The 98870-nt window shown below is 60.8% G+C and carries 85 protein-coding genes and 1 riboswitch (1 of these 86 cut by a window edge); of the genes, 42 read left to right on the forward strand and 43 right to left on the reverse strand.

What is annotated here, in order from left to right:
* The 3 genes in view from creC to rloA2 are tightly spaced (at most 59 nt apart) and all read right to left on the reverse strand, a layout consistent with a single transcriptional unit that may run on beyond the window.
* Nucleotides 1-1055, reverse strand: partial view of a two-component system sensor histidine kinase CreC gene (gene creC / locus AC07W4_RS05740; RefSeq protein WP_495031800.1) — the 5' portion only. It extends 364 nt beyond the left edge of the window; the window shows 1055 of its 1419 coding nt (coding positions 1-1055); it begins with the start codon at nucleotides 1053-1055; its stop codon lies beyond the left edge, outside the window.
* Entirely contained in the window at nucleotides 1055-1735 is a 681-nt protein-coding gene (gene creB / locus AC07W4_RS05745; protein WP_495031801.1) for a two-component system response regulator CreB, read from the reverse strand. The genes creC and creB overlap by 1 nt, the downstream gene beginning before the upstream one ends.
* A 59-nt stretch (nucleotides 1736-1794) precedes the next feature.
* Complete coding sequence (gene rloA2, locus AC07W4_RS05750; protein WP_495031802.1) at nucleotides 1795-2301, reverse strand: retropepsin-like aspartic peptidase RloA2; 507 nt, start codon at nucleotides 2299-2301, stop codon at nucleotides 1795-1797.
* A 306-nt stretch (nucleotides 2302-2607) separates the two neighbouring features.
* Here rloA2 and yihG point away from each other — a divergent pair, with 306 nt between their 5' ends.
* Nucleotides 2608-3495, forward strand: a complete 888-nt coding sequence (gene yihG / locus AC07W4_RS05755; RefSeq protein ID WP_495031803.1) for a 1-acylglycerol-3-phosphate O-acyltransferase, YihG family — start codon at nucleotides 2608-2610, stop codon at nucleotides 3493-3495.
* Nucleotide 3496: 1 nt separating this feature from the next.
* Here the strand turns inward: yihG and AC07W4_RS05760 are convergent, their stop codons facing one another.
* Entirely contained in the window at nucleotides 3497-4057 is a 561-nt protein-coding gene (locus tag AC07W4_RS05760) for a DUF2780 domain-containing protein (protein ID WP_495031804.1), read from the reverse strand.
* 287 nt (nucleotides 4058-4344) lie between these two features.
* Between AC07W4_RS05760 and AC07W4_RS05765 the strand changes: the two genes are divergently transcribed.
* From AC07W4_RS05765 to AC07W4_RS05775, 3 genes are read left to right on the forward strand one after another with little or no spacing between them, the layout of a single operon-like run.
* Nucleotides 4345-4938: a fasciclin domain-containing protein gene (locus AC07W4_RS05765; protein ID WP_495031805.1), complete on the forward strand. Its 594-nt coding sequence runs from the start codon at nucleotides 4345-4347 to the stop codon at nucleotides 4936-4938.
* Nucleotides 4939-4992: 54 nt separating this feature from the next.
* Nucleotides 4993-5619, forward strand: a complete 627-nt coding sequence (locus AC07W4_RS05770) for a sigma-70 family RNA polymerase sigma factor (protein ID WP_495031806.1) — start codon at nucleotides 4993-4995, stop codon at nucleotides 5617-5619.
* Nucleotides 5616-6290, forward strand: a complete 675-nt coding sequence (locus tag AC07W4_RS05775) for an anti-sigma factor (protein ID WP_495031807.1) — start codon at nucleotides 5616-5618, stop codon at nucleotides 6288-6290. Before AC07W4_RS05770 ends, AC07W4_RS05775 begins: the two co-directional genes overlap by 4 nt.
* A 306-nt stretch (nucleotides 6291-6596) precedes the next feature.
* On the opposite strand, the gene fdhA is transcribed toward AC07W4_RS05775, so the two are convergent.
* The 8 genes from fdhA to AC07W4_RS05815 all read right to left on the reverse strand — a co-directional run bounded on the left by fdhA (nucleotide 6597) and on the right by AC07W4_RS05815 (nucleotide 16815).
* Nucleotides 6597-7796 carry a formaldehyde dehydrogenase, glutathione-independent gene (fdhA, locus tag AC07W4_RS05780; RefSeq protein WP_495025522.1) on the reverse strand — a complete coding sequence of 400 codons (1200 nt, stop codon included), beginning with the start codon at nucleotides 7794-7796 and terminating at the stop codon, nucleotides 6597-6599.
* A 199-nt stretch (nucleotides 7797-7995) separates the two neighbouring features.
* Nucleotides 7996-8853: a formyltetrahydrofolate deformylase gene (purU, locus tag AC07W4_RS05785; RefSeq protein ID WP_007981374.1), complete on the reverse strand. Its 858-nt coding sequence runs from the start codon at nucleotides 8851-8853 to the stop codon at nucleotides 7996-7998.
* Between the two features lie 180 nt (nucleotides 8854-9033).
* Entirely contained in the window at nucleotides 9034-9666 is a 633-nt protein-coding gene (locus AC07W4_RS05790) for a sarcosine oxidase subunit gamma (protein ID WP_495031808.1), read from the reverse strand.
* Between the two features lie 199 nt (nucleotides 9667-9865).
* Nucleotides 9866-12883, reverse strand: a complete 3018-nt coding sequence (locus AC07W4_RS05795; RefSeq protein WP_495031809.1) for a sarcosine oxidase subunit alpha — start codon at nucleotides 12881-12883, stop codon at nucleotides 9866-9868.
* Nucleotides 12880-13209 carry a sarcosine oxidase subunit delta gene (locus AC07W4_RS05800; RefSeq protein WP_008048193.1) on the reverse strand — a complete coding sequence of 110 codons (330 nt, stop codon included), beginning with the start codon at nucleotides 13207-13209 and terminating at the stop codon, nucleotides 12880-12882. Before AC07W4_RS05800 ends, AC07W4_RS05795 begins: the two co-directional genes overlap by 4 nt.
* 14 nt (nucleotides 13210-13223) lie before the next feature.
* Nucleotides 13224-14474, reverse strand: coding sequence for a sarcosine oxidase subunit beta (locus AC07W4_RS05805; RefSeq protein ID WP_007947735.1), 1251 nt, complete (start codon nucleotides 14472-14474; stop codon nucleotides 13224-13226).
* A 23-nt stretch (nucleotides 14475-14497) separates the two neighbouring features.
* Complete coding sequence (glyA, locus tag AC07W4_RS05810) at nucleotides 14498-15751, reverse strand: serine hydroxymethyltransferase (RefSeq protein WP_008048190.1); 1254 nt, start codon at nucleotides 15749-15751, stop codon at nucleotides 14498-14500.
* A gap of 299 nt (nucleotides 15752-16050) precedes the next feature.
* Nucleotides 16051-16815, reverse strand: a complete 765-nt coding sequence (locus AC07W4_RS05815) for a TraX family protein (protein WP_495031810.1) — start codon at nucleotides 16813-16815, stop codon at nucleotides 16051-16053.
* A 132-nt stretch (nucleotides 16816-16947) separates the two neighbouring features.
* On the opposite strand from AC07W4_RS05815, the gene AC07W4_RS05820 reads away from it, so the two are divergent.
* The gene (locus AC07W4_RS05820) at nucleotides 16948-17988 is read left to right on the forward strand and encodes a threonine aldolase family protein (RefSeq protein WP_495031811.1); all 1041 of its coding nucleotides are present in this window, start codon (nucleotides 16948-16950) and stop codon (nucleotides 17986-17988) included.
* 217 nt (nucleotides 17989-18205) lie between these two features.
* Entirely contained in the window at nucleotides 18206-19030 is an 825-nt protein-coding gene (locus AC07W4_RS05825; protein WP_495031812.1) for an SDR family oxidoreductase, read from the forward strand.
* A gap of 118 nt (nucleotides 19031-19148) precedes the next feature.
* Here AC07W4_RS05825 and gbcB read toward each other — a convergent pair whose 3' ends face one another.
* Nucleotides 19149-20249: a glycine betaine monooxygenase reductase subunit gene (gene gbcB / locus AC07W4_RS05830; protein ID WP_495031813.1), complete on the reverse strand. Its 1101-nt coding sequence runs from the start codon at nucleotides 20247-20249 to the stop codon at nucleotides 19149-19151.
* A gap of 296 nt (nucleotides 20250-20545) precedes the next feature.
* Between gbcB and gbca the strand changes: the two genes are divergently transcribed.
* Complete coding sequence (gbca, locus tag AC07W4_RS05835; RefSeq protein ID WP_495031814.1) at nucleotides 20546-21841, forward strand: glycine betaine monooxygenase oxygenase subunit; 1296 nt, start codon at nucleotides 20546-20548, stop codon at nucleotides 21839-21841.
* Nucleotides 21842-22618: 777 nt separating this feature from the next.
* Here gbca and AC07W4_RS05840 read toward each other — a convergent pair.
* The 8 genes from AC07W4_RS05840 to AC07W4_RS05875 all read right to left on the reverse strand — a co-directional run bounded on the left by AC07W4_RS05840 (nucleotide 22619) and on the right by AC07W4_RS05875 (nucleotide 32578).
* Nucleotides 22619-23836 (reverse strand): retropepsin-like aspartic protease, encoded by a 1218-nt coding sequence (locus AC07W4_RS05840; protein ID WP_495031815.1) that lies wholly within the window; start codon nucleotides 23834-23836, stop codon nucleotides 22619-22621.
* Nucleotides 23837-24006: 170 nt separating this feature from the next.
* Nucleotides 24007-24573, reverse strand: coding sequence for a GNAT family N-acetyltransferase (locus AC07W4_RS05845; protein ID WP_008048178.1), 567 nt, complete (start codon nucleotides 24571-24573; stop codon nucleotides 24007-24009).
* A 148-nt stretch (nucleotides 24574-24721) separates the two neighbouring features.
* A complete protein-coding gene (gene etfB / locus AC07W4_RS05850; RefSeq protein ID WP_008048177.1) occupies nucleotides 24722-25492 on the reverse strand; it encodes an electron transfer flavoprotein subunit beta in 771 nt (256 codons plus the stop codon).
* Nucleotides 25493-25507: 15 nt separating this feature from the next.
* Nucleotides 25508-26728 carry an electron transfer flavoprotein subunit alpha gene (gene etfA, locus AC07W4_RS05855; protein WP_495031816.1) on the reverse strand — a complete coding sequence of 407 codons (1221 nt, stop codon included), beginning with the start codon at nucleotides 26726-26728 and terminating at the stop codon, nucleotides 25508-25510.
* Entirely contained in the window at nucleotides 26728-28677 is a 1950-nt protein-coding gene (gene dgcB, locus AC07W4_RS05860; protein ID WP_495031817.1) for a dimethylglycine demethylation protein DgcB, read from the reverse strand. Before dgcB ends, etfA begins: the two co-directional genes overlap by 1 nt.
* A gap of 154 nt (nucleotides 28678-28831) precedes the next feature.
* Nucleotides 28832-30892 (reverse strand): dimethylglycine demethylation protein DgcA, encoded by a 2061-nt coding sequence (gene dgcA / locus AC07W4_RS05865; protein WP_007975506.1) that lies wholly within the window; start codon nucleotides 30890-30892, stop codon nucleotides 28832-28834.
* 15 nt (nucleotides 30893-30907) lie between these two features.
* Nucleotides 30908-31438 carry a DUF5943 domain-containing protein gene (locus AC07W4_RS05870; protein ID WP_008048169.1) on the reverse strand — a complete coding sequence of 177 codons (531 nt, stop codon included), beginning with the start codon at nucleotides 31436-31438 and terminating at the stop codon, nucleotides 30908-30910.
* A gap of 162 nt (nucleotides 31439-31600) precedes the next feature.
* Nucleotides 31601-32578, reverse strand: a complete 978-nt coding sequence (locus AC07W4_RS05875) for a dipeptidase (RefSeq protein WP_150725129.1) — start codon at nucleotides 32576-32578, stop codon at nucleotides 31601-31603.
* Between the two features lie 236 nt (nucleotides 32579-32814).
* Here AC07W4_RS05875 and AC07W4_RS05880 point away from each other — a divergent pair, with 236 nt between their 5' ends.
* The 4 genes from AC07W4_RS05880 (at nucleotide 32815) to AC07W4_RS05895 (ending at nucleotide 34439) form a co-directional block, all read left to right on the forward strand.
* Nucleotides 32815-33216 (forward strand): lysozyme inhibitor LprI family protein, encoded by a 402-nt coding sequence (locus AC07W4_RS05880; RefSeq protein ID WP_495031818.1) that lies wholly within the window; start codon nucleotides 32815-32817, stop codon nucleotides 33214-33216.
* A 212-nt stretch (nucleotides 33217-33428) separates the two neighbouring features.
* Nucleotides 33429-33683, forward strand: a complete 255-nt coding sequence (locus AC07W4_RS05885; RefSeq protein WP_495031819.1) for a type II toxin-antitoxin system RelE family toxin — start codon at nucleotides 33429-33431, stop codon at nucleotides 33681-33683.
* Nucleotides 33667-33990 (forward strand): helix-turn-helix domain-containing protein, encoded by a 324-nt coding sequence (locus AC07W4_RS05890; protein ID WP_007975501.1) that lies wholly within the window; start codon nucleotides 33667-33669, stop codon nucleotides 33988-33990. The genes AC07W4_RS05885 and AC07W4_RS05890 overlap by 17 nt, the downstream gene beginning before the upstream one ends.
* Nucleotides 33991-34022: 32 nt before the next feature.
* The gene (locus AC07W4_RS05895; protein ID WP_495031820.1) at nucleotides 34023-34439 is read left to right on the forward strand and encodes a DUF3010 family protein; all 417 of its coding nucleotides are present in this window, start codon (nucleotides 34023-34025) and stop codon (nucleotides 34437-34439) included.
* A gap of 125 nt (nucleotides 34440-34564) precedes the next feature.
* On the opposite strand, the gene AC07W4_RS05900 is transcribed toward AC07W4_RS05895, so the two are convergent.
* Nucleotides 34565-35509 carry a GlxA family transcriptional regulator gene (locus AC07W4_RS05900; protein ID WP_008048163.1) on the reverse strand — a complete coding sequence of 315 codons (945 nt, stop codon included), beginning with the start codon at nucleotides 35507-35509 and terminating at the stop codon, nucleotides 34565-34567.
* A gap of 224 nt (nucleotides 35510-35733) precedes the next feature.
* On the opposite strand from AC07W4_RS05900, the gene AC07W4_RS05905 reads away from it, so the two are divergent.
* The 6 genes from AC07W4_RS05905 to AC07W4_RS05930 all read left to right on the forward strand — a co-directional run bounded on the left by AC07W4_RS05905 (nucleotide 35734) and on the right by AC07W4_RS05930 (nucleotide 41227).
* Complete coding sequence (locus AC07W4_RS05905) at nucleotides 35734-36678, forward strand: choline ABC transporter substrate-binding protein (RefSeq protein WP_116261445.1); 945 nt, start codon at nucleotides 35734-35736, stop codon at nucleotides 36676-36678.
* Between the two features lie 95 nt (nucleotides 36679-36773).
* The gene (gene cdhC / locus AC07W4_RS05910) at nucleotides 36774-37661 is read left to right on the forward strand and encodes a 3-dehydrocarnitine:acetyl-CoA trimethylamine transferase CdhC (protein WP_150725122.1); all 888 of its coding nucleotides are present in this window, start codon (nucleotides 36774-36776) and stop codon (nucleotides 37659-37661) included.
* A 142-nt stretch (nucleotides 37662-37803) separates the two neighbouring features.
* Nucleotides 37804-38769, forward strand: a complete 966-nt coding sequence (locus tag AC07W4_RS05915; protein WP_495031821.1) for an L-carnitine dehydrogenase — start codon at nucleotides 37804-37806, stop codon at nucleotides 38767-38769.
* Nucleotides 38770-38904: 135 nt separating this feature from the next.
* Nucleotides 38905-39381: a thioesterase family protein gene (locus AC07W4_RS05920; RefSeq protein ID WP_008048134.1), complete on the forward strand. Its 477-nt coding sequence runs from the start codon at nucleotides 38905-38907 to the stop codon at nucleotides 39379-39381.
* A gap of 13 nt (nucleotides 39382-39394) precedes the next feature.
* A complete protein-coding gene (locus tag AC07W4_RS05925) occupies nucleotides 39395-40558 on the forward strand; it encodes a gamma-butyrobetaine dioxygenase (protein WP_495031822.1) in 1164 nt (387 codons plus the stop codon).
* 402 nt (nucleotides 40559-40960) lie between these two features.
* A complete protein-coding gene (locus AC07W4_RS05930; RefSeq protein ID WP_008046290.1) occupies nucleotides 40961-41227 on the forward strand; it encodes a hypothetical protein in 267 nt (88 codons plus the stop codon).
* Between the two features lie 112 nt (nucleotides 41228-41339).
* On the opposite strand, the gene gbdR is transcribed toward AC07W4_RS05930, so the two are convergent.
* Both gbdR and AC07W4_RS05940 read right to left on the reverse strand, forming a co-directional pair.
* Complete coding sequence (gene gbdR, locus AC07W4_RS05935; protein ID WP_007975492.1) at nucleotides 41340-42443, reverse strand: choline metabolism transcriptional regulator GbdR; 1104 nt, start codon at nucleotides 42441-42443, stop codon at nucleotides 41340-41342.
* Between the two features lie 540 nt (nucleotides 42444-42983).
* The gene (locus AC07W4_RS05940) at nucleotides 42984-44360 is read right to left on the reverse strand and encodes an L-serine ammonia-lyase (protein WP_495031823.1); all 1377 of its coding nucleotides are present in this window, start codon (nucleotides 44358-44360) and stop codon (nucleotides 42984-42986) included.
* Nucleotides 44361-44795: 435 nt separating this feature from the next.
* On the opposite strand from AC07W4_RS05940, the gene AC07W4_RS05945 reads away from it, so the two are divergent.
* The 3 genes from AC07W4_RS05945 to choV all read left to right on the forward strand — a co-directional run bounded on the left by AC07W4_RS05945 (nucleotide 44796) and on the right by choV (nucleotide 47841).
* Nucleotides 44796-45743 carry a choline ABC transporter substrate-binding protein gene (locus AC07W4_RS05945; protein WP_008046286.1) on the forward strand — a complete coding sequence of 316 codons (948 nt, stop codon included), beginning with the start codon at nucleotides 44796-44798 and terminating at the stop codon, nucleotides 45741-45743.
* 77 nt (nucleotides 45744-45820) lie between these two features.
* Nucleotides 45821-46666 (forward strand): choline ABC transporter permease subunit, encoded by an 846-nt coding sequence (gene choW / locus AC07W4_RS05950; protein ID WP_008046285.1) that lies wholly within the window; start codon nucleotides 45821-45823, stop codon nucleotides 46664-46666.
* Entirely contained in the window at nucleotides 46663-47841 is a 1179-nt protein-coding gene (gene choV, locus AC07W4_RS05955) for a choline ABC transporter ATP-binding protein (protein ID WP_008046284.1), read from the forward strand. The genes choW and choV overlap by 4 nt, the downstream gene beginning before the upstream one ends.
* 232 nt (nucleotides 47842-48073) lie before the next feature.
* Here the strand turns inward: choV and AC07W4_RS05960 are convergent, their stop codons facing one another.
* Nucleotides 48074-50014 (reverse strand): BCCT family transporter, encoded by a 1941-nt coding sequence (locus tag AC07W4_RS05960; protein ID WP_238538752.1) that lies wholly within the window; start codon nucleotides 50012-50014, stop codon nucleotides 48074-48076.
* A gap of 381 nt (nucleotides 50015-50395) precedes the next feature.
* Between AC07W4_RS05960 and betI the strand changes: the two genes are divergently transcribed.
* From betI to yccS, 9 genes are all read left to right on the forward strand, one after another.
* Entirely contained in the window at nucleotides 50396-50989 is a 594-nt protein-coding gene (betI, locus tag AC07W4_RS05965) for a transcriptional regulator BetI (protein ID WP_007985937.1), read from the forward strand.
* Nucleotides 50990-51051: 62 nt separating this feature from the next.
* Nucleotides 51052-52524, forward strand: coding sequence for a betaine-aldehyde dehydrogenase (gene betB / locus AC07W4_RS05970; protein ID WP_495031824.1), 1473 nt, complete (start codon nucleotides 51052-51054; stop codon nucleotides 52522-52524).
* Nucleotides 52525-52679: 155 nt separating this feature from the next.
* Complete coding sequence (gene betA, locus AC07W4_RS05975) at nucleotides 52680-54380, forward strand: choline dehydrogenase (RefSeq protein ID WP_495031825.1); 1701 nt, start codon at nucleotides 52680-52682, stop codon at nucleotides 54378-54380.
* Nucleotides 54381-54670: 290 nt separating this feature from the next.
* Nucleotides 54671-56113 (forward strand): TldD/PmbA family protein, encoded by a 1443-nt coding sequence (locus AC07W4_RS05980; protein WP_495031826.1) that lies wholly within the window; start codon nucleotides 54671-54673, stop codon nucleotides 56111-56113.
* On the forward strand, nucleotides 56113-57450 hold the full coding sequence (locus AC07W4_RS05985) for a TldD/PmbA family protein (protein ID WP_495031827.1): 1338 nt from the start codon (nucleotides 56113-56115) through the stop codon (nucleotides 57448-57450). Before AC07W4_RS05980 ends, AC07W4_RS05985 begins: the two co-directional genes overlap by 1 nt.
* A gap of 187 nt (nucleotides 57451-57637) precedes the next feature.
* Nucleotides 57638-59065 carry a multidrug transporter subunit MdtD gene (gene mdtD / locus AC07W4_RS05990; RefSeq protein ID WP_495031828.1) on the forward strand — a complete coding sequence of 476 codons (1428 nt, stop codon included), beginning with the start codon at nucleotides 57638-57640 and terminating at the stop codon, nucleotides 59063-59065.
* A gap of 230 nt (nucleotides 59066-59295) precedes the next feature.
* Nucleotides 59296-60633 (forward strand): ATP-dependent RNA helicase DbpA, encoded by a 1338-nt coding sequence (gene dbpA, locus AC07W4_RS05995; RefSeq protein ID WP_230853210.1) that lies wholly within the window; start codon nucleotides 59296-59298, stop codon nucleotides 60631-60633.
* Nucleotides 60634-60781: 148 nt separating this feature from the next.
* A complete protein-coding gene (locus AC07W4_RS06000) occupies nucleotides 60782-61960 on the forward strand; it encodes a BaiN/RdsA family NAD(P)/FAD-dependent oxidoreductase (protein WP_008050233.1) in 1179 nt (392 codons plus the stop codon).
* Nucleotides 61961-62184: 224 nt separating this feature from the next.
* A complete protein-coding gene (gene yccS / locus AC07W4_RS06005) occupies nucleotides 62185-64368 on the forward strand; it encodes a YccS family putative transporter (RefSeq protein ID WP_495031829.1) in 2184 nt (727 codons plus the stop codon).
* Between the two features lie 139 nt (nucleotides 64369-64507).
* Here yccS and AC07W4_RS06010 read toward each other — a convergent pair whose 3' ends face one another.
* Entirely contained in the window at nucleotides 64508-65245 is a 738-nt protein-coding gene (locus AC07W4_RS06010) for a substrate-binding periplasmic protein (protein ID WP_495031830.1), read from the reverse strand.
* A 257-nt stretch (nucleotides 65246-65502) separates the two neighbouring features.
* Here AC07W4_RS06010 and AC07W4_RS06015 point away from each other — a divergent pair, with 257 nt between their 5' ends.
* Nucleotides 65503-65955, forward strand: coding sequence for a GNAT family N-acetyltransferase (locus tag AC07W4_RS06015; protein WP_495031831.1), 453 nt, complete (start codon nucleotides 65503-65505; stop codon nucleotides 65953-65955).
* 111 nt (nucleotides 65956-66066) lie between these two features.
* On the opposite strand, the gene AC07W4_RS06020 is transcribed toward AC07W4_RS06015, so the two are convergent.
* From AC07W4_RS06020 to AC07W4_RS06030, 3 genes are read right to left on the reverse strand one after another with little or no spacing between them, the layout of a single operon-like run.
* A complete protein-coding gene (locus tag AC07W4_RS06020) occupies nucleotides 66067-66363 on the reverse strand; it encodes a winged helix-turn-helix domain-containing protein (RefSeq protein WP_008050237.1) in 297 nt (98 codons plus the stop codon).
* Nucleotides 66364-66400: 37 nt separating this feature from the next.
* A complete protein-coding gene (locus tag AC07W4_RS06025; RefSeq protein ID WP_495031832.1) occupies nucleotides 66401-66889 on the reverse strand; it encodes a M48 metallopeptidase family protein in 489 nt (162 codons plus the stop codon).
* Nucleotides 66890-66934: 45 nt separating this feature from the next.
* Entirely contained in the window at nucleotides 66935-69058 is a 2124-nt protein-coding gene (locus tag AC07W4_RS06030) for a putative bifunctional diguanylate cyclase/phosphodiesterase (RefSeq protein WP_495031833.1), read from the reverse strand.
* Between the two features lie 322 nt (nucleotides 69059-69380).
* Between AC07W4_RS06030 and AC07W4_RS06035 the strand changes: the two genes are divergently transcribed.
* The gene (locus tag AC07W4_RS06035) at nucleotides 69381-70049 is read left to right on the forward strand and encodes a polysaccharide lyase family 7 protein (RefSeq protein ID WP_495031834.1); all 669 of its coding nucleotides are present in this window, start codon (nucleotides 69381-69383) and stop codon (nucleotides 70047-70049) included.
* A 193-nt stretch (nucleotides 70050-70242) separates the two neighbouring features.
* On the opposite strand, the gene fba is transcribed toward AC07W4_RS06035, so the two are convergent.
* From fba to tkt, 6 genes are all read right to left on the reverse strand, one after another.
* Nucleotides 70243-71307 carry a class II fructose-bisphosphate aldolase gene (gene fba / locus AC07W4_RS06040; RefSeq protein WP_007981624.1) on the reverse strand — a complete coding sequence of 355 codons (1065 nt, stop codon included), beginning with the start codon at nucleotides 71305-71307 and terminating at the stop codon, nucleotides 70243-70245.
* Nucleotides 71308-71599: 292 nt separating this feature from the next.
* Nucleotides 71600-71941 (reverse strand): MliC family protein, encoded by a 342-nt coding sequence (locus tag AC07W4_RS06045; protein ID WP_495031835.1) that lies wholly within the window; start codon nucleotides 71939-71941, stop codon nucleotides 71600-71602.
* A gap of 56 nt (nucleotides 71942-71997) precedes the next feature.
* Nucleotides 71998-72219 carry a hypothetical protein gene (locus tag AC07W4_RS06050; RefSeq protein ID WP_495031836.1) on the reverse strand — a complete coding sequence of 74 codons (222 nt, stop codon included), beginning with the start codon at nucleotides 72217-72219 and terminating at the stop codon, nucleotides 71998-72000.
* A 34-nt stretch (nucleotides 72220-72253) separates the two neighbouring features.
* A complete protein-coding gene (locus AC07W4_RS06055) occupies nucleotides 72254-73417 on the reverse strand; it encodes a phosphoglycerate kinase (protein ID WP_495031837.1) in 1164 nt (387 codons plus the stop codon).
* Nucleotides 73418-73429: 12 nt separating this feature from the next.
* Nucleotides 73430-74482, reverse strand: coding sequence for an erythrose-4-phosphate dehydrogenase (epd, locus tag AC07W4_RS06060; RefSeq protein WP_057716543.1), 1053 nt, complete (start codon nucleotides 74480-74482; stop codon nucleotides 73430-73432).
* 180 nt (nucleotides 74483-74662) lie between these two features.
* On the reverse strand, nucleotides 74663-76660 hold the full coding sequence (tkt, locus tag AC07W4_RS06065; RefSeq protein ID WP_495031838.1) for a transketolase: 1998 nt from the start codon (nucleotides 76658-76660) through the stop codon (nucleotides 74663-74665).
* A 261-nt stretch (nucleotides 76661-76921) separates the two neighbouring features.
* On the opposite strand from tkt, the gene AC07W4_RS06070 reads away from it, so the two are divergent.
* From AC07W4_RS06070 to AC07W4_RS06085, 4 genes are all read left to right on the forward strand, one after another.
* Nucleotides 76922-77917 (forward strand): ArsR/SmtB family transcription factor, encoded by a 996-nt coding sequence (locus tag AC07W4_RS06070; RefSeq protein ID WP_008050250.1) that lies wholly within the window; start codon nucleotides 76922-76924, stop codon nucleotides 77915-77917.
* Between the two features lie 18 nt (nucleotides 77918-77935).
* Entirely contained in the window at nucleotides 77936-79126 is a 1191-nt protein-coding gene (gene metK, locus AC07W4_RS06075) for a methionine adenosyltransferase (protein ID WP_008050251.1), read from the forward strand.
* A gap of 269 nt (nucleotides 79127-79395) precedes the next feature.
* On the forward strand, nucleotides 79396-81075 hold the full coding sequence (gene ligB, locus AC07W4_RS06080; protein WP_495031839.1) for an NAD-dependent DNA ligase LigB: 1680 nt from the start codon (nucleotides 79396-79398) through the stop codon (nucleotides 81073-81075).
* A gap of 96 nt (nucleotides 81076-81171) precedes the next feature.
* Nucleotides 81172-81567, forward strand: coding sequence for a DUF1090 domain-containing protein (locus AC07W4_RS06085; protein WP_495031840.1), 396 nt, complete (start codon nucleotides 81172-81174; stop codon nucleotides 81565-81567).
* Nucleotides 81568-81724: 157 nt separating this feature from the next.
* On the opposite strand, the gene AC07W4_RS06090 is transcribed toward AC07W4_RS06085, so the two are convergent.
* The gene (locus tag AC07W4_RS06090; protein WP_495031841.1) at nucleotides 81725-82174 is read right to left on the reverse strand and encodes a c-type cytochrome; all 450 of its coding nucleotides are present in this window, start codon (nucleotides 82172-82174) and stop codon (nucleotides 81725-81727) included.
* Between the two features lie 128 nt (nucleotides 82175-82302).
* Between AC07W4_RS06090 and mltA the strand changes: the two genes are divergently transcribed.
* Nucleotides 82303-83487 carry a murein transglycosylase A gene (gene mltA / locus AC07W4_RS06095; protein WP_495031842.1) on the forward strand — a complete coding sequence of 395 codons (1185 nt, stop codon included), beginning with the start codon at nucleotides 82303-82305 and terminating at the stop codon, nucleotides 83485-83487.
* A gap of 146 nt (nucleotides 83488-83633) precedes the next feature.
* On the opposite strand, the gene AC07W4_RS06100 is transcribed toward mltA, so the two are convergent.
* Nucleotides 83634-84017, reverse strand: coding sequence for an MAPEG family protein (locus AC07W4_RS06100; protein ID WP_495031843.1), 384 nt, complete (start codon nucleotides 84015-84017; stop codon nucleotides 83634-83636).
* 31 nt (nucleotides 84018-84048) lie between these two features.
* Nucleotides 84049-84882, reverse strand: a complete 834-nt coding sequence (locus AC07W4_RS06105) for an EamA family transporter (RefSeq protein ID WP_008050259.1) — start codon at nucleotides 84880-84882, stop codon at nucleotides 84049-84051.
* 317 nt (nucleotides 84883-85199) lie between these two features.
* Between AC07W4_RS06105 and AC07W4_RS06110 the strand changes: the two genes are divergently transcribed.
* Entirely contained in the window at nucleotides 85200-86381 is a 1182-nt protein-coding gene (locus AC07W4_RS06110) for an MFS transporter (protein WP_495031844.1), read from the forward strand.
* Here AC07W4_RS06110 and AC07W4_RS06115 read toward each other — a convergent pair.
* Entirely contained in the window at nucleotides 86373-87269 is an 897-nt protein-coding gene (locus AC07W4_RS06115; RefSeq protein WP_495031845.1) for a formate/nitrite transporter family protein, read from the reverse strand. The two genes, AC07W4_RS06110 and AC07W4_RS06115, sit on opposite strands and share 9 nt — an antisense overlap.
* A 175-nt stretch (nucleotides 87270-87444) precedes the next feature.
* Nucleotides 87445-87849 (reverse strand): acyl-CoA thioesterase, encoded by a 405-nt coding sequence (locus tag AC07W4_RS06120; protein WP_495031846.1) that lies wholly within the window; start codon nucleotides 87847-87849, stop codon nucleotides 87445-87447.
* A 197-nt stretch (nucleotides 87850-88046) separates the two neighbouring features.
* Nucleotides 88047-88149, forward strand: a riboswitch (S-adenosyl-L-homocysteine riboswitch).
* Nucleotides 88150-88172: 23 nt separating this feature from the next.
* Between AC07W4_RS06120 and ahcY the strand changes: the two genes are divergently transcribed.
* From ahcY to rhlE2, 4 genes are all read left to right on the forward strand, one after another.
* Nucleotides 88173-89582 (forward strand): adenosylhomocysteinase, encoded by a 1410-nt coding sequence (gene ahcY / locus AC07W4_RS06125; RefSeq protein ID WP_495031847.1) that lies wholly within the window; start codon nucleotides 88173-88175, stop codon nucleotides 89580-89582.
* A 160-nt stretch (nucleotides 89583-89742) separates the two neighbouring features.
* A complete protein-coding gene (gene metF, locus AC07W4_RS06130) occupies nucleotides 89743-90588 on the forward strand; it encodes a methylenetetrahydrofolate reductase [NAD(P)H] (RefSeq protein ID WP_008050265.1) in 846 nt (281 codons plus the stop codon).
* 191 nt (nucleotides 90589-90779) lie between these two features.
* Nucleotides 90780-91598 (forward strand): substrate-binding periplasmic protein, encoded by an 819-nt coding sequence (locus AC07W4_RS06135; protein WP_495031848.1) that lies wholly within the window; start codon nucleotides 90780-90782, stop codon nucleotides 91596-91598.
* A gap of 222 nt (nucleotides 91599-91820) precedes the next feature.
* A complete protein-coding gene (rhlE2, locus tag AC07W4_RS06140; RefSeq protein ID WP_008050271.1) occupies nucleotides 91821-93680 on the forward strand; it encodes an RNA helicase RhlE2 in 1860 nt (619 codons plus the stop codon).
* Nucleotides 93681-93928: 248 nt separating this feature from the next.
* Here the strand turns inward: rhlE2 and AC07W4_RS06145 are convergent, their stop codons facing one another.
* From AC07W4_RS06145 to AC07W4_RS06155, 3 genes are all read right to left on the reverse strand, one after another.
* Entirely contained in the window at nucleotides 93929-94513 is a 585-nt protein-coding gene (locus tag AC07W4_RS06145; protein WP_495031849.1) for a YceI family protein, read from the reverse strand.
* Between the two features lie 32 nt (nucleotides 94514-94545).
* Nucleotides 94546-95097, reverse strand: coding sequence for a cytochrome b (locus AC07W4_RS06150; protein WP_495031850.1), 552 nt, complete (start codon nucleotides 95095-95097; stop codon nucleotides 94546-94548).
* 265 nt (nucleotides 95098-95362) lie between these two features.
* Nucleotides 95363-97111 carry a flavin monoamine oxidase family protein gene (locus tag AC07W4_RS06155; protein WP_495031851.1) on the reverse strand — a complete coding sequence of 583 codons (1749 nt, stop codon included), beginning with the start codon at nucleotides 97109-97111 and terminating at the stop codon, nucleotides 95363-95365.
* Nucleotides 97112-97334: 223 nt separating this feature from the next.
* Here AC07W4_RS06155 and AC07W4_RS06160 point away from each other — a divergent pair, with 223 nt between their 5' ends.
* A complete protein-coding gene (locus AC07W4_RS06160) occupies nucleotides 97335-98741 on the forward strand; it encodes an adenosylmethionine--8-amino-7-oxononanoate transaminase (protein ID WP_310056177.1) in 1407 nt (468 codons plus the stop codon).
* The last annotated feature ends 129 nt before the right edge of the window (nucleotides 98742-98870 follow it).

Here is a 98870-nt window from a genome sequence, read left to right on the forward strand (position 1 = left end):
TGCAACCGACGGCTTTCGATTCGCGCCGCCTGAGCACTCAGCAACTCCCTCACCAAGACACCCAGCGGCACGTCGACGCGTTCCTCCAGCCCCTGGCGCTGCTCGACTTGCGCCAGATTCAGCAAGCGCTCGATCAACTGCTGCATGCGCGCACTTTCGCTGTCGATGTTGCCGACAAACCGCTGCCGTTGGGCCGGCGGCATCTCGCCTTGCAGCAACTCCGCCGCACCACGAATCGCCGCCAGCGGACTCTTCAGTTCATGGGTCAAGGTGTGCACGTAACGCTCGACGTAGGCCTTGCCTTCAAGCTGCGTGCGCATCTGCTCCACCGCCGTGGCCAATTGCTCCAGTTCACCGCCGCGATAATGCGGTACTTCAACCCGCCGGCCTTCACTGACGCCTTGGGCGTACGCCGTCAATCTTCGCAGGGCGCGACTCAGCCACCAGGACAACAACGCGCCGAACAGCAGACCGAGCCCGATCAGCCCTGCGCCATAAGCCAGCAACCGCCGCTCCGTGCGATCCACATAAGGCTGCAACGAGCTGTTGGGCTTGGCCACGGTGACCACGCCGATGATCTGGCCATTGTCGCGAATCGGCGCGCCGACATGCATCACCGAAGACCCCGGATCGTTCGCATCATTGCGCGTGGAGCGAGCGCCGTATTCGCCGCGCAGGGTCAGGTAGACGTCATTCCAGCGCGAGTAATCCTGCCCCACCGCAGCCCCGCTGGAGTCCAGCACGACGATACCCTTGGCATCGGTGACGTAAATGCGATGGTTGACCTGATTCTTTGGCAAGCCCCAGATTTTCGCTCCGGGCTGCCGTTCACCATAGGCCTTGAGCAGTTCCGGCCAGCGGTTCTGGTTGAGGCTGCCGGCCTTGAAGTCGTCGTGCAGGATCTCGGCCATCAGGTTGGCGGTATCGACCAGAGTTTCTTCGGTGGACTGACGAACGCCGGGCCGGATCTCTTGCATGACCGTGTTGAGCACAAAGTAGCCAGTCAGGCCGATGAACAATGCGTAGACCAGAAAAATCCGGATTCCCAGCGGCATCAGCTTTGCCCCGGGTTGTAGCTGTAGCCGAGGCCGCGGTGGGTCTGGATCGGCTCGGCGTCAGCCTTCACCAATCGCAGCTTGGCGCGCACGCTCTTGATGTGGCTGTCGATGCTGCGCTCGTAACCGGCGTCGGCGGCCACGCCCAGGGCATCGAGCAACTGTTCGCGACTGAAGACGCGCTCGGGCTGTTCCAGCAGGCATTGCAGCAGGCGGAATTCATGGCGGGTAAGGGTCAGCAGTTGACCGCGATAACTGATTTGCACACGGTCGCTATCGATGCGAAACAGCGTCGTCGACGGTTCGCTCACCGTGCGGGGCGCCATGCGCTTGAGAATCGCCCGGACCCGCGCCGCCACTTCCCGAGGGCTGAACGGTTTGACCACGTAATCGTCGGCGCCGATTTCCAGTCCCACGACGCGATCGATTTCGCCATCCCGGGCGCTAAGGAACATCACCGGCACTTCGCTGAAGCGCCGCAGTTGCTTGCAGGTTTCGAAGCCGCTGATGTCCGGCAGGCCGATATCGAGAATGATCAGATCCGCCGGGGTCTGGCGCTGATGTTCCAGCGCCGCCGCGCCGAGGCTCAACCATGTGGTGGTGAAGCCCTCGCCTTGCAGGGCGAAAACCAGGGTGTCGGCAATGGCCGCTTCGTCTTCGACAATCAGGATATGAGGCATGGCGTCCGAGCCCGGCATGGATATGGGCGAACGGTGCCCCAAGCCTCACACCCCGTCAATCAGCAATCGGGCTTGTCCGCGGTAAACCGCCGCGCCGGGTTCACCGCCGCCCCGAACTCGCGCAATGCCTTGGCGCCGATCAGCAACGGATAGTTAAAGCTGCTGCGGTCAGTCAGGTTGACTTCGACCGTGCGCTTGACGTTGCCCAGGCACAGTTCCAGATCGACCACCGGACGCTTGGTGGGTGCGATCACTTCGCTGTCATCCTCTTCCTCTTCGGAACGGGTCTTGATCTTGCTGATGCGCGCGATCTTGTGCTCGTAGACCTTGTTGCTGGCATCTTTGGTGGCGAGGCGGAAACGCACCCAGTCTTCACCGTCACGCTTGAAGGTTTCGATGTCCTTGGCCGACAGCGACGCGGTCAGGGCGCCGGTATCCATTTTCGCCTTGAGGACCTGCCCGCCGATTTCCGGCAGGGCGATGTATTCATAACGTCCGTACAGGGTCGGCTCGGCGGCCATGACCGGCAGGGCGATGAGGGAGAGCACTGCAAGTAGGGATTTCACGTCTTGGACTTCCTTGGAAAATGGGGGCGTCGGATGCGAGGTTTTAGACAGTCGTTGAGCCATTCGTTCGCCCCTGAGATCCCTTCGCAGGCAAGCCAGCTCCTACAGGTTTTTGCATTGTTCGCAGGTTTCGCACTCGACACGAACACTGTGGGAGCGGGCTTGCTCGCGAAGAGGCCAGCCTATTCAATACAACTTCAGCGTCGAGCATAGCCACTCGAAGGTGAAACATTTGTCATCAGCCGATTTGGCCTGTCGCCCGAAGCTGCTTATCATGGCGCGCCCAACCGCTTCCACGAGTGACTTATGCGCCGCCTGCTCACCGGCTGTTTCGTGACCCTGCTGCTTTTGCTCAACACCCTGGTCCTGATCGGGCCGTTGCTGGTGTTTGCCCTGCTCAAGCTGGTCCTGCCCGGCCGCTTGCGCGATTACGCCTCCTGGTCGGTGATGTGGATCGCCGAGACCTGGTCGGAAATCGACAAGCTGATCTTCCGCGTCTGCATCCCCACCCAATGGGACATCCGTGGCGGTGACGATCTGCGTCGCGATACCTCGTATCTGGTGATCAGCAACCATCAATCCTGGGTCGACATCCCGGCGCTGATCCAGACGCTGAACCGGCGCACACCGTTCTTCAAATTCTTCCTCAAGAAAGAACTGATCTGGGTGCCCTTCCTGGGCCTGGCGTGGTGGGCGCTGGACTACCCGTTCATGAAGCGCTACAGCAAGGCGTTCCTGGCCAAACACCCGGAGCTGGCGGGCAAGGATCTGGAGATCACCAAAAAGGCCTGCGAGCTGTTCAAGCGCCAACCGGTGACGGTGGTCAATTATCTGGAAGGTACGCGCTTCACCGCAGCGAAAAGCGCTCAACAGCAGTCGCCATTCACTCACCTGCTCAAGCCCAAGGCTGGCGGTGTGGCATTCGTGCTGGCGGCAATGGGCGAACAGCTGGACGCCGTTCTCGATGTGACGGTGGTTTACCCGCAGCAGAGGATTCCGGGGTTCTGGGACCTGATCAGCGGCAATCTGCCAAGGGTCATCATCGACATCAAGACCCGCGAACTCGACCCGGCGCTGTGGCAGGGCGATTACGAAAACGACCCTGCGTTTCGCGAGAAGGTCCAGAACTGGGTCAACCAGCTCTGGATCGAGAAGGACCGGCGCATCGACGCCTTGCGCGCCGGGCGCTGCTGAATCAGCTACCGATGCCGCTGCCGGCGCCCCAGATGTTGCCCAGGCTGCTCAGCAGCGTACCGCCGACGCCCTGCTGACCGAGGTATTGCAAGAGCACCGGAGCAAACTGGCCGATCATGCCGGTGTCCATGCCCAAGGCGCTGAAAGCGTTGTTCAGGTCGTTGGTGTCCTTGACGTTGCCCAACGCGTTATCCAGCCCTGCAGCCTTGCCGCTGGAGCCGAGTAGGCCGGCCAGCGCGCCCAACTCACCGCCGCCCGAGAGCATGTCGATGCCCGGCACGCTTTTGGCCAGTTCCGAGTAGTCGGTCGAACTCAACTGGTTCTTCGCCAGGCCCAGCATGGCCCCGGCGCCGCCGATGGCTTGCTCTGGGGTGATGTCCAATTCACTGAGGGTGCTCAGCAAATCGGCGGTCTGTGGTGTCGGAGCGGCGGTCGCGGCCGCGTCATCGCCCTTCATGCCGGCAATGGCATTGGCTGCATCGCTCAGGTTGAACTGTGCAAAGGCCGGGCTGGCAGCCAGGGTCAGGAGTGATGCCAGTGCAAAACCGCGTGAAATCTTCATTCAGACATCCTCGATGAACACCGCCCGGCAATGGGCGGCGAAAAACTGTGCATTGGACTGGCATCCCCGAGGATTGTTCCCAGCCCCCTGTAGGAGCGAGCTTGCTCGCGATGGACTCCAGGGCAACGCGTTGATTCAGGAAGTACGCGTTAGCGTTAGCGTCCATCGCGAGCAGGCTCGCTCCTACAGAAAAAATTCCCCCCGCACTGCATCCAGCCTGCCCCCACGCCCGTATATCAAGCACGGACAGACACTCCTGGCCGATTCTCATCACAAGGATCATCACCATGAAACGCACTTCGATCAAAACGCCATTGATTGCCAGCCTGCTGACCCTGGCCCTTGGTGGCGGACTCGTCCTGAACACCGTGCAAGCGGCGGACATGGGCCACGGCACCGTCACGGTCGGCGGCCAGACTATGCTGCCAAGCAAGGACATCATCGATAACGCAGTGAACTCCGCCGATCACACCACCCTGGTCGCCGCGGTAAAAGCCGCCGGCCTGGTTGACACCCTCAAGGGCAAAGGTCCGTTCACTGTGTTCGCCCCGGTCAATTCGGCCTTCACCGCCCTGCCCGCGGGAACCGTCGACACCTTGCTCAAACCGGCCAACAAGGCCACGTTGACCCACATACTCACCTACCACGTAGTCGCCGGGAAACTCGACATGATGACCCTGTCCGAGAAAATCAGGGCAGGTGGCGGCAAGGCCGAACTGACCACGGTTGCCGGCGGCAAACTGTGGGCCATGATGAACGGTCCGCACAACATCACCATCAAGGATGAAAAGGGCGACGTCGCTGACATCACCACCTACGACGTGTACCAGTCCAACGGGGTGATTCAGGTCATCGACAAGGTGCTGATGCCGAAAAGCTGAGCCGTACCGCCGCCCTCGCGCATCGGGGGCGGCGGTCCGCCCGAGGTGTTCGCCGTGAATGGAACAACTGCGCACCGTGAACTAACCTCTGCCTGCAACCGGCCACCTGCCCCGCTTTCCGGGAGAACCGCCATTCCCATCGCCGACGCCGATCAGCTCAGGCAATTGCTGGCCCAGTGTTCACTGGGCGACCGCCGCGCGTTCGAGACGCTGTACCGCAGCGTCAGCCCACGCCTGCACGGAGTAGCGCTGCGCTTCATGGGCCGTCCGGACCTGGCCGAAGAGGTACTGCAAGAGAGCTTCGTGCGCATCTGGAACAATGCATCGCGCTACGAAGCGCATTTGTCGGCGCCGTTGACCTGGATGATCAACATCACCCGTCATCAGGCTATCGACCAGTTGCGCAAACACCGCGATCGGCCATTGAGCGATCTCGAAGAACAGAGGCTCGTGGATGAAAGCCCATCGGTCCACGAGCAACTGGACAGTGCCCGTGAAGCCAGCGCCTTGAACCGTTGCCTGGACAGCCTCGAAGGCATGCAGCGCCAGTCGATTACCGTCGCCTATTTCCAGGGACTGTCGTGCTCCGAACTGGCCGAACACCTGGCCGCGCCGCTGGGCTCGGTGAAGTCCTGGATCCGCCGCGGCATGGAACGTCTGCGCAGGTGCCTTGAATCATGAACTATCGAACCCCGACCCTGCGCCGCGCCCTCGCCGCCGACTATGCCATCGGCCTGATGCCTGCCACCGCGCGCCGGCGTTTCGAACAGCTGTTGCTGGAAGATGCGGCCTTGCGCACAGAACTGGCACAGTGGCAGGAAAGCCTGGTCAGCCTGACCGACGCCCTGCCGGAGCAGCCGGTGCCGGATCGCGTCTGGCAAGGCATTACCGCGCGGATCGATCCACAAGTGCTGCACGTGCCAGAGAAGCGTCCGTTCTGGAGTTGGCTGCGAGTGACGGCAGCGGTCTGCTCGCTGCTGATCGCAGTAACGCTCGGCGTACTCTACCTCCCCGACGACGCGCGCTACAGCGCCACGTTGGTCAACGCCGACGCGCAACCCGCGATGCGCGTACAGGCCCACGAGGATTACCTGCAAGTCGAGCCGCTAACGCTGGCGGCTGTCGAACCTGGACAAAGTCTGGAGTTGTGGGCGATTCCGGCGGACGGCAAGCCGATTTCCCTCGGTGTGATTCCGACTGGAGGCAAAGGCAAGGTCGCATTGAGCGAGACGCAGAAAGCGCTGATCGGCAAGCCGATCGCGCTGGCGGTCAGCCTTGAACCGAAGGGCGGCTCACCGACCGGGCAACCGACAGGGCCGGTGCTGTACCAAGGGGCGTTGGCGGCACTCTAAAGCCTCACTCAAAACCAATGGCAGACACAAAACCTGTGGGAGCGGGCAAGCCCGCACATAGATTGCATGCGATTTGAAAGCAAAAAGAAGGGCGACCTCAGTCGCCTAATGCCGATCAGTTAAGCCACAACGCAATCTGTAGCAGCTGGCGTAGCCTGCGTCCGGCTGCGCAGCAGTCGTAAAATCCGAATTCGCGGTACCTCAGAGAGATCGTGCAAACCGGATTTACGACTGCTGCGCAGCCGGACGCAGCCTTCGGCAGCTGCTACAAGGAAGGCGTAGCTTCTGGGTTTTTAGCTACCGCCCTTACGCCGCGCTGAACATCTTGTGCGGATCGATCACAAACTTCTTCGGCACGCCCGCATCGAACTCGCCATAACCCTGTGGTGCCTGATCCAGGCTGATCACCTGAACGCCCACCACCTCGGCGATGTTGATACGGTCCCACATGATCGCTTGCATGAGCGCGCGGTTGTACTTCATTACCGGGGTCTGGCCGGTATGGAAGCTGTGGGACTTGGCCCAGCCCAGGCCGAAGCGGATGCTCAGGCTGCCCATTTTCGCGGCAGCGTCGACAGCGCCTGGGTCTTCGGTCACGTAGAGGCCAGGGATGCCGATCTTGCCTGCCACACGCACCACGCCCATCAGCGAGTTGAGCACGGTGGCCGGGGCTTCGTGTTTCACGCCGTCATGGCCGTGGCCACGGGCTTCGAAGCCGACGGCGTCGATGGCGCAATCCACTTCCGGCTCGCCCAGCAGTGCGGCGATCTGTTCGTGCAGCGGTGTGTCCAGGGACAGGTCGGCGATCTCGAAACCCTGGGCCTTGGCGTGGGCCAGGCGGATGGTGTTGACGTCACCGACGATCACCACCGCAGCGCCCAACAGGCGAGCGGAAGCGGCAGCGGCCAGGCCGACCGGACCGGCGCCAGCGATATACACGGTGCTGCCCGGGCCAACGCCAGCGGTCACGGCGCCGTGGTAGCCGGTTGGCAGGATGTCGGAGAGGCAAGTCAGGTCACGGATTTTTTCCATGGCCCGGTCGCGATCCGGCAGTTTCAACAGGTTGAAGTCGGCGTACGGCACCATGGCGTATTCGGCCTGTCCACCGGTCCAGTCGCCCATGTCGACGTAACCATAAGCACCGCCCGGACGTGCCGGGTTGACGCTCAGGCAGACGCCTGTGTGCATTTCTTTGCAGGAACGGCAGCGCCCGCAAGCCACGTTGAACGGTACCGAGACCAGGTCGCCGATTTGCAGGTTCTCGACGTCACTGCCCTTCTCGATCACTTCACCGGTGATCTCGTGGCCCAGTACCAGACCGGTCTGAGCGGTGGTACGACCGCGCACCATGTGCTGGTCGGAACCACAGATGTTGGTGGAAACCACACGCAGGATGACGGCGTGGTTTATCTTCCTGCCACGCGGGTCCTGCATTTTCGGATAGTCAATCTTCTGTACTTCGACCTTGCCAGCGCCGAGATACACCACACCACGATTGCCAGACATGCTTTCACCTCGCTGTTGTTTTTATGGAACCGCGTTGCCCAGGCAGGCAGCGCGTTAAGTGCTCGGGTATAGATGCTGTTTCTTTTGTTGCTTGTGAGGGCCTCATCGCGGGCAAGCCCGCTCCCACAGTGGAACGGGGGACACAAGATCTGTGAACAACACAAAACCCTGTGGGAGCTGGCTTGCCAGCGATAGCTATCTAAAGAACGACCGTGCGATTGGCGTTCAAAAACACTCTTCTTTCGATGTGATATCCAACGGCACGGGCCAGAGTCAGCCCTTCGATATCCCGCCCCTTGGCGATCAGGTCTTCGGGGTAATGGCTGTGGTCCACTGCCTCCACACCCTGGGCAATGATCGGGCCTTCATCCAGGTCGTTGTTGATGTAATGCGCCGTGGCGCCCACCAGTTTCACGCCCTTGTTGTAGGCCTGGTGATAAGGCTTGGCGCCCTTGAACCCGGGCAACAGGGAGTGGTGAATGTTGATCGCCTTGCCATCGAGCTTGCGGCACAGCTCCGGCGACAGCACTTGCATGTAGCGCGCAAGGATCACCAGTTCCGCACCGGACTCTTCGATGACCTGCCATACCTGACGTTCCTGGGACGGCTTGTCGTTCGGATCCAGCGGGAAGTGGTAGTACGGAATCTGGTGCCAGTCAGCCAGTGGCTTGAGGTCCGGGTGGTTGGAGACCACGGCGGCGACGTCCATCGACAACTGGCCGATGCGCTGGCGATAAAGCAAATCGTTGAGGCAGTGATCGGCCTTGGAAACCATGATCACCACTTTCGGCCGGTAGTTCGGCGCGGTCAGTTCGAAGATCATGCCGAAGGCCTCACCGCGCTCGGCCAGACCCGCGCGGAACGACTGCTCGTCGAAGCCATCGGGCTGGCGGAATTCCACACGAATGAAGAAACGGCCCGAGAGCCGATCATCAAAGGAGTGGTGTTCGGTGACGTAGCAGCCCTGCTCGAACAGAAAGCGGGTCACCGCGTCCACGGTGCCGAGCACACTGGGGCAGTCGGCGGTCAGAATCCATGTGTCTGGGGCGCGGCTCATAATGCGTGACTCCTGTTCGAAAGTAGCAGCAACGCCGCTTTGTGTAGCAGCTGCCGAAGGCTGCGTTCGGCGGCGAAGCCGTCGTAAAACCTGAATCCCGGATCAGTCTGAAAGAACGCTGTCGCAGGTTTGACGACGACTTCGTCGCCGAACGCAGCCTTCGGCAGCTGCTACAGGGATTCAGGCCTGAACGCTCAGCCCATACTCGGCAGAAGCATCCTGCAACCACAGCCACCAGTAATCCGAGAAGCTGCGACGAATCAGCAGTTCCCAGGTGTCTTCAGCGGTGTGACGGATCATCAATTGCGATTTGGCGAACACCGTGCCGACGGCTTTGCCCACCGGGAAGTTGTTCGGGTGCACGTCGTAGCTGGTGGACTTCATCAGCACCTGGCGCACGTTCGGGCCGCTCAGTTCGAGGAGTTGCTGGCCGCCGCTGACGTTGACGATTGCAATGTGCAGATCGCCCAGTGCCTCGCGCAGTTTTTGCTCGGCGGCAAGCTCTTCACCGGTCGGCACGATCAGCAGCCACTCATCCGGCCCCATCCATTGCAGGCTGGTTTCGCCTTTGACGATGACGCTCAGCGCGCCTGGCAATCCAATGCCCAGGGCCTTGTGCACGCCTGCGGCGAATGCGGCGTCGTGGCCATCGCCACGAATGGTCAGGTGGCCGAGGAGTTTTTTCTCGCGCACGGTTACACCGGCGTTCTTGCGGCCCTTGCCCACCAGGCTGGCGAGGTCGGCGTGATGCAGCGACGACTCGGCCTTGGCCCCGGAGGTTGGGCGTTGTTGATAAACATTGGCTGTGGTCATAAAGCACCTGTTCTGAATTCTGTTGTGCGGTTGGTCTCAACCTTCGTGGTGACTGGACTGCCGCCTTCGCGGGCAAGCCCGCTCCCACAAGGATTGATGCCTGACTCAAATTCCCTTGGCGACTTCGATCCTGTGGGAGCGGGCTTGCCCGCGAATGGGCCGACTCGGTGTCATTGCCCACCCACCGGACTTGAAGCCATCAAACGTTCTGGCGTTCGCCTTTCGGATCGAAGAACACCGAAGAAACGATTTCCGCCTCGATCACGCTGCCGTCGGCCAGGGGTGCGAACACTCGCTCGCCCATCCGCTGCAACCCGCCCTTGACCACGCCCATGGCGAACGAATAGCCCAGGGAGTTGTGCAGGTAACTGGAAGTCACGTGACCCACCATGGTCATCGGGATGGCTTGCTTGGTGTTGAACACCAGTTGCGCGCCTTCCGGCAGCCATTTGGTCGGATCGATCGGTTTCAGGCCAACCAGTTGCTTGCGCTGATCACGCACACAGTCTTCGCGGTTCATGCCACGCCAGCCGATCCACGAGAACGGTTTGGTGCGACCGACACACCAGCCCATATTCAGGTCGTCCGGGGTCATCGAGCTGTCAGTGTCCTGACCGACGATGATGAAGCCCTTCTCGGCCCGCAGCACGTGCATGGTTTCAGTGCCGTACGGAGTCAGGTTGTACTTCTTGCCGGCATCGACGATTTTTTCCAGCACGCCCATGGCGTAGTCGGCTTGCACGTTGACTTCGTACGACAGCTCACCGGTAAACGAAATCCGGAACACCCGCGCCGGCACACCACCGACCAGACCTTCTTTCCAGGTCATGAACGGGAAGGCTTCGCTGCTCAGGTCGATGTCGGTGACTTCAGCGAGCAGCTTGCGGCTGTTCGGCCCGGACAGGGTCATGGTCGCCCAATGGTCGGTGACGGAGGTGAAGAACACCTTCATGTCCGGCCATTCGGTCTGGTGGTACAGCTCCAGCCACTGCAGTACGCGAGCCGCGCCGCCGGTGGTGGTGGTCATGACGAAATGGTTGTCGGCCAGGCAAGCCGTCACGCCGTCGTCGAAGACCATGCCGTCTTCTTTGCACATCAGGCCGTAACGCGCCTTGCCCACATCGAGCTTGGTCCACGCATTGGTGTAGACGCGGTTGAGGAACTCGCGCGCATCCGGGCCCTGGATGTCGATCTTGCCCAGGGTCGAAGCATCGAGCAGGCCGACGCTGTCGCGCACGGCTTTGCATTCGCGTTTCACCGCGGCATGCAGGTCTTCACCGGATTTCGGGAAGTACCAAGGACGTTTCCACTGGCCGACGTCTTCGAACTCGGCGCCGTTTTTCAGGTGCCATTGATGCAACGCGGTGTAACGCACCGGCTCGAAGATGTGCCCACAGTGACGACCGGCCACGGCGCCGAAAGTCACCGGCGTGTAGTTCGGACGGAACATGGTGGTGCCCATCTGCGGGATGGTCACGTTCAGCGAGCGGGCAGCGATGGCCAGGCCGTTGACGTTGCCGAGCTTGCCCTGATCGGTACCGAAGCCCAGGGCGGTGTAGCGCTTGACGTGCTCGACCGACTCGAAGCCCTCGCGGGTCGCCAGTTCGATGGCGGCGGCGGTGACGTCGTTTTGCAGGTCGACGAATTGCTTCGGCGCCCGTGCGGTGTTCTTTTCATGGGGCACCTGGAACAGCGCCAGGGTCGGCTCTTCCAGACGGCTCAGGGCTTTTGGCAGCACACCTTCGACCGACTGGAAGCCGGCTTCGGCAGCAGCGCGAACGCCACCTTCAAAACCATCGGCCAGGGAATCGCCAAGGCCGTAGACGCCGTTGATGCCACCGACGCACACGCGTTTCTGCGGTGCTTCGCCCGGTACGAAACCGAGGATGTCTTCGCGCCAGATCGGCTTGCCACCCAGGTGCGAAGCCAGGTGAACCACCGGGCTGTAGCCACCGGAGCTGGCCACCACGTCGCATTCAAGCCATTCGCCTGGGCTGGTCACGGTGTGGGCTTTGACATCGATGGCGGCCACACGGGCAGCGGTCACGCGCTTGCTGCCACGGGCCTCGATCACGGCGCTGCCGGTGAGAATGCGGATGCCTTTGGCACGCGCCTCTTCCACCAGCGCACCTCGCGGATTGCTGCGGGCGTCGGCGATGGCCACCACTTGCAGGCTGGCATCGAGCCAATCCAGGGCAACGCGGTAGGCGTGGTCGTTGTTGGTCGACAGCACCAGCTTCTTGCCCGGTGCCACGCCGTAACGACGCACATAAGTCGAGATGGCGCCGGCGAGCATGTTGCCCGGCACGTCGTTGTTGCCGTAGACCAGTGGGCGCTCGTGAGCGCCGGTCGCCAGTACCACGCGATTGGCGCGAACCCGGTGGATGCGCTGACGCACCTGGCCGATCGGTGCGCGGTCGCCGAGGTGATCGGTCAGGCGCTCGTGAATGGTCAGGAAGTTATGGTCGTGGTAGCCGTTGACGGTGGCGCGCGGCAACAGCAGCACGTCCGGGGTGTTCTTCAGCTCGTCGATGACGCTGGCCACCCACTCCGCCGCAGGCTTGCCGTCGAGGCTTTCGCGGGAGTCGAGCAGGCTGCCGCCGAACTCTTCCTGTTCGTCGGCCAGGATCACACGGGCACCGCTGCGCGCAGCGGCCAGTGCAGCGGCCAGACCCGCAGGGCCGGCGCCGACGATCAGCACGTCGCAGTGCTGGTTCATGTAGTCGTAGGTGTCCGGATCGTTCTCGGTCGGCGAGCGGCCAAGGCCGGCAGCCTTGCGGATGTACTTCTCGTAGGTCATCCAGAACGATTGCGGGTACATGAAGGTTTTGTAGTAGAAGCCCGGTGGCATCAGCTTGCCGCCGACCTTGCCGAGAATCCCCATCATGTCGTTGTTCACGCTCGGCCAGCCGTTGGTGCTGGTGGCGACCAGGCCTTGATACAGCGCCTGTTGCGTGGCACGCACGTTCGGGATCTGCGTGGCTTCGGTGGCGCCGATCTGCAGCACCGCGTTCGGCTCTTCGGCACCGGCGGCGAAGATGCCGCGTGGACGGGAATACTTGAAGCTGCGACCGATGATGTCGACGCCGTTGGCCAGCAGTGCAGCGGCCAGGGAATCGCCTTCGAAGCCTTTGTAGTTCTGGCCGTTGAAGGTGAAGGTCAAGACTTTGTTGCGGTCGATCCGTCCGCCGTTGGACAGGCGATTGATCTGGCTCATACCTTCTCTCCCAGAGCCGTGCTGGCCGCTTTCGGGCTATCGGTCTTGTCGGTGAATTGTGGCTTGGTGCCGATCTTGTAGCTTTCGAGAATCTCGTAGGTCACGGTGTCGCGGGTGACGTTGAAGTACTGACGGCAACCGGCAACGTGATCCCACAGCTCGTGGTGCAGACCGCGCGGGTTATCGCGGAAGAACATGTAGTCGCCCCACTCCTCGTCGGTGCAGGTGTTCGGATCCAGTGGACGCGGGATGTGCGCCTGGCCGGATGCATGGAATTCCTCTTCGGAGCGCAGTTCGCCGCAGTGAGGACAGAAGATATGCAACATGGGGATTTCTCCTGTTAGTGGGCAACCGCAGCAGCGCCGTGTTCATCGATCAACGCACCGTTGTGGAAACGGTCGATGGAGAAAGGTGCGGCCAATGGGTGCATTTCACCCTTGGCCAGGCTCGCGGCAAACACGTTGCCCGAGCCAGGTGTGGCCTTGAAGCCGCCGGTGCCCCAACCGCAGTTGAAGAACATGTTCGGTACCGGGGTTTTCGAAATGATCGGGCAGGCATCCGGCGTGGTGTCGACGATGCCGCCCCACTGACGGTTCATGCGTACCCGCGACAGCACCGGGAACATCTCGACGATGGCCTGGATGGTGTGCTCGATCACCGGGTACGAACCACGCTGGCCGTAGCCGTTGTAGCCGTCGATACCGGCGCCGATCACCAGGTCGCCCTTGTCGGACTGGCTGATGTAGCCGTGCACGGCGTTGGACATGATCACGCTGTCGATAATCGGCTTGATCGGCTCGGAAACCAGCGCTTGCAGCGGGTGGGATTCGATCGGCAGGCGGAAACCGGCGAGCTTGGCCATGTGCCCGGAGTTACCGGCGGTCACTACGCCGACGCGCTTGGCGCCGATGAAGCCCTTGTTGGTTTCAACGCCGATGCACACGCCGTTTTCCTTGCGGAAACCGATCACTTCGGTCTGCTGGATCAGGTCCACGCCGAGGGCATCGGCGGCCCGGGCAAAGCCCCATGCCACGGCATCGTGACGGGCCACGCCGCCGCGACGCTGGACGGTGGCGCCCATCACCGGGTAGCGAGTGTTCTTGGAGCAGTCGAGGTACGGAATCTCGTCGGCAACCTGCTTGGCATCGAGCAGTTCACCGTCCACGCCGTTGAGGCGGTTGGCGCTGACCCGACGCTCGGAATCACGGATGTCCTGCAGGGTGTGACACAGGTTGTAGACGCCGCGCTGGGAGAACATCACGTTGTAGTTGAGGTCCTGGGACAGGCCTTCCCACAGTTTCATCGCGTGTTCGTACAGGTGCGCCGACTCGTCCCACAGGTAGTTGGAGCGAACGATGGTGGTGTTGCGCGCGGTGTTACCGCCGCCCAGCCAGCCTTTCTCGACCACGGCCACGTTGGTGATGCCGTGTTCCTTGGCCAGGTAGTAAGCCGTGGCGAGGCCATGCCCGCCACCACCGACGATGACCACGTCGTAGACCTTTTTAGGGGTCGGCGTGCGCCACATTTTCTGCCAGTTTTCATGATGGCTGAGAGAGTGTTTGAAGAGGCCGAAGCCCGAGTAGCGTTGCATAGTCATTTACTCCAAAACCGCACTCAGCGATAAACCGGGAAGTCCGCGCACAGGGCTGCCACTTGCTCGGCGACATTGGCCTCGACATCGGCGTCGCCGAGGTTGTCGAGGATGTCGCAGATCCAGCCGGCCAGCGTGACGCACTGGGTCACCTTGAAGCCGCGAGTGGTGACCGCCGGGGTGCCGATGCGCAGGCCGGAGGTCACGAACGGCGACTGTGGATCGTTCGGAACAGCGTTCTTGTTCACAGTGATGTGGGCGCGACCGAGGGCGGCATCCGCGTCCTTGCCGGTCAGGCCCTGACGGATCAGGCTGACCAGGAACAGGTGGTTGTCGGTACCGCCGGACACTACATCGTAGCCGCGCTTGATAAACACGCCGGCCATGGCCTGGGCGTTGTCGATCACTTGCTGCTGATAAGCCTTGAAGCCTGGCTCCAGCGCTTCCTTGAAGCACACCGCCTTACCGGCGATCACGTGCATCAGCGGGCCGCCCTGGGCACCCGGGAAAACTGCCGCGTTGAGCTTCTTCTCGATTTCTTCGTTGGACTTGGCCAGGATCAGGCCGCCACGAGGACCGCGCAGGGTCTTGTGGGTGGTGGTGGTGACCACATCGGCATACGGCAGCGGGTTCGGGTACAGGCCGGCAGCGACCAGACCGGCAACGTGGGCCATGTCGACGAACAGCAGCGCACCGACCTTATCGGCAATCTGACGGAAGCGCGGGAAGTCCAGGGTCTTGGAGTAAGCCGAGAAGCCGGCCACGATCATCTTTGGCTTGCACTCTACGGCCAGGCGCTCGACTTCGTCGTAATCGATCAGGCCGGTCTTGGTGTCGATGCCGTACTGCACGGCGTTGTAGAGTTTGCCCGAGGACGACACTTTGGCGCCGTGGGTCAGGTGGCCGCCGTGGGCCAGGCTCATGCCGAGGATGGTGTCGCCGGCTTGCAGCAGGGCCAGGTAAACGGCGCTGTTGGCCGAGGAACCGGAGTGCGGCTGCACGTTGGCGTAATCGGCGCCGAACAATTGCTTGGCGCGCTCGATGGCCAGGGCTTCAACCTTGTCGACGTGCTCGCAACCGCCGTAGTAGCGCTTGCCCGGATAACCTTCGGCGTATTTGTTGGTCAGGCCGCTGCCTTGCGCTTCCATGACGCGCTTGCTGGTGTAGTTCTCCGACGCGATCAGCTCGATGTGATCTTCCTGACGTTGCTCCTCGGCATTCATAGCCGCCAGCAGTGCATCGTCGTAACCCTGGATCTGGTCTTGCTTGCTGAACATCGCGTCTCTCCCAGCGGCGGCAGTGCGCCATTCGTCTCGGTGAGGCACTGGCTTTTCGGCAGTGCCCTTTGATAGCGATGGTATGACCGGCTTCGAGTGGTCAAATGCCTATGGACGCCACGCAAAGGTGCGTTTACGACATGCGTTGCAGGAGCGGTCCTTTGTAGCCGCTGCCGAAGGCTGCGTTCGACGGCGAAGCCGGCGTAAAACCTGATGCCGCCATCGGTCAGGTAATCCCGGATACAACCGATTGCGACTGCCGCGCAGTCGAACGCAGCCTTCGGTAGCTGCTACAGGGGTTAGGCGAGAGCCTGACGTAGCGCTAGCAAAACGAGGAAATGCACGGGATACAGCGCATACGCCCAACGCCGCATCGGCGGTGCTTTTACGCCTTTTACATGTCGCAACAAGAACAGCCCGAGCCATGGCGCAATCAGACAAGTGGCGACTGCCGCCATCGCCACGTGATTGCCCAATCGAACGGAGTAATACAGCACCTGCCATTGATTGGCCGCAAGACAGACAAACCCCGGCAACAGCGCGAAATACCAGGGACGGCGGATCACCAGCAGTATCGCCAGCGGCAACAGGACGCCAAAGCAACCGAACATCAATCGCTGGGAGAACAACGCTGCCAGCAGCAACGCGCCCGCCGCCAGCAGTCGCGATGCAAGCACCGGCTGCTGCCAGCCACGAACCACCAGCAGACCCAGGGCAAGGGTGGGCAGCACGTTCAAGGTGTCGGGATCGGGAATGTACATCCGGTAGGGAATTTCACTCACCGCGCTAAACAGCAACAACCAACCCGGATAGCGCCACTGGCCACCGGTCGTCGTAGTCCGCAGGCGCGCCAGGTTGGCCGCCATCGCCAGGCAGAACCACGGAAACGCCAGGCGCCCCGGCACATACAACAGATCGGCGGAATAACCGACATATCGCAGGTGATCGAGCACCATGCTCAAAAGCGCCAGCCACTTGAGCAGATCCAGTGCACCGTCGCGCGGCTTTAAGTGCATGGCCTTGTGCATGGTCTTGTGCATGATCTTGTGCGTTGTCACGTGCATAATTGCCCTTCCACACTGTATTTTCCCCACAGCGACATCCTGTGCGCTCCACCTGACGATCTTGGGTACAGTGCGCACCCTCATTGACCACGGGACGCTTCACCATAGGCATCTCGACCACGGAAGCAGGCCATGACCGACAAGAGCCAACAATTCGCCAGCGACAACTATTCCGGCATCTGCCCTGAAGCCTGGGCCGCCATGGAACAGGCCAACCACGGCCACCAGCGCGCCTACGGCGACGACGAGTGGACCGCCCGCGCGTCCGATGATTTCCGCAAACTGTTTGCGACCGACTGCGAAGTGTTTTTCGCCTTCAACGGCACCGCCGCCAACTCGCTGGCCCTGTCGTCGTTGTGCCAGAGTTACCACAGCGTGATCTGCTCGGAAACCGCCCACGTCGAAACCGACGAATGCGGCGCCCCGGAATTTTTCTCCAACGGCTCCAAACTGCTGATCGCCCGCACTGAAAACGGCAAGCTGACCCCGGAATCGATCCGAGAGGTTGCGCTCAAGCGCCAGGACATCCACTACCCGAAACCCCGCGTCGTGACCCTGACCCAGGCCACCGAAGTCGGCAGCGTCTACACCCCGGACGAAATCCGCGCCATCAGCGCCACCTGCAAGGAGCTGGGCCTGAACCTGCACATGGACGGTGCACGGTTCTCCAACGCCTGTGCGTTCCTCGGCTGTTCCCCGGCTGACCTGACCTGGAAGGCCGGCGTCGACGTGTTGTGCTTCGGCGGCACCAAGAACGGCATGGCGGTGGGCGAAGCGATCCTGTTCTTCAACCACAAACTGGCTGAAGACTTCGACTATCGCTGCAAACAGGCCGGGCAGCTGGCGTCGAAAATGCGCTTCCTGTCGGCGCCGTGGGTCGGGATTCTGGAAAACGACGCCTGGCTCAAATACGCCAACCACGCCAACCACTGCGCGCAATTGCTGGCCGAACTGGTCAGCGACATTCCGGGGGTGGAGCTGATGTTCCCGGTGCAGGCCAACGGCGTGTTCCTGCAACTGTCGGAACCGGCCATCGCCGCATTGACCGCCAAGGGCTGGCGCTTCTACACCTTCATCGGCAACGGCGGCGCACGCTTCATGTGCTCGTGGGATACCGAGGAAGAGCGTGTGCGGGAATTGGCGAAAGACATTCGTGAAGTGATGTCCCACTAAAACTCTGGTTTACACCGATCCCCCCCCTGTGGGAGCGGGCTTGCTCGCGAAAGCGGTAGTACATTCAGCATCTGCGGTAACTGACCCACCGTATTCGCGAGCAAGCCCGCTCCCACAGAAGCCAATCCAATCGCCCCTCATCGTTCGCACCTGAAGACTTCGTCTACATTGTTTGTCGAGCCACCCCGCTCACATAAAAACAATCAGGAGCGTCAGCATGTCATTGCAAGGCAAAACCCTGTTCATCACCGGCGCCAGCCGTGGCATCGGCCGCGAGATTGCGCTGCGGGCCGCACGCGATGGGGCCAACATTGTGATCGCCGCCAAAAGTGCCGAACCCCACGCCAAGCTTCCAGGCACGATTTTCAGCGTGGCCCTGGAAGTGGAAGCCGCGGGCGGCAAGGCGCTGGCCTTGCAGGTAGATGTGCGGGAAGAGGATGCCGTACGTGCAGCCCTGGCCCAGGCCAACGAACATTTCGGCAGCATCGATGCCCTGATCAACAATGCCGGGGCGATCAAGCTGACCGGAGTCCAGCACCTCGAACTCAAGCGTTTTGACCTGATGCACCAGATCAACACCCGTGCCGTATTGCTGTGCAGCCAGGCTGCTTTGCCCTATCTGAAGAAGTCCGGCGGCCATATCCTCAATCTTTCCCCGCCGCTGAACCTGGCCACCAAATGGTTCGCCCAATACAGCCCCTACACCGTCACCAAATACGGCATGAGCATGCTGACCCTGGGTATGAGTGAGGAATTCAAGAACTACGGCATCAGCGTCAACTCGCTGTGGCCACAGACGATGATCGCCACTGCCGCCATCGAGTTTCAGTTGGGGTCGCGCGAGTCATTCAAGCATGCGCGCACGCCTGCGATCATGGCGGATGCCGCCCATGTCATTCTGAGCAGCGCAAACCGCAGCTTGACCGGGCGCTTGCTGATCGATGAAGAAATTCTGCGGGAAAGCGGTGTGACGGAGTTCGAACACTATCGGTTCGCGCCGGACAGCGATGCAGCACTGATGCCTGACTTGTTTGTAGATTGAAACACCGACCATTGTGGGAGCGGGCTTGCTCGCGAAAGCGTCGGATCAGTCAACATTGATGTTGAATGACACACCGCCTTCGCGAGCAAGCCCGCTCCCACAGGTTCTGCGATGTGAATCAGTACTCGATGCGCACATCGCCCTTCGGCACGCTGCAGCACGACAGGATGAACCCTTCGGCTTCGTCTTCCTCGGTGATCCCGCCGTTGTGTTCCATCTCCACTTCGCCGCCCAGCTTCATCACCTTGCAGGTGCCGCAGATGCCCATGCCGCAGGCTTTCGGAATCATCAGGCCGACCTTGGCCGCCGCCGCATGCACGGTTTCGCCCGGGGCCACGCGGATGCTCTTGCCGGAGGCGGTGAATTCCACTTGATGCAAGTCCGCGGCGTCCACTTCCGGTGCTTCGGCCGCTTGTTCGGCATGTTCTACCGCATCGGCGCGCGCCTCTGGCGGGGTCGCACCGAAGGATTCTTCGTGGTAACGCGACATGTCGAAACCTGCGCCTTCCAGCAAGCGCTTGACCGCATTCATATAGGGTGTGGGGCCGCAGCAGAATACTTCGCGCTCAAGGAAGTCAGGCGCCATCAATTCAAGCATTCTGTGGTTCAGGTAACCGCGATAACCGGCCCAGGGCTCACCCATGCCGTGCTTCTCGCAGATCAGGTGCAGGCTGAAGTTTTCGATCCGCGACGCCATGTGCTCCAGCTCGCGGTGGTAAATGATGTCTTTAGGCGAACGGGCGCTGTGAATAAACACCATGTCGACATTGCCGTTGGTGTCATAGAACCAGCGCGCCATGGACATGACCGGCGTGATACCAACGCCGCCGCTGAGGTAGAGCACTTTCGGCGCGGTGAAGTCCATGGCATTGAACAGCCCGACCGGCCCGTGCACCGCCAGTTCCTGGCCTTCGTGCAAGGTGTCGTGCAGCCAGTTGGACACCTTGCCGCCCGGCACCCGCTTGATGGTCACCGAAAAGCTGTACGGCACCGACGGCGAGCTGGAGATGGTGTACGAACGCATGATCGGCTGGCCTTCAATCTCCAGCTCCAGGGTGACAAACTGCCCCGGCTTGAAGAAGAACAGGATCGGCTGATCGGCCATGAAGCAAAAGGTGCGCACATCCCAGGTTTCCTGGATGACTTTGACGCAACGGACGATGTGTCGGCCATTGGCCCAGGTCTGGGTGGTTACCGGGTTCAGGAAGCTGTTGGACATGCTGATCTCCACGGCCGACTGTCGGCCTTCATGTTGGCGATTCTGCGTATAGCGCGAACCATCCATTTACCTATCTGCGACATTGACATGCTTATCGCGACCAGCCCCCAACGACCGGGGCTTGCGCGTCGGGAACAGATTGCACCATGTCGCCCATGGATAAGGTTCTGGCCAGCGGCGGCCCCACACTCGCCCCATACCAAGACACAATCTTTACACCTTGCGTAGCAACCCTGAACAGCACACCTGATTAGCCACTTTCGCCGGCCACACAGAATGGCCTTGAGGATTAAACGATGGACGTCACTACTACCCTGAGCCTGGGCGATCCGCTGGAACCCGCACGCAAGGCCACCGCCCAGATGCTGCAAGAGCGCGAGCGCACCTTTTCGCTGCCGCAGCCGTTTTACTCCGACGAGCGCCTGTTTGATATCGACATGCAGGAAATCTTTCAGAAAGAGTGGTTGATCGCCGGCATGACCTGCGAGATCCCTGCCAAGGGCAACTACCTGACCCTGCAGATCGGCAAGAACCCGATCATCGTGATCCGTGGCGCCGAAGGCGTGGTGCACGCGTTCCACAACGTCTGCCGCCACCGTGGCTCGCGCCTGTGCACCAGCGACAAGGGCAAGGTCGCCAAGCTGGTTTGCCACTACCACCAGTGGACCTACGAACTCGACGGCCGCCTGCTGTTCGCCGGCACCGAAATGGGCGCCGACTTCGACATGAACCAGTACGGCCTCAAGCCGGTGAACGTGAAGACCGCCGGTGGCTACATCTTCATCAGCCTGGCGGAAAACCCGCCGGCCATCGATGACTTCCTGTCGACGCTCAACCACTACATGGAACCGTACGACATGGAGAACACCAAGGTGGCGATCACCACCACCTTGATGGAAAAAGCCAACTGGAAGCTGGTGCTGGAAAACAACCGCGAGTGCTACCACTGCAACGCATCGCACCCGGAACTGTTGAAAACCCTGCTGGAATGGGACGACGTCACCGACCCGCGCGCCGACCAGGCGTTCAAGGACCACGTCGCCGCCTCCGCCGCAGCCTGGGAAGCCGAGAAGATCCCTTATGCCCACGCCAGCTTCGGCCTGCGCAACCGCATCGTGCGCATGCCGCTGCTCAAGGGCACCGTGTCGATGACCATGGACGGCAAGCAGGGCTGCGCCAAGCTGATGGGCCGCATCAAGAACCCGGACCTGGGCTCGATGCGCATCCTGCACCTGCCGCACTCCTGGAACCACTGCATGGGCGACCACATCATCGTGTTCACCGTGTGGCCGATCAGCGCCCAGGAAACCATGGTCACCACCAAGTGGATCGTGCACAAGGACGCGGTCGAAGGCGTGGACTACGACGTGGAGCGCATGCGCAAGGTCTGGGACGCCACCAACGACCAGGACCGTCGCCTGGCCGAAGAGAACCAGCGCGGCATCAACTCCACCGCGTACCAGCCTGGCCCGTACTCCAAGACCTATGAGTTCGGCGTAGTGAACTTCGTGGACTGGTACAGCGAGCGCCTGCTGAGCAACCTGGGGGCCGAGCCTGCGCCGTACCTCAAGGGTGTCCCGGTTAGCGGCTGATCAAGATCAAAAGCTTCGCGAGCAAGCCCGCTCCCACAGTGGATCGGTGGCGTACACAACTTTTGTGAACGACACGGACAAATGTGGGAGCGGGCTTGCTCGCGAAAGCGCCCCCACTTTCCCAGATCATCCAGAACTGTACGAAATATGACCTATCTCGTTCAGGCCTATGCCCGCCGCACCTCCCAGCCTTCCGCGAACAAGTTATCCACACCTCCACCCACAGCTAATGGGGACAACTGTGGAAAATCCGCAAAATTTCTCCACAGAACCCAAAGAAAAACCGTGACTTATCCAGAAGCATGCTTCCACGGGCGAGCTGATCATTTTTTAATCAGCAACCTGCAAGGCACGGACTGCGTGGCGTTCAGAGGATGGCAAACACCTTATCCACAGAAGCGCCAACAGACTTTGGGGTTAACTTCGCAACCTCTGTGGAAAACCTCTAAAACCCGCAGAAACCCGGCGTTTACGTGGAGTCTGACGGTGCAAAACCGTCTTTTGATCATTTTATGATCAGAAGCCTGCACACCCCTGTTTATAAGGCCTACAGCCGACAACAAACATCTTATCCACAGAAGCGCCAACAGAGATTGGGGGCAAGTTCCCCTCAGCGACAGCACTTATCCCCTTGAAAAAGCTTGAAAAAAACACGAGCAAGGCTGGTTGTTTTTTGACCGCCGGCTTACAGGGCTTTATTTGTATGGGGTGTAGCGAGGGGCGAACATGTTATCCACAGAACCACCAACAGGGATTGTGGGTAAACACCGAAGTTGTTCAAACTTTATTGAGGCACGACCGACCTGAACCCAGGTCCAGGTTCAATTCGAAGTCTTTGAAGGCGCGCCAGCCGAGCAATATCGACGGAACATATTGCCCGCCCAGCAGCGACGGCGGGATGGTGAAGCCCGGATAGTACTTGTAACTGACCACCATGATGTTGCCTTGCATGACCAATACGCCGTCGAAGCGTTGAAAGCGCCTTTTGTCGCCGGTGTAAGCGTTCGAGCTTCCCGGTGTCAGCGCCTGCACAACGCTGAGCTGTCTGCCGGGCGACGAGGCCGTCAGGTAGTCGACATTTCCCGTATCGATGATGGCCTGCGTTGCCCGGCGATCCAGCTGTGCGGCAACCACCAGGCGTTGATTGAGATCCTGGCGGCTAACGACAGTCAACGCATCACAGCGTGTGGCAGGCGGCGAATTTAGCTCCAGTGTTCTGCTGGTGATCTTCAAGCGCCCCAGCTTGCTGATCAGATCGAGCCCCAACAGATTATCCCGGTCGCTGACAAAGACCAGGACGTTCCTGAACTCGCGGGTGCCGACTTTCAGCGACCCGAGAATGCCCAGCCTCGCAGCCAGCCCCTTCTCGCCATAAAAGGTGCTGTAGCGATAAAAAGCATCGGGCAACAACCTGACGCCCATCTTTTTCGCAGTGTCGATATTGACCCGGGTTTGCGGCGCCCCCGTGTCCAGTACAAAACGCGCCGAGGCACCATTGGCCGCGCCCACATCGATAAACGGCAACACTTCTTCAGCGACGTAAAAGTTGTCGGCATACGGGTGGAGCGGCAGCACCTCATGCCGCGCCAAACCGTTGACCGAGAAATCGCCGGTCGCCGCCAGGATAGCCAGTGATTTGCTGCCAAACGTGGAGAACAGAGGCTTCAGATCGGCGTCGGCTGCAATCGCCCGGGCATGCTTGTCCTTGATCGCCAGATAGTATTCGGGGAGTTGGTTGGCGGCCTTGGCTTCCAGCATTCTGGCGAAGACCGTGACCGAACAGCTGAGGTGTCTATCGGGATCCAGCACCTTGTCGCACTGTTGCCGCAGTTGCGCCAGAGACGCGCTACGGCCCTGTTCGGTGTCTATCCAGCGGTAAAAATCCTGGTCATCCACGGACGTAGTCCGGGCGGCAGAGATCAAGCCTGTGGATACCCACAAGCTTGATGCAAAGAGCGCCAGAAGAGCGAAAGTCTTCATATTCAGGCCAGTCATGAAAACCGGGTTTTATGAGTCAGCGCTGAATGTCTGAAACCTCCCGAAAGCGTGTCGCACCCTTGATCAGCGCATAGAGAACTGTAGCTCACCGCCCCCGTCGGCGCGGGACGAGAACGAGGGTTTGCGGCGTTGTGGATAACCGTCGCCGGTCGAGCGCTCGGGCAAGCTCAGGGCCTGTGCATAAGATAGGCGTCACCGGTGACGCGAATCATCGGATGGGGTGTGACCTGGCAGGTCTTGATGATCCCGAAACCGTGCCGCTCGTAAAAACGCCGGGCGCCAGTGTTGGCGGCATAGTCGATCAGGCTCAGGCCATTGAGCCCCAGTTGATCGGCACGTTCTTGAGCATGGGCGAGAAACCGCACGCCCAGCCCCCGGTTGCGCCAGCCTTCATGCAGGGCCAGGCTGGAGATGTACAGGGTATCGGGCACTTCCATGTCGGCGTAAGGCGCCAGTACCGGATCAGTCGTCGGCACCGCCAAGGGATCGTGACGCATCACATAGCTGTGCATCATGCCTATGACCTGGCCATCGGCCTCGGCAATCAGGCAGTTCTGGTAGGAGAAGTCCACGTCGTCGCGGGCATAGCGAATGGCGCCGACATCCAGCAGATCCTGGCCGGGCTCTGCGATCTGGCTCCAGATGTAATCTGAAGCGCCCTCGGATGAAATCTGGAACAAGCGCGCAATCTCACGCGCATCCGCGCGCACTGCCGAACGAAATGCAACTGCCATTGTTCCCCCATTAATGTCGGTGAGATGAAACTTTTCTGTGGGAGCGGGCTTGCTCGCGAAAGCGGCGGGCCAGGCAATATTCGTGTCGACTTACACACCACCTTCGCGAGCAAGCCCGCTCCCACATTTGATCCAGGGCGACTATTTGTCAGCGGACCACACCTTCTTCAATCAGCAACTTGAGGATCGCTTCAGCCCCCGCTTGTGCCGTAACGCCCTTGAGCACCTGCCCGCCTCCACCACTGGCCTTGGCCGTTGCGGCTTTCATGCGGTCGGCACCACTCTTGGCCTTGATCACCTTCAGGCGCTTGGGCCGTGGCTTGGCCGGTTGCAGGCTGGCGACCGCGAGCAGTTCATCGTCGATGACCTCGACGTCCTGTGCTTGCAGCACGCCGCGTCGAGCCGGGCCGTAAGCGCTCTGTCGAGGCTTGGGTGCGGCGTTATCCACTGTCGCCACAAACGGCAGGCGCACCTTCAGCCGCCGACGTTGACCACGGGGCAAAGCTTGCAACACCAGCGCCGAACCGCCATCGATGGACTCGACCTGCGCCAGCCCCACCACCAGCGGCCAGCCCAGGCTCTCGGCCAGCAGGAAGGGCAACATGCCCGAACCTTCACCGGTTTCCGCCTGGCTGCCGGTCAACACCACCTGCGCCCCGGCATCACGCAGATACTCGGTCAATGCCGGCAGCGCATCGGCGCCTTGCGGTTGCTCGAGCACATGCAGTTGTTCGAGCCCCATGCCCAGGTAAGCGCGCAAGGCTGGCTCGGCGATGTCACCGGCATGCAGCACCTGCAAGTTATCCCCAGCCAATTGCAGGCCCAGTTCAACCGCCCGCGCATCCTGCTCCGCGCGACGCGGCCGACCGGATGTCGGGTGGGCGCCGATCGACACCAGGCTGATGATTTTCGTGCTCATAACCCTTTCCTTCCCTTAAGCCGCATCGCGCTTGGCGTCGTTGCGGTAAGCCTCTACCGCCTCGATCAAGGCTTGAAGAATCTCCGCGCTCTCACCGATCACCGAGAGGTCCGCGCGCTTGATCATGTCGCAGCCAGGGTCGAGGTTGATCGCCACCACCTTGTCGCAGGCACCAATGCCTTGCAGGTGCTGGATCGCCCCGGAAATCCCCACCGCCACATAGACCCGTGCGGTGACCCAGGTGCCGGACGCGCCGACCTGGCGGTCGCGGGCCATGAAGCCGTCGTCCACCGCCACCCGGGAGGCGCCTTCGGTCGCGCCAAGGGCCTCGGCGGTCCTGTGGAAAAGTCCCCAGTCCTTGACCCCGTTGCCGCCGGAGAAAATGAACTCGGCTTCGGCCATGGGGATTGCCGCCGGATCGACGGCCACTGCGCCCAGATCTTCGATCCGCGACAGGCTGCGTGCCACGGTTGTGGATAACTCCACGGGCAAGGCTTCGTGACGGGTTTCGCTGACCGGTTCGGCGCATTCGGCAGCGGCCAGAATCAAGCGAGCCACGGGACGCGCAAGGTCTTGCAAACCCGCACCGGCGCGGCCGATGCACTCCTGATCCTTGACCTGCCAGACCCGCGTGGCCGGGCGTTCGCCCAATGCGGCGGCAAAACGTCGACCCAACTCACCACCACCGCTGCGGCTGTCCGGCAGCAACCAATGACGTGGGCTGAACTGGTTATCCACAGCCCGCAGGCCCTGGACCCGTTGTTCCGGTGCATAACCGCTAAACTCGTCGCCTTTCAGCACCAGCAAGCGATCCACGCCAGCCGCGGGGAAAGCGTTTTCCTTGTGCTCACCGAAGACCACGGCCAGCACCGCGCCGTCCTTGCCGGCCAGTTGATGGGCCAGGCCCAGCAGGTCACGGTCGTGGCTGCTCAAGCGGCCACCGACCATGTCCGGCACCACGCTGATGTAAAACGCCGGCGCGGCCACCTGATGTAGCGGCAATTGCACCTCAACAGCGGCTGAACGTTTTGTCGCTCCACCCTGCTGAGCGCCGCTACGGTCGATACGCTTGATGCCGTTGGGGCCAATGAAACCGATGCCATGAGGATTCTTGCGGATGACGCCGTTAGGCCCCATCCAGCTGTGTTGCGCCGGCTGCATGGTCGCGTGCAGCGGGTGCAGACGGTTGCGGGCAATCCATTCGGCCCGTGGGTCGCGGCGGATAATGTCGCTCATCAGTGCACCTCCGCAGGTTCACGTTTGGCCGGTGCCGAAGGCTTTCCCGGCGCAGCGTCTTCGAGCAGCGCATCAGCCACCAGTTCGGCGATGTCCTTGATCAACGGCCGTGGTTCGACCACGCCTTCGAGCATCGCCGTGCATTGTGGACAACCCACTGCCACCAGTTCGGCACCGGTTTCACGGATGTCCTCCATGCGCATGTCGGGAATCCGCTGCTTGCCCGGAATGTCGGTGATCGGCGCGCCGCCGCCACCGCCGCAGCAGCGGGAGCGGAAGCCGGAACGTTGCATCTCTTTCACTTCGATCCCAAGGGCGCGCAGGACCTGACGCGGCGCCTCGTATTCACCGTTGTAGCGGCCGAGGTAACACGGGTCGTGGTAGGTCACGCTGTCGCCTTTGTGCTGACCGAGATTGAGCGCGCCAGCATCGATGATTTCCGCCATGTAGGTGCTGTGGTGCTGCACCAGGTAGTTGCCATCGAAGGCGCCGTACTCGTTTTTCAGCACGTGGAAACTGTGAGGATCGCAGGTGACGATGCGGTTGAAGCTGTACTTGGCCAAAGTCTGGATGTTGCGTTTGGCCAACAGCTGGAAGGTCGCTTCGTCGCCCAGGCGTCGTGCCACGTCTCCACTGTCACGCTCTTCGAGGCCAAGCACTGCGAAGTCGACCTTGGCCGCTTTCAGCACTTTGACGAAGGCACGCAGAGTGCGCTGGTTGCGCATGTCGAACGCACCGTCGCCGACCCAGAACAGCACGTCGGTGGATTTCTTTTCGCTGAGCAAATTGAGGTTCAAATCCGCCGCCCAGTTCATCCGCCCGCCCGGTGCGAAACCGCCCGGGTTGTCGGTGGCGATCAGGTTTTCCAGGACTTCGGCCCCCTTGTTCGGGGTCGCGCCTTTTTCCAGGGTCAGATGACGGCGCATGTCGACAATGGCATCGACGTGCTCGATCATCATCGGGCATTCCTCGACGCAGGCGCGGCAGGTGGTGCACGACCACAGGGTCTCGGCATCCACCAGACCGTTGACGATCGGTTGATGCGGATTACCGGCGTGCTCACCAATCGGTTTGCCCGGATACGGGCTGCCGGCGAAATTGGCATCGGTGCCACCGGCCAGGCCGACGACCATGTCCTGAATCAGTTTTTTCGGGTTCAGCGGCTGACCGGCGGCGAACGCCGGGCACGCGGCTTCGCATTTACCGCACTGCACACAGGCGTCGAAGCCGAGCAACTGGTTCCAGGTGAAATCCTTGGGTTTTTCGACGCCCAGTGGCGCAGTCGGGTCGTTCAAGTCCAGAGGCTTGAGGCCCGTGGAACGACCACCACCGAAACGCTCGGCGCGACGGTGCCAGGCCAGGTGCAGCGCACCGGCGAAGGCGTGCTTCATCGGCCCGCCCCAGGTCATGCCGAAGAACAGTTCCGACACGCCCCACAACACGCCAACCCCGAGAATCGCCGCCAACAGCCAGCCACCGAAATTTTCCGGGAGGATCCCGGCCACCGGCAAGGTCAACAGGAAGAACGAAGCCGAGAACGCCAGCAGGCTTTTCGGCAGGCGCATCCACGGGCCTTTCGACAGGCGCGCCGGCGGGTTGCGTCGACGCAGGTAAACGAAGACCGCGCCGACGAACATCACCGCCGTCATCAGCAACAGCGCATAGCCGAGGAAGCGGTTATGCAGGCCGAAACCATGCACCAGAATCGCCAGCACGATGGACGCCACTGCACCACCGGCCGTAGCGACGTGGGTGTTGGCAATGTATTTGTCCCGCGCCACCACATGGTGCAAGTCGACCATGTAGCGCTTGGGCATGGCCAGCAGGCCACCGATCAGGTCGACTTTCGAAGCCCGGCCCCGGCGCCACATGGCCACCCGCCGAAACGCGCCCAGGACACCAAGGCCGAGGGCTGCGAACAACAGGATTGGAAGAAGGGTGTTCAACATGGTGAAGCTCCCACCAGTACATCTTGGAGAAACGCGGTCGGCGGTTCCTGTGGGAGCGGGCTTGCCCGCGAAAGCGGTGGGTCAGTCGACATCAATGTCGGCAGACAGATTGCATTCGCGGGCAAGCCCGCTCCCACAGGGTCAAGTGCAGCCTTTAGAAATCCTTGCACAACCGCAGCGCGTCATAGATCGCCGCGTGCACGTTACGCTGGGCCACGCAGTCGCCGATGCGGAACAGCAGGTAGCCGTCGCCGCTCTGCTCCAGGCAAGGTTGCGGCTTGATCGCGAACAAGGCTTCGACGTCGATCTGGCCTTTGTTGCGCGAGCCTTCCTTCAGCGCGTAGTAGATTTCTTCGTCCGGACGCACGCCGTTTTCCACGACCACCTGGTCAACCACCCGCTCCTCTTTGGCACCGGTGTATTCGTTTTCCAGTACCGCCACCAGCTTGTCGCCTTCGCGGTAGACCTTCTCCAGCATCATGTCGCCGGTCATGATCACTTCTTTCGGGTACATGCTGCGGTAGTAAGTCGGGAACGATGTGCCCCCGATGGCGACGCCCGGCTTGATGTCGTCGGTAACGATCTCGACCTGGCTGCCCTTGTCCGCGATGAAGTCAGCGGTCGACATGCCGGTGAATTCGCAAATGGTGTCGTAGACCAGCACGTTCTTGCCCGGTGCAACCTTGCCGTCGAGGATGTCCCAGCTGCTGACCACCAGGCCTTCAGCTGCGCCCCAGTGTTCGTTCTGCTCGATGAACGGATGACCGCCGACGGCCAGCACCACCACGTCCGGACGCAGGTCCATGATGGTTGGCGCGTCAGCCGCGGTACCCAGGCGCAGGTCGACTTTCAACCGCGCCAGTTCCAGTTGATACCAGCGGGTGATACCGGCGATCTGGTCCCGTTGCGGGGCTTTCGATGCGGTGGTGATCTGCCCGCCGATGAATTCCTTTTTCTCGAACAGGGTCACGTCGTGGCCACGCTCGGCGGCCACGCGGGCGGCTTCCATCCCGGCAGGACCGGCGCCGACCACCACCACCTTGCGTTTCACGCCAGTGGTTTTTTCGATGATGTGCGGCAGGCCCATGTATTCACGGGAGGTAGCAGCGTTCTGAATGCACAGCACATCCAGGCCCTGATACTGACGGTCGATGCAATAGTTGGCACCGACGCATTGTTTGATCTGGTCGATCTGGCCCATTTTGATCTTGGCGATCAGGTGCGGGTCGGCGATATGCGCGCGGGTCATGCCGACCATGTCGACGTAACCGCCTTCCAGGATACGCGTGGCCTGGTTCGGGTCCTTGATGTTCTGCGCGTGCAGCACTGGAACCTTGACCACTTCCTTGATGCCGGCAGCCAGATGCAGGAACGGCTCCGGCGGATAACTCATGTTCGGAATCACGTTGGCCAGGGTGTTGTGGGTGTCGCAACCCGAACCCACGACGCCGATGAAGTCGAGCATGCCGGTATCGTCGTAATACTTGGCGATCTGCTTCATGTCTTCGTGGGATAGACCATCCGGGTGGAACTCGTCACCACAGATGCGCATGCCCACGCAGAAATCGTCACCGACCTCGGCGCGTACGGCTTTCAAGACTTCCAGACCGAACTTCATCCGGCCTTCGAAGGTGCCGCCCCATTCGTCGGTACGCTTGTTGACCCGCGGGCTCCAGAACTGGTCGATCATGTGCTGATGCACCGCCGACAGTTCGACACCGTCCAGGCCACCGGCCTTGGCGCGGCGGGCCGCTTGAGCGTAGTTACCGATCACCCGCCAGATCTCTTCCGGCTCGATGGTTTTGCAAGTGGCACGGTGCACCGGCTCGCGCACACCCGACGGCGACATCAGCGTCGGCCAGTTGAAGCCGTCCCAACGCGAGCGACGGCCCATGTGGGTAATCTGGATCATGATCTTGGCGCCGTGCTTGTGCATGGCATCGGCCAGATTCTGGAAGTGCGGAATGATGCGGTCGGTGGACAGGTTCACCGAACTCCACCATTCCTGCGGACTGTCGATGGCCACCACGGACGAACCGCCGCAAATCGCCAGGCCGATCCCGCCCTTGGCTTTCTCTTCGTAGTACTTGACGTACCGATCGGTGGTCATGCCGCCGTCGGTGGCATAGACCTCGGCGTGCGCGGTGCTGAGCACGCGGTTGCGGATGGTCAGTTTGCCGATCTGGATCGGCTGGAACATTGCTTCGAAAGCCATGGCGGGTTCCTCGACTTACAACGGCTTGACGGTGAACAAGCCGTCTTCGTGGCCCTCTTCGGAGCCACCGTAGACTTGTTCGGCCACGGTGCGGATCTTGCTGCCGCGAGCGGCGAGGATCTGGTCCATCGCCCCTGCAAACCAGCCAGTGAACATGTAGTCGACCTTGCGCCCGACCTTGCCGTACACGTAGACGAATGCCGAGTGTTCGAGCTTGACGCTGGCGGTGCCTTTGTCGAGGTCGATGTCCTGGATCTTGAACAGGCCCCAGCCGCGCTGCGACAGGCGTTTCATGTAGTGCTCGAACACCGCGACGCCTTCCAGGCCGTGGCATTCGGCTTCTTTTTCACACCAGTGCCAGGCGGACTTGTAGCCGGCCTTGTAGAGGATTTCGGCATAGGCTTCAGCGCCCAGCACTTCCTCGATGCCCATGTGGTTGTTGACGAAGAAATGGCGCGGCACGTACAGCATCGGCAGGGCGTCGGAGGTCCAGACACCGGTTTCGCTGTCGACTTCGATTGGCAATTGCGGGGCGATCTTGGCCATGGAAACTTAACTCCAGAAAATTCGTTGTGTGTTTTGCGTAGCAGCTGCCGAGGTACGAGGCTGCGTTGCGTGTCCGTAGGACCGCCCTCGGGGGCCGCTTCGCAGCCCGACGCAGCCTCGTACCTCGGCAGCTGCTACAAGGGATCGCTGTTCAAAGTGGGCTTACTCGCCCCAAACGTCCTTGAGGACGCTTACCCAGTTTTCGCCCATGATCTTGCGTACCACTCGCTCGGAGTGGCCGCGTTTGAGCAGGGTTTCGGTCAGGTTCGGGAACTCGCCCACGGTGCGGATGCCCAGCGGGTTGATGATCTTGCCGAAGCTGGTCAGGCGGCGGGCGTAGCCCTTGTCGTGGGTCAGGTATTCGAAGAAGTCCTGGCCATGGCCCTGGGTGAAGTCGGTGCCGATGCCGATGGCGTCTTCGCCGACAATGTTCATCACGTACTCGATGGCTTCGGCGTAGTCGTCGATGGTCGAATCGATGCCCTTGGCCAGGAATGGCGCGAACATGGTCACGCCGACAAAGCCACCGTGGTCGGCAATGAACTTGAGTTCTTCATCGGACTTGTTGCGCGGGTGCTCCTTGAGCCCCGACGGCAGGCAGTGGGAGTAGCAGACCGGTTTCTTCGATTCGAGGATGACTTCTTCGGAAGTCTTGGAGCCGACGTGGGACAGGTCGCACATCACGCCGACCCGGTTCATCTCGGCGACGATTTCGCGACCGAAGCCCGACAGGCCGCCGTCACGCTCGTAGCAGCCGGTGCCTACCAGGTTCTGGGTGTTGTAGCACATCTGCACGATGCCGACGCCGAGTTGCTTGAACACCTCGACATAGCCGATCTGGTCTTCAAAGGCGTGGGCATTCTGGAAGCCGAAAAGGATGCCGGTCTTGCCCTGCTCCTTGGCTTTACGGATGTCGGCGGTGGTGCGGACCGGAATCACCAGGTCGCTGTTCTCGCGGATCAGCTTCTGGCTCGCGGCAATGTTGTTGACGGTGGCCTGGAAGCCCTCCCACACCGACACGGTGCAGTTGGCTGCGGTCAAACCGCCCTTGCGCATGTCTTCGAACAGTTCACGGTTCCACTTGGCGATAATCAGCCCGTCGATAACGATGCTGTCGGCGTGCAATTCGGCTGGGCTCATCAGGCTGTCCCCTTGTTGGCGATTCATGCGCCGAATCGTCTGCCGGCGCTTTGGGGCCAGCATATGCCTCGGTGCCTCGGCGCCCGGGTGCAAAAACGACAGGGGAATTGCCGAAAGCGTCAATCCGCGACAAAGGGTCGTCGCACGGCACAATCTCCGACCTGTTCAAGGCCCTCGGCTTGGGCCAGAATTCGCCGCATCACTGGATGCTTCACTGGACAAGAGCGGCGACGATAATGAAATCGATCATTCTGGCAATGGCACTGATTGCGACCGGCGTACACGCAGCGGAGGTGTCCGACGACAACCCGTGCGACAAAGTCGAAAACGACGTCCAGACCCTGGAATGCTCGGCCTTCAGCAAAACCACCGCCGAAGACCTGCTCAAGGAAAACCTCCAGGGCCTGACCGAACGCATGCAGTCGCAGTACGGCAAAAACCCGTCGCAACTGACCGACATCACCGCCAGGATCAAAGCCGCCCAACAGCAATGGCTGAAGACCCGCGACGCAGACTGCGCCGTCGAAACCTTCCCGGCCACCGCCGGCAGCAAGGCGTTGACCATTGCCCAGAACGATTGTGTGGCGCGGATGAGTGATGAACGGTCGGAGTTTTTGGAGTCGATCGGGCAGGAGTGATCCTGAATATTCCGGTGAAAGCTGGAACTGCGTCCAGCTTTCAACAGCACTTTCCCTTTTTCCTACAACACGCTCTTCCCCTGCCTACACGTATTGCCTGGAAGCCCCAATCTGTGGGCTTTTCACGCAACATGCTGATAATTGTTGTTGATTGTGCACCTGAAAAATATAAGTAAATATTCGCAAATCTTATAAAAGACTTATATTCTTCCATGAATAGCATCCACTGGACTCGAAAGGCCGTTAAGCAACTCTTGAGATTGCATTCCGTTCACCAGATTCAGGTTCGTGATGCCATCACGGCGCTGGCAGACATGCCCGATGTAGGCAATGTCAAAGCACTGGTCGGTCATGACTACACTTATCGGCTGCGTGTCGGTAATTACCGGGTTATGTTCGACTGGGATGGCGCGATCAAAGTGGTCAGTATTCAAGAGGTCAAAAAACGCGATGAACGCACCTACTGACATCCAAATCATCAACGACGCCGAAGGCAATCCAGCCTTTGTTGTCATTCCCTATGCACAATACGTGGCACAGAAAATCGAGCCCGATTTGATCCCTCACGAGGTGGTGAGCCGCATTGTCGATGGCGCTACCCCAATTCGCGCCTGGCGCGAACACTTGAACCTTACCCAGGATGAAGTGGCCAAACGAATGGGTATATCCCAGCCGGCATTTGCCCAACAGGAAACGGTCGCCAAGCCTCGCAAGGCCACCCGCGAAAAGATCGCCGCGGCGTTTGGTATCACCGCCACTCAACTTGAGCTGTAAGCTGCACGCTTCAGCCAGTAAAGGGATTCAACATGAAAGTCTGCGGCATCGAAATCAAAGGCAGCGAAGCGATCATCGCCGTGGCCACGCTGGACGGCCAAGCGCTGAGCCATGTCGCGCTCGCCACCAAGAAAATTGCCCTGGACGATGACGACGAAGCCGCCAACGTCAAAGTGTTCGCAGCCCAGCTCGCTTCGTTTGTCCGTGAGAACTCCATCGACCGTATCGCGATCAAGAAGCGCAGCAAGAAAGGCGAGTTCGCTGGCGGGCCGACCACCTTCAAGATCGAGGGGGTTTTCCAGTTGCTGGAGAATTGCGAGGTGAGCTTGCTGTCGCCGCAGACCATCAATGCCCAGGCTAAAAAGCACAATTTCGAACTGCCAGGGACGCTGAACAAGTATCAGCATGAGGCCTATAAAGCGGCATGTTCGGCGTTGGTGAAGAAGTAACTCCAGGCGCCAGCGTAAAAATGTGGGAGCGGGCTTGCTCGCGAAGGCGGTGGGTCAGTCAATTTAAATGTCGACTGGTACATCGCATTCGCGAGCAAGCCCGCTCCCACAGGGATATCAGGTGTTCAGGCATTGGCGGTACGCCGGTCCTCCCGCGGGCAGCGCTCATACTTCGCCCGATAGCTGCGAGTGAAATACGACGGCGATTCAAACCCGCAGGCAATGCTCACCTCCAGCACACTCATGTCTGTTTGCCGCAATAACTGCCGCGCCTTCTCCAGCCTCAACCGCAGATAGAAATTACTCGGCGTGTCGTTCAGGTGCAGGCGAAACAGGCGCTCCAGTTGTCGCCGCGTCACCTTGATCGATTCCGCCAGTTCCAGCGTGCTCAGCGGTGGTTCGCTGTGCTGCTCCATCTCACCGATCACATGCACCAGTTTCTTGTTGCTGATGCCATAACGGGTGGCGACTTCCATGCGCTGGTGGTCTTTGCGCGGGCGGATGCGGCCGAGCACGAATTGCTCGCTGACCCGGATCGCCAGTTCCGGGCCGTGGGCCTGGGCAATCAGATCCAGCATCAAATCAATGGAAGCGGTACCTCCGGCGGACGTGATGCGACGGCGGTCAATCTCGAACAGTTCCTGGGTGACGCTGAGCTGTGGATAGGATTCCTTGAAGGCGTCGATGGCTTCCCAGTGCAGGGTCAGGCGATGGCCGTCGAGCAAACCGGCCTCGGCGAGGATGAAGCTACCGGTATCGATGGCGCCGAGGGTCACTCCTTCGTTGTCCAGGCGGCGCAGCCAGTGTTCCAGCGCCGGGGTGGTGAACTTCAGCGGTTCGAACCCGGCGACCACCAGCAGTGTCGCGCCTTTCTTCAGCGGCTCCAGCGCCGCATCGGCGTTGACCGACATGCCGTTGCTGGCCAGCACCGCCCCGCCATCCGCGCTCAGCACATGCCAGCGATAGAGCTCGCCGCGAAAGCGATTGGCGACCCGCAACGGCTCGATGGCCGAGATAAATCCGATGGCCGAGAAACCCGGCATCAACAAGAAGTAGAAATCCTGGGACATGGAGCGCACTCGCTTAGCAGGTAACAGGAGGCCAGGTAACGAGAGGGCGGGCAGTGTAGGGATGTTGATACGCCACTTGCGAGCGGCATTCAAGTGCACAGGTCGCTGCAGTGCAAGAGCTGGTCGCCGCAGTGCGCTTTCATCGGTGCTTTGCTGCGTAACTTGGCATCACCGGCGCATCAGACACCGGAACTCACAATAAACGAACTGCCGAGGAACCTGAGATGAAACGACTGATCAGCAGCTGTGTTCTTGCACTCAGTGGTACCGCTTTGCTGAGCGCCAGTGTCATGGCCGCCGAACCCGCCGCATGCCAGAACGTGCGCATGGGTGTAGTGAACTGGACCGACGTGATCGCCACCAGCGCCATGACCCAGGTATTGCTCGATGGCCTCGGCTACAGCACCAAACAAACCAGCGCCTCCCAGCAAATCATCTTCGCCGGGATCCGCGACCAGCGACTGGACCTGTTCCTCGGCTACTGGAACCCGCTGATGACCCAGACCATCACCCCGTTCGTCGACGCCAAACAGGTCAAGGTGCTTGAAGCGCCAAGCCTGCAGGACGCCCGCGCGACCCTCGCCGTGCCGACCTACCTCGCCGACAAGGGCCTGAAAACCTTCGCTGACATCGCCAAATTCGAAAAGGAACTGGGCGGCAAGATCTACGGCATCGAGCCTGGCTCGGGCGCCAACACCCAGATCAAGGCGATGATCTCCAAGAACCAGTTCGGCCTCGGCAAGTTCCAGCTGGTCGAGTCCAGTGAAGCCGGCATGCTCGCCGCCGTGGATCGCGCCGTACGTCGCAACGAAGCCGTGGTGTTCTTCGGCTGGGCGCCGCACCCGATGAACGTCAACGTGAAAATGACCTACCTCACCGGCAGTGAAAACGCCCTTGGGCCGGACGAAGGAAAGGCCACGGTGTGGACCGTCACTGCACCGACATACGCCGAGCAATGCCCGAACATCGGTCGCCTGCTGAGCAACCTGACGTTCACCGCCGAAGACGAGAGCCGGATGATGCAGCCGCTGCTGGATCACAAGGACGCTTTCGAGTCGGCCAAACAATGGATCAAGGATCACCCACAGGACAAAAAGCGCTGGCTTGAAGGCGTCACCACCTTCGATGGCAAACCGGCCGCTGAAAACCTGCAACTGACCAGTAAATAAACCCGATAGAACCACCGACTCGCAGCCCCGACGGGCTGCGAACGGGACCACCACGCCTGGCCAAAGCCAAAAACTCGCCTGTAAGGAATCGCCAAATGAACCACGACGTCATCATCACCTGCGCACTCACCGGTGCTGGCGACACGACCAGCAAGAGCCCACACGTGCCGGTCACCCCGAAACAGATCGCCGCTGCCGCCGTGGAAGCCGCCAAGGCCGGCGCCACCGTGGTTCACTGCCATGTGCGTGACCCGCAAACCGGCAAGTTCAGCCGTGACGTGGCGCTGTACCGCGAAGTGATGGAGCGCATCCGCGAGGCGGACGTCGACATCATCGTCAACCTCACCGCCGGCATGGGCGGCGACCTGGAAATCGGTGCCGGCGAGAATCCGATGGAATTCGGCCCGAACACCGACCTGGTCGGCCCGCTGACCCGCCTGGCCCACGTCGAAGAACTGCTGCCGGAAATCTGCACTCTCGACTGCGGCACCCTGAACTTCGGCGACGGCGACACCATTTACGTCTCCACCCCGGCCCAGCTGCGCGCTGGCGCCAAACGCATTCAAGAGCTGGGCGTGAAAGCCGAGCTGGAAATCTTCGACACCGGCCACCTGTGGTTCGCCAAGCAGATGATCAAGGAAGGCCTGCTCGACAACCCGTTGTTCCAGCTGTGCCTGGGCATCCCTTGGGGCGCGCCGGCAGACACCACCACCATGAAAGCCATGGTCGACAACCTGCCGGCCGACGCGGTCTGGGCCGGCTTCGGTATCGGTCGCATGCAGATGCCGATGGCGGCGCAAGCGGTGTTGCTCGGCGGCAACGTGCGGGTCGGTCTGGAAGACAACCTGTGGCTGGACAAGGGCGTGCTGGCGACCAACGGCCAACTGGTCGAGCGCGCCGGCGAAATCCTCAGCCGCCTCGGTGCCCGGGTACTGACCCCGGCTGAAGGCCGGGCAAAAATGGGCCTGACCAAGCGCGGCTAATCCGAACCTGCACCTCACCCTGTGGGAGCGAGCTTGCTCGCGAAGAAGCCGGTACATCCGGCACATCTTCAGCGGTAGAACCACCGCTTTCGCGAGCAAGCCCGCTCCCACAAGGGATCTCTGAACTCTTTAGGAAACCACCATGAGCTTTATCACCGAAATCAAAACCTTCGCAGCGCTGGGCAGTGGTGTCATCGGCAGCGGTTGGGTGTCCCGCGCCCTCGCCCATGGTCTGGATGTAGTGGCCTGGGACCCGGCCCCCGGCGCCGAAGCGGCCTTGCGCAAACGTGTCGCCAATGCCTGGGGCGCGCTGGAGAAACAAGGCCTGGCGCCGGGTGCATCGCAGGATCGCCTGCGCTTTGTCGCGACCATCGAAGAGTGCGTACGCGATGCCGACTTCATCCAGGAGAGCGCCCCGGAACGACTGGAGCTGAAACTGGACCTGCACAGCAAAATCAGTGCGGCGGCCAAGCCCAATGCGTTGATCGGTTCCAGCACTTCCGGCCTGCTGCCAAGCGAGTTCTACGAGAGCGCCACCCACCCGGAACGTTGCGTGGTCGGTCACCCGTTCAACCCGGTTTACCTGCTGCCACTGGTGGAAGTGGTCGGTGGCAAAAACACCGCCCCTGAAGCGGTGCAAGCGGCCATGAAGGTTTATGAATCCCTTGGGATGCGCCCGCTGCACGTGCGCAAGGAAGTACCGGGTTTCATCGCCGACCGCTTGCTCGAAGCGCTATGGCGTGAGGCGCTGCACCTGGTCAACGACGGCGTGGCGACCACTGGCGAGATCGACGATGCCATCCGCTTCGGCGCGGGCTTGCGCTGGTCGTTCATGGGCACCTTCCTGACCTACACCCTGGCCGGTGGCGATGCCGGCATGCGCCACTTCATGGCACAGTTCGGCCCGGCATTGCAATTGCCGTGGACCTACCTGCCAGCACCGGAACTGACCGACAAACTGATCGACGACGTGGTCGATGGCACCAGCGATCAACTGGGCAAACACAGCATTTCGGCGCTGGAGCGCTATCGTGATGACTGCCTGCTGGCAGTGCTGGAGGCGGTGAAGTCCACCAAAGAGAAGCATGGGATGGCCTTCAGCGAGTAAACCGTCAGTTGATGGGCCAGCAGGTCTGGCCCCTTCGCGAGCAAGCCCGCTCCCACTTTGGAATGCGTCCCCTGTGGGAGCGGGCTTGCTCGCGAAAGCGGTAGCCCAGTCACCACTATTATCGGAACCTGAACCATGCCCACCCTCACCACCTACCAAACCACCATCATCCCCGACTGGGTCGACTACAACGGCCACCTGCGCGACGCCTTCTACCTGCTGATTTTCAGCTACGCCACCGATGCCCTGATGGATCGCCTGGGCCTGGACAGCAACAGCCGCGAGGCCAGTGGCAACTCGCTGTTCACCCTAGAACTGCACCTGAACTACCTGCACGAAGTGAAGCTCGACGCCCAGGTCGAAGTGCACACCCAAATCATCGCCCACGACAGCAAGCGCGTGCACCTCTATCACAGCCTGCATCTGGTCGGTGATGCCCAGGAACTTGCCGGCAACGAACAGATGCTGCTGCACGTGGATCTCGCCGGGCCGCGTTCGGCGCCGTTCAGCGAACAGTCCTTGAGCCGGCTGCAAGCCATCGTCGCCGAACAGGCGGACCTGCCAGCGCCCGACTACATTGGCCGAGTGATCGCATTACCCCCAAAAAAATAACAAGGAGATCGCCATGAACACCGCCGCAGCATTTGCCGACTTTCGTACCTATCCGTTGATCAGCGCGCTGACTGGTGTGCAGACCCTGGCGGACCGTGTTCTGGTGAAGTGGGCCGACAATCGCGTCAGCCCTTTCCACCATCAATGGCTGCGGGATAACTGCCCGTGCCCGCAGTGCGTCTACACCGTGACCCGCGAGCAAGTGCTGGAAATCGTCGATGTGGCTCAAGATCTGATGCCCGATAACGCCCGTATAGACAGCGATGGCTGCCTGGCAGTGGATTGGCAGGACGGCCACGGCAGCCGCTTCGATCCTGGCTGGCTGCGCGCCCATGCCTATGACGACGAATCCCGCGCCGAGCGTCAGCAGCGCAAGCCTGAAGCCAGGCTCTGGCACAGCGATTTGCAGTTGCCGGTGTTCGAGTATCAAGCGCTGATGAACGACTCCGACGCTCTGTTGCAATGGCTGCTGGCCGTGCGGGATGTCGGGTTGACCCAGGTCCGTGGCGTGCCTACCGAGCCCGGTTCCCTGAAGCTGATCGCCCAACGGATTTCCTTCATCCGCGAGAGCAATTTCGGCGTGCTGTTCAACGTGCAATCCAGGGCCGACGCCGACAGCAACGCCTACACCGCCTTCAACCTGCCGCTGCACAGCGACTTGCCGACCCGGGAGTTGCAACCGGGACTGCAATTCCTGCATTGCCTGGTCAATGACGCCGAGGGAGGCGAGAGCATTTTTGTCGACGGATTTGCCATTGCCGACGCCTTGCGCCGGGAAGATCCGGAGGCTTTCAAAAGCCTCTGCGAAATCCCCGTGGAGTTTCGCAACAAGGATCGTCACAGCGACTACCGCTGCCTGGCACCGATCATTGCCCTGGATGCGTTGGGGCAGGTGTCGGAAATCCGCATGGCGAACTTTCTGCGCGGGCCGTTCGATGCATCGGTGGAGCAGATGCCCAAGCTGTATCAGGCCTACCGGCGCTTTATCGCGATGACCCGCGAGCCTCGATTCAGGTTGATGCAGCGGCTCAATCCCGGGGAGCTGTGGTGCTTCGACAACCGCCGCACCCTGCATGCCCGCAACGCCTTCGACCCCGCCACCGGGGCGCGGCACTTCCAGGGCTGCTATGTCGACCGGGATGAGTTGTTGTCACGGATTCTGGTGTTGCAACGCTAGACCGCGTCATCGTTCATCGTCGGAACGCCGCCCGGAGCAAGCCCGCTCCCACATTCGATCGCATTCCCCCTGACAGGACTCGGTCAACTGTGGGAGCGGGCTTGCTCGCGAAAGCGGTCTATTTATCGACACAAAACCCATTGATTCACAAACAAAAAAAAGCCCCGATCAAGCCGTGACAGGATCGAGGCAGAGGGTACTGTTGAGGAGCTGCCGTGGCGAGGGTGACCAAACCTTCGTGAAGCGAGCTGAGTCCAGTGTGCCCCCTCCTTTGGCCGACAAGTTGCCCGAAAACGACCTGTTCATAGCCAATGCTGCCATTGCGACAATTCGTCCTTGCCGACACCCGGCACCCCTACCAGAATCGAACCACGACACCGTTCCCTGAAGAAGGATTGCGTCATGATGCACGCCGATTTGATAGACCAGGAAGACCTGTTGGGCCAGCTCAAGTCGTTGGGATTCAACGTGCCCAACGGAGCCACCGCCGAGCAGGCTTGCGAGTGCGTGGTAAGGGGCTTGGACGATGCTCGAGCGTATGAACTTCGCAAGATGGTCAAGGAGATGTACACCAGCAGCGCGACGATCCTGCCGGCAGTGCGCCAGGCCATCGACAAACAATTGCTGCCGGCGTTGTCGGAGTACCAGCAAAGCCACACAGGCCGATAAAAAGCCTTCGCGAGCAAGCCCGCTCCCACAGGGCTTTGTGTCGAGAACAAAATTGATGTTCTGACACAGAACCTGTGGGAGCGGGCTTGCCCGCGAATGAAGGCGCTGCGGTCTAGAGCCTTACACTGGCAAACGTCGACTCATTGCGCGCCTGGCTCAGCGCCGACAACGGCCCGGACAACGGCGACAGCACCAGCGCTTGCGGCAGCGGCATCATCGCCACTTGCTGCGTGGTGTTGGACCCTACGCGCTCGTCACGCGGCGGAATGCCGAAGTATTCGCGGTAGCACTTGGAGAAGTGCGGCGTGGACACAAAGCCACAGACCGACGCCACTTCGATGATCGACATCGGTGTTTGCTTGAGCAGCTGGCGCGCGCGGATCAAGCGCAGTTTCAGGTAGTAACGCGACGGCGAGCAGTGCAGGTATTTCTGGAACAACCGCTCGAGCTGACGACGGGACACCGCGACATACACCGCCAGTTCATCCAGGTCGATCGGCTCTTCGAGGTTGGCTTCCATCAACGCGACGATTTCCTGCAACTTCGGCTGGTTGGTGCCGAGCATGTGCTTGAGCGGCACACGCTGGTGATCCTGCTCGTTGCGGATGCGCTCGTAGACGAACATTTCCGAAATGGCCGCCGACAGCTCACGACCGTGATCGCGGCTGATCAAGTGCAGCATCATGTCCAGCGGCGCTGTACCGCCGGAGCTGGTGAAACGGTTACGGTCGAGGGTGAACAAGCGGGTGCTCATCGCTACACGAGGGAAAGCTTCCTGCATCGCCGCCAGGCATTCCCAGTGCACGCTGCAATCAAAACCGTCGAGCAGGCCGGCGCAGGCCAAAGCCCAACTGCCGGTGCACACCGCACCGAGGCGGCGGGACTGGCGGGCCTGGCTTTGCAGCCATGACACGTGTTCGCGAGTAACAGTGCGCTGGATGCCGATACCGCCGCACACGATGACGGTGTCCATTGGCGGAGCTTTGTGCATGGAAGCGTCGGGGGTGATCTGCAGGCCGTCACTGGCCCAGACCTGGCCGCCATCGACGGTGAGGGTGGTCCAGCGATACAGCTCGCGACCGGACAGCTGGTTGGCCATGCGCAGGGGTTCCACTGCGGAGGCCAGAGAAATCAGCGTGAAATTGTCCAGCAGCAGAAAGCCGATGGATTGAGGCGCACGGTTCTGGGGTTGGGCCCCGGAGTTGAACGTCGTCATCGCGGTATCTCCTCACACAAAGCGGGTGATGGCCTCAGGCGGAGGCTCTTTTTATTGCCATCGTTCTCGCGTGGGAGACGGGCTTTGTAATGACAGAGCAATTGCCATGCCTAAATTTGAATGCGCGTTCAATAACTCCTAAAAACGACGTCGGAATGTGTCTACATATGTCTTGCAGGGCAGAGGGATTTAAATGGCCATCAGGACTGGCAAGCGCCACGGCCCACAAGCTGTGAGCAATTCGGTAGCACTTGTGGGAACGGCGTTGCGCCGCGATGGAAAGGAGTGTCACCGCAGGCACGGGTGACGGGCGGTCGAAGGCCGATTGACCCTCGATCAGTGGCAAGCCGATTTATCTGTGAGCGACGCGCTAAAAGGTGGCGCGTTTTCGAGCGGGTGTTCATTTAACGCGCAATTTTGACTGGTCTGGCCTCTTCGCTGGCAAGCCAGCTCCCACAGGGATTTGTGGTGTGATCAAGATATCAGCTACACCGAAGAACCTGTGGGAGCTGGCTTGCCAGCGATGAATTCAGCGCGGTGTCAACACTCCACAGCACTCACCGCCAACCCACCCCGCGATGTCTCCTTGTATTTGTCATGCATGTCGGCACCGGTATCGCGCATGGTGCGGATCACCCGATCCAGCGAAATAAAGTGCTGGCCATCGCCCCGCAAAGCCATTTGCGCAGCGTTGATCGCTTTCACCGCGGCAATCGCGTTGCGCTCGATGCACGGCACCTGGACCAGTCCGCCCACCGGGTCGCAGGTCAGGCCGAGGTTGTGCTCCAGACCAATCTCCGCCGCGTTGCACAATTGCTCGGGCGTGGCGCCAAGGATTTCCGCCAGCCCGGCTGCCGCCATGGCGCAGGCCGAACCGACTTCGCCCTGGCAACCGACTTCGGCACCGGAGATCGAGGCGTTCTTCTTGCACAGGATTCCCACCGCCGCCGCGCTGAGGAAATAGTCGACGACATTGGCGTCGGTCACGGCCTCGCTGAATTTCATGAAGTAGTGCAGTACTGCCGGAATGATCCCCGCCGCGCCGTTGGTCGGTGCCGTGACCATGCGCCCGCCAGCGGCGTTTTCTTCGTTGACCGCCAGGGCGAACAGGTTGACCCACTCCATGGCGCTCAAGGTCGAGCCGATCACGTTGGGTTTGTTCAGTTCCTGCAGGCTGCGATGCAGCTTGGCCGCACGCCGGCGCACGTTCAGCCCGCCGGGCAGGATGCCTTCATGTTTGAGGCCTTGCTCGACGCAATCCTGCATAGCGCGCCAGAGCTTCATCAGGCCGCTGCGGATTTCATCCTCGCTGCGCCACACCCTCTCGTTGGCCATCATTAATTCAGCCACGCGCAGCTTGTGTTTTTTGCACAGTTCCAGCAGCTCGGCAGCGCTGGAAAAGTCATAAGGCAACACGGTGCGGTCGAGGTCGACGACACCGCTGGAGGCCTGCGCCTCATCGACGACAAAACCGCCGCCGACCGAATAGTAGGTGTCGCGATACAACTCGCCGTCATCACCCTCGACAATCAGGGTCATGGCGTTGGGATGGAATGGCAGGTTCTCGTCGATCAGGCGCATGTCCCGGGCCCAGATGAAGGGCACCGGCAAGCGACCGTCGAGCAGCAGCGTATCGGTCTCGCGCAGAGTGGCGATACGAATGCCGATTTGCGACGGATCGATCGCATCCGGCCACTCGCCCATCAGGCCCATGATCACGGCATTGTCGCTGCCGTGGCCGATACCGGTGGCCGACAACGAGCCGAACAGCTGGACTTCGACACGCCGCACTTGCTCAAGCAACCCGCGCTCGCGCAGGCCCTGCACAAACAACGCCGCCGCCCGCATGGGCCCCACGGTGTGTGAACTGGAAGGACCGATGCCGATTTTGAACAGGTCGAAAACACTGATAGCCATTACTGCCGAACTCCTGGATGGGCCCACTGCGCACGCAAAAGCGCACGGTGACGGAGCTGCTACGCTCAAGCTGCAATCCGCCGAGATGACCGCATCATCTAGCTTTTATCCAGTTGTTCGACGTCTCTAACCGACGCACTCATGCCCACCAGCGCCGCGTGTCTTTTACGCTGTGTTTTCGCCGTTTTTTTGCGGTTCAGAGAGGGAAATCGGGCTGAAAAAATCTGTAAACGACGTCACCGACACTGGATGCGACCATCCCTGTACTGGATACGACGCACCCTGTAGGCGTCAGATTTTCACTGGTACATGATCATATCGACTCGATTGCAAGGCGACGTGGTAGAGCTGTCTCCAGAACGCCATCCAACCGCAACCTATAAGTGCGGTGGTCCAGTCGGAACACTGCCAAAAAAAACACCAAGGAGTCCATCCATGAAAGGTTCCCCGTCGTTGTTGTTGGCCGCCATGCTTAGTCTGCCGGTTCTGGCGCAAGCCGCAGAGCCGGCGCAGTGCAGTACCGTAAACTTCTCCGATGTCGGCTGGACCGACATCACCGCGACTACCGCGACCACCAGCGTTGTGCTCAACGCCCTCGGCTACAAGACCAAGACCACCATGATTTCCGTGCCCGTGACCTACAAGTCCCTCGCCGACGGCAAGAACATGGACGTGTTCCTGGGCAACTGGATGCCGACCATGGAAAACGACATCAAGGCCTACCGCGATGCCGGCACCGTGGAAACCGTGCGCACCAACCTCAAGGGCGCCAAGTACACCCTCGCCGTCCCTCAGGCGCTGTACGACAAGGGCCTGCATGACTTCGCCGACATCGCCAAATTCAAGAAAGAGCTCGATGGCAAGATTTACGGCATCGAGCCTGGCAACGACGGCAATCGTCTGATCCAGAGCATGATCGACAAGGATGCCTTCGGCCTGAAGACCGCCGGTTTCAAAGTCGTCGAATCCTCCGAAGCCGGCATGCTGTCGCAGGTCGACCGCGCGCAGAAACGCGACACCGCCGTGGTGTTCCTCGGCTGGGCGCCGCACCCGATGAACAAGCGCTTCAAGATTCAATACCTGACCGGTGGTGATGACTTCTTCGGCCCGGATTTCGGTGCCGCCACTGTGGCGACCAACACCCGCAAGGGCTATGCGCAGGAGTGCGGCAACGTCGGCCAGTTGCTGAAGAACCTGGAGTTCACCGTCGACATGGAAAGTGAACTGATGGGCAACATCCTGGACGACAAGATGAAGCCTGACGCGGCCGCCAAGGCCTGGCTGAAAAAGAATCCACAGGTGCTCGATACCTGGCTCGCTGGCGTGACCACCATTGACGGTAAACCTGGCCTGGAGGCCGTGAAAGCCAAACTGACGCCTTGAATTAGGGAGCATCGTTTATGCCGGGCAGGTTCGCCTGCCCGGGCTGTTAATTACCTTGCATGCGGACGTTCACTACCATGCTGATTGATCAGAAAATACCCCTAGGCCAGTACATCGCAGGCTTCGTTGAATGGTTGACGCAACACGGCGCCAGCACCTTCGACGCCATCGCCGTGACACTGGAAACGATGATCCACGGCGTGACGTTTGCGCTGACCTGGTTCAACCCGCTGGCATTGATCGGCCTGATCGCACTGCTCGCCCACTTCATCCAGCGCAAATGGGGCCTGACCGCCTTTGTCGTTGCCTCTTTCCTTCTGATCCTCAATCTGGGGTACTGGCAGGAAACCATGGAAACCCTCGCCCAGGTGCTGTTCGCCACCCTGGTCTGCGTGGTCATCGGCGTGCCGCTGGGCATCGTCGCCGCGCACAAGCCGATGTTCTATACTTTAATGCGTCCGGTACTCGATCTGATGCAGACCGTACCGACCTTTGTGTACCTCATTCCTACCCTCACCCTCTTCGGGCTGGGTGTGGTACCGGGCCTGATCTCCACGGTGGTGTTCGCCATCGCTGCGCCGATCCGCCTGACCTACCTGGGCATCCGCGATGTCCCGCAAGAACTGATGGACGCCGGCAAGGCCTTCGGCTGCTCGCGTCGCCAATTGCTCTCAAGGATCGAACTGCCCCACGCCATGCCGAGCATCGCGGCCGGTATCACCCAGTGCATCATGCTGTCTCTTTCGATGGTGGTGATCGCGGCACTGGTGGGTGCCGATGGCCTGGGCAAACCGGTGGTCAACGCACTGAACACTGCTGATATCGCCTTGGGCTTCGAAGCAGGCCTGGCGATCGTACTGCTGGCGATCATGCTCGACCGTATCTGCAAACAACCCGACGCCAAAGTAGGGGGTGATGCATGAGCATTATTCGCTTTGATAACGTTGACGTTATCTTCTCCAAGGATCCACGCGAGGCTCTCAAGCTGCTGGATCAGGGCATGACCCGTAACGAAATCCTGAAAAAGACCGGGCTGATCGTTGGTGTTGAAAAAGCCAGCCTGGACATCGAAAAAGGTGAAATCTGCGTACTGATGGGCCTGTCCGGTTCCGGCAAGTCCAGCCTGTTGCGCTGCATCAACGGTCTGAACACCGTTAGCCGCGGCAAGTTGTTCGTCGAGCACGAAGGCAAGCAGATCGACATTGCCTCCTGCACCCCGGCAGAACTGAAAATGATGCGCACCAAGCGCATTGCGATGGTGTTCCAGAAGTTCGCCCTGATGCCTTGGCTGACAGTGCGCGAAAACATCAGCTTTGGCCTGGAAATGCAGGGTCGTCCGGAAAAGGAACGACGCAAACTGGTGGACGAAAAGCTTGAGCTGGTGGGCCTGGCCCAGTGGCGCAACAAGAAACCCGATGAGCTGTCCGGTGGTATGCAGCAACGTGTGGGCCTGGCCCGTGCGCTGGCGATGGACGCCGACATTCTGCTGATGGACGAACCGTTCTCGGCCCTCGACCCGCTGATCCGTCAGGGCTTGCAAGACGAACTGCTGGAACTGCAACGCAAGCTCAGCAAGACGATCGTATTCGTCAGCCACGACCTCGATGAGGCACTGAAACTGGGCAGCCGCATCGCGATCATGAAAGACGGCCGGATCATTCAGTACAGCAAGCCGGAAGAAATCGTCCTCAACCCCGCGGACGATTACGTGCGGACCTTCGTGGCCCACACCAACCCGCTGAACGTACTGTGCGGTCGCAGTCTGATGCGCACCCTGGACAACTGCAAACGCATCAACGGTTCGGTGTGCCTGGATCCAGGCGGCGACTCGTGGCTGGACCTGGCCGATGGCAACACCATCAAGGGCGCTCGCCAGAACGGCTCTGCGCTGGACTTGCAGAACTGGGTACCGGGTCAGGCCGTTGAAGGCCTGGGTCGTCGCCCAACCCTGGTGGACTCGAACATCGGCATGCGCGATGCGCTGCAGATTCGTTATCAGACCGGCAACAAACTGGTGCTGCACGACAACAACCACGTAGTGGGGATTCTGGGCGACAGTGAGCTGTATCACGCACTGCTCGGCAAGAACCTGGGGTAAGGCAACAGACACAAAAACGCCGCGAGAGAATCGCGGCGTTTTTGTTTATGGGATATCGGGTCAAACAGCTTTGCGGCTGATGGCCCCTTCGCGAGCAAGCCCGCTCCCACAGGTTGACCTAGTTCTAACAGAGGAATGCGGTCGAATGTGGGAGCGGCGGTGCGACGATTCGACTTGCTCGCGAAGGGCGCAACGCGGTGCTTCAGACAGAAACACCGCGCCCTATTGCTACTTAGCTGTAAACCCGGCCAAGAAGCTGCCGATGGCTTTCAAACTGATCGAGCACGTCACGGGTGATCTGATCCTGGGTGAAGCCCATCAAATCGTAGTCCTGGCTGCCGTTGTGCAGGTACACCTCGGCACGGTAGTAACGCTGACGCGCCTCATCGGACTGAGCCGACTCGGTTGGCGTGGCCAGGTAACCGTCCAGGCTCACTTCGTAGACGAAAGGGTTGCCCTCTTCCATCTCGACCCGTACGCCCATGCAACGCTTGGACTTGCCCAGCAGTGTCTGAACCTCCAGACCTTGAGCACGCATTTGCGCCGTCGCATCTTGCAATGCCGGGCTGACATGCTTGTCCATGAAGCGCTGCACCACTGACTGGCTCGGCTGCAAGTCCAGCTGGGTCAAACGCTCGCTGAAACCACGACGACCGCGTGCCGCCAGTTCCGCTTGCTCCTGTTCGATCTGCACGTCCTGGCGCATGGCCTTGTGCAAGCCGAACATGAAGAACACCAGCACCACCGAGAACGGCAGACCGGCCAGCACCACCATGGTTTGCATGGCTTCGAAGTTGCCGGCGAACAGCAGACCGATGGTCACCAGGGTGATCACCGCCGACCAGAAGATCCGCAGCCAGTGCGGCGCATCCTCATCGACATTGCCGCCCTTGCACGAAAGGTTGGCCATCATCACCGCGCCGGAGTCCGCCGGGGTCAGGAACAGCACGAAACCGACAAAGATCGACACGCCGATCACAACCTTCGACGCCGGGTAATGCTCAAGCAACTGGTAGATCGCCATGGACGGCTGTTCCAGCGCCGTCTTCCCGAGCTCCACCGCCCCATGGTTCATCACCAGGTCCAAAGCCGAGTTACCGAAGATCGACAGCCACGCCAGGGTGAAACCCAGCGGGATCAGCAGTACGCCGGCCACCAGCTCACGCACCGTGCGACCACGGGAAATACGCGCGATGAACATGCCCACGAATGGCGCCCAGGAAATCCACCAGGCCCAGTAGAACAGGGTCCACAGACCCAACCAGCGGTCGGACTTCTCACTGTCGCCTTCGTACACATACAGATCAAAGGTCTTCAGCACCACGCCGTTCAGGTAATCACCGACGTTTTGTACGAAGCCGTTGAGCAGGTGCAGGGTCGGGCCGAACAACAGCACGAAAATCAGCAGGCCGCTGAACAGCACGATGTTCAGATTGGACAGACGGCGGATGCCGTTTTCCACGCCCGACACGGCAGCGATGGTCGCCACGGTGCTCATCACGATGATCACGATCAGCAGGTTGGTGTTGCTGTGTTCCATGCCGAACAGGTTCTCCAGCCCCGACGACACTTGCAGTGAACCGATCCCCAGGTTCGTCACCAGCCCCAGCAGGGTCACGAACATGCCGAAGCCGTCCACCGCATGCCCGGCCGCGCCCTTGACCCAACGCTCGCCCACCAGCGGATACAACGCCGAACGCAACGCCAGCGGCTGGTTATGCCGGTAGGCAAAATACGCCACGGCCAAACCTACCAGCGCGTAGATCGCCCAGCCATGCAAGCCCCAGTGCAGGAACGTCAGTTGAACGGCCTGACGGGCGGCAAGGTTGCTGCCGGCCACGCCTTCCGGCGGGTTGAAGTAATGGTCCAGGGGCTCCGACGCGCCGAAGTACAGCAGCGAGATGCCGATACCCGAGGAGAACAGCATCCCCGCCCAGGCGCCGTAGCTGAAGTCCGGGGTGTCGTCCTTGCTGCCCAGTTTCAGTTTGCCGTAGGACGAAAACGCCAGGCCGACGACAAAAATCAGGTAGGCGGCAATCACCACCATGTAGTACCAGCCGAAGCTGCGGGACAACCAGGCTTGCGCCGTACCCAGCATTCTGCCGGCCTCTTGCGGGGCGATGATCAGAATGGCGGTCAACAACAGAATCAACGCGGTAGAGGTGTAGAACACCCAACCGTTGACCGTCACCTTCTCGGGTGGGGTCTTTATTAGCGAGGCAGAACTCATGGCACAGATGCTCCGGGCAGTGCGAGAGAAGAACGCAAGACAAACGAGTTACCCGACCAATCGGTTAGTGGGCAGCCGACCGGCGGGTGATATAAAGACAGCCCGAAAAAAGCCCGAAGACCTTGAGACGCCGTGGCGTATAGGCTTCGAGCCGTTTCGGATGTCGGTTTGCCGCCATTTACATGTAGGAAAAATCTGTAAGCAGCGACGATTTGTCGCAGATCTTATTCTTTGTTGATTGAACGTTCAATCAAAACAAAATAGACTGGCCCTCAAGCCGATGGACGTTCTGCGTCTGCCGGAAGGCCTAAGGAGATGTGCAAGATGCCCAAGGTCGGTATGCAACCCATCCGCCGCCAGCAATTGATCGAAGCCACTTTGCAGGCCGTCGATCAGGTCGGAATGGGGGACGCCAGCATTGCGCTGATCGCCCGTTTGGCCGGTGTCTCGAATGGCATCATCAGTCACTACTTTCAGGACAAGAACGGCCTGATTGCCGCCACCATGGGGTACCTGATGACCGTCCTGAGCGAGAACGTCACCCTGCGCCGACAGGCGCTGACAGATGACAGCCCGCGGGCGCATCTGCAGGTGATCATCGAAGGCAACTTCGACGCCAGCCAGGTCAATGGCCCGGCAATGAAAACCTGGCTGGCCTTCTGGGCCACCAGCATGCACCAGCCGTCTTTGCACAGGTTGCAGCGGATCAACGATCACCGTCTGTATTCCAACCTGTGCTGCCAGTTCCGCCGCGTGCTGCCGCTCAATGATGCGCGCAGCGCCGCCCGGGGCCTGGCAGCGTTGATCGACGGTTTGTGGTTGCGCGGCGCGCTGTCGGGAGATGCTTTCGACACCGAGCAGGCGCAACAGATTGCTTACGAATACATGGATACCCAACTGGCCAAGCGGGTGAGTTAGAGCACACATAAACGCTCAACCACCGAACCGCGCCAGCCACTTAATGCTCTTGCGAGGACTTTATGGCCCGTTTCGAACTGCAAAAACTCTACATCGATGGCGCGTACAGCGACGCCAGCAGCGACGCCACTTTCGAAGCCATCAACCCGGCTAACGGTGAAGTCCTCGCAAAAGTACAACGCGCAACCAAGGAAGACGTAGAGCGCGCCGTAGTCAGCGCCGAAAAGGGCCAGAAAATCTGGGCTGCGATGACCGCCATGGAGCGTTCGCGCATCCTGCGTCGCGCCGTGGAAATCCTGCGTGAGCGCAACGACGAACTGGCCGCCCTGGAAACCCTGGACACCGGCAAGGCCTACTCCGAAACCCGCTACGTCGACATCGTCACCGGCGCCGACGTGCTGGAATACTACGCAGGCCTGGTACCGGCCATCGAAGGCGAGCAGATTCCGCTGCGCACCACTTCGTTCGTCTACACCCGTCGCGAGCCGCTGGGCGTCGTGGCCGGTATCGGCGCGTGGAACTACCCGATCCAGATCGCCCTGTGGAAATCCGCACCGGCCCTGGCCGCCGGTAACGCGATGATCTTCAAGCCGAGTGAAGTCACCTCGCTGACCACCCTGAAACTGGCCGAGATCTACACCGAAGCCGGCGTGCCAAACGGTGTGTTCAACGTCTTGACCGGCAGCGGCCGTGAAGTCGGCACCTGGTTGACCGAGCACCCGCGCATCGAGAAAGTCTCGTTCACCGGCGGCACCGACACCGGCAAGAAAGTCATGGCCAGCGCTTCGAGCTCTTCGCTCAAGGACGTGACCATGGAACTGGGCGGCAAATCCCCGCTGATCATCTGCGACGACGCCGACCTTGATCGCGCAGCCGACACCGCGATGATGGCCAACTTCTACAGCTCCGGCCAGGTTTGCACCAACGGCACTCGCGTGTTCGTACCGGCCCACCTGAAAGCCGCTTTCGAAGCCAAGATCGCCGAACGCGTTGCGCGCATCCGCATCGGCAACCCGGAAGACGAAAACACCAACTTCGGCCCGTTGGTCAGCTTTGCGCACATGGAAAGCGTGCTGGGCTACATCGCCAAGGGCAAGGAAGAAGGTGCCCGCCTGCTGTGCGGCGGTGAGCGCCTGACCGACGGCGAATTCGCCAAGGGTGCGTTCGTGGCGCCGACCGTGTTCACCGACTGCACCGACGACATGACCATCGTGCGTGAAGAAATCTTTGGCCCGGTCATGGCGATCCTCTCCTACGAAACCGAAGAAGAAGTGATCCGTCGCGCCAACGACACCGACTTCGGCCTGGCCGCCGGTATCGTCACCCGCGACCTGAACCGCGCCCACCGCGTGATTCATCAACTGGAAGCCGGTATCTGCTGGATCAACGCCTGGGGCGAGTCCGACGCGAAGATGCCGGTTGGCGGCTACAAGCAGTCGGGTGTCGGCCGTGAGAACGGCATCAGCTCGCTGAACAACTTCACCCGCATCAAATCGGTACAGGTCGAGCTGGGCGATTACGTCTCGGTGTTCTAAGACGCCCCCGCACAACCTGTAGCAGCTGCCGAGGCACGAGGCTGCGTTGGGCTGCGCAGCGGCCCCACGAGGGCGGTCCTGCGGACACGCAACGCAGCCTCGTACCTCGGCAGCTGCTACAGGCGACCTGACCAACTTCAAAGAGGGTGCATTCAATGTCCCAAGAATTCGACTACATCATCATCGGTGCCGGCTCGGCCGGTAACACCCTGGCGACCCGTCTGACCGAAGACGCCGGCGTCACCGTCCTGCTGCTCGAAGCGGGCGGCCCGGACTACCGTTTCGACTTCCGCACGCAAATGCCTGCGGCCCTGGCGTTCCCGCTGCAAGGCCGCCGCTACAACTGGGCCTACGAAACCGATCCAGAGCCACACATGGACGGTCGTCGCATGGAATGCGGTCGCGGCAAGGGCCTGGGCGGTTCCTCGCTGATCAACGGCATGTGCTACATCCGCGGCAACGCCATGGACTACGACGGCTGGGCGAAACTGCCAGGCCTGGAAGACTGGTCGTACCTGGACTGCCTGCCGTATTTTCGTAAAGCGGAAACCCGCGACATCGGCCCGAACGACTACCACGGTGGCGACGGCCCGGTCAGCGTGACCACGCCGAAAGCCGGCAACAACCCGCTGTTCCACGCCATGGTTGAAGCCGGCGTGCAAGCCGGTTACCCGCGCACCGAAGACTTGAACGGCTACCAGCAGGAAGGCTTCGGCCCGATGGACCGCACCGTGACGCCGAAAGGCCGTCGTGCCTCCACCGCCCGCGGTTACCTGGACGTTGCCAAGAAGCGTTCGACCCTGACCATTGTCACCCACGCCCTGACCGACAAGATCCTCTTCGAAGGCAAGCGTGCGGTCGGCGTGCGTTACCTGGTCGGCGCCGCTGAAGAGCGCGTTGAAGTCAAGGCACGCAAGGAAGTACTGCTGTGCTCCGGCGCCATCGCTTCACCGCAGATCCTGCAACGCTCCGGCGTCGGTCCGGCCGAGCTGCTGAACAAGCTCGACATTCCGGTGGTCCACGACCTGCCGGGCGTTGGTGAAAACCTGCAGGATCACCTTGAGCTGTACCTGCAATACGCTTGCACCCAGCCAGTTTCGCTGTACCCGTCGCTGCTCCTGCACAACCAGCCGGCCATCGGTGCCGAGTGGCTGTTCAACGGCACCGGCATCGGCGCCAGCAACCAGTTCGAAGCCGGCGGTTTCATCCGTACCCGTCCGGAATTCGAATGGCCGAACATCCAGTACCACTTCTTGCCGGTAGCGATTAACTACAACGGCAGCAACGGTGTGAAAGAGCACGGCTTCCAGGCACACATGGGCTCCATGCGTTCGCCAAGCCGCGGGCGTATCCAGGCCAAGTCCAAGGACCCGCGCCAGCACCCGAGCATCCTGTTCAACTACATGGCCACCGAGCAGGACTGGCAGGAATTCCGCGACGGCATCCGCCTGACCCGTGAAATCATGCAACAGCCTGCATTGGATGCCTTCCGCGGTCGCGAGATCAGCCCGGGCATCGAGGTGCAAACCGATGAGCAGTTGGACAAGTTCATTCGCGAGCACGCTGAAACCGCGTTCCACCCGTCCTGCTCGTGCAAGATGGGCACCGACGAAATGGCCGTGGTCGATGGCGAAGGTCGCGTGCACGGCATGCAAGGCCTGCGTGTGGTCGATGCCTCGATCATGCCGATCATCACCACCGGCAACCTCAACGCACCAACGATCATGATGGCCGAGAAAATCGCCGACAAGATCCGTGGCCGCAAGCCGTTGCCGCGCAGCACTGCCACTTACTATGTGGCGGGTGAAGCGCCGGTGAAGGGCAAGCCTGTGCGGGAATTGAGCCAGATCGCTTAACAACCGTTAAACCGCGGTGCGGCCTTCGCGAGCAAGCCCGCTCCCACACTAGATTTTCGGTGAATACAGATTTTGTATACACCCAGATCAAATGTGGGAGCGGGCTTGCTCCGGGCGGCGTTCCGACGAAGGGGCCCGGTCAGGCAACACCTCTCCCCCGGCAATCACTCGCAAGTCCGATCCAAACTTGATCCTCCCCCCTCGCAAGCCTAATCTAGCGCCACGCAATCGTTTCACCCCTCCCCTCGCAGCACCGCGCCATCGCCACTCCATTTCCAGGAGGTTCACGAATGTTCGATTTCCATCCCCAGCTCAAGCAGCGCTTCGCTGCCTTGCGCACGGGTGCAGAATTCTTTTCCCTGCGTTATGTGCGCGAATCCGGGCAGTACCTGTCGGTGCGCAAGAACGTCGCCGAACCGCCAAGCCTTAGCCGTGACGAAGGGGCGATGCTGACCGTTCGGGTCAACGGCGTCGAGGCCTATGCGGCCACCAACGACCTGTCGCAACAGGGCCTGCAAGCCGCCCTCGAACGCGCCGAACTCCAGGCCCGTCGACTCAAGCCCCACGCCCTGCTGGACCTGCGCGAGCAGGCTGTTTCCAGCGACCGCGCCGATTACTTTTCACCCAACCTCGACCAGGCGTTCCCGCCCCTGAGCGACTGCTACCAGTTGCTCGGCGCCGAATCCGCCGCCGTACCCAAGGACGAGCGACTGGTGAACTGGCAGGTCAGTCTCGGCATCACCCACGTTGAGCAGATCTACCTCAACAGCGCCGGTGCCGAATTGCGCCAGGCCCAACGTTTTGTGTACCCCGGTCTGGACGTCACGGCCTACGACGGCAACGACAGCCAGACCCGCAGTCTTGGCCGCGAGAATTTCGGCCAGCAAGGCGCGGCGGACGTCATCAGCCGCTGCGGCCTGATCGGTGCCGCTGCCCAGGTGGCCGATCAGGCCCTGCAATTGCTCCTGGCGCCGAACACTCCGCAAGGCAAGCGCGACCTGCTGCTGATGCCCGACCAGATGATGCTGCAAATCCACGAGTCCATCGGCCATCCGCTGGAGCTGGACCGCATCCTCGGCGACGAACGCAACTACGCCGGCACCAGTTTCGTCAAAGCCGAAGATTTCGGCCGCCTGCAATACGGTTCCGGCCTGCTCAACGTGACCTTCGACCCGGACATCCCCGAAGAGCTCGCCAGCTACGGCCATGACGACGACGGCACGCCCGCCAGCAAACAGTTCCTGATCCGCGAAGGCCTGTTGCTGCGTCCGCTGGGCGGTGCGTTGTCGCAATTTCGCGCCGGCATGGACGGCGTCGCCAACAGCCGCGCCTGCGGCTGGAACCGCCCGCCGATCGACCGCATGGCCAACCTCAACATCGAGCCGGGCGATCAGTCCATCGAGCAGTTGATCGGCGGCATCGAACACGGCGTGCTGATGTCGACCAACCGTTCATGGTCGATCGATGATGCGCGCAACAAATTCCAGTTCGGCTGCGAGTGGGGCCAACTGATCGAATACGGCGAACTCAAGGGCGTGGTAAAGAATCCCAATTACAGGGGCATCTCCGCACAGTTCTGGAAAAGCCTCAGCGCTGTCGGCGATGCCAGTACCTTCAAGGTCCTCGGCACACCGAACTGCGGCAAGGGCGAACCGAACCAGGTGATCCGCGTCGGCCACGCGTCGCCGGCCTGCGTGTTCAGCAACGTTGATGTATTCGGAGGAGACGCCTGATGAATCCTTCAAAAAGCCAGGCCGCGTCGTTCAAGGCGTTGGTCAACAGCCTGCGTGCAGCGCTTCACGAGCCCGAGCAGTTCACCCTCAGCTACGCCGCCGAGTCGTCGGCCTTCGTGCGCTTCAACCACGCCAGGGTGCGCCAGGCCGGTCAGGTGCAGCAGGCGAGTATCGGCCTGAAACTGATCAACGAAGGCCGCCATGCCGACCTGAACATCACCCTGGCCGGCGATCCCCAGGTTGATCTGCAACGTTTGACCGAAGGCCTGCAACAGCTGCGGGAAACCTTGCCGCTGCTGCCTCAGGATCCTTACTTGCTGCTCAACTACAACGGCTGGCAGAGCAACAACGTGCAGTCGCATCCGCTGCCGGACACCGAACAGGTGGTCGAGCAAATCACCCAGGCCGCCGAAGGCCTGGATCTTGTCGGGTTCTACGCTGCCGGGCCGATCAGCCGTGGCTTTGCCAGTTCTTCGGGCGCCTTCGGCTGGCATCAGGCCAACAGTTTCAACTTCGACTTCAGCCTGTTCCACGAGAACGGCCAGGCCGTGAAAGCCAGCTACGCCGGGCACGACTGGAACAGCGAAGGCTTTGCCAGGCGCTTCCAGCAAGCCCGCGAGCAGCTTGAGTTTCTGGGCCGGCCGCTGCGCACTTTGCCGCCCGGCCAGTACCGCGCCTACCTGGCACCGGCGGCGCTGGAAGAAATCATGGGCATGCTGTGCTGGGGCGGTTTCTCGGCACAGTCGATTGCCAGCAAAAGCAGCCCGCTGCAAAAGCTCTACGGTGGCGATAGCGCGTTCAGCCCGCTGGTCTCGCTGGATGAAAAAGTCAGCGGGTCGCTGAGCCCGGCGTTTTCCGATGAGGGTTACCCGCGCAGCGATCTGGGGTTGATCGTCGACGGCAAGGCCGGGGCACGACTGGTCGGCTCGCGCAGTGCTGCCGAATACGGCTTGACCGCCAATGGCGCCAGCGGCGGTGAATCACCGAGCGCGTTGAACATGAAGGCCGGGGCATTGCCTGACGCGGACATCCTCAAGCAACTGGGCACGGGGCTGTACATCAGCAACCTGTGGTACCTGAACTTCTCGGATCAACCGGCCGCACGCCTGACCGGCATGACCCGGTTTGCCACATTCTGGGTCGAGAACGGAGAGATTCAGGCGCCGGTCAACACCATGCGTTTCGATGACAGCGCCTTCAGCCTGCTCGGTTCGCAACTGGAAGCGTTGACCGCAGAGCGGGAGTTATTGCTGTCGGCGAGTACCTACAGCCAGCGGGCGACGGCTTCGGCGTTGTTGCCGGGGGCACTGGTCAGTCGACTGACCTTGACGCTGTAAACACCTTGTAGCAGCTGGCGAAGCCTGCGTCCGAGGACGCAGTCCTCGCAAATCCGGCCACCGGGCTCCAGCCGGAGAAAAACATTGGCGGGATTTACGACTGCTTCGCAGCCGAACGCAGGCTTCGCCAGCTGCTACAGGGTTTATCGTTTTGCGGACTGTTTCATCTCAACCAACAAGAGGTCCCATGCCCAACCGCCCGCCTCTCGACGCTGTGACCGCCCGCTGGATACCCTGGGTCGTCGCCATTGCCTTCTTCATGCAGTCCCTCGACGGGACTATCCTCAACACCGCCCTGCCCGCCATGGCCCGAGACCTGGCCGAAGATCCATTGCGCATGCAGGGCGTGATCATCGCCTACATGCTCACGGTCGCCTTGCTGATTCCCGCGTCCGGCTGGATCGCCGATCGCTTCGGCACCCGTAAAATTTTCTTCAGTGCGATTCTGCTGTTCAGCCTCGGCTCGCTGCTCTGCGCATTGTCGAGCAGCCTGAGCATGCTGATCGGGGCCCGGGTGATCCAGGGCCTGGGCGGCGCGTTGATGTTGCCGGTTGGGCGGTTGGTGGTGTTGCGCGCCTATCCGCGTTCGGAACTGGTGCGGATCATGGGCTTCATCACCATTCCCGGGCTGCTCGGCCCCTTGATCGGCCCGACGATGGGCGGCTGGATGGTGCAATACCTGACCTGGCACTGGATCTTTCTGATCAACCTGCCGGTGGGACTGGTCGGTTGCTACGCCGTGTGGAAATTCATCCCGGACCTGCGCGGTTCCGAACGCACGCGCTTCGATAGCCTGGGCTTCGTGCTGTTCGGCGCGGCGATGATTCTGATCACCATCGCCATGGAAGGCCTGGGTGAATTGCACCTGCCGCACCTGCGGGTGATGCTGCTGCTGTTCGGTGGCATGGCGTGCCTGGCGGCATACTGGCTGCGTGCCGGGCATATCGAGAACCCGTTGTTCGCGCCGTCGCTGTTCAAGACCAGGACCTTTGCCGTGGGCATTCTCGGCAACCTGTTCGCACGCCTCGGCAGCGGCGCCCTGCCCTTTCTGGTGCCGTTGTTGCTGCAAGTGGCGCTGGGCTATTCGCCGTCCCAGGCCGGGATGAGCATGCTGCCGCTGGCGGCGGCGGCGATGATCGCCAAGTGGGTGGCGCGGCCGTTGATCGAACGCCTGGGTTACCGCATCGTGCTCACCGGCAACACCCTGGCGCTGGGGATCATGCTGGCGAGCATGGGCCTGGTCAGCGAACAGACGCCGTACTGGCTGCTGCTGTGCCTGCTGGCGATCCTTGGCGCGATCAACTCCTTGCAGTTCACCGCAATGAACACCGTGACCCTGATCGACCTCGACGATGCCAGCGCCAGCAGCGGCAACAGCCTGCTGTCGGTGGTCGCGCAATTGTCCCTGAGCCTGGGCGTGGCCTGTGCCGGTGCGCTGCTCGGCGGCTTTACGGCGGAAATTGGAAATGACGGCGTGGAGACGGTACTGGGCGCATTCCAGCTGACGTTTGTGACTGTCGGGATCATGGCGATGCTGGCCGCGACAATCTTCTCGCAACTTTCACCAAAGGATGGCCGACGGATGGTCAGCCGCGGGCACGACATAGAGCACTGACTTGTAGCAGCTGCCGAGGCACGAGGCTGCGTCGGGCTGCGTAGCGGCCCCGGAGGGCGGTCCTGCGGACACGCAACGCAGCCTCGTGCCTCGGCAGCTGATACGACTATTCGTCCAGAATTTGCAGGTGAAGAGCACGGGACTGGTACACTGCGCGACATTTTGTTTTGCAGGCCAGTCCCGTGACCACCATCGCCACCGAATTTAATACTTTGCCGCTGTCCGCCGCCATGCTGGCTAACCTCGACTCCCTCGGTTATGCCCAGATGACGCCGATCCAGGCGCAAAGCTTGCCGGTGATCCTCAAGGGGATGGACCTGATCGCCCAGGCCAAGACCGGCAGCGGCAAGACCGCCGCCTTCGGCATCGGCCTGCTGAACCCGATCAATCCGCGTTACTTCGGTTGCCAGGCGCTGATCCTGTGCCCGACCCGCGAGCTGGCGGATCAGGTCGCCAAGGAAATCCGTCGCCTGGCCCGTGCCGAAGACAACATCAAGGTCCTGACCCTGTGCGGCGGCGTGTCCCTCGGCCCGCAGATCGCTTCGCTGGAACACGGCGCGCACATCATCGTCGGCACCCCGGGGCGCATCCAGCAGCACCTGCGCAAGGGTTCGCTGGTACTCCACGGCCTGAACACCCTGATCCTCGACGAAGCCGACCGCATGCTCGACATGGGTTTCTACGATTCCATCGAAGAAATCATCATGCAGGCCCCGGAGCGCCGCCAGACCCTTCTGTTCTCCGCCACCTACCCGGTAGGCATCAAGCAGTTGGCCTCGAAGTTCATGCGCAACCCGCAGCAGGTGAAGGCCGAGGCGTTCCACGACGACACGCAGATCGAGCAGCGCTTCTACGAGATTTCCCCGGATGACCGCATGAGCGCGGTGACCAAGGTACTTGGTCACTTCCGCCCGGCCTCCTGCGTGGCCTTCTGCTTCACCAAGCAGCAGGTTCAGGAAACCGTCGATCACCTGACCGCCAAAGGCATTTCCGCCGTCGGCCTGCACGGCGATCTGGAACAGCGTGACCGCGACCAGGTACTGGCGATGTTCGCCAACCGCAGTACTTCGGTGCTGGTGGCGACAGACGTCGCCGCCCGCGGCCTCGACATCGACTCGCTGGACATGGTGATCAACGTCGAGCTGGCCCGTGATTCGGAAATCCACATTCACCGTGTCGGCCGTACTGGTCGCGCCGGTGAGAAAGGCCTGGCGATCAGCCTGGTGGCGCCGTCCGAAGCGCAGCGCGCCCAGGCTATCGAGCAATTGCAGAAGACACCGTTGACCTGGGATCAGGTGGACAACCTCACTTCCAAGGGTGGTGGTCCGCTGTTGCCGCAGATGAGCACCCTGTGCATCGCTGCCGGCCGCAAGGACAAGGTTCGTCCAGGCGACATTCTTGGCGCACTGACCGGTGACGCCGGCATCCCCGGTGCCCAGGTCGGCAAGATCGCGATTTTCGACTTCCAGGCCTATGTGGCCGTGGAGCGTGGCGTCGCCAAGCAGGCCTTGCAGCGTTTGAACGACGGCAAGATCAAGGGCCGTTCGTTGCGCGTGCGTATCCTTTAAGAACTGCGTACATCCCCTGTGGGAGCGGGCTTGCCCGCGATAGCGGACTTACAGACAACATCGATGTTGAATGTACTGGCCCCATCGCGGGCAAGCCCGCTCCCACATTGTTCGTCGGTGAATTTGAAATTTGTGTGAGGACACCGTTTTGCGCTCTACCGAAGTCGTGATCATTGGCGCTGGCGCCGCAGGGTTGATGTGTGCACTGACTGCCGCCGGGCGCGGGCGCAAGGTGTTGTTGCTCGACCATGCCAACAAGGCCGGCAAGAAAATCCTGATGTCGGGCGGTGGCCGCTGCAATTTCACCAACATGTACACAGAACCGGGCAATTTCCTCTCGCAGAACGCGCACTTCTGCAAATCCGCCCTGGCCCGTTATACCCAGTGGGACTTCATCGGCATGGTGGCCAAGCACGGCGTGCCGTACCACGAGAAAAAACTCGGTCAGCTGTTCTGCGATAACAAATCCAGCGACATCCTCGAAATGCTGCTGAACGAGTGCGATCAGGTCGGCGTCAGCCTGCACCTGGACACCTCGATCCAGACCATCGAGAAACTCGAGCAGGGCTATTTGCTGGACACTACGCTCGGCCAAATCACCTGTGAATCCCTGGTGATCGCCACCGGCGGCCTGTCGATCCCGACCCTGGGCGCCACCGGTTTCGGCTACCAGGTGGCCAGGCAGTTCGGCCACGAGCTGCTGCCGACCCGCGCCGGCCTGGTGCCATTCACCATCACCGATCAGCTCAAGGCCTTGTGCACCGAGCTGTCCGGTACCTCGGTGGATTGCCTGGTGAGCTGCAACGACCAGAGCTTTCGCGAGAACATCCTCTTCACCCACCGCGGCCTCAGCGGCCCGGCGATTTTGCAGATCTCGTCGTTCTGGGAATCCGGCGATACCGTCGAGATCAACCTGCTGCCGGATCACGACGTACCGAGCTGGCTGCAACAGCAACAGGCCGAACGCCCCAACAGCGAGCTGAAAACCCTGCTCGGTGAAATCTTCACCAAGAAGATGGCCAACCTGCTGGCGGACAACTGGTTCGTCTCCAAACCGATGAAGCAGTACACCCACGCGGAACTGGCCGATATCGCAGAGAAACTGGCGAGCTGGAAAGTCGTGCCCGCCGGCACCGAAGGCTATCGCACCGCCGAAGTGACCCTGGGCGGCGTCAACACCAATGAAGTGTCGTCCAAGACCATGGAATCGCTGAAAAGCCCGGGGCTGTATTTTATCGGTGAAGTGCTGGATGTGACCGGACATCTGGGCGGGTTCAACTTCCAGTGGGCGTGGGCTTCCGGTTACGCCGCCGCGCAGTACGTCTGACAAACACAAATCAAAATGTGGGAGCGGGCTTGCTCGCGAAGGCGGTGTGTCAGTCGGCAGAGATATCGGCTGACAGATTGTATTCGCGAGCAAGCCCGCTCCCACATTTGTCATGCGTGAAGCTCAAAGGAACAGATTTTGCTGTCTGATGTGATCGGCGCCATTGCGTCGGCGTCATTAGTGGCTCAATTTAGCGTCATTGCCTCGGAAGGCCTTCGCATTTCATGTCATCGACTTCGTTCCGCCAGTCTCTGCGTCGCCTTTGGGCGCTGGATAAATTCAGCTACAGCGTACGGGTATTCATTGCCCTGACCGGCACCATGGCGCTGTGTTGGTATCAGGATGAAATGGGCCTGTTGATCCCGTTGTTCCTGGGGATTATCGCCAGTGCCCTGGCCGAGACCGACGACAGCTGGCAGGGCCGTCTCAACGCGCTGGCCGTGACGCTGGTGTGTTTCGCGGTTGCCGCCCTTTCCGTTGAACTGCTCTTTCCCTACCCCTCGCTGTTTATCATCGCCTTCGCCCTGGCCGCGTTCTGCCTGACCATGCTCGGCGCCTTGGGCGAGCGCTATGGCGCGATTGCCTCGGCGACGTTGATCCTGTCGGTCTACACCATGATCGGCGTGGACCAGCGTGGCGGTGCGGTCACCGATGTCTGGCACGAGCCGTTGCTGCTGGTGGCCGGCGCAGCCTGGTACGGCGTGCTCTCGGTGTTGTGGCAGGCGCTGTTTTCCAATCAGCCGGTGCAACAGAGCCTGGCACGCCTGTTCCGCGAACTGGGCTTTTACCTGAAGCTCAAATCCTCGCTGTTCGAGCCGATCCGGCAGATGGACGTGGAGGCGCGGCGCCTGGAATTGGCCCAGCAGAACGGCCGGGTGGTGGCGGCATTGAATGCCGCCAAGGAGATCATCCTGCATCGGGTCGGCAACGGTCGCCCGGGGTCGAAAGTCAGCCGCTATCTGAAACTGTACTTCCTCGCCCAGGACATCCACGAACGCGCCAGTTCGTCGCACTACCCTTACAACGCCCTGGCCGATGCCTTCTTCCACAGCGACGTGCTGTTCCGCTGCCAACGCCTGCTGCGCCAGCAAGGCAAGGCCTGCCGGGCCCTGGCCGAATCGATCCAGATGCGCCAGCCGTTCACCTATGACGCCAGTTTCGCCGAAGCCCTGAGCGACCTCGATGCCTCCCTCGAACACCTGCGCATCCAGAGCAACCCGGCCTGGCGCGGCTTGCTGCGTTCACTGCGGGCACTGGCGGCCAACCTCGGTACTCTCGACCGCCTGCTCAGCGATGCCAGTAACCCCGACGCCCTGGCCGACGCCACCGACAGCAGCCTGCTCGACCGTTCGCCGCGCAGCCTCAAGGACGTGTGGCTTCGCTTGCGCACGCAGCTGACGCCGACCTCGCTGCTGTTCCGCCATGCCCTTCGATTGCCCCTGGCGTTGAGCATCGGCTACGCCATGGTGCATTTGATTCACCCGTCCCAAGGCTACTGGATCATCCTCACCACGCTGTTCGTCTGCCAGCCGAACTACGGCGCCACCCGCCGCAAACTCGGTCAGCGGATCATCGGCACCGCCATCGGCCTGACCCTGGCCTGGGCGCTGTTCGACCTGTTCCCGAACCCGCTGATCCAGTCGTGTTTCGCCATTGCCGCCGGGGTGGTGTTCTTTACCAATCGCACCACCCGCTACACCCTGGCGACGGCCGCGATCACCCTGATGGTGCTGTTCTGCTTCAACCAGGTGGGTGACGGTTACGGGCTGTTCCTGCCACGGCTGTTCGATACTTTGCTCGGCAGCCTGATCGCCGGGTTGGCGGTGTTCCTGTTCCTCCCGGACTGGCAGGGCCGACGCCTGAACAAGGTGCTGGCCAACACCCTGGCCTGCAACAGCATTTACCTGCGCCAGATCATGCAGCAATACGCGGCGGGCAAAAGCGACGACCTGGCTTACCGCCTGGCTCGCCGCAACGCGCACAACGCCGACGCTGCGCTGTCGACCACGCTGGCCAACATGCTGATGGAGCCAGGGCATTTCCGAAAAGAAGCGGACGTGGGTTTCCGCTTCCTGGTGCTGTCACACACGCTGCTCAGCTACCTGTCGGGCCTTGGCGCGCACCGGGAAACCCAGCTGCCGGCGGACGTACGCGAGCACTTGATCGAAGGGGCCGGGGCGAAACTGGCCGCCAGCATCGACGCAATCGCCCAAGGGCTGGCGAGCAAGTCTTCGATCGAGATTCAGAGCGATGAAGAAGAGGCACTGGCCAATGAACTGGAACAGATGCCGGATGAAATCGATGAGGGTCAGCGGTTGGTGCAGACGCAACTGGCGCTGATCTGCCGGCAGTTGGGGCCGTTGAGGACATTGGCGGCGCATCTCATCAAGGACACCAGTGAGGAATGAGATCTGCGTTGTCTGAGCGGGCCCCTTTGCGGGCAAGCCCGCTCCCACACTGGATTTACGTCGCTCACAGAACCCCTGTGGGAGCGGGCTTGCCCGCGAAGAGGCCATCAACAACAGCGCAGAACCCAGATCTGTCCACTCACATCCCATGCTGCTTCATCAACTTGTCATAACTCCCGTCCACCTTCATCGCCGCGATCTCCCGGTCGAAACCGGCGACGATCCGCGCATGCTCGGGATTCTTCAGGCTGACCATGATATGCAGGCTGTTCTCGCTTAATGGCTTGGGCAGGAATTCCACGGCGTTTCGCACCTTGGGCGACTCACGGGCCAGGTAGTAGCGGGCGACGAATTCATCTTCCAGTGTCAGCTTGACCCGGTCGGCCGCGAGCATGCGCACCGCCATGGCGAAACTGTGCACGGGGATTTTCTGCAATGAGTCGTCGTTGTCGAACGGGGGCGAATAAGCGTATCCACGCACGATGGCAATCGGATAGGTGTGCAATTGCTGCAGGTTGTTGAATTCGATGGGCGAGTCTTTGCGCTTGAGAAAGCGCACGCGATTGAGCAGGTACTCGCCGGAGAACTGGCCAAGCCTGGTCCGTTCCTCCGAGTACCAGGCGTTGACCAGCACGTCGTATCGGCCCTCGCCCAATCCCATCAAGGCCCGTGCCCAGGGCACTTGCTCGAATTCACTGGCATAGCCGGCCCTGGCGAGCGCGGTACTGACTATGTCCGTCGCCAGACCACCGTTGACGAGCGTGGCATCGGTAAAGGGTGGCCAGACATCAGCGACCAGCCGCAGCTTTTCCGCTGCCGCTCCCTGAACCAGCAACAGCAATCCAATCAAGGCAAAAGCTCGATGCATTCGCGGCATGCCAGAAATCCTTAGCGGGCGGGTTGCCCGACGTGTTTTCAGCCAAAACCCCAAAGCCCCTGTACCGGCGAGGCCCGGGTACTCAACATTAGCTCATCGAAGCCATAGCACAGCGCTTCGATCCAGATTACACAAAGAAGACATCCGCGCGAAAAATGAATGATGGCATTTTGGCCTTTATCACAGATTCTCCCGCCATAAAGACTTCTGGCGTGAGTGCGCTTAGTATCGGAACGACGTTTTCAGGGAATCAAAACATGACAGTCGATTGGATCTGCAAACACCACAGTGACCTGGGCAAGGAGCAGCTGTACGCCATTTTGCAGTTGCGCGCAGAAGTGTTCGTCATCGAGCAAAAGTGCGTTTATCAGGATATTGATGGCCAGGACCTGGAAGGCGACACCTGCCACGTGATGGCCTGGGACGGTAACCAGTTGGTGGCCTACCTGCGCCTGCTCGACCCGCAATCACAGGGCGGCGACGTGGTGATCGGGCGTGTGATCGTTGCCCCGCAGGCACGTGGCACGGGCCTTGGGCATGAGCTGATGGATCAGGCGTTGAAACAGATCGAGAAGTACTGGCCAGGCCTGCCGGTCTACCTTTCGGCCCAGGCGCATTTGCAGGGGTATTACGGGCGCTATGGGTTTGTCGTGGCGGGTGAGGAGTATGTGGAAGATGGTATTCCACACATTGGCATGCGTCGTCCGTAAGGGCCTCTTCGTCGGAACGCCGCCCGGAGCAAGCCCGCTCCCACAGGAGACCGCATTCCAGTGTGGGAGCGGGCTTGCTCGCGAAGGCGTCAGTCAAACCACTGAAAGATTTCAGGGATACTCCAGCACCGCCTTGATCTGCCGCAGATTACGCTCGATCCAACCGCGATCAATCGCCCCCCACTCGCGAATCCGATAGCGCCCCGCATGGTTGCGCGCACCTTCCTCCTGCTCGAACTCACAAATGATGTCCAGATCCGCCAGCGCCGCGATGGTGTCCTGTGCCGTGCGCCGGGGCATGCCGGTGACCTCGGTCAGCGTCGGGACGCTGCTGGCCAGCCCGCTGTCGATCAGGTACGCCACGTACAACCGGCGGTAGAAGCTGCTCTTGGTCTTGCTCACGTCCATCTGATGCTCCTTATAAGATCGCAGCCTGCGGCAGCGCCTACAGATCCCGCCACGTCAGGTACACCCGCACATCAAATTCCACCTGGTGATAACCCGGCAGCATGTGCTCGCACAGTTTGTAGAATGCCTTGTTGTGGTCCGATTCCTTGAAGTGCGCCAGCTCATGCACCACGATCATTTTCAGGAATTCGGAAGGCGCTTCCTTGAACAGCGAAGCGATGCGGATTTCTTTCTTGGACTTGAGCTTGCCACCCTGCACCCGGGAGATCGTGGTGTGCAGGCCAAGGGCACGGTGGGTCAGGTCCAGACGGTTGTCGAACAGCACCTTGTCGATGGCCGGGGCATTACGCAGGTATTCCTGCTTGAGGTCCAGGGCATAGGTGTACAGCGCCTTGTCGCTCTGCACCCCGTGTTTTTGCGGGTAACGCTGGCTCAGGTAATCGCCCAGCCGACCGTCGGCGATCAGCTGGCGCACCTGATCCTGCAGGGTAGCGGGATAAGCCTGGAGATATTTCAACGCGGTCATCGGGGCGGCATTACAGGTCACTAAAAGGTCGCCAGTGTAGCGAATTCAGCGAGCCAGCGCGCTCCAGTCAAACGGCTGGACAAAGGCCCCCGTGTCTTCGGCCATCATCGGCCGGGCTACCAGAAAACCTTGCACATACTCACAGCCATTGGCTTGCAACCATTCATACTGCGCGACGGTCTCCACCCCTTCGGCAATCACCAGCATCCCGAACTGCTTACACAGGTCGATCACACTGCGCACCAGCGCCGCATCCTTTGCCGACTCCGGCAGCCGGGCGATCAAATGACGGTCGATCTTGAGGGTATCCAGCGCCAGGTCGCGCAAGTGGCTCAGGGAACAAGGGCCGGCCCCGAAGTCATCCAATGCCACTCGTACGCCCAGACTGTGCAGCAGGCGCAATTGCTTGCGGGCTTCTTCGGGGTTGTGCGTCAAGGCCTCTTCCGTGACCTCGACTTCCAGATGATGCGGTTGCAGGCCATGGCGCTCCAGCACCTGGCGCAACTCGGTGACCAGATTGGGCAAGCCGAACTGCGTACTGCTCAAGCTGACGCCGAGCACCAGGTCCTCGGCAAACAGGGATTCCCAGGCTTTGCGTTGCCCGGCGCCGCGATGGTAGATCCAGCTGCCCAGGCGACTGATCAGCCGCGCTTCCTCCAGCAATGGCAAAAACAGCCCTGGAGGGACATCGCCAACGCTCGGATGCTGCCAGCGCAGCAAGGCCTCGAAGCCACGAATCCGCCCGTCGGCAATCGCAACCTGAGGCTGATACACCAGATTGAAATCCCGGTTCTCAATGGCCGTGCGAACACTTTCTTCCAGCATCAGCCGCGTGCGCGCCCGGCCGTTCATTTCGTGATCGTAGAAGCGATACTGCTGGCGGCCGGCACGCTTGGCTTCATACATGGCGATATCGGCCGCCCGAAGCATCCCGTCGAGATTGGCCCCACAATCCGGGAACGTGGCAATGCCGATGCTGGCACCCAGAGCGATATCGAGGCCGTCGATCTGCTGACAGATCGACACTCGCTCAATGAGCTTCTCGGCAATCTTCGCCGCCTGCTCGGGGAACTCCAGATCCAGCAGCGCGGTGAATTCGTCGCCGCCTATCCGCGCCAGGATGTCGAAGGGCCGCAGACAAGCCTTCAACTGTTCGGAAACCCAGCGCAGCACCCGATCGCCGGCATCGTGCCCGAGGGAATCATTGACTCGCTTGAAGCCGTCGAGGTCCAGGTACATCAAGACCCAGGAACTGTCGGATCGCTCACCGCGCAGCAGCAGGTTCTCTACGGTCTGGTAGAAACCCCGGCGGTTGAGCAATCCGCTCAGCGGATCGGTGACCGCCTGAAATTCCAGTTGCTGATGCAGATGGCGCACCACCGACATGTCCAGCACGGTCACGACCATCGCGTGTTGCTCGGCGGGCAATGGCGCGCAGGACAAGGCCACCGGCACCTGCTGGCCGGGCGCGGTTCGCAGCTGGGCATCGTGCAGGCGCAGGGTTTCGCCGCGTTTGTATCCGGCAAGCAACTCGGAATCGGCCCAGATCGGGATATGCGGTTTTTGCAGGTAGTCCAGAAACTCCTTGCCTTGCAGTTCCTGCACAGGGGCATTGAGCAACCGTGAGATCGCCGGATTGGCAAATCGAATCAGACCGTCCTCTCCCAATACCAGAATGCCTTCGGCCGCGTTTTCCAGCACCGACGCATTAAAGGCACGGGCGGCTTCCAGATCATGACTCAGGCGCTGCAGGGCCCGGCGGTTACGCTGGTGTTCAAGCAACGCCTGGACCTTGGGGGTAAAGACCTGTGGGTCGAACGGTTTGAACAGGTAATCCACCGCACCACTGGCATAGCCCTTGATCACGGCGTCCTGGGACTGTTCGTTGGCGGTCAGGAAAATGATCGGCGTCAGACGGGTCCGCTGGCTACCGCGCATCAGGCGCGCCACTTCATAACCGTCCATGCCCGGCATCTGCACGTCCAGCAGCACCAGGTCTATATCGTGTTCAAGCAATAAGCCGAGGGCCTCGAAGCCCGAGGTGGCAGTAATGACCCGCCAGCCCTGGCGCTGCAACAACGCGCGCATGCTGATCAGGTTTTCAGGGTAATCGTCGACGACTAAAAGGGTTGAGCCGCCTTCTACTGGCGTGGGTTGCGCGCATTCCATGCTGCTTCTCTAATTGCGGGGTGTCAGGCCGGTTTCTCGTGAAAACCGGACAAATACTGTGCTTTCACTCTAGACCCCGTTCTGCGAAAGCAGAAGGTGTCAGTGAGCCATCATTTAATCATTGTGTCTTTTTACCGACTAACGGTCGAATGCTCAGTCCGATGAAAACCCGGAAGCTGGCATTTCGACAGGATGTTGACGTCAACCACCCGTCAGGCGGGCATTAACAAAATGTCCCGCTACGATTATAAAGGCCGCCCCAAAGGTGCGGTCTAGAGCTTCTGGCACCCCCGTGCAGCATCAATCAAGTGGAAGAACCGACATGATCGATCTCGCAACATGGAACCTCAGCGTTCCCGTCGGCAGCCCGCCGTACACCGTCGAAACCGCCAAATTGGTGGACGGCTTCAAGGATCAATACTTCCATTCCGACACCGGCACATTGTTTTTCTGGTCGCCCGTGACCGGCTCCCGTACCGAAAACGCGATTTATCCACGCACCGAATTGCGTGAAACCTACAGCAACGGCACGTTGAAAAACTGGTATTACCCGGAGGCCGACAATTTGTTGTATGCCACTCTGGCAGTAAATCAGGTGCCGAGTTCCGGGAAGATCGTCATTGGCCAGATCCATGCCTATCAAAGCCAGAAACCCCTGGTGAAGGTCGAATACCAATACAAAACCAGTACAGGCACCGGCAATATCGTCGCCAAGGTCCGTATGCATCCCTATGACGATACAAGCCGGGTGATCATCGTTGCGACGGGGGTGAAACTCGACCAGGAGTTCAACTACCTCATTCACCTCAGCCCCGGTGGCGCCTTGGGCATCAGCGCGGCAGGTTATCAATGGGATACGCAAATCAGCGAAACCTGGCGCGACAAACCGCTGTACTTCAAGGCCGGGGTCTATGTACAGGACAACACCGGGTACACCACTGAAGGCGGCAAAGTGACCTTCAGCAAGCTGGATATCGATCACAATCAATGATGTCGAGGCACCGTTGACCCTGTGGGAGCGGGCTTGCTCGCGAAGGCGTAATGTCAGGCAACATTAACGTTGAATGACACACCGCTTTCGCGAGCAAGCCCGCTCCCACACTGACCGCGTCGATGATGGATCATCGCCCACAAAAAACCCGCCTTTCGGCGGGTTTTTTATTGATGAAGCTCAACGCCCGGTCTTAGTTGACCTTGGCGTTCAACTCACCTTTCAGGTAACGCTGATACATGCCTTCCAGCGAGATCGCCTTGATCTTCGAAGCGTTGCCGGCAGTGCCGAAGGCTTCGTAGCGAGCGATACACACGTCGCGCATGGCGGTGACAGTGGCGCCGAAGAACTTACGCGGGTCGAACTCGCTCGGGTTGGTGGCCATCAGGCGACGCATTGCGCCAGTGGATGCCAGACGCAGGTCGGTGTCGATGTTGACCTTGCGCACGCCGTGCTTGATGCCTTCGACGATTTCTTCAACCGGTACGCCGTAGGTTTCCTTGATGTCGCCGCCGTACTGGTTGATGATCGCCAGCCACTCTTGCGGAACCGAAGACGAACCGTGCATCACCAGGTGAGTGTTCGGAATACGCTTGTGGATCTCTTTGATACGGTCGATCGCCAACACGTCGCCGGTAGGCGGCTTGGTGAACTTGTAGGCGCCGTGGCTAGTGCCGATGGCGATGGCCAGGGCATCGACCTGAGTGCGTTTTACGAAGTCAGCAGCTTCTTCCGGGTCGGTCAGCATCTGGCTGTGATCCAGAACGCCTTCGGCGCCGATGCCGTCTTCTTCACCGGCCATGCCGGTTTCCAGCGAACCCAGGCAGCCCAACTCGCCTTCTACCGAAACACCGCAGGCGTGAGCCATGGCCACGGTCTGCTGGGTCACGCGCACGTTGTAGTCGTAGTCGGTCGGGGTCTTGCCGTCTTCGCCCAGAGAACCGTCCATCATCACCGAGCTGAAGCCCAGTTGAATGGAGCGCTGGCAGACGTCAGGGCTGGTGCCGTGGTCCTGGTGCATACACACCGGGATGTGGGGGAACTCTTCGATGGCTGCCAGGATCAGGTGACGCAGGAACGGTGCGCCGGCGTATTTGCGAGCACCGGCCGAAGCCTGGACGATCACCGGGGAGTCAGTCTTGTCAGCGGCTTCCATGATGGCGCGCATCTGCTCAAGGTTGTTGACGTTGAAGGCTGGAACGCCGTAGCCGAACTCGGCTGCGTGGTCCAGCATCTGGCGCATGCTGATAAGTGCCATTGTGTGTGTCTCTCCCGGTTGAGGGTCGTTAATCGTGCCAGCCTGCCGGAGCGGCGGCGGCTATTCAAGTTATTGCAGATCGGGGGTTAGGCCCGGGCTGCGAATTCGGGTGATGCCAATATCTCAACAACTGCACAGAACCCTTGTGGGAGCGGGCTTGCTCCGGGCGGCGTTCCGACGAATGCGGCTCAACATTCAACATCTATGCAAGCTGATCCACCGCTTTCGTCGGAACGCCGCCCGGAGCAAGCCCGCTCCCACATTTGGATCTCTGTACGTCAAATCAATCGTGTTACCCAGCCTTACAGCCACGGCCGATCAAATCATTGGTGGCGACCCAGTAAACCAGGCCTTCCTCACCTTTTATGTGAAACGCCAGCATGTCATTGCTGTACAGCGAACCCGATGCACCCGGTTCCTGCTTCAGGCGGTAGACCTGATCGGCACCGCCCAGGCGCACGTCGACTTCCCTAAGGCTGTCGTCGGTGTAGCGCCACAGCACTTTGGCCTGGCTGTCGCAGGTCCAGGTGGTCCAGTTATCCACAGGTGCGGACGACTGGAACGGGTTCAACTGATTCATCTGAGCACAACCGGCCAACAGCGCCAGCGCCGTAACGGCGATAAAACCTTTCATCCGTGTCCCTCGACTGGCGGCGCACGCCGCCAGCCCTGAGTAATGAGTCAGACCCGTCAAGGGCAGCCATGTTCCTTGGCGGGTGTCTGGGTCTCGTATTTGTCCAGGCCCTCGGGCCCGGAGCGCTTGTTGAGCACCGGATTGGTTTCGGCCTGCCAGTCGGCCTGGTAGCAGCCTTTTTCCGACTCGGACGGCGCCGGTTCCGCAGTGGCCTTCGGGTTACTCCCGCACGCCGCCAGCGAACCCGCGACGATCAACAGCGCTAACGTCTTGACCATTTCAACACTCCCTGCCTGGTCAAACGGGCGACCCTCAGGCCTTGGCCCGGCTTTCCAGGACTTCAACGGCTGGCAGCACTTTGCCTTCAACGAATTCGAGGAACGCGCCACCGCCGGTAGAAATGTAGGAGATCTGCTCGGCCACGCCATATTTGTCGATGGCAGCCAGGGTGTCGCCACCGCCGGCAATGGAGAACGCCGCGCTGTCTGCGATGGCCTGGGCCAGCACTTTGGTGCCATTGCCGAACTGGTCGAATTCAAACACACCGACCGGACCGTTCCACAGAATGGTTTGCGACGACTTCAGCAGTTCGGCGAAGTTGGCGGCGGTCTGCGGGCCGATGTCCAGGATCATGTCGTCGGCAGCGACGTCAGCGATCAGCTTGACGGTCGCAGCGGCGGTTTCGGCGAATTCCTTGGCAACCACCACGTCCACTGGCAGCGGCACGCTGACCTTGGCGGCGATGGCGCGAGCAGTGTCCAGCAAGTCCGGCTCGTACAGGGATTTGCCGACCGGGTGACCGGCAGCGGCCAGGAAGGTGTTGGCAATACCGCCGCCAACGATCAACTGGTCGCAGATCTGGCTCAGGCTGTTCAGCACGTCGAGTTTGGTCGACACCTTGGAGCCGGCGACGATGGCTGCCATTGGCTGGGCCGGGGCGCCCAGGGCTTTGCCCAGTGCGTCCAGTTCAGCGGCCAGCAGCGGGCCCGCGGCAGCGACTTTGGCGAACTTGGCCACGCCGTGGGTCGAACCCTCGGCACGGTGAGCGGTGCCGAAGGCGTCCATCACGAACACGTCGCACAGGGCGGCGTATTGCCGGGCCAGTTCGTCGGCGTTCTTTTTCTCGCCTTTGTTGAAGCGCACGTTTTCGAACAGCACGATGTCGCCGGCTTTCACGTCGACGCCGCCCAGGTAGTCAGCCACCAGTGGCACCTCGCGGCCCAAGGCCTTGCTCAGGTAGTCGGCAACCGGCTTGAGGCTGTTCTCGGCCGAGAACTCGCCTTCGGTCGGACGGCCAAGGTGCGAGCAGACCATCACGGCCGCGCCTTTTTCCAGGGCCAGCTTGATGGTCGGCAGCGAGGCCAGGATACGCGCATCGCTGGTGACTACACCGTCCTTGACTGGGACGTTGAGGTCTTCGCGGATCAATACGCGCTTACCTTGCAGATCGAGGTCGGACATCTTCAACACGGTCATGGGTCGCACTTCCTACGGTTTTTTTGAAGTTGCTGTTTGCAGATAGTGTTCTGCAACGTCCAGCATTCGGTTGGCAAAACCCCATTCGTTGTCGAACCAGGCCAGGATGTTCACCAGCCGTGGGCCGGAAACGCGGGTCTGACTGGCATCGACGATCGCCGAATGTGGGTCATGGTTGAAATCACAGCTTGCGTGAGGTAACTCGGTATAAGCCAGAAGGCCTTTGAGCGGGCCGCTGGTGGCGGCTTCGCGCAGGATCCGGTTGACCTCGGTGGCGTCGGTCGCGGTGGCGGTCTGCATCGTGATATCGAGGCAGGACACGTTGACCGTCGGCACCCGCACGGCTTTGGCCTGAATTCGTCCGGCAAGTTCCGGCAGCAGGCGTTCGATACCACGCGCCAGACCGGTGGACACCGGAATCACCGACTGGAACGCCGAACGGGTACGGCGCAGGTCTTCGTGGTGATAGGCATCGATGACCGGCTGATCGTTCATCGCCGAGTGAATGGTGGTGATCGACACGTAATCCAGACCAATGGCCTGGTTCAGCAGGCGCAACAGCGGCACGCCGCAGTTGGTGGTGCAGGACGCGTTGGACACCAGCAACTCGTCGCCAGTCAGGCAATCCTGGTTCACGCCGTAGACGATGGTCGCGTCGACGTCCGTCTCGCTGGCCATCGGCTGGGAAAACAGCACACGCGGGGCGCCGGCGTCGAGGAAACGCTGGCCGTCTTCGCGAGTGTGATAAGCGCCGGAGCACTCCAGCACCAGATCGACGCCCAGGGACGCCCAATCGATGCCTTCGGGGGTGGCACTGCGCAGGACCTTCACGCAGTCGCCATTGATATGCAGACAATCGCCTTCGACTTTCACCTCACCGGGAAAACGCCCGTGGGTGGAGTCGAAACGTGTCAGGTATTCGATGCTGGCCATGTCCGCCAGATCGTTGATCGCGACAATCTCGAACCCGGCCTTTTCGCCTCGCTCGAACAACGCACGCAAGACGCAACGACCAATCCGGCCGTAGCCGTTGAGTGCAACTTTGTAAGGACGCGGTTGAGGCATGGGGTTCTCGATTACCGTGGTGAATCCGTTAGTGCGATGGCGTCCGGGCTATCGCTTTCGCGAGCAAGCCCGCTCCCACATTGGGTCAGAGTTGTGAACACTGTCTGTGTCACACAACAAATCCCCTGTGGGAGCGGGCTTGCTCGCGAAGACGTCAGTCCAGACGACATCTTTTCTGGATCAGTCTTCCAGCAGCTCTTCAGCCTGACCCAGGATGTTTTCCAGGGTGAAGCCGAACTCTTCGAACAAGGCCGGCGCAGGTGCCGACTCGCCGTAGGTGGTCATGCCGATCACGCGACCTTCCAGGCCCACGTACTTGTACCAGTAGTCCGCATGGGAAGCCTCGATGGCGATACGGGCGCTGACCTGCAACGGCAAGACCGATTGCTTGTAGCCGGCGTCCTGGGCATCGAACACGCTGGTGCACGGCATGGAAACCACGCGAACCTTGCGGCCCTGCTCGGTCAGCTTGTCGTAAGCCTGAACCGCCAGACCCACTTCGGAACCGGTGGCGATCAGAATCAGCTCAGGTTCGCCTGCGCAGTCCTTCAACACGTAACCGCCACGGGCGATCTCTTCGATCTGAATCGCATTGCGGGTTTGGTGCTGCAGGTTCTGACGGGAGAAGATCAGGGCCGAAGGACCGTCCTTGCGCTCCAGTGCGGACTTCCAGCTCACTGCCGATTCAACGGCGTCGGCCGGACGCCAGGTGTCGAGGTTCGGCGTGCAGCGCAGGCTGGCCAGTTGCTCGATTGGCTGGTGAGTCGGGCCGTCTTCGCCCAGACCGATGGAGTCGTGGGTGTAGACGTGGATCACACGCTGCTTCATCAGGGCCGACATGCGCACTGCGTTGCGGGCATATTCCATGAACATCAGGAAAGTCGCGCCGTAAGGCACCAGGCCGCCGTGCAGGGCGACGCCGTTCATGATCGCGGTCATGCCGAACTCGCGCACGCCGTAGTACATGTAGTTGCCGCTGGCGTCTTCGGCGGTAACGCCTTTGCAGCCTTTCCACAGGGTCAGGTTGGAACCGGCCAGGTCAGCCGAACCGCCGAGGAACTCAGGCAGCAGCGGGCCGAACGCGTTCAGGGCGTTCTGGCTGGCTTTACGGCTGGCGATGGTTTCGCCTTTGGCAGCCACTTCGGCGATGTAGGCCGAGGCTTTTTCACTGAAGTCAGCCGGCAGGTCACCGCTCAGACGACGCACCAGTTCGTTGGCTTCGGCCGGGAATGCTGCGGAGTAGGCAGCGAAACGCTGATCCCACTCGGCTTCCACGGCGCGACCGGCTTCCTTGGCGTCCCACTCGGCGTAGATATCGGCCGGGATTTCGAACGGACCGTGATTCCATTTCAGCGCCGCACGGGTCAGGGCAATTTCCGCGTCGCCCAGTGGGGCGCCGTGGCAATCTTCCTTGCCTTGCTTGTTCGGCGAACCGAAACCGATGGTGGTCTTGCAGCAGATCAGGGTTGGCTGATCGCTTTTGCGTGCAGTGTCGATCGCCGTCTTGATCTCTTCCGGGTCGTGACCGTCGACATTGCGGATCACTTGCCAGTTGTAGGACTCAAAACGCTTTGGCGTGTCGTCGGTGAACCAGCCTTCGACTTCGCCATCGATGGAGATGCCGTTGTCATCGTAGAAGGCGATCAGTTTGCCCAGGCCCAGGGTACCGGCCAGGGAAGCGACTTCGTGGGAAATGCCTTCCATCATGCAGCCATCACCCAGGAACACATAGGTGTGGTGGTCGACGATGTTGTGGCCAGGACGGTTGAACTGCGCTGCCATGACTTTTTCAGCCAGGGCAAAGCCCACGGCGTTGGCCAGGCCCTGACCCAGTGGACCGGTGGTGGTTTCTACGCCCGGGGTGTAGCCGAGTTCCGGGTGGCCCGGGGTACGGCTGTGCAGTTGACGGAACTGCTTGAGGTCGTCGATCGACAGGTCGTAGCCGGTCAGGTGCAGCAGCGAGTAGATCAGCATCGAGCCGTGGCCGTTGGACAGCACGAAGCGGTCACGATCGGCGAACGATGGATTGCTCGGGTTGTGCTTGAGGTAGTCGCGCCAAAGTACCTCGGCGATATCCGCCATACCCATCGGGGCACCGGGATGGCCGCTGTTGGCTTTTTGCACGGCATCCATGCTGAGGGCACGAATGGCGTTGGCACGCTCACGACGGCTAGGCATCGCTGTTCTCCTGGGGGCTTGAATAAAACGAAACGGAAAAAAGGCGAGCATTTTCCCTCACCGGGACGCTTCGGGGCAATGACAGATAGTCATCTGAAGGCGTTTTTCCAATGGATAACGACGGTTTCGCTTGATGAAACCTTTCCGCCATCCGTTTGTTGACAGAAGCTAACGTCAAGAAGTGCCATCTATCGAGCAATATCAAAACTTTTTGATATTGCTCTTGCGATGCCTTCGGCCCGTGACTAGACTGCCGGCCTTATGAATTTACGCGTGCCCTCCATTCAACATGACGATTGCGATGAGCTGGCAGCCTTGTGCAAGGCTGGCGGCGATCCTCTGCGGTTGAATGTATTGCGCGCACTGGCCAACGACTCGTTCGGCGTACTGGAACTGGCGCAGATCTTCGGCATCGGCCAGTCAGGCATGAGCCACCACCTCAAGGTACTGGCCCAGGCCGACCTGGTGGCGACGCGCCGCGAAGGCAACGCGATTTTCTACCGTCGCGCCCTGCCCCACACCGAACTGCTGGGCGGCAAACTACACGCAGCACTGCTCGAAGAAGTGGACAACCTGACGCTGCCGGCCGACGTTCAGTCGCGCATCGCACAGGTCCATGGGCAACGGGCGGCCGCCAGCCAGGACTTTTTCTCACGGGTGGCGGAGAAGTTTCGCGCCCAGCAAGACTTGATCGCCGGCCTGCCGCAATACCGCGAAAGCGTGGTGGCCCTGCTCGACAAACTGAGCTTCGACAAAGACGCCACGGCCATTGAAGTCGGCCCCGGAGACGGCGCATTCCTGCCGGAACTGGCGCGCCGCTTCGCGCAAGTCACGGCGCTGGACAACAGCAGCGCGATGCTCGAACTGGCGCGCCAGGTGTGCGATCGCGACAAGCTGACTAACGTTAGCCTGCAACTGGCCGATGCATTGAACGGCGTCAGCCTCAAGGCCGATTGCGTTGTACTGAACATGGTGCTGCACCATTTTGCCGCGCCGGCCGATGCGCTCAAGCACATGGCCAATTTGCTGCAATCAGGCGGTAGCCTGCTAGTGACAGAGTTATGTAGCCACAACCAGAGTTGGGCCAAGGAGGCCTGCGGTGATCTCTGGCTGGGGTTTGAACAGGACGATCTGGCCCGTTGGGCCACCGCTGCGGGACTCGTTCCCGGGGAAAGCCTCTATGTAGGCTTACGTAATGGTTTCCAGATCCAGGTCCGCCATTTTCAGCGACCGGCTGGCGACACTCACCATCGGTAATTTCAGGAAAACATCGAGATGAGCGAATACTCCCTTTTCACCTCCGAGTCCGTGTCTGAAGGGCATCCGGACAAAATCGCCGACCAGATTTCTGATGCGGTGCTGGACGCCATCATTGCTGAAGACAAGTTCGCCCGTGTGGCGTGCGAGACTCTGGTGAAAACGGGCGTGGCGATCATCGCCGGCGAAGTCACTACTTCGGCCTGGGTTGACCTGGAGCAGATCGTTCGTGACGTGATCACCAACATCGGCTACACCAGTTCCGACGTTGGCTTCGACGGCGCGACCTGCGGCGTGATGAACATCATCGGCAAGCAGTCCCCAGACATCAACCAGGGTGTCGACCGTGCCAAGCCTGAAGATCAGGGCGCCGGCGACCAGGGTCTGATGTTCGGCTACGCCAGCAATGAAACCGACGTGCTGATGCCTGCACCGATCACTTTCTCGCACCAGCTTGTGCAAAGGCAAGCCGAGGCCCGTAAATCCGGCCTGCTGCCTTGGCTGCGCCCGGACGCCAAGTCGCAAGTGACCTGCCGTTATGAAAACGGCAAGGTTGTCGGTATCGACGCCGTCGTTCTGTCGACCCAGCACAACCCTGAAGTGTCGTACAACGACCTGCGCGAAGGCGTAATGGAGCTGATCGTCAAGCACGTGCTGCCTGCCGAACTGTTGAGCAAGGACACCCAGTTCCACATCAACCCGACCGGCCAGTTCATCATCGGCGGCCCGGTGGGTGACTGCGGCCTGACCGGTCGCAAGATCATCGTCGACAGCTACGGCGGCATGGCCCGTCACGGCGGTGGCGCGTTCTCCGGTAAAGATCCATCGAAGGTTGACCGTTCGGCGGCCTACGCCGGTCGTTATGTGGCCAAGAACATCGTTGCCGCCGGCCTGGCCGAGCGTTGCGAGATCCAGGTGTCCTACGCGATCGGTGTTGCCCAGCCGACTTCGATCTCGCTGAACACCTTCGGCACCGGCAAGATCAGCGATGACAAGATCGTCAAACTGGTTCGCGAAGTGTTCGACCTGCGTCCATACGCGATCACCACCATGCTCGACCTGCTGCACCCGATGTATCAGGAAACCGCTGCGTACGGCCACTTCGGCCGCACCCCGGCGACCAAGACCGTGGGTGACGACACCTTCACCACGTTCACCTGGGAAAAAACCGACCGCGCCGACGCCCTGCGTTCTGCTGCCGGCCTGTAAGACTTCCCCGCAACACCCCAAGCCCCGCACGGTTCGCGCCTTGCGGGGCTTTTTATTGGCTTGCGCTTGAGACCGCGTCGCGGCCTTCGCGGGCAAGCCCGCTCCCACAGGGGTTTGAGTTGGTCAGAACACCAGCGTCTACTGTGGGAGCGAGCTTGCTCGCGATGAGGCCAGTGCAACCACCAGAAATACCCGGCAAAACACCCCCTGTCCGCACCACCCCATACTGACCTAGCCTTCACGCACCTCACCGAGCAAGGACGCTCAAGATGCTTCCCGACCTGCGCCTGTTTTTCGCCACCCTGCTGACCCTTGCCTGTCTGAATGCCAGCGCCGCCGAGTGCCCGGACTGGCCACCCGAACGCGCCTTGATTGAAGTCAATAAACTGCAACAACAAATCGACCGCTGGGACGACAGCTATCACCGCCAGGGACGCTCACTGGTCGCCGATGAACTCTACGACCAGTCCCGCGCGCAACTCACCCAATGGCGCCACTGCTTCAACCTGAGCCCGTCCGCAGACCCCTTGCGCACTGCACGCGGCACGCTGCCCCACCCGATCGCCCACACCGGCCTGGACAAACTGCACGATCGGCCCGCCGTGGAAAACTGGCTGCGTGACCGGGTGGACGTTTGGGTCCAGCCTAAAATCGATGGCGTGGCGGTGACCCTGGTTTATCGTAACGGCCTGCTGACCCAGGCAATCAGCCGAGGCGACGGCGAGAGCGGTCAGGACTGGACCGCTCCTGCACGGCAGATTCCGGGCATCCCGCAACGGCTATCGCAGGCCCGGGACTTGATCGTGCAAGGCGAACTGTATTGGCGCCTGACCGATCACGTGCAGGCCAGAGCCGGCAGCCTCAATGCTCGTAGCTCGGTGGCCGGCCTGATGGCACGCAAGGTCTTGAGCGCCGAACAGGCCGCCAACATCGACTTGTTTGTGTGGGACTGGCCCCAGGGGCCGGCGAGCGTGCCCGAGCGTGCAGCGGCGTTGACTGCGCTGGGTTTCCCCAGTACTACGGCATACAGCCAGCCCATTGCCTCCATCGTCGATGCCGAACGCTGGCGCGAGCACTGGTATGGCTCCCCCCTGCCTTTTGCCAGCGACGGTATCGTCCTGCGCCAGAACCAGCGCCCAGCCGCCGAACGCTGGCAGGCCAGGTCACCCTACTGGGCCATCGCCTGGAAATACCCCTTCGCCCAGGCTCTGGCCGAAGTCCGCCAGGTTCACTTCAAAATCGGCCGGACCGGACGGATCACTCCGGTACTTGAATTGGCCCCGGTGCAGCTCGATGACCGGCAGATCAAACACGTCAGCGTCGGTTCGTTGCAACGCTGGCAGGCGCTGGACATACGTCCGGGCGATCAGGTCGCCATCAGCCTGGCCGGGCTGACCATACCCAGGCTCGATAGCGTTGTATTGCGCAGCAGCGTACGCGCCGAATTGAACGCGCCGCTGGCAGAGGACTTTCATCCATTGAGTTGCTGGCAGCCGACTCCGGGCTGTGAGAGCCAGTTTCTCGCGCGTCTGACCTGGCTCAGCAGCAAACAAGGCCTGGCGCTGCCCAATGTGGGTCCGGGGACTTGGGAAAGACTTCTTGCAACAGGTCGCCTGAAAGGTCTGCTGGATTGGTTGACCCTCGATACCCAAGAGCTTGCTACCATTGACGGTTTCGGCGAGCGCAGTGCGGCTCGTCTTGCAGACGGCTTCAATCAGGCCCGGCAACGACCGTTCGCACACTGGCTCAAAGCCTTGGGATTACCGCCGACAGGCCAGGCGCATCTCGGCGACTCATGGCAGGTACTGGCGCAGCGTGACATCGAACAATGGCGGGCCGAGGCCGGTATCGGGCCAGGGCGCGCGGCGCAACTGAGCGCTTTTTTCCGCGATCCGCAGGTCCTGGCCTTGAGTGAAACGTTACGTGATGCGGGGATTGACGGCTTTTAGCTGCCAGCCCTGCGCCCACCGGGAACCCCATGGGACCGCTGGGCTCCAACAAGCCATTGCCACACTGGCCTGCTTGCTTTCCTACATGGAGCTTTTATGAAATTTCTTTCACCGCTCGCCCTGTTGACCCTTTGCAGCGTGCTGGCCACCCCGTTGATGGCGGACGAGGAAGCGCCTGGGCTGACCGGTTGTGCGGCCAAGAAGCAAGGCATCGTCAACCAGATCGAACTGGCCAAGGTCCACGGTAACGCCGACCAGCAGGCAGGCCTGGAAAAAGCCCTGAGTGAAGTCGAAGCCAACTGCACCGACGCCTCGCTGAAGAAAGAACGGGAAAACAAGGTGCTCGACGCCAGGCACGAAGTCAGCACGCGTCAGGCGGACCTCGACAAGGCCATGAAAAAAGGCGACCCCGACAGGATCAACAAGCGCAAAGACAAACTCGCCGATGCTCGCAAGGAATTGCAGGACGCATTGGATGAGCTGGATAAGTAAGAACAGATAACGAACATAGATTTCGGTGTTGCCGATGCAGCCTTCGCGAGCAAGCCCGCTCCCACATTGGTTCTTCAGTGAACACAACATTTGTGCCAACCGAAATTCAATGTGGGAGCGGGCTTGCTCGCGAAGACGTCAGACCGAACAACATCAATCAATGATCCCGAAACGCCTTATGACAAGCACTGCAAGCATCTTCGACTTTCTGCACCGCCGGCCCCAGGTTGCTGGCCTTGTAGGGTTGAACCTGGCTGGCGATCACCAATTCACCGGTGGCGCTTTCAAGGTCGCGGGCCATTGCCTGAAAGCGTGTCTGTTGCTCCCAGACATCGCTCTTGGCGCTGGTGTGATCTTCCTCGCGCACTTGCGGAAAATGTTGCCACGGCTCACGGGACAACGCATCGAGCTTCACCGCGCCCTCGGCGAACTTCGGACCATCGAACGCAATGCGCCCACGCAACATGCCGCCCAGGTCTTCGCCAGTCTTGAGCATCTGCTTGAAAATGGCCTTGCGTTGGCCGAGCGGCGAGTTGGGGTCGACACCGCCACAAGCGGTCAACGTCAGGCAGGCCAGCAATACAACAGAAAGTCTTTTAAGAGTCATGGTGGCTTCAGGTCACGGGAAACGGCGGCCAGTATCCTCGCGTCATCGGCAAAGACCAATAGCCCTATTATCAACAAGGGTTGCTTGAGCACATGGAGCGCTCAGGCAACCGGCAAAGGAATCACTCCATGAATAGCTGTTTCAAGGCTTGGCGTCACAGCCTGGCCTGGACCCTGCCGATGGTGGCCCTGCTCGCAGGCTGCACCGGTGGCGACAAACAACAACCGAAAACCCACGCCCTGGCCACCTACTCCAGCGCCACATGGGAGGCGCTGCCGGCTGTGTCCGACAGCGACCTGGTCGCCGGTTTCGGATCGTGGCGCAGCGCCTGCACCCGACTCAAGGCCGACCCGGTCTGGGGTGGCACCTGCGCCGCAGCTGCCAACGTGCCGCAAACCGCCAGCGACATTCGTGGCTTTCTCAAACAGAACCTCGATGTCTATGGCCTGCGCGCCGCCAACGACAACCCCAACGGCTTGATCACTGGTTACTACGAACCGGTTTACCCCGGCAGTCTGACCCAGACCGGCGTTGCGAATGTCCCGGTCTATGGCGTCCCCGAAGACATGATCATCGTCGCCCTCGACAGCATTTACCCGGAACTCAAGGGCAAGCGCCTGCGCGGGCGACTCGAAGGTCGCGTGCTCAAGCCGTACGACGATGCGGCAACCATCGAGAGCAAAGGGGTCAAGGCGCCGGTCGTGGCCTGGCTGACCGATCCGATGAACCTGCAGTTCCTGCAAATCCAGGGTTCGGGCCGTATCCAGCTCGACAGTGGTCGCCAGTTGCGCATTGCCTACGCCGATCAGAACGGCCATCCGTATCGACCGATCGGCCGCTGGCTGGTGGAACAGGGAGAGTTGAAAAAAGAGGACGTGACCATGGGCGCCATCAGCACCTGGGCCAAGGCCAATCCGTCGCGCATTCCCGAACTGCTCGGCAGCAACCCCAGCTATGTGTTCTTCACCCGCAACCCGGACAGCAACGAAGGTCCGCGCGGCTCGCTGAACGTACCATTGACCGCCGGTTACAGCGCGGCGGTGGATCGCAAGGTGATTCCGCTGGGCAGCCTGTTGTGGCTGTCCACCACCAGACCGGACGGCACGGCCCTGGTGCGCCCCGTGGCAGCACAGGACACCGGCGGCGCCATTGCCGGCGAGGTTCGGGCGGATCTGTTCTGGGGCACCGGCGATGCGGCCGGGCAACTGGCCGGGGACATGAAACAGCAAGGGCAGATCTGGATGCTCTGGCCCAAAGGTGCGGTGTTGCCGCAAGTGCCGCAGGTGGCGGATGCGGTCAAAGCCAATCCTTGAGTCCCGCATCGCCTGACAGACAGCTTTCGCGAGCAAGCCCGCTCCCATACTGGATCACCGTCGAACACAGATTTTGTGTCCGCTGAAAATCAAAATGTGGGAGCGGGCTTGCCCGCGAAGAGGTCGTCAAGAACCCTGAAGATCTGTCAGACCGACACCACAAAAAAACTCACGACCAACGCCATCCCCACGAACCACATCAACGACCGCAGCGTCGCCCAGTCCGCCAGGTAGCAAATGATGTAGAGCAGGCGGCTTGTAATGAACAACACGGCCATCACGTTGATCGTCACCAGTTCGGCATTGCCGGCCAGATGCGCCACGATCACCGCCGCAGCGAACGCCGGGGTCACCTCAAAGCTGTTCAGTTGCGCCGCATTCGCGCGCCTGCCCAAACCTTCCAGCGAATCGAGAAAGTCCCGGGGATCATGGTTGTCTCTCAACCTGAACCCGCCACTGATCTTGGCCACGCCCACACACACATACGGCAGGAAAATCGCGATCAAAATGCACCACAGAGCAACCGTCATAAAGCAGTCCCTTCTTCACGTTTCAGAACAGTCAAGATTTCATGACCAATATACCGATCAGCACCAGCCCACAGGCCAGGAGGCGCGGCCCGCCAAAAGGTTCTTTCAGGTAACGCATGCCAAACAGCACCACCAGGATCACACTGATCTCGCGCAACGCCGCCGCTTCTGCGATCGAGCCCAATTGCATCGCCCACAGCACCAGAGCGTAGCTGAACAACACGCAGAACCCGACGGCCAGGCCCAATCGCCACTGCTCGCGCCAGAACAACATGAACGCCGGTCGTTTGCGCACCAACGCCAACAGCGGAAACGGCCAGGCACTGAGCAAGGTGACCCAGACCAGGTAATCCAGTGGATGGGACCAGCGCCGCAGTGCCTGCCCGTCGATGTAGGTGTAGCAACCGATGCACAGGCCGATCAGCGCCACCACCGGCAACATCGACCACGGCAAACGCGCACCGCCGCCGCCCTGCCAGAGCAGGCACAACATGCCGAACGGGATCAGCAGGATGCCGAAAATCTGCTGATGGGTCAGTACTTCCCCGGCAAAGATCAGCGTCAGCGCCAGCACCACCAACGGTGACAGGCCACGCATCAATGGATAGACCAGGCCGAGGTCGCCGACCCGATAGGCCTGGATCAGCAAATAGCGATAGAGCAACTCGAACGCCGCCGACGCCAGGATCCACGGCCAGATCTCCAGTGGTGGCACGCTCAGGAAAGGCAGCATCAGCGCGACAAAGAGCAGCGCCACGCTGTCCATGCAGGCCACCACCAACAGTCGCTCCGCACTGAACTTGATCAGGGTATTCCACGCCGCATGCAACAGCGCCGCCACCAACACCAACGCCGTCGCAAGCACGGCCTACTCCTTTTGTTGTCTCCACGATCCCTGTAGGAGCGAGCCTGCTCGCGATGGACGTTAACGATAACGCGTGCTGTCTGAGTAAACGCGTTGCCTTGACGTCTTTCGCGAGCAAGCTCGCTCCTGCAAAATCCGCGCAGAGAATTGATTCGCCATATTTCAGTGGCTGTTTATACTGCAAGCGACCACGCCGCACTCAGTTGCGCACAGACCAATTCCAATAAAAATTCTGCCCGGCCCGCTCTCATCGAGAACGGTCGTCGGCCTGCGTATGCCTGATCACAGCGTCAAGACTACCGACAGAGACCTTGCGCATGCCACTCGCTTTGCTTGCCCTCGCTGTTGCCGCCTTCGGCATCGGCACCACCGAATTCGTCATCATGGGTCTTTTGCCCGATGTCGCCCGTGACCTCAGCGTGAGCATTCCCGATGCCGGATTGCTAATCACCGGCTACGCCCTGGGCGTGGTTTTCGGTGCACCGATCCTCGCGGTCGGCACCGCCAACATGCCGCGCAAGGCCACTCTGCTGGGCATGACGCTGATGTTCATCCTCGGCAACATGCTCTGCGCGCTCGCGCCGAACTACGCCACGCTGATGGCCGCGCGCGTGATCACGGCACTGTGCCACGGCGCATTTTTCGGCATCGGTTCGGTGGTGGCCGCCGGGCTGGTGGCCCCCAACAAACGAGCTCAGGCGATTGCCATGATGTTCACCGGCCTGACCCTGGCCAATGTGCTCGGCGTGCCACTGGGCACCGCACTCGGGCAATACGCGGGCTGGCGCTCGACCTTCTGGGCGGTGTCGGTGATCGGGGTTCTGGCGGCGATTGCGCAATGGATCTGGCTGCCGAAAAGCATCGCGATGGATAAGGCCAACCTGGCCAGCGAGTTCAAGGTGTTGGGCAAGGCCAACGTGCTGCTGGCCCTGGGCATGAGCGTGCTGGCCTCGACCAGCCTGTTCAGTGTGTTCACTTACATTGCGCCAATCCTGCAGGACATCACCGGCGTCAGTCCCCACGGCGTCACCATCATGTTGCTGTTGTTCGGCGTGGGTTTGACCGCCGGCAGCATGCTCGGCGGTCGTCTGGCGGACAGCCGCTTGCTGCCTTCGCTGGTGGGCATGGCGCTGGCGGTGCTGGTGGTACTGGCGGCGTTCACGCAAACCAGCCATTCGGTGATCCCGGCGGCAATCTCACTGGTGTTGTGGGGAACGTTTGCCTTCGCGCTGTGCCCGATCCTGCAACTGCTGATCATCGATCAGGCCCACGAAGCGCCCAACCTGGGTTCGACCCTGAACCAGAGCGCCTTCAACCTGGGCAACGCGGCCGGCGCCTGGATCGGCGGGCTGGTGGTAGCCAGCGGCGCCGACCTGGCGGACCTGCCCTGGACCGGCGCACTGGTCAGCGGGCTGACTGTGGTGACTGCGTTGTTCTTCATCTATCGCCAGCGTCGTGGTGCGGCTGCACTCGATGTGGTGGGCTCAATATCACCTTGATGGTTTTCTGATCCGTTGCGGATCTGGCGCCTCGCTCCGATCCGCCGACTGCTTCGGCGACCCGCTTTCGCTGCGAATCTGCGCATGGCTGATCAGTGCGAAAATAAAACTGCCTCCGATGATATTCCCCGCCAGCGTCGGCCCGGCGAACACCAGCCAGAAATCACTCCACGGCAACTCACCGGCAAACACCAGATACGAAACCTCCAGCGAACCGACCACGATGTGGGTGAAATCCCCCAGCGCCATGAGGTAGGTGATGAGGATGATGATCCACATCCTGGCGCTCTCCATGGACGGGATCATCCAGACCATGGTGGCGATCATCCATCCGGAAACGATGCCCTTGGCGAACATCTGGCTGGTGTGGTTCTCCATGACCTTGCGACCGATATCGAGGAAGGCGACATCGGTCTTGCTGTCGAAAATCGGCAGCTCCAGCATCACGTACGCCACCAGCAAGGTGCCGCAGAGGTTGCCGACCAGCACCACCGTCCACAGCCGTAGCAGCCGGCCGAAGTTGGTCAGTGTCGGCTTGGTCATTACCGGTAGTACGGCGGTCAGGGTGTTTTCGGTGAACAGTTGCTGACGGGCCAGGATCACGGCGAGAAAACCGGCGCAATAACCGAAACTCGCGATCACCTTGAATCCTTCGCCATCCGGCAGGCGCGAATTGAGCAACCCCATGCCCATCAGCGACAGGCCCATGGTCAACCCCGCCGCCAGCGCCGACCACCACAACGCGGCAATGCTGCGGTCCAGTTCCTGATCGCCCTGGGTACGGATGATCTCGTGCAGCACCGCGGCGCGGGGCGGCTGGCTCTTTTCGACTTCGTGCTCTTCGTGCGCCGAAAGGTTCGGGGTCTTGCCGTCTTGTGCCGAGTTCATGGGATGCGCAACCGGTGGCGGGCTATTTAGCTACGACACGCGGGGTTCACGACTGTTCAGTAGGCAGACAATTCTTCGGTGAATACAGAACCGCTTTCGCGAGCAAGCCCGCTCCCACATGGACGGCGCTGTACCTGTGGGAGCGGGCTTGCTCGCGAAGAAAGCAACGCCGATGTTACTGACCGCCGTCATCATCCTGGAACTGGTCCTTGACGTACTTGATCTCGGTCCGGCCGTGTGGCGCCGGCAAGCCGTCTTCACCGAGGTTCACGAACACCATTTTTTCAACGGTGAGGATGCTCTTGCGGGTGATCTTGTTGCGCACTTCACACGTCAGGGTGATCGAAGTGCGGCCGAATTCGGTCGCCGTGATGCCCAGTTCGATGATGTCGCCCTGGCGCGAAGCGCTGACGAAGTTGATTTCGGAAATGTACTTGGTGACCACACGCTGGTTGCCCAACTGAACGATGGCGTAGATCGCCGCCTCTTCGTCGATCCAGCGCAGCAGGCTACCGCCGAACAGCGTGCCATTGGGGTTGAGGTCTTCGGGCTTTACCCATTTGCGGGTGTGGAAATTCATGTTCACTCCTGAGCGTCTTGCCGAATGATGCTGACCATCATGGCAGAGCCCGACCTGGAGCTCTATTGAGCATCGTCTATGGTCGCGATTACCGTTCGGACATTGACTGACAGAAACGCTTTGGAAGATCAGCATAGCCCGCTATAATCGCCCCCGTTTCAAAACGGTCATCTTCAATTGCTACCGTTTCCCGCCACCTGTCCGAGGGGCGCTGCAGCAGGTTCGACCTGTCAGGCTCGGATGGGGCGTTGCCTGGCCTTCACCGGCCGGACACTAAACGCACAACGGCGCCCATTCGCATACATTACGAATGGAGGCTCTTCATGAGCGCTGTCAACACGCCTGCAGATTTTACCGACTACAAAGTCGCCGACATGTCCCTGGCTGCCTGGGGCCGTCGCGAAACCATCATCGCCGAGTCCGAAATGCCAGCCCTGATGGGTCTGCGTCGCAAGTACTCCGAAGAGCAACCGCTCAAGGGCGCGAAGATCCTCGGCTGCATCCACATGACCATTCAGACTGCCGTACTGATCGAAACCCTGGTTGCCCTGGGTGCCGAAGTGCGCTGGTCGTCCTGCAACATTTTCTCGACTCAGGATCAGGCCGCCGCTTCCATCGCCGCTGCCGGCATCCCGGTTTTCGCCTGGAAAGGCGAGACTGAACAAGAGTACGAGTGGTGCCTGGAGCAAACCATCCTGAAAGATGGCGCGCCTTGGGACGCCAACATGATCCTCGACGACGGCGGCGACCTGACCGAGCTGCTGCACAAGAAGTACCCAGCCGTTCTGGACCGCGTCCACGGCGTGACCGAAGAAACCACCACCGGCGTTCACCGCCTGCTGGACATGCTGGCCAAGGGCGAGCTGAAAATCCCGGCCATCAACGTCAACGACTCGGTGACCAAGAGCAAGAACGACAACAAGTACGGCTGCCGTCACAGCCTGAACGATGCGATCAAGCGCGGCACCGACCACCTGCTGTCCGGCAAGCAAGCGCTGGTCATCGGCTACGGCGACGTGGGCAAGGGTTCGGCCCAGTCCCTGCGTCAGGAAGGCATGATCGTCAAAGTCTCCGAAGTCGACCCGATCTGCGCCATGCAAGCCTGCATGGACGGATTCGAACTGGTTTCGCCGTTCATCGACGGTATCAACACCGGTACCGAAGCGAGCATCGACAAGGCGCTGCTGGGCAAGATCGACCTGATCGTGACCACCACCGGCAACGTCAATGTTTGCGATTCGAACATGCTCAAGGCCTTGAAGAAGCGTGCTGTTGTCTGCAACATCGGCCACTTCGACAACGAAATCGACACCGCTTTCATGCGCAAGAACTGGGCATGGGAAGAAGTGAAGCCGCAGGTTCACAAGATCCACCGTACCGGCGCTGGCGATTTCGACCCACAGAACGACGATTACCTGATCCTGCTGGCCGAAGGCCGCCTGGTTAACCTGGGTAACGCCACCGGCCACCCGAGCCGCATCATGGACGGTTCGTTCGCCAACCAGGTTCTGGCGCAGATCTTCCTGTTCGGCCAGAAGTACGCCGACCTGTCGCCAGCTCAGAAGGCCGAGCGCCTGACCGTTGAAGTACTGCCAAAGAAACTCGACGAAGAAGTGGCCCTGGAAATGGTCCGTGGCTTCGGCGGCGTTGTGACTCAACTGACCAAGACCCAGGCCGACTACATCGGCGTGACCGTCGAAGGTCCGTTCAAGCCGCACGCTTACCGCTACTGATCGGTTCTGCTGCCTGCTCTCCCTGTGGGAGCGGGCTTGCTCGCGAAAGCGGTTTATCATTCAACATTAATGTCGACTGACCCACCGCTTTCGCGAGCAAGCCCGCTCCCACATGGGAAGTGCAAGCCTCACAGGCTTACGCGTTTTCAAGGGTATTCCCATGTCCCAAGATCGTCGCTACAGCTTCGAGTTCTTCCCTACGAAGACCGATGCTGGGCAAGAAAAGCTGCTCGCCACTGCTCGCCAGCTGGCCATTTACAACCCCGATTTCTTCTCCTGCACCTACGGCGCCGGCGGTTCGACCCGTGATCGCACGCTGAACACCGTGTTGCAGCTCGAAAGCGAAGTCAAAATCCCTGCCGCTCCGCACCTGTCCTGCGTGGGCGACAGCAAGGATGACCTGCGCGGCCTGCTGGCCCAGTACAAGGCCGCCGGCATCAAGCGTATCGTCGCCCTGCGCGGTGACCTGCCTTCGGGCATGGGCATGGCCAGCGGCGAAATGCGCCACGCCAATGACCTGGTTGAGTTCATTCGTGAAGAAACCGGTGATCATTTCCACATCGAAGTGGCCGCTTACCCGGAAATGCATCCGCAAGCGCGCAATTTCGAAGACGATGTAGCCAACTTCGTGCGCAAGGCCAACGCTGGCGCCGACAGTGCGATCACCCAGTACTTCTTCAACGCCGACTGCTACTTCTACTTCGTGGAACGCGTGCGGGCGCTGGGCGTGAACATCCCGATCGTGCCGGGCATCATGCCGATCACCAACTACAGCAAGCTGGCGCGCTTCTCCGATGCCTGCGGTGCGGAAATCCCGCGCTGGATCCGCAAGCAACTGGAAGCCTACGGCGACGACACCCAGAGCATTCAACGCTTTGGCGAACAGGTCATCACCGAGATGTGCGAGCAACTGCTGCAGGGTGGCGCTCCCGGGCTGCACTTCTACACCCTGAACCAGGCTGAAGCGAGCCTGGCAGTGTGGAACAACCTGAAGTTGCCGCGTTAAAAGTCGTTAACGCACGATTAAAAGATCGCAGCCTGCGGCAGCTCCTGCAACGGAATGTTTAATCCCGCAGGAGCTGCCGCAGGCTGCGATCTTTTGCTTTCAACGCACTATTAATGTGCGGCAATCCACGGAGTTAGAGCATCTGCGGTCAGTTTCTGGCTCTTTCCGGTTTCTCGTCGTAATCTCAGCTCATGCCTTTGATCACGCAACTAATCACAGTGCTTGTCTTCACTTGCCTGAGCTTCACCGCCCGGGGCGAGAAGCTGCGCATTGTCACGGAACCCTGGGCGCCCTACGTATACGAAGACAACAACGGCAAATCCCTGGGGCTGGACTACGAAACCACCGCCATTGTCTTCAAGCGCCTGGGCATCGAAGTGGAGTGGCAGTTCCTGCCATGGAAACGCTGCCTGTCGATGCTGGAGTCAGGCCAGGCCGACGGCGCGCTGGACATCTTTCACAGCGATGAACGCGACGCAACCCTGCTCTACCCCAGCGAGCCACTGTCTGAAGTCCAGTTCGTAATGTTCTACGCCAATGAACGGCCCCATCCGTTTCGCACCCTCGATGACTTGCAAGGCCTGACCATCGGCACCTCGCCGGGTTACCTGTACAGCAAGGACTTCAGCGATTCGACGCTGTTCACCCGCGAGCCGGCCCCGACCCATGAAGCCAACTTCGGCAAACTGGTACGTGGGCGGATTGACCTGCTGATTACCGATCGCCGCGTCGGCCAGCATTTGCTCGACGAACTGGGCATCCGCGACAAGATCACCGAAAACCCCACGATCATCAGCCAGCAAAGCCAGTTTCTCGCGGTGCGGCGCAATGCGGGCATGGATCTGCTGGTGCAGCGCTTCGGCGCCGAACTCAAACGCTTCAAACGCGAGCCCGCCTACGCTGAACTGAGTGCCCGCTACGGCGCGGAACCGGCAGCCAGCGTGAAGGCTGAAAAGGCCACGGCTGCCGCGGAAAAAACCGTTGAGCAGCAGGAAAGCGGCGCGCAGTGATTGCTCTGTTATACTCCGGCCTTCCCGCCAGGCTCACGCCCGGACGCTCGGAACCGTTAAAGGCATCTCAACCCCGCTACTGCGCAGCTTTCAGCCCGCGCGAGCGCTTGCAGACGAGCCTTCGAGACCCAGCAGGACCGGACGGGATTGCGTCCTCTTAAACGCGATTCGCGCCAGGCAAGACTCCCATTGGGCCAAGCCCTAACTAGAACAGGATTACTCATGTCCTTTGCTTCCCTCGGTCTCTCCGAGGCTTTAGTCCGCGCCATCGAGGCAGCGGGCTATACCGAGCCTACTCCGGTGCAACAGCGGGCCATTCCCGCCGTGTTGCAAGGTCGCGACCTGATGGTCGCGGCACAGACAGGTACTGGTAAAACCGGCGGCTTCGCCCTTCCGATTCTGGAACGGTTGTTTCCCAACGGTCACCCGGACAAATCCCAGCGTCACGGCCCGCGCCAACCGCGCGTACTGGTCCTGACCCCGACTCGCGAACTCGCAGCCCAGGTGCACGAGAGCTTCAAGGTCTATGCCCGTGACCTGAAGTTCGTCAGCGCCTGCATCTTCGGCGGTGTCGGCATGAACCCGCAGGTTCAGGCCATGTCCCGTGGCGTAGACGTGCTGGTGGCCTGCCCTGGCCGCCTGCTCGACCTGGCCGGCCAAGGCAGCGTCGATCTGTCCCACGTGGAAATCCTCGTGCTGGACGAAGCCGACCGCATGCTCGACATGGGCTTCGTCCATGACGTGAAAAAGGTCCTGGCCCGTCTACCGGCCAAACGCCAGAACCTGCTGTTCTCGGCAACCTTCTCCAAGGACATCACCGACCTCGCCGGCAAGCTGCTGCACAACCCGGAACGCATCGAAGTCACGCCGCCGAACACCACGGTCGAGCGTATCGAACAACGCGTATTCCGCCTGCCGGCCAGCCACAAGCGTTCGCTGCTGGCGCACCTGATCACAGCCGGCGCCTGGGAACAGGTACTGGTGTTCACCCGCACCAAGCACGGCGCCAACCGCCTGGCCGAGTACCTGGACAAGCACGGCCTGAGCGCCGTCGCGATCCACGGCAACAAGAGCCAGAACGCCCGCACCAAAGCCCTGGCCGACTTCAAGGCCGGCACCGTGCGCATCCTGGTGGCCACCGACATCGCCGCTCGCGGCCTGGACATCGACCAGTTGCCACACGTGGTCAACTTCGAACTGCCGAACGTCGATGAAGACTACGTGCACCGTATCGGTCGTACCGGCCGTGCCGGTCGTTCGGGCGAGGCGATCTCGCTGGTAGCCCCGGACGAAGAAAAACTGCTGAAAAGCATCGAACGCATGACCAAGCAGAAAATCGCCGACGGCGACCTGATGGGCTTCGATGCAAGCACCATCGAGGCGGAAAAGCCTGAAGTGCGCGAGCGTCCGGACATGCGCAACCCACGCAATCCACGTGGCCCGCGCGGCGACGGTCCGAACGGCAGCGGTGGCGGCGGCGGTCGCAAGGACAAAGGCAAGGACAAGGGCAAGGAGAAACCGGCCGGCGAGCGCCCTGCCCGTCAGCAAAAGCCACGTGAAGGCACTCCGGCTCGCGAACAGCGTCCGTCGCAGCCTCCTCGTGCCGCCGCTGACCGTGCTCCGGACGAGTTCCTGGACGACGATATCGATAACTTCGGTAACCGCGTCGACTACGTACCGCAGCAGAAACCCGCACAAGGCCGTGGTCGCCGTCCGGGTGCTCCGGCACAGGGCACCGCGGCAGGTTCGGGCGCTCCACGTTCCGGCAAGCCACAAGGTCGCCAGAACGGTCCGCGCAACAGCGATGGCGCCAGCACCGGCACCCCACCGGCCAAGCGTAGCGGTCCTCGCAGTGGCGCACCGCGCGACGGCCAGGCCCGCCGCGAAGATTCGCGCAATCGCCGTCCGGCCCGTGACGACCAGCCGCGTTCGGAACCTGCCGTGCAGAACCCGCGCGGCCCCGCGCCGAAGATCATGCACAAGGAGTCGAAGGCTGACCGCTTCCCGACACCTGAGCAACTGGATCAACTGCCAAGCCGTCCTCGTGGTGAAAAACCAGCGCTGCTGACCCGCAATCGCTGAGTTATCGCTGCAATGAAAATGCCCCGGTTCGAAAGAGCCGGGGCATTTTTTTGATCAGTACAAAACCCTGTGGGAGCGGGCTTGCTCGCGAAGAGGCCAGTACATTCAGCCTGGATGTTAGCTGACCCGACGCCTTCGCGAGCAACCCCGCTCCCACAGTGGATGTGTAGCGTCGATGAAATTTCGTCAGCCCTAAAAAAACGCCCCGGATCGCAAGATCAGGGGCGTTTTTATGTCGGGCGCGAAAGTTACTTCGCTTTGACACCTTCAAAGGTCACGTACATCTCAACCGCATCGGACTGTGGACCCAGGTCCATCATCTTGCCGAAATCGGAACGCTTGAGGCTGAAAGTACCCTCAAAGCCTGCACGGTAGCCGCCCCATGGATCCTTGCCTTCACCCAGGAAAGTGGCCTTGACCACGATTGGCTTGGTTACACCGAGGATCGTCAGGTCGCCAGCCACGTCAGCAGTGTCCTTGCCAGCGGCGTTTTTGCCGGTGGGTTTGACGCTGGTGGAAACAAACTTGGCTTTGCTGGCGTTCAGGAAGTCTTTGCTGGAGATGTGCTTGTCACGTTCAGCGTTGTTGGTGAAGACGCTGGCGGTGTTCACGTTGAACTCGATCTTGCTGTCTTCAGGCTTGGCAGCGTCGAAGCTGAACTTGCCGTCGAGGTCCTTGAAAGTACCGGTGATGTAGCTGTAGCCCAGGTGACTGATCTTGAAGTTGACGAAGGCGTGCTGGCCTTCCTTGTCGACGGTGTAGTCAGCCGCCATCACATTGGCGGACAGAACAGCAGAGCCGATTGCCAGAGCGGCGAGAGTCTTTTTCAACATGCTTTGTTTTCCTTGGGAGTCGAGGTTGAATTTCAGGCTTTGCGACCCAGCATTCGCTTGAGGGTCACATCACGGTCGATAAAGTGGTGCTTCAATGCTGCCAACGCATGGAGGCCGGAAAAAATTACCAGCACCCACGCCAGGTAGAGGTGAATCGCACCGGCGTTATCTGCCTGGTCCGGCAGCCCGGAAACCAGGGCAGGCACTTCAAACCAGTCAAACACCGGAATCCCGGCACCTTCTGCGGTGGAAATCAGGTAACCGGCAATCATCACAGCGAACAGACAGAAATACAGAAAGGCATGACCGAACATGGCGCCCAGTCGCGTCATGCGGCTGTAGCTGGCCAGGGTTGGCGGCGGCGGGCTGATGAAGCGCCACAACACGCGCAATACCATGACCCCCAGCAAGATCAAGCCAATGCTCTTGTGCAGATCCGGCCCGGCCTTGCGCCAAGGATCGTAATAACCGAGGTCGACCATCCACAGCCCGAGGGCGAATAAACCGAACACGGCCACTGCCACGCCCCAATGCATGAAGATGCTGACCCAGCCGTAGCGGGAGGTAGAGTTACGTAGCTGCATTGCCTAGATCCCTGTAAGTGCTGGCCCAAGACTATCGAGTTATCTATCGAATTAAAGCGGAAAATTTTGCTTTGAAATATCGAGAAATACGATCAAGAGTCTGAAACAGGCGAGTTAAGAAAAGATTAAAGGCCAATGTGTGTACAAAAACGTAGCCCAATTCAACAACACTTCTTACCAAAAGTTTATTCGTTTGTGTGCCCGGATTTCTCCGGGCATAAAAAAACGCGGCATTTACGCCGCGTTTTTTTGATCCCGGGGCTTATTACGCCTTGGTATCCGTTGCCGGGGTTGCAGCAGATTTGGCAGCCGGTTTCTTCGCCGGTTCGGCTTTCTTGGCCGGTGCCTTGGCCGGGGCTTTTTTCGCCTCGGTCTTGGGAGCCGGTTTCGCCGCAGCCTTCTTGGTCGGCTCGACTTTTGCCGGGGTTGCCGGCTTCGGTGCTTCGACCGGAGCCGGTGCAACAGCCGGGGCGGGTGCCGGCACAGGAACAGGTGCTACCGGCTCAGGTGCCTTGACTGGCTCTGGCTTCTTCTCGTCATCCGAGCCGCCGAACAGGTTGCTGAAGAAATTGCCTTTCTTCGCCGCCACCGCACCAGCGCCCGCCGCTGCGGCAGCCGGCCCCGCTTTCGCCGGTTCAAACGACTTGCCCGCCGCCAGGTCTTCAACCTGGCCGGCTGCACGTTGACCGGTACGCAGCGCGCCTTCCAGGGTGCCGGGGTACAGAGTGTCGGTGTGTTCGCCAGCGAAGGCTACGCGCTGAATCGGGCGTTCCCACAGGCGCCAGAACTTGCTGATCTGGCCCGGACCGAAGGCCAGGTAGGCGCCGCCGGTGGACGGGTCGCTGCTGTAGCGACGGATTTCATAACCGGTGAACGAACCGCGTGCCTGTGGATAGAACGCGTGCAGACGGATCAACACCTGATCGACCATCTGCTTGTCGCCGAATGCCTGCATCACTCGCGCATTGTCGCCGGAAAGGTTGATCACCACGTTGGCGCCACCCTTCAGGGCAGGCTCGATCCACAACATGCCCAGGCCGGCATTGCTGAAGATCTCGCCGGACATGCGCGCCTTGCTTTCCCACACCGGCGTCTTGAACTTCAGCATGATCTGGTCGCGCCAGCCGTAGTTGGTGCCCTTGATCGCCGCCAGGTGCTGGGCGTCCAGCGCCGGGGTCATCTGGATCTTGTTCAGGGCGCGCAGTGGCACCGCCAACACGACGTAGTCAGCCTGATAGCCGACGCTGTCGACTTTGACGGTCACGCCGTCCTTGTCCTGAATGATCGCCGAGACCGGGGCGTTGGTCTTGATGGTTTTCAGCTGCTTGACCAGGGCTTGGGCCAGCACCGGGCTGCCACCGACCAGGCGCGAAGCACGCAGGTCACGATCGGAGACGCCACGGTAGACGCGGCTCTGCTGCGCGAAGTACAGCAGCGACAAGCGCGAAGGTTCGTCGTAGCGGGTACGGATCTGCTGGTTGATCAACTGGCGGGCGGTGGCCGGCAGGTTCTGCTTGTCGAGCCAGCTCGACACGTTGATCTGATCCAGCGCGTGCAGCGTGTTGTTGGCGGCCGGGTTCAGCGGGTCGTCGATCGAACGCGCCAGATCGTCCACGGTCTTGTCGAAGCGCTTGAGCGCCTCGGCGGTGGCCGGTTGTTTGGTCGCCAGATCGGCGGCAGAGAAATACTCGCCATCGATCAGGTAGCTTGGGGTGCGCACGAATTCAGGGGCCGGCGTGGTGCTCAGCTTGAAGTTCGATACGTACTTGTTCAGCACCGGCTGGGTCTTGTCGTTGCCGATCCACTCGCTGGTGGCCATGCCGGAACGGCCGCCCAGGCTCGACCTGGCTTCCAGCAGGGTGACCTGCCAGCCCTTGCTCTGCAGCTCGTACGCGGCAGTCAGGCCCGACAGGCCGCCGCCGATCACGATCGCGGTTTTATCCTTGGCCAGCGCAGATACGCTGAACAGCCCCAACATCACCAGCGCACAGGCGCGCAGCCAACCGACAGACATTCAGCGAACTCCGGAATTACACGAGGAAAACAGCAGTTTTTGCGAGCCAGACGGCTCAAGAACCGCGAAGGATACGTCAGCCGTCAGGCACCTGCCAGCAACGTCTTTCGGCCTGAACGAAGTAGCTGATTCGACACAATGGGTTGTCCCCGTGGCACGCATTGCATAGGCTTGCCCGATTGTTTGTCCGCGCAGGTAACGGACCGCCTCCAGGAGAGTGAAAATGGGCCTGAATAATCAGTGGATGCAACGCGATCTCGCCGTGTTGTGGCATCCCTGCACCCAGATGAAAGATCACGAACAACTGCCGCTGATCCCGATCAAACGCGGGGAAGGCGTGTGGCTGGAAGACTTCGAAGGCAAACGCTACCTCGATGCGGTCAGCTCCTGGTGGGTCAATGTGTTCGGGCACGCCAACCCGCGGATCAATCAACGCATCAAGGATCAGGTCGATCAGCTCGAACATGTGATCCTTGCCGGCTTCAGTCATCAACCGGTGATCGAATTGTCCGAGCGCCTGGTGAAGATGACACCGGAAGGCCTGACCCGGTGCTTCTACGCCGATAATGGCTCGTCCTGCATCGAAGTCGCGCTGAAAATGAGCTTTCACTACTGGCTCAATCGCGGTCAGCCGAACAAAAAACGCTTCGTCACCCTGACCAACAGCTACCACGGCGAAACCATGGCGGCGATGTCGGTGGGCGACGTGCCGCTGTTCACCGAGACCTACAAAGCGCTGTTGATGGACACCATCAAGGTACCGAGCCCGGACTGCTACCTGCGCCCCGAGGGCATGAGCTGGGAAGAACACTCGCGCAACATGTTCGCCGCCATGGAGCAGACCTTGGCCGAAAACCACGACACGGTCGCGGCGGTGATCGTCGAGCCGCTGATCCAGGGCGCCGGCGGCATGCGCATGTACCACCCGGTGTACCTCAAGCTGCTGCGAGAAGCCTGCGACCGCTACGGCGTGCACCTGATCCACGACGAAATCGCCGTCGGCTTCGGCCGCACCGGGACGATGTTCGCCTGCGAACAGGCCGGCATCCGCCCTGATTTCCTGTGCCTGTCCAAGGCCCTGACCGGCGGCTATCTGCCGCTGGCGGCATGCATGACCACAGACGAAGTCTACAGCGCGTTCTACGACGACTACCCTACCCTGCGCGCCTTCCTGCACTCCCACAGCTACACCGGCAACCCGCTGGCGTGCGCGGCGGCCCTGGCGACCCTGGATATTTTCGAAGAAGACAACGTCATCGAGAACAACAAGGCCCTGGCCCAGCGCATGGCTTCGTCGACGGCGCATCTGGTCGACCACCCAAACGTGTCCGAAGTACGCCAGACCGGCATGGTGCTGGCCATAGAGATGGTCAAGGACAAGGCCACCAAAGAAGCTTATCCATGGCAGGAACGTCGTGGCCTGAAGGTGTTCCAGCACGCCCTGGAGCGCGGTGCTTTACTGCGCCCGTTAGGTAGCGTGGTGTATTTCCTGCCGCCGTACGTGATCACCCCGGAGCAGATCGACTTCCTTGCCGAAGTGGCCAGCGAAGGGATCGACATTGCGACCCGTGACAGTGTCAGCGTGGCCGTGCCGAAGGACTTCCATCCGGGGTTCCGTGATCCGGGCTGATTGATTTCACCTAAGCTTCAGCGCTGACTGGACTACCGTCATCGCGGGCAAGCCCGCTCCCACAAGGATTTGCACAGCACCTGTGCGGTCTCTTATACACATCAGACGCTGCCGACGACGCAAGCGGTG

The sequence above is a fragment of the Pseudomonas sp. GW821-FHT02A08 genome, assembly GCF_059422045.1.

Excerpts from the sequence above, each read along its gene's own strand:
- metF (WP_008050265.1), top strand. The coding sequence starts at position 89,743 with ATGTCCCAAGATCGTCGCTACAGCTTCGAGTTCTTCCCTACGAAGACC.
- metK (WP_008050251.1), top strand. The coding sequence starts at position 77,936 with ATGAGCGAATACTCCCTTTTCACCTCCGAGTCCGTGTCTGAAGGGCAT.
- gbca (WP_495031814.1), top strand. The coding sequence starts at position 20,546 with ATGGACGTCACTACTACCCTGAGCCTGGGCGATCCGCTGGAACCCGCA.
- AC07W4_RS06030 (WP_495031833.1), bottom strand. The coding sequence starts at position 69,058 with ATGGAATGCGCGCAACCCACGCCAGTAGAAGGCGGCTCAACCCTTTTA.
- ahcY (WP_495031847.1), top strand. The coding sequence starts at position 88,173 with ATGAGCGCTGTCAACACGCCTGCAGATTTTACCGACTACAAAGTCGCC.
- AC07W4_RS06055 (WP_495031837.1), bottom strand. The coding sequence starts at position 73,417 with ATGACCGTGTTGAAGATGTCCGACCTCGATCTGCAAGGTAAGCGCGTA.
- AC07W4_RS06155 (WP_495031851.1), bottom strand. The coding sequence starts at position 97,111 with ATGTCTGTCGGTTGGCTGCGCGCCTGTGCGCTGGTGATGTTGGGGCTG.
- AC07W4_RS06050 (WP_495031836.1), bottom strand. The coding sequence starts at position 72,219 with ATGGTCAAGACGTTAGCGCTGTTGATCGTCGCGGGTTCGCTGGCGGCG.
- AC07W4_RS06035 (WP_495031834.1), top strand. The coding sequence starts at position 69,381 with ATGATCGATCTCGCAACATGGAACCTCAGCGTTCCCGTCGGCAGCCCG.
- cdhC (WP_150725122.1), top strand. The coding sequence starts at position 36,774 with ATGAACCACGACGTCATCATCACCTGCGCACTCACCGGTGCTGGCGAC.
- AC07W4_RS06085 (WP_495031840.1), top strand. The coding sequence starts at position 81,172 with ATGAAATTTCTTTCACCGCTCGCCCTGTTGACCCTTTGCAGCGTGCTG.
- AC07W4_RS06145 (WP_495031849.1), bottom strand. The coding sequence starts at position 94,513 with ATGTTGAAAAAGACTCTCGCCGCTCTGGCAATCGGCTCTGCTGTTCTG.
- AC07W4_RS05905 (WP_116261445.1), top strand. The coding sequence starts at position 35,734 with ATGAAACGACTGATCAGCAGCTGTGTTCTTGCACTCAGTGGTACCGCT.
- epd (WP_057716543.1), bottom strand. The coding sequence starts at position 74,482 with ATGCCTCAACCGCGTCCTTACAAAGTTGCACTCAACGGCTACGGCCGG.
- AC07W4_RS05930 (WP_008046290.1), top strand. The coding sequence starts at position 40,961 with ATGATGCACGCCGATTTGATAGACCAGGAAGACCTGTTGGGCCAGCTC.
- AC07W4_RS05790 (WP_495031808.1), bottom strand. The coding sequence starts at position 9,666 with ATGACCACAGCCAATGTTTATCAACAACGCCCAACCTCCGGGGCCAAG.
- AC07W4_RS06160 (WP_310056177.1), top strand. The coding sequence starts at position 97,335 with ATGGGCCTGAATAATCAGTGGATGCAACGCGATCTCGCCGTGTTGTGG.
- fdhA (WP_495025522.1), bottom strand. The coding sequence starts at position 7,796 with ATGTCTGGCAATCGTGGTGTGGTGTATCTCGGCGCTGGCAAGGTCGAA.
- fba (WP_007981624.1), bottom strand. The coding sequence starts at position 71,307 with ATGGCACTTATCAGCATGCGCCAGATGCTGGACCACGCAGCCGAGTTC.
- creB (WP_495031801.1), bottom strand. The coding sequence starts at position 1,735 with ATGCCTCATATCCTGATTGTCGAAGACGAAGCGGCCATTGCCGACACC.
- AC07W4_RS06110 (WP_495031844.1), top strand. The coding sequence starts at position 85,200 with ATGCCACTCGCTTTGCTTGCCCTCGCTGTTGCCGCCTTCGGCATCGGC.
- tkt (WP_495031838.1), bottom strand. The coding sequence starts at position 76,660 with ATGCCTAGCCGTCGTGAGCGTGCCAACGCCATTCGTGCCCTCAGCATG.
- AC07W4_RS05765 (WP_495031805.1), top strand. The coding sequence starts at position 4,345 with ATGAAACGCACTTCGATCAAAACGCCATTGATTGCCAGCCTGCTGACC.
- AC07W4_RS05845 (WP_008048178.1), bottom strand. The coding sequence starts at position 24,573 with ATGGCAGTTGCATTTCGTTCGGCAGTGCGCGCGGATGCGCGTGAGATT.
- betA (WP_495031825.1), top strand. The coding sequence starts at position 52,680 with ATGTCCCAAGAATTCGACTACATCATCATCGGTGCCGGCTCGGCCGGT.
- AC07W4_RS05870 (WP_008048169.1), bottom strand. The coding sequence starts at position 31,438 with ATGGCCAAGATCGCCCCGCAATTGCCAATCGAAGTCGACAGCGAAACC.
- yihG (WP_495031803.1), top strand. The coding sequence starts at position 2,608 with ATGCGCCGCCTGCTCACCGGCTGTTTCGTGACCCTGCTGCTTTTGCTC.
- AC07W4_RS05945 (WP_008046286.1), top strand. The coding sequence starts at position 44,796 with ATGAAAGGTTCCCCGTCGTTGTTGTTGGCCGCCATGCTTAGTCTGCCG.
- rhlE2 (WP_008050271.1), top strand. The coding sequence starts at position 91,821 with ATGTCCTTTGCTTCCCTCGGTCTCTCCGAGGCTTTAGTCCGCGCCATC.
- AC07W4_RS05915 (WP_495031821.1), top strand. The coding sequence starts at position 37,804 with ATGAGCTTTATCACCGAAATCAAAACCTTCGCAGCGCTGGGCAGTGGT.
- choW (WP_008046285.1), top strand. The coding sequence starts at position 45,821 with ATGCTGATTGATCAGAAAATACCCCTAGGCCAGTACATCGCAGGCTTC.
- AC07W4_RS06150 (WP_495031850.1), bottom strand. The coding sequence starts at position 95,097 with ATGCAGCTACGTAACTCTACCTCCCGCTACGGCTGGGTCAGCATCTTC.
- AC07W4_RS05875 (WP_150725129.1), bottom strand. The coding sequence starts at position 32,578 with ATGAGCCCAGCCGAATTGCACGCCGACAGCATCGTTATCGACGGGCTG.
- AC07W4_RS05825 (WP_495031812.1), top strand. The coding sequence starts at position 18,206 with ATGTCATTGCAAGGCAAAACCCTGTTCATCACCGGCGCCAGCCGTGGC.
- AC07W4_RS05890 (WP_007975501.1), top strand. The coding sequence starts at position 33,667 with ATGAACGCACCTACTGACATCCAAATCATCAACGACGCCGAAGGCAAT.
- gbcB (WP_495031813.1), bottom strand. The coding sequence starts at position 20,249 with ATGTCCAACAGCTTCCTGAACCCGGTAACCACCCAGACCTGGGCCAAT.
- betI (WP_007985937.1), top strand. The coding sequence starts at position 50,396 with ATGCCCAAGGTCGGTATGCAACCCATCCGCCGCCAGCAATTGATCGAA.
- AC07W4_RS06070 (WP_008050250.1), top strand. The coding sequence starts at position 76,922 with ATGAATTTACGCGTGCCCTCCATTCAACATGACGATTGCGATGAGCTG.
- AC07W4_RS06090 (WP_495031841.1), bottom strand. The coding sequence starts at position 82,174 with ATGACTCTTAAAAGACTTTCTGTTGTATTGCTGGCCTGCCTGACGTTG.
- AC07W4_RS06020 (WP_008050237.1), bottom strand. The coding sequence starts at position 66,363 with ATGGACGTGAGCAAGACCAAGAGCAGCTTCTACCGCCGGTTGTACGTG.
- purU (WP_007981374.1), bottom strand. The coding sequence starts at position 8,853 with ATGAGCCGCGCCCCAGACACATGGATTCTGACCGCCGACTGCCCCAGT.
- etfB (WP_008048177.1), bottom strand. The coding sequence starts at position 25,492 with ATGAGCACGAAAATCATCAGCCTGGTGTCGATCGGCGCCCACCCGACA.
- AC07W4_RS05815 (WP_495031810.1), bottom strand. The coding sequence starts at position 16,815 with ATGCACGTGACAACGCACAAGATCATGCACAAGACCATGCACAAGGCC.
- AC07W4_RS06025 (WP_495031832.1), bottom strand. The coding sequence starts at position 66,889 with ATGACCGCGTTGAAATATCTCCAGGCTTATCCCGCTACCCTGCAGGAT.
- etfA (WP_495031816.1), bottom strand. The coding sequence starts at position 26,728 with ATGAGCGACATTATCCGCCGCGACCCACGGGCCGAATGGATTGCCCGC.
- yccS (WP_495031829.1), top strand. The coding sequence starts at position 62,185 with ATGTCATCGACTTCGTTCCGCCAGTCTCTGCGTCGCCTTTGGGCGCTG.
- AC07W4_RS05760 (WP_495031804.1), bottom strand. The coding sequence starts at position 4,057 with ATGAAGATTTCACGCGGTTTTGCACTGGCATCACTCCTGACCCTGGCT.
- AC07W4_RS05880 (WP_495031818.1), top strand. The coding sequence starts at position 32,815 with ATGAAATCGATCATTCTGGCAATGGCACTGATTGCGACCGGCGTACAC.
- AC07W4_RS05775 (WP_495031807.1), top strand. The coding sequence starts at position 5,616 with ATGAACTATCGAACCCCGACCCTGCGCCGCGCCCTCGCCGCCGACTAT.
- AC07W4_RS06115 (WP_495031845.1), bottom strand. The coding sequence starts at position 87,269 with ATGAACTCGGCACAAGACGGCAAGACCCCGAACCTTTCGGCGCACGAA.
- AC07W4_RS06100 (WP_495031843.1), bottom strand. The coding sequence starts at position 84,017 with ATGACGGTTGCTCTGTGGTGCATTTTGATCGCGATTTTCCTGCCGTAT.
- gbdR (WP_007975492.1), bottom strand. The coding sequence starts at position 42,443 with ATGACGACGTTCAACTCCGGGGCCCAACCCCAGAACCGTGCGCCTCAA.
- AC07W4_RS05980 (WP_495031826.1), top strand. The coding sequence starts at position 54,671 with ATGTTCGATTTCCATCCCCAGCTCAAGCAGCGCTTCGCTGCCTTGCGC.
- AC07W4_RS05895 (WP_495031820.1), top strand. The coding sequence starts at position 34,023 with ATGAAAGTCTGCGGCATCGAAATCAAAGGCAGCGAAGCGATCATCGCC.
- AC07W4_RS05820 (WP_495031811.1), top strand. The coding sequence starts at position 16,948 with ATGACCGACAAGAGCCAACAATTCGCCAGCGACAACTATTCCGGCATC.
- AC07W4_RS06045 (WP_495031835.1), bottom strand. The coding sequence starts at position 71,941 with ATGAAAGGTTTTATCGCCGTTACGGCGCTGGCGCTGTTGGCCGGTTGT.
- AC07W4_RS05940 (WP_495031823.1), bottom strand. The coding sequence starts at position 44,360 with ATGGCTATCAGTGTTTTCGACCTGTTCAAAATCGGCATCGGTCCTTCC.
- AC07W4_RS05840 (WP_495031815.1), bottom strand. The coding sequence starts at position 23,836 with ATGACTGGCCTGAATATGAAGACTTTCGCTCTTCTGGCGCTCTTTGCA.
- AC07W4_RS06135 (WP_495031848.1), top strand. The coding sequence starts at position 90,780 with ATGCCTTTGATCACGCAACTAATCACAGTGCTTGTCTTCACTTGCCTG.
- dgcA (WP_007975506.1), bottom strand. The coding sequence starts at position 30,892 with ATGGCTTTCGAAGCAATGTTCCAGCCGATCCAGATCGGCAAACTGACC.
- AC07W4_RS05795 (WP_495031809.1), bottom strand. The coding sequence starts at position 12,883 with ATGAGCCAGATCAATCGCCTGTCCAACGGCGGACGGATCGACCGCAAC.
- AC07W4_RS05885 (WP_495031819.1), top strand. The coding sequence starts at position 33,429 with ATGAATAGCATCCACTGGACTCGAAAGGCCGTTAAGCAACTCTTGAGA.
- AC07W4_RS06015 (WP_495031831.1), top strand. The coding sequence starts at position 65,503 with ATGACAGTCGATTGGATCTGCAAACACCACAGTGACCTGGGCAAGGAG.
- mdtD (WP_495031828.1), top strand. The coding sequence starts at position 57,638 with ATGCCCAACCGCCCGCCTCTCGACGCTGTGACCGCCCGCTGGATACCC.
- AC07W4_RS05985 (WP_495031827.1), top strand. The coding sequence starts at position 56,113 with ATGAATCCTTCAAAAAGCCAGGCCGCGTCGTTCAAGGCGTTGGTCAAC.
- AC07W4_RS05920 (WP_008048134.1), top strand. The coding sequence starts at position 38,905 with ATGCCCACCCTCACCACCTACCAAACCACCATCATCCCCGACTGGGTC.
- ligB (WP_495031839.1), top strand. The coding sequence starts at position 79,396 with ATGCTTCCCGACCTGCGCCTGTTTTTCGCCACCCTGCTGACCCTTGCC.
- AC07W4_RS05900 (WP_008048163.1), bottom strand. The coding sequence starts at position 35,509 with ATGTCCCAGGATTTCTACTTCTTGTTGATGCCGGGTTTCTCGGCCATC.
- AC07W4_RS06120 (WP_495031846.1), bottom strand. The coding sequence starts at position 87,849 with ATGAATTTCCACACCCGCAAATGGGTAAAGCCCGAAGACCTCAACCCC.
- betB (WP_495031824.1), top strand. The coding sequence starts at position 51,052 with ATGGCCCGTTTCGAACTGCAAAAACTCTACATCGATGGCGCGTACAGC.
- AC07W4_RS05805 (WP_007947735.1), bottom strand. The coding sequence starts at position 14,474 with ATGCAACGCTACTCGGGCTTCGGCCTCTTCAAACACTCTCTCAGCCAT.
- choV (WP_008046284.1), top strand. The coding sequence starts at position 46,663 with ATGAGCATTATTCGCTTTGATAACGTTGACGTTATCTTCTCCAAGGAT.
- glyA (WP_008048190.1), bottom strand. The coding sequence starts at position 15,751 with ATGTTCAGCAAGCAAGACCAGATCCAGGGTTACGACGATGCACTGCTG.
- AC07W4_RS05925 (WP_495031822.1), top strand. The coding sequence starts at position 39,395 with ATGAACACCGCCGCAGCATTTGCCGACTTTCGTACCTATCCGTTGATC.
- AC07W4_RS05800 (WP_008048193.1), bottom strand. The coding sequence starts at position 13,209 with ATGTTGCATATCTTCTGTCCTCACTGCGGCGAACTGCGCTCCGAAGAG.
- AC07W4_RS06010 (WP_495031830.1), bottom strand. The coding sequence starts at position 65,245 with ATGCCGCGAATGCATCGAGCTTTTGCCTTGATTGGATTGCTGTTGCTG.
- dgcB (WP_495031817.1), bottom strand. The coding sequence starts at position 28,677 with ATGTTGAACACCCTTCTTCCAATCCTGTTGTTCGCAGCCCTCGGCCTT.
- mltA (WP_495031842.1), top strand. The coding sequence starts at position 82,303 with ATGAATAGCTGTTTCAAGGCTTGGCGTCACAGCCTGGCCTGGACCCTG.
- dbpA (WP_230853210.1), top strand. The coding sequence starts at position 59,296 with ATGCTGGCTAACCTCGACTCCCTCGGTTATGCCCAGATGACGCCGATC.